Source organism: Leptolyngbya sp. NK1-12 (assembly GCF_032598965.1).
Classification (GTDB): domain Bacteria; phylum Cyanobacteriota; class Cyanobacteriia; order Elainellales; family Elainellaceae; genus Elainella.
In genome coordinates, this window is the sequence record NZ_CP053587.1 from 285,432 (window position 1) to 400,774 (window position 115,343).

Below are 115,343 nucleotides of genomic sequence, written 5' to 3' on the forward strand. Positions count from 1 at the left end.
CACGGCATTGCTGGGTCGCGGCGTGCTGCCAAACGAGCCATCTTACCAGAAGGAATTCCAGCTCAACTCGTGCGCGGTCATTTTCCTAGCTACGTGGCTCGCACCCTCACCGCAGATGATCTACTGGTGCTGATGGCAAAAAACCATGCTGATTTCCTCAGTCTGCCCTCTTTAGGCATTGGTTCGGAAACGATCGCCCACCAAAACCCAAACCTATCGCTGATTGTGGTGCATATCCCACCGACTTAATGCACGACCTCGTTCACAATCCCAAAATCCAGCGGGCCACATAGAGGTAAATCAGAACCCCTAAGACATCAACAGCGGTTGTGATGAACGGGGCTGACATCAGGGCCGGATCAAATTTCCAGGCTTTGAACAAAAAGGGTAGGGCCGAGCCTGCAACTGAAGCTAGAAGCGAAATCGCAAATAAACTTACCCCCACCGAAACTGCAACACCCCAATTTCCCTGCAATAGCACGGCCCATACAGTGACAATTAGTCCCAGCATCAATCCAAGCAATCCACCGGCCAACGCCTCTCGCTGCACAATACCCAGTGCTTTTTTGAGCTGCACGGTGTCGGTTGTTAAGCCTCGGATGACCACGGTAGAAGATTGGGAACCAACATTGCCGCCTGTATCGATCAACAGGGGAATAAAAGCCGCCAACGCCACCACCTGTTCCAGCAAATCCTCCTGGCTTTGGATGACTGCGGAGGTGCCTGTATTCGTAATCAGCAAAACTAACAGCCAGACTACCCGTTTGCGGGCGACCGTGAATAAATTCATCTGGAAGTAGTTGTCATCACCAGATTCCAGCCCACCTAGCGTGTAAATATCTTCGGTGGTCTCTTGTTGAACAACATCAAGTACATCGTCAACGGTGACAATCCCAACTAAGCGCTCTTCCTGGTCTACAACCGGAACCGCCAGCAGGTCATAGCGCTGAATGATCTGGGCTACTTCTTCCTGGTCGGTATCGGTATGCACTGAAATAACGTCCCGACTCATGATGTTGTGAATCAGCTGATCCGGTTGGGCCACAACTAAATCGCGTAGCGACAGTACACCTCTGAGATGACGCTGATCATCAATGACGTACAGATAGTAAATGGTTTCCCGATCATGGGCTGAACGTCGCAGCTGTTCCAATGCCTCGGCCACAGTGGCGTTTTCCCGCAACGCCACGTATTCTGGCGTCATAATGCGTCCAGCCGTGTCGGGTTTGTAGCCTAGCAGCAGGGCTGTCGCCGCTCGTTCTTCTGGGCTGAGTTGTTCGAGCAGCCGCCGCACCACCTTAGCTGGTAACTCATCGAACAATCTGGCCCGGTCGTCAGGCGACATTTGATCGACGACGTTGAGAAACTCTTGCCGCTTGAACTCGCCCAGCAAAGCCTGTTGAGTATTGGAGTCTAGATACTCAAATACCTCAATTGCCTCATCTTTGGAAAGCAATCGAAAGGCGAGGGCCTGCATGTCCTCAGGGAGTTCCGTAATCACCTCAGCAATATCTACTGGCAGAACTGGAACCAGCAGAGCTTTCGCGCCTGAAAGATTCTCTTGTTCTAACAACGCCTGGAGCTGTAACCTTACTAGCTGGCGCAACTCAGAGCGGGAAACACTAGACGAGGCAGCAGAGGAACGAGAAGTCATAGCGCTATAGATTCTACGTCATTAGTAGCTTAACGGAATTACTAGCTTAATGGAAGATACTCATCCTTGGATAGAAGTAAGAATAATCAAAGTATGCCAAGTTGAACGAAAACCTTTAATCGTTTTTTATTTTGTTTCATTCTGGTCTTAATCTTGGAGCACTCATCCTATGCGCTACCTGCTGCTATTAGTCATCCTTGCCTCTGTGTTGTTGACAAGCTGTGAGTTTTTTATTCCCCACACCAGCGATGCCCTTTCCCAATCTAGCCAAACCGAAGAGCTGCAAAAACAAACCAAGCTGATTGAACGGCAAACTGAAGCCCTAGAGCAATTATCTGATTCAGTCGAAAAATTGGCTCAACCGCGAAATTGATCGTTGACATTGTGGAGCAGGAAGGCTAGAAACCCCCGTTGTCCAGAATCCTGTGCGAAGGGGTTCAATAAAAATCGGGTCAACGCCCTCTTGCTCCAGCATTTCCGCCCATGCTCGATAGTCATATTCCACCCGTTGAATAGTAGCTGTAATTTGTCCATCCGCCACCGTGAGTAACGCATAATGAACAGCCGGATCACCATCGTGATCGGGTTTGCCAACAACTCCACAGTTCACTGCAAACCGTCCATTGTTTAACGGGCGAATCCAGGGTAATCCAGAGTGAGTGCAGATAAACCCCACAATATCAAATTCATCCAACCATTGATTTAAGCGGCGATCGCTCAGTTCCGATTCGTATAAAAATTCGTTGGTTTGAGCTGGGCTGCCATGACACAGCAGCACTCGCCCAGCGGAAGTCGTGAGAATTGCTGCATCGGGTAGGGTCCCTAGCCATTGACGATGTGCCTCACTCAAACCTTCCATTGCATAGGCAAATGCCATACAGCTTAACCGCTCGTCTTCTGGCGAAGCATAGCCACAGCCACAGGTCAGCAATCCAGCCGCTGCCTGCTGTTCGTGATTCCCTGCAATCAAAACATGAAACTGTTGTTGTAGCTGCTGCACCACTTCGTCACTATGTCCACAACACCCGATCGCATCTCCTAGAAATAGGAACGATTCACACTGGTGGGTTTTAGCGTCGTTGAGGCAAGCTTCAAGAGCAGGCACATTGCCATAGATACCTCCCATTGCGGCGAATCGCTGGACGGCCTCGCAATTGTAGATGGGCAGCATGATCGTCACCTCTGTTATCTGACAACTATCTAAACAAGTACTCAGGACTTATAAATTAAAGCGGCATCTGCATTACGAAACTGATGTGCCGGAACATCCAGAACCAATTTACCTGCCTGAATACCCAAAATCCGATCGCTATACTGTGTTGCTAACTCAACCTGGTGTAGATTGCAGAGAATCGTCATGCCTTCCTGCTCACAGAGCGATCGCAACAGTCGCAGTACCACATGGGTTGTTTCCGGATCGAGGCTGGCAACAGGCTCATCCGCCAGAAGCAACCGAGCATTTTGGGTGAGGGCACGGGCAATCGCTACTCGCTGCTGTTGTCCGCCAGAGAGGCGATCGGCCCGTTGAAAGGCAACTTCTAGTAATTGCACCCGTTCTAAGGCGGCTAGACCCTCCCGCAATAAACTCTTGGGAAATTGATTGGTCAAACATCGCCAGAGCGGTAATTCAGCTAAGCGACCACCCAGGCAATTTTCGAGGGCTGTGCGCCGTCGTACCAGGTTAAATTGTTGAGCAATCGTGGCAATTTGAGTCCGTGCCTGTCGCAACTCCAGTGCAGAACAGTGAGTCAGATTCTGTCCTTGAAACCAGACCTGTCCAGCATCAGGACGGGACAGTTGCAGCAGGCAACGCAGCAACGTTGTCTTTCCCGCCCCACTCGATCCCAGAATGGCTGTAAAGGTGTGGGGAATGATCTGAAAGCTCAGATTTTGCAGGGCAAAGTGGCTGCGGGAGTAGGATTTGGTCAGGTTTTCCACGGTGATCATAGGCCCAGTCGATCGAAAATTAGTCAGATTTCATCGTCATCTTGGTCAGATCCCCCTAAATCCCCCTTCACAAGGGGGACTTCAACCCCGTTTTGGATCGGTTCCCTCTTTTTTAAGGGGAGCTAGGGGGGATCTAGTCATCATTGGCGATTGGCTGAGGCTGCCCATCTCTCACTTCAATCGCTGGCGCAGGTAGGCACTGAGGGCATCAATCAAGCTGACCATTGCCAGAATCAACAGCAAAATAGTGCAGAGGCGCGGGAAATCGAGTAGCTTGAGACTGACCAGAAGTTCATAGCCAATCCCACCTGCCCCCACAATTCCCAGAATGACGGAAGACCGGACATTGAATTCCCACAGGTACAAACTAATTCCAATCAATCCTGGTAGGGCTTCGGGTAAGACGGCAAAGGTAAAGGTGCGGAGGCGATCGCTCCCCGTCGCTTCAATCGCTTCGATTGGTTCATTGGGTAGAGACTCCAGCACCTCCGCATAGAGTTTTGCCATTGATCCAGTGGTGTGGAATGCTACGCCCAAGGCTCCCGCAAAGGGTCCTAGCCCAACAATCGACACAAAGAAGAGGGCAAAAATAGCCGTATCAATACCGCGCAACAGATTGAGTAAGCCGCGCAGAGGTGTCGCTAACCACCGCACTGGGGTAATGTTTCGCGCCACCAACAGGGCTAACGGAATTGCTACCCCGATCGCACAACCTGTGCCAATGATGGCAATCGCCAGGGTTTCCCAGATGGCTTCTAGAAAGATCGGCAACTCTGAAAAGTCAGGTGGAAATAGGCGAGACAGCCATTCTCCGACAGTAGGGAGGCGTTGCCAAAACTGGACTAAATCGACTTTGGCAGTCCGGGCACTGGCAATCAACAGTGCGACCGCCAGTATGCCCCAAAAACTACGCTGTAATAGCGTCCAAAGCCCTCCTTGCCGTCGTTGCTCCGATGCTAGCAGCGCGTCTAAATCAGAGGAGCCATCGGCTGAATTAACGTTGGGCTTTGTCAATGGAACGGTCATTTTAGCTTGCCAACCGACACTCCTGCTTGTTGAATCGGCGCGTAGTTGCTGCCATCCGATGCAATGAATCCGGTATAGTTGGTTGGCAGCAGTGTTTTAGCCTGATCTGGAGGGAGATTGACCAATGCCTCTTGCAGTTGCGTTTTAATCTCCTCTGGGAAATCACCCCGCACCACGATTGGGTCATTGGGCAACGGGTCTGATTGCCAGATGATTTTAAGCTGGCTTTTGTCGATTCTGCCTTCAGCGGTCAAGACATCCAGGTTGCGATCGTAGTCTGAAGCAATGTCTACCTGATTACTCAGTACTCCGATCGCCTGGGCTGCGTGGCTCGCACCCTCGGTATAGTCAAAGATGGTTTTGGGATCGAGATTGCGTTGCTTAAATTCGGCTTGCGGAATCAACCAACCCGATGTCGATCCGACATCTGCCAAACTCAGTTTTAGTTTCGTGCCGCTTTGCTGACTCTGGGCGATCGCTTCATCCAGCGTATTAAACGGCGCATCGGCCCGTGCCATCAATACAGAGTAGTAGGTTGGTTTGTCTTTGTATTTAACGGTGGCAATCACCTGCAAAGACGGATCATTGTGTTTTGCCAGCACATAGCCCCAGGGACCTAACCAGGCCACATCCAGAGTGCGCGAGCGGAGTGCCTCCGAGATGCCAATCCAATCGTCGGCAACGGTAACTTCAGCGGGCAACTTCACCTGTTCTGCCAGCGTGTTGAACAATGGCTCAAACTGTTTGCGATTTTCGTTGGGTGTGGGGAAGTAAGGTCCTACCCCAAACGTGAGTTGCGTCAGTGGGGCAGCGTCAGGAGCGTTAGCGGGACTCTGGGTTGTTGGCGTGGGAGTACAAGCCACCACCACAAGCATTGCCATCATGCCCAATAAAACGCTCTGCATCCAGCGATTTTTAAACATTTTGCGAGAAGGATTACATCAACCATTCCTCTGAGGATAGCGGAATTGGGACGCTCAAGATGAGTGCCAGATGAGAATTTATAGACGGAGATTAACTATAACTGTAGGCGGTGTGCTTGCAAAGGAGAGGTTTTATGAATCGCTTATCAAAGCTTTAGGGTCAGGACCAATGTTAGCTCAGACCGCAATTCGCGATTTACAGGCTGCCGTTCTAACTTCTAGCTCAGTTATATCTGGGTTGGAGGTGGGGCGGTTTTGCAACCAGGCGAAGAAAGTAGCTGCACCGAGTAGAACTAGGGTGATCAATCCGACGAGTTGAAGCATGATACTATATCGCATAATACTTAGACAAATGAGTAAATGAATGAGTAAATAAATGGGTAAATAGATGAATAGGGTATGGGGCAATGGGAGAACCGTCAGCTTCTAAGCTAGATTGAAGTGCTCCATATGGACGTTAGTAACCGGCACGTCCAAATCGTGTAAGGCGCGTTCTACCTGATTCATCATTTTGGGAGCAGCACAGATGAAGTATTGTCGTGAGCCTCGATGTTTGGGGATGTGTCGTGTCAGTAGTTCCTTATCTACATATCCTTGCTCACCGGTCCATTCCTCCGGAGGTTCCCGCAAGACGTGAATTAAAGTCAGATCGAGTCTCTCCTCTAGCTTCTCTAGCTCTTCTCGATAGGTAATGTCGTCCCAGGTTTTGCTGGCGTAGATCAACAGAAAGGGGCGATCGTCCTTTCGTTCTGCTGCGGTAATTAACATGCTCATCATTGGAGTAATCCCGATGCCGCCTGCAATTAGCACAAATCCAGCTGCATCTTGATAGCGATCGATTGTGAACACGCCATAGGGGCCGTCCAAATATGCTTTGGTTCCTGGCGGTACTTCTTTGATCGTGCTAGTAAAATCTCCCAGTGCTTTGATGCCAAACTCGATACGTTCTGGATGTTCACCGCTAGACGACATTGAAAAGGGATGTTCTCGCATACTAAACGGGGTAATATCCAACGTCAGCCAGGCAAATTGACCGGGTTGAAAGCAGAAACCTTCGTGGCCCCAAGGACGCAGCGCTAACGTCCAAACGTCACCCCGTTGGGGAATCACCGCTTCGACTAGATAGGGCTTTTTCGTCATCATCCAAGGTTTAATCAGCCGCACATAGATGATTAACCACAGAGCGATCAGGGCCATCGCGCCCCAGAGGATGCCTTTCCAAAACAAACCCAAATAGTTACCGACACCAATGGCATGCCCAACCCCTAATCCAACTGCTAACACTGAGAGGATCGTATGTGAGGTGCGCCACGGTTCATAGGGAATCCCAAGTGGCTTGCGCCAAATTGTAGTGACGACGAGGAGGATGAAGGCAAGCGTGCCCAGTACGGCCATCCTGGCCCGCCACGGCGCTTCGATAAAATTCAGCAGTTGTCTTGTTTCGGGCTGCACCACAAACAGCATTACCGGATGAACCAGCACCATGAAGAATGCTACCAGGGAGGTAAAGCGGTGGAATTGTAGCAAAATATCAATTCCATAGGAGGCTTCAATCCGATTAATCCGCGCCGTAATCACAAACTGCAGCGCCATCATGGCTAAGCCGATGAATCCAAGCGCAACCGAAAATTCAATCCAAAATCCCCGTCCGCCTGGAGGGGGGTAAATCAGCAAGATCAACAGCGGCAGCAGCGTGACCAGCAAATATGCCCCAATCCAGAACAAAGCAACGGCAATTGGACTACGCATTAACAATCTTCTCATCCCAGTCCTCCCCTTCGGTTAGACACGTTTGTATCTTGGGCAGTAGTCAGAGCAGTGAATTGCTCGTGTTGTCAGAACATCCGTAGGGCGGACTGCACATTTCAAATAGCTATTGCTGGCAAAGTAATGACAGGATAAACAGGGGGCCTTTTGAAATAGGGTTAGGGGTGGTTCAGGTTTACCAATCTGCGGTTCCGCTTTCAAAGCACGTAAAAACTTCAACAAGAAGAATATGAAAGCAATCAACGCCAGCAGCAACCAAATTTCTGAGTTCCGGGCTGGCACCTGATCGGCAACGAATTCTGCTGCATCAGCCGTAGCTTGCTGAGTATAGGCTTGGGTCAAGCGGTGATTCGAACGCAGTGGTTCTAACGTATGTCGGCTAGAAGCTAGACCTGTGCTCATAGCGTCCTCCCCCAACTGTTTTAGTTAGGATTTCCTTTAATACAGCCTTTTTCAGGCTAGTGAAGTACGAAAAACGGGGTGCCAGCGCCCCTGCGTGGGGGAGAAGCCCTCACACCCCCCATACCTCACATGAGTGAAAAACGCTGTATATTTTTTCATGACTTCTGACAGCTTTAGCATTCATTTAGAGGACCAAGGGCATGGCTGCAGCAGTGATAGTGCTAAGTCATGCATTTTAATTTTTAGCTGTAAATGTGATCTAAAAATGATGATTCGTATGACCCTCTTGATCAATTGCTTGATGTCTACTGACATCTTGCAATGAGCGAGTCGTTTTACAAACCGCAGGCGATGCTGGTAAAACGAGAAAACAAGCAGGTTCAAAGTCCTCCAAAATTGGGGAACTTTGAACCTGCGGGCATCCCAGAAAAGGGGGCCTTCAGGGGTGGTGATACCCCAGCTAGGATTTGTGTGTACACCGTAGCCTTTGGTAAGCGGGGCTAGGAAGAATCTCAACAGGATTTGCGATCTACTGGGCCTAGAGCTGATCAAAAGAGGGATTAAGCTGCCGGAGGTAGAACAATGCGTTGGGCTAATCCCATTCGCTGTAAGACTAAAATCACCCACCAGGTCATATCAATTTCCCACCATTGCCAGCCTGCTTTTGCCACGTTGGGATAAGCATGGTGATTGTTGTGCCATCCTTCTCCGTAGGTTAAAATTGCTGCCCACCAGAGGTTACGCGAGTTATCGTCTGAGTCGTGGGTCCGGTAGCCGGTGATATGAGATGCCGAGTTGATCAACCAAGTGCTGTGCCAAAGTAGAACGGTCCTAACAAATACGCCATAAATCACAAATGACCAACCACCCAGCAGGTACAGTCCAATTGCGAGTGGAATTTGCAGCAACAGAAAATAGCGATCGAGCCAGCGGTAAAAACCATCACGTGCCAGATCTGGTGCAAATTGCCGATTCGATTCATAGTCAAAAAACTCTGGGCGTTTGTAGAGCAACCACCCCATGTGACTCCACCAAAAGCCCCGTTTCGCTGAGTAGGGATCTTTGTCTAGGTCTTCGGTGTATATATGGTGTCTGCGATGTCCTGCAACCCAAAAGATTGGACCACCTTGCAAGGCTGCGGCTCCAATCAAAGCGATGGCATACTCTAAGGCTTTGGGAACTTGAAGGCTGCGGTGCGTCAATAGCCGATGATACCCCAAACAAATGCCAATACTACCCAGCAGCCAGTGAAGAAAAATCGTTACTCCCAGCGCCGACCAGGAGAAAAACCAAGGCGCTAGTAACGCTAAAGCGTGAACCGCTACAAAAACACTGATGCTTGTCCAATTAATTACAAGCGGCTGACTAGACTGGCGGTCAGTCTCAATTCGATTGAAAACCATGAAAGTCCTAATTGAATACACATTACATTTTGGCGTTGCTGAATGGTGGTATGAAACCACGAGCAAAATGCTCGCACGATTAGATAACGATCCAGACAGTGTGAGCGTCTCGCTCAAGTTGCTGATCAAACATCATTTGCTGATTCAGCAACACCTACATTTTAATTGGGCAATGCCCTAGGGATAGTGGACTAAACCCCTCGTCTAGTCTGCGTGAACAAACTTCCCCAATTAGCCCGAGATTGACTCGCGGGCGAGAGAAATACAAAGTTCAAAAGCTGGATTGATAACAACTCTGAATAGACCCTCAACTACAGTCTAAATCCGATTACAACCAAAACCAGAGCATTGTTCCAATTTAGTGAACCTATGATCACAAATTTATAGATCTATACCTAAACCTATAACCCTTACTGCAAGCTAAATTCATAGGGACAGAACTATCTACTATAAAGAGTTCTGCTGCATTCTATTCCCTTACTCTATATTTTTTGCTCAAGACTACTGAGGATCACATCGGCTGTTCCAGAATCATATGCTTTAGCCCTAGCGAAACTTCCTTTTACGCTTCTTGTGTTTAGCTAGCGCTTTTCGCTTTTGCTTTTCGCTCGGCGTTTCAAAGTGGCGATGCTTCCTCATGTCTGGGAAAATTTCTGCTTTAACAACCTTTCGTTTAAATCGACGCAACGCTGACTCGAGACCTTCATCCTCACCTAGAATCACTTGAGCCATCTAATCTCCTTGCAATCTAAATAAACTCAGGACAAAGTTTGAAAGCTGCTTACTGCTAAGTAGTTGATCTCCAGCTTTCAAACTTGAAACGCCTAAAGCGCTGACGGCTTGTCTTTTGAGGTTTGTCTTTTGATTTGACGTTTGAGTTTAGTAGCGCCTAGCTACACCGCCCTTGTTTCCCCAACCAGAAGAGTCTCTTTCTGCGCGGGGTCTGGCCTTATTTACCTTCAGATCACGCCCCATCCATACGCTACCATCAAGTGCAGCAATCGCAGCGGTCTCTTCTGCCTCGTTTTCCATTTCGACGAAGGCAAATCCACGCATACGCCCTGTTTCCCGCTCGGTTGGTAACTGAACGCGCGTAACGGTGCCGTATTCGGTAAAAGCCTGAGTCAAGTCTGCTTCAGTAGCTTTATAGGACAAATTACCCACGTAAATTGACATAGCGGTTTCTCCAAAATCGTCAGGAGGGTGTAGAGAATTAGATTCGGAGAAACGCTTGTGGGACGAATTACACACCCGAAAATAAGCCTTATGAAGAGCTTAACACAAAATTGACATAGCGGGACGGAAAAGCAGAAAAGAGTAAGAGAATTACGCTAGAGTTGTAGTATGAACGTAACTGAACTTCAAATGCTATTGGCAGTAGGAGAGCAAGATTTCCAGACTATTGATCTTAGCTCTGCTAATCTTAGCTGTATTGATTTGAGGGGTAAAAATCTCTCAAAAGCCAATTTACGCCATGCTAATTTGCGCTGGGCCGACTTACGCCAAACCAATCTTCACGGAGCCGATTTAAGAGGGGCTGACTTGAGCTGGGCTAGGCTAGAAGGTGCTGATTTGAGTTCGGCCAAGTTAAAAGGAGCCAAGATGCCCGATGAAACGGTTCATGGCTAAACAGGTTTATGGCTAAACAACTCTGAACCAATCAACAGAATCAGTGATCAGCTAATCGAATCATTAAAAAAGCATTTCTTTACAACATTTCAGCCAACCTTCCGTTACCCTGAGTAAGTAAGGTGATCCAATCTTGCAAATTTTAGGAGAATTATCATCGCTACAAAACAACTGATTAATCGGCAAATTAAATCCGCTCAGGTGCTTCTAATCGATCACGAGAATAACAACCGTGGTTTGGTAGATACTGGTGAAGCTCTCAGCCTTGCTGAAACTGCCAAGCTTGATCTAGTCATCGTTTCTGAAGGCAAAGAAATTCCGGTGGCTAAGATCTTAGACTATGGCAAGCACCAGTACCAACAGAAAAAACGGCGGCATTCTAGCGCTAGAACTACTGTTAAAGAGATTAGGTTGCGTCCTAACGTTGGTGAATCGGATTACAGCCTGCGGATTAGCAGAACTATTGAGTGGCTAGAGAAAGGGCATTCGGTCAAATTTCAGGTACGTTTACGCGGGCGTGAACATCAAAATCGCGATCGTGCCATAGATCTAATCGATCGAATCGTTACTGATCTATCCCAAGCGGGTAAAGTTCAAACCCTAGATAAACGATCGCTAATTGTGCAGATAATTCCCTGCTAAGTAGGTAGGCTAAATTAATCTTCGCTCCACAATGCCGGGTCTCGACTCCGCTCAACCCTCTGCTTCCCGAAAAGTTGCGCATTGAGCGGAGTCGAAATGCGTCTTCTCAATAATTGCGCCCACCTACTTAAACTCTCTTACTGAAGTTATTGGCAAGCGCGTGGCAGCTTAAACTGCGATTACCGGGGTGCTACGTGCTCTGCTTCGGCATTGCATTATCGTTATTGCATTATTATTGGTTATTCGTTGGAGCACACAAAGCGCTAGTGATGATTGACTAGTGACGAAACGCCAAGAACTGTACTTCACGAGAGGGGAAAAGGCTGTAGCTCCAATGTGAAGATTAAAATGTAAAGATTAAATTTAATCGTTCAATATTAATCTCTAGTCTGAGTTTCTGCTATACGCTATAGCTAGTTGGTTAGAAAAAACAGTATTTATTCCCGAGCTATCTAGAGCTATCTAGGCAGTGTTTTAAAACCTTTTGATCCTCCCAGCCCCCTATACCCGTGCAGGGATGAACCTTCGGCCTAGAACAAAGGCAAAGCCCGTGCCCCAGCACATACCGACAAGAAGTAGACAAGAAGTGGCTTGAAGTCTCCCTTAATGGCAACTGCGGCATACCCTGCGGGAAGCAAGCAACAAGAGAGGGGGGTTCGAAAGGCTACTGCAATGACAAAAGGGTTTTAAAACACGCCCTAGGTTGTAAGCATTAGCAGAAAATCGTTAACAAAAAGAGGTTATCATGATTAGCTTAGATGTTTATACTCTCGAAGTCCTTCCAGGCACTCGTAATCATAAAGGGTATTTTGTTCAAGACACGGCCTACAGGCTAATTGCAATTGACCAAGCTGGCTGGGCATTGATCTGCATGGATGAAATGAGTTGCCACTATGTAGACCCTGACAACCTGCGCGAGATGGTTGCTCCTGTCGATGATTAAAGTTTTCCAGTCTCAGTAGAGATTGAGAAGAGCAACTACATGCCTTTCTCGCTTGGCAGAATGAAGAGATCAACGTATTCCCCAATTCCCAAACCAATGATGGCAACCGTGATCAGCACGCTCCATAGGTAGCGCTTCCGCATCGTCAAAGCTTGGATCTCTTGCCAAGCTAACAAAGTAGTTAGCATTGGAATGACCATTAGAGGAACCAACATTGGAAATATGGCGATTAAGGCAGTAAGTATACTAATGGTGAGGGCAATCAGCAAGACCTGGGGTAAATAACCAAAGAGTCCTTCAAACCACGGAGTACTGCTCCAAGCAAACGCCACAGCCGCAACAGCAATCAAAATTCCTATAAATAGAAAAATGTAATAAGCCGACAACTGCCATCCGACTAGAGCATAGGACAACCAAAGCAAACCGAGAGACAGCAGTGGCATTGTAGGGAAGGTTTGGGTTTTGATCTTGAAGTTATTACTATCCATCGGTGCCTCAGAAGCTAAAAATTATCGTGAGAATGTCAGCTGACGTAATTCAGTCTATGATTCAATCCTGGTGAGAATTATCAGATTGGCTGCTCCAGAACGGCAGTTGATTCACCTGCTCTAGCGTCAGCTCTACATAGGCCATTTGGCTAGAGGGTTCGGTAGCAGTGCCGAAATAGCCCTCTGGTCCATCGTGGGTATGGGGACCGCTGATCTGAGTCCTATAACGACCTTCTCGGCGGGCACGGTTAATCGGAGAACCAACAGTCCAACTCCAGCGGGATGGAAACAAAATGCGGGGAATATCTTCAACCCAGTCGCGTTTTCCCTGCAGATGATAGACTGCCTCTGCCTCTGCAAATCCGGCTTCACCATCAAATGCACCCCCTGCCGATATGACAATCAACCGCGCATTCAGCCAGTCTTCTAAGAAAGGAACGGCTCCCAATGCCACTTGTGCTCCACCGCTGGTGCCAATCAAAATCACCTGCAAGGGTTCGGCTGTTGAAATCGGATGGGCGGCATTCATGCGATCCACAATCGCATCGGCAATGCCCTGATTATAAACCTTGCCATAGCGGTCGTCTGCCGAAATCGCAAAGCGCCAGAGATTGCGAATCTTGATCAGCACGTCGGCCTCCTTGAGCCAGCCTTCGGCATGTTCAGCCGCATCCCAAAGCGGAGCCAAAAACCGATCTCCAGCTAGGTCTTTGTTAGCTGCTGAATAGGGAAAGACATCACGGACCGTGACACAATTGGGACGAAGCTGCTCCAGACGATCTAAGAAGAATTCTTCTCCGGGCGTCAGCTGATCCACCGAGTAATCGCCTACTCCTGTCAAAAATACAACATAACAATTGATAGAATGCGCTGTTGTTTTTGGAGGATTGCGCTCAGGTAGACGCTGTTGCCGCTTGAAACCAAGGGACTCGGAGCTTTGGTTGAGCCACCAGACTAGAGTTCCCACGGGTGCTAGCATTCCCCAGAGTAGTACTAGAAATCCAGCTAGCAATACTAGGTTCCAGGTGCTGCTCCGCAGCCAAGCCAGCATTTGCGAGAACAATCTCAACATACTATAAATAGAAAAAGAAATAGAAAAAGTAAAAGCAGTAAAAGTAAAATTGCAGCAAAAGATACTGTGGAGTTTATCGAACCAGAGGTTGCTATATCCTGTCATCCTTCATGAGTCGTAATTTTACCCATTCCAAGCAGCCAGACGCTTCTGTTAGCGTTAAAACGACGCTTCGCCATGCCTTAGCGCTAAATGCCCACTTTTATGATGATGCTCACTGCATTCCTCACAGTCGTCGCCTTGCCCGTCGGATTGTAGTTTTGGCTGCTATCTCCCAAGCTGCCGGCAGCTTGGTGATTTTGCTGCTGAATCGAGCTAGTCCGCCACTGCTGCTGTTTGGGACATTATTAAACGGTTTCAGCGTGGCTGCTGGTTACTACCTGTGGACTTTTGCCATCTGGAAGATTGGACAATGGCTGAAACCAATCGATCCCACCTATAATGATTTGCTCAGCCCGATTGGGTTTGCCTATGCGCCCCAGGTTTTCAATTTTCTCACTCTAATTCCCTTGCTTGGCCGACCGATTGGGCTGGTTCTGGCGGTCTGGAGTTTGCTAGCGGTGGTAGTCGCTATTCGGGAAGGATTGGATATCAACACTCGCAGCGCTGTCGTGATTAGCCTTTTGTCCTGGGTGCCTTTACAAGTTGGAATTGGTGCAATCCAACTGTTGGTCCAGTAGCTTTGCTTGAGATCGGAACAATTCGCCACCTTAGATAGACGACAGATTGTAGCATCCCAGCGAAATTTCAAATAGGAGAAGGGCCAGAGGACCCCTAAACCCCAATGGATAAACCAACCGCAGATCAATCTTGGAATCACTTGTGGAATCAACTCAGTAATGCCAAGCTTGTTCGCTATCTGTTGCTGTTTGCTTTAGCTTGGGCCATTGTTCAGGTGCTGGCCTATTTTGAAACGGTTCTGATTATCTTTATTTTTGCTGCCATCCTGGCCTTTTTGCTCAGCTATCCGGTGCAGTGGGCGTCGCGCCATATGCCCCACTGGCTGGCGGTGATGATTGTGTTTCTGCTCAGCCTGTTGGTTTTGGGTGGTTTGATTGCCACCCTAGGCTTGACGATTCTCTCGCAGGCGCAGCAGCTTCTAGAGCAGGTGCCCCAACTATTTAACTTTGCCATCGAACGGTTGGACGATCTCCAGTCGCTGTTAAAACGCTGGAACTTTAATGTTGATTTCAGCACCGTTGAGGCCCAACTGCGAGAGCAGGCGCTTTCGACGCTTGGCGTTGGCTTTGCAACGCTACAAAACCTGCTGTTCAGCCTCCTAGATTTGATTTTGATTGCGGTCGTAGCGTTTTTTATGCTGCTAGACGGAGAGCGGCTATGGAAGTTTGTGGTGCGCATCTTCCCACCCCATATGCGGCAGGACGTAACTGTGGCAATTCAAAAAAACTTTCTCGGCTTTTTCTGGGGACGCTTATTGCTGTCGGTCTTCTTTGGGATCTCGGCGTTTCTAGTATTTGTACTGTTGGATATTCCCTATGCTGTAGTTATGGCGGCCATTGTAGGTGTATTTGATTTGATTCCAGGAATTGGTGCAACGCTGGGCATTAGTTTGGTCTGTCTGATTATTTTACCTCAAGGCATCTGGCTCAGTTTGAAGGTACTAGTGGGTTGTATTTTGTTGCAGCAGATCGAAGAAAATCTACTGATGCCCCGAATTATGCAGGGGTCGATCAATATGAATCCGGTTGTGATGTTTTTTGCTCTTTTAGTAGGCGCTAGGATCGCGGGACTCGTGGGCGTGTTTTTGTCAATTCCTATCGCTGGCGTATTGATTAGCCTATTTGATATTGATGCTATGCGGGGCGAAGCCGAATTAGAGGAGTCCGCATGTCAAGACAAGACCTAGGTTTAGACACAAGCCTAAGCAGACTCCTGCCATTTGTCGAGGATATCTTTGAACAGGGCTTCTTCAATCCAAATTTTAGCAACTACCGCTAATGGTAGAGCCATAACTAGTCCCAGTGCTCCGAAGAAAGTAGTAAAGAAGAGTTGGGACGTTAATGTAATAGCTGGCAACAGAGATACCTGATTAGCCATCACAGTCGGGGTAAGCCAATAGCTCTCGATATTTTGAATCACAATGTAAAGAATTAGCACGGCAAGGGCCTTCCACGGGGCATCCAGAAATCCAATCGTCATCGGCAGCACTACACTCAATGTGGGGCCAATATTGGGGATGAAATTCAGCAATCCCGCTAAAACCGCATGGGCTAGGGTTAATGGCACCCGTAACAGCCATAATCCTAAGCCACTTAAGGTCGCAATAAAAACCATTTCAATTAGTGCACCTGTGGTCCATGCACCTAGTCCATCAGCACAGCGAGTCAGAATTTCATCGACACGATGGCGGTAAAACGATGGGAAAAACCGGATGAATACCTGTCGGTAGGGCTGCGGATTGGCCAACAACATCAACGTCAATACGAGCACTAGCAGCAACTGGGCTAGGAATGTAATTGAAGTAGAAAAGAAATCAAGCATGCGTTGCAGGAGATTGGCCCCCAGCGGTTGAATTTGCCGAATCAACCCGGTGGCATCGGGAATCTCTGGCAATCTAGGACCGAAGCGATCTTCTAACCAATTAATGCCCAATTGAATTTGTTCTAACCCAAGCGGCAACAGGGCGATCAGGTCCTGAAACTGCTCGATGAAAGGTGGCACGATCAGCAGAAAAATGAAGATAAAAACACCACCGACTATTGCCAGACTCAACAGAACTGCGCCGGTCCGCTTTAATCGCGAGCGTTGAAATCGCTGAACTAGATGGTTGATCGCAGTTGCTAGTACAATTGCTGTAAACACGAGCAGCAACAGTTGGCGAATTCGCCACATAACGTAGAGCGAAACTATCAGCGCGATAATTCCCAACCATTGCCCCATTTTCATATCAATTCTTGGCGGCTATTCTTTACAGTTGCGTTGATGGCAGAAGGGTAATTACAAAAGTCACTCACCATCATAATATGCCAATTTGATTGCTTAAGCATTGTCACTTTTTAGTCACCTTTGCTGTTCAAACTGTAAGTAAATTGATAAACAAATAAAATCTGCTTTCCTAAGCATTACGATCTCTTTCCAATGGAGGAAGACAATCAGCATGACATCATTATTTGCTTAGGATACGTTTGCTTAGATTTGCTTAGAATACATCACCGTGACGTTGAAGACATGTTGCGCCCAATTCTGGCTATCCACTCAGCCAATCAATCAATTCATATCAGGTATCCGATTAGGTATCTGAGAAGTTTAGCCAGCACTGCTGATCCGGCGGCCAATAACCCATCGCTAAATTATTAATCAACGCTGGCTCCTGACTCCCGTCGGCTGACGCTCTGGGAAGCCTGACTCCTGACTCCAACTAACGATCAAGAACCGCTCAACTAACCGAGGTAAATTATGGATTGGCAAGCAATATTCCACTGGGTCTATGTTGCTGGCATGGCGATCGGAGCCTTACATTTTTGGGCACTCAGTCGCGATCCGCGGGGTGTACCACAGTATGAGTATTTGGTGGCTATCTTTATTCCGATTTGGTCTGGTTTGGCTTACATGGCCATGGCGATCGATCAAGGTAAGGTAGAGGCGGCTGGTCAAATTGCTCATTACGCTCGCTACATCGATTGGATTGTGACCACACCCCTGTTGCTGCTAGCCCTATCTTGGACGGCGATGCAGTTTATCAAAAAAGACTGGACGCTGATCGGTTTCCTCATGAGTACCCAAGTGGTGGTAATTACGACTGGACTGATTGCCGATTTATCGGAACGCGATTGGGTGAGATACCTCTGGTACATTTGCGGCGTGGTTGCCTTTTTAATCGTGCTATGGGGTATCTGGGGTCCGCTACGCCAGAAAAGTAAAAGCCAAGGTCCAGAATTAGCAGAACTGCACGACCGATTAACGATTTATTTCACCGTATTGTGGATTGGTTATCCGATTGTTTGGCTGATTGGTCCTTCCGGCTTTGGCTGGATTGATCAAACCCTCGATACGTTTCTGTTTTGTCTGCTGCCGTTTTTCTCCAAAGTTGGCTTTAGCTTTCTAGACCTACATGGTTTACGCAGTCTTCAGGGCCTGCGGCAGCCAACGGTGGCTGATCAAGTCGTGAGCAGAACATTTCAATTGATTGATCGAATAGCAGGACGTCAATCCTCTCGCACTGCCCGCCGCCGCGCTTCCTATCTTCCGGGCGAAACGCGATAAGTCACCGGATAAGTCAGATGATAATTCACTCGGTGATAAGCCAATTAGCTAACTGCACAGTAGACAATAATGTAAGGTAGTATGCAGAATCTCTGGTACAAAAACGCAATTGTTTATTCCCTGGATGTGGAAACATTTATGGATGCCAACGGTGATGGTATCGGTGATTTTCCAGGCTTGACCCACCGGCTCGACTATCTATCTGGCTTGGGGGTGACTTGTCTATGGCTACATCCCTTTTATCCGTCTCCTAACCGAGATGACGGCTATGACGTGATGGATTACTACAATGTTGATCCCCGCCTAGGCAGCCTGGGAGATTTTGTAGACTTCATGCATGAAGCAAGGGAACGCGGCATCCGAGTTTTGATTGATCTAGTAGTAAATCACACCTCGATTCAACACCCGTGGTTTCAGGCAGCACGGGCGGATGAAAATTCTCCCTATCGGGATTACTATATCTGGTCAACCGATCCACCTCCTACCGATCCAGCAGAATTGGTGTTTCCTGATGTAGAAGACAGCATCTGGGAATACGATGAAAAAGCTGGAATGTATTATTTGCATCACTTTTATAAGGAACAGCCCGACCTCAATCTCTCAAATCCGGTAGTGCGCGATGAAATTCGCAAGATCATTCAATTCTGGCTAGAGTTGGGTGTGTCAGGGTTTCGAGTTGATGCAGTGCCCTACTTTATCAAGAATGTTGAGGTATTGACCGAACAGTATGACTTAGAGAATTTTATAGAAGACCTGCGTCATTACGTTACTTCGTGCAATACCGAAGCGGTGCTGCTGGCCGAAGCTAATGTAGACTCTCAGTCGTTTCCAATATATTTTGGAGACGGCAACCGCATGCATATGCTGTTCAGCTTTTTTGTCAATCAAAAGAAATTTTTGGCCCTAGCACGTCAAGACGCAACTCCCCTAATTGAGGGGCTTAAACAGTTGCCTGGAATTCCGCGAGCTGGGCAGTGGCTCAATTTCGTGCGTCATCACGATGAGCTAACACTAGATCAACTCAGTGATGCTGAACGCAATGAAGTGTTTCAAGCCTTTGCCCCCGAAAAACACATGCAAATTTATGGGCGCGGGATTCGGCGGCGCTTACCGCCCATGATGGATGGTGAATCGGGAGATGAACAACGCGAACGGCGGCGGATTGAACTGATCTATAGTTTGCTGTTCACCCTGCCGGGAATTCCGCTGATCCGTTATGGGGAAGAAATTGGCATGGGCGATGATCTATCGCTGCCAGATCGCAACAGTGTGCGCACTCCGATGCAGTGGGCCGATGAACCGAACGGAGGCTTCTCAACGGCATCTCCGGAGCGGTTATCTAAGCCAGTCATCTCTGAAGGTAAATACGGCTACCAGCAGGTCAATGTTGCTGCTCAACAGCGAGATCCAGATTCGCTATTGAATTGGTTTGACCGTGTGATTCGGATGCGCAAACAATGTCCAGAGTTTGGCCGAGGCGAGTGGAAAATCTTGGATACCGACCAATCCAGCGTGTTTGCTCACTGCTGCGAGTGGCAAGGAAAAACCGTGGTGGCTGTGCATAATCTAGCGGATCAAGACTGCACCGTCACATTCAGATCCAACCCATACAGGCGTCTAACCGATCTATTTGGGAACCGGCAGTATGAATCTTTGCAGACATCCCAGTCCATTGCCCTCGAACCCTATGGCTACCGCTGGTTTAGGGTTGAGGAAAAAGATTAAGATTGACTTCAAGGATTTGACCCTGATTGACTGACAAATCTTTTGGCTATGGCGGTTAAAACCGCTGCTATATCAACCAGTCAGCGACTCGGCTGAGCTTCATCGAACGCCCTGTGCTGATTATTCTGACTAGTTGAATGACTCGCGTAGGCGGGTTGAGCCTGCATAGGCGCGGCTTGAGCCGCCAGCATCAGAGTTTTGTCAGTCAATCAAAGATTTGTAAATTCATCTTGAATGTCCTGAAGTTGGCCAGTTGTCCTGAAGCTCTTGGTTGCTTGTTTTACAAGAGTTCAGGTTGATTCAAAATCGGTTTTGCTTCGGGACAAGCCCTAATTATAAATTCGAACTTAAAGCCCCTATTTATGATATACCCTGAAAACTGGACAGAGAGATAAGATAGAGTCGCTGCTCAAAGACCTCGTAAGACTATGGAAACCAATACATTATGCAGCGCAAACAACCCAGTGCCGAGTTCCTCCGTTCTATGATATTCGCCGGATGACTACTTGGTTGCGGAGGCAAGGAGAATTGGTCAACCACAAATACACTTCATTCCTATCTAACAACCATAGACAAGACTAAGAAAGCAAATAAAAACTTTTCAAACTTGAATGCTGTAGCCCTGCGATGATTTTACTTTTGCAGATGAATTAACTTGCTCATGTGTTCATGCAACGGTGTTTGCACATTTGTGCAAAGAACTCCTCCAACCTTGACAACGAATTTGCCACAAAGCAGTACTACTAATTCAGGCCCATTGATTTATTGTACTAATCAAACAGGCATAGCTTATGGAATATCTGTAGGTCTAATGCATGTGTTCCAACATCTACACTACCTTCACTCTGTGATAGCTATGGGTATATCGACCCAAGAGCCTCAAAAATCATTTGAGCAATGCTGGTTAGAGGTACGTGCCCGAGTTCTAGCTTTTTGCCATCGACTGATGCAGAACCAGAATGATGCGGAGGATTTGTTTCAAGAAGTTGCTATACGTGCTTGGCGAGGCTACAGTAGCTTTCGTGGAGAATCCTCTTTCTCGACTTGGGTGCTAACCATTGTCCGACGAGAAGCGACCCGACGTTTGAAGCACTCAAAACATTTGCTGCCCTTGCTTCAGCCTGAAACCATACCGGAACCAGAACCAGACGATCCCGTTGATACAAGTTTTGTGATTCGAGCGATTAAAGAAGCTGAGCAAATGCATATCCTGAATCCCGATGAAGCAGAAGTACTTCAGATGAGATTGCAAAATTCTGAGTTGACTTGGCGTGAGCTAGGAGATTCTCTAAGATTATCAGCCAATGCCTGTGCTGTGAATCATACGCGAGCCTTACCGAAGCTAAGAGTTTATTTATTTATGTATCGACCTGAATGGCTTGGTGGTGATCTGGCGATCAGGACTGCGTTTGCTCAGGCGCAGAGGGTGATCCAATCTCCTTTGAGCAGGGAGGAAACAGAAGTATTTGAACAGATTGTCTTACGTCAGAATCATAATTATTCTCGTTCGGGTTGGAAAACAAGACTTTCCTCAGCCTGTACCAAGGTGATTCGGTTTATTCATTTAGATTAGGTAGATAGAAACCCATGTCCCAGCTTCCCTACCAATTCCCTGACTTGCCTGACTTGCCGGAGTTCTCGCTCTTATATCAGCAACCGTCTAGACCAGTATCACTAACTCTGGTAAAAATTGATCAGCTACCAGTTGAACCATTAGATGCACCTGGAATTTGTACTTGGCTAGTTGATCTTTATGGCGGTGTACTCCCAGCCATGTCTCTTTTGCCACAGAGTACTTTACAAGATATAGAGGAATGGTTAGAAGGACAAGGCGTACCCGTGCATATTGAACAGGCTGCATCCCTGGAAGATCTGGCATTGTACATTGAGTCAGGTTGCTGTGCCCTACTTTTGCTGCAGGAGCCAAATCAGCCCTGTTTAGATAATTTTTTAGATAATTTTGCTATATCAATTGATGGTTTCTACACGCTTGCAGTTGCCTGGGGACTCGTGCGAGAAGGGATTGAGGCATCTCTTCAGGTGTATATGCTTGGCCCTACAAACTCCACCCTGCTTCATCCATCTAGCCTTGAGAAATTCTGGTTAGCTAGTGGAGGATGGATGATTGTCATGGATGTGACTTTGCCACTTGACCAAAAATTGTCTGCGTCAAGTACAGAAAATTTGTAATGATTTTGCCACTACAGGTTCTAAAGAAGTAGAGCACTGGAAAATAAACCTTTTGCCCAAAGCCCTTCCTCAAGGAAAAATCAATGAATGACTGAGATATTGTAATTCGTAATACTGATGTGAGTCAGTGATGTGCGTCAGAAAAATCTAACCTGCTAAATCTAAACTATTAAATCTAGACACTGCCTAGGTTGATGATATCTGATGTCCAGATATTTTTAGAGAATTGGTATTAGAAGGTTCGCCAAAAAATCGATCACAATCAGGAGAAAATAACTGATATGACTCCAACAAATATAACTCCGACAAAACAGTGGATCAAGAGTCGAGAACTGGGACGGCATCATAGCCTTGATGCTCTACGGAGAACTGACATTCCAAGCGGCTATCTCTTGTCTTTACCTCTGCCAACCCATCGATGTGGCCGACCGGCCTATGCATTTTTCGCTAGCGCCGTCTCGCGTCATCCTGGGCAGCCGCTCCAGCAACAGATTCCTGACCGTTGGTTGGCAATCGATGCCGTTACAGGCCATCTGCTCGTGTATGCTCTCACAACTGTCTTTCCGTTTGGAGATACTTCCACGTGGAATACGGTAACGATTGCTCCTTCCCCGCTGCAAAATGAAGCCTATAGGCTAAGTGAGCAAACACTGGATCAGATGGATCGTCTCAGCTCAGACTTTTTCGAGGGACGAATAACTGAGATGCAGGAGCGGCGTTGGATGTTGGAGTTACTACAAACCCTGTCAGCGCATCAACTTCTGCCCCAATATCGAGCATTGGCTCCAGATTTTTTCCAGTGGCTAGAGAGTTAGCTGCGCGTAAGCATAATGGGCCATGTTGTCATCGCAATTGTATACCAGATCCAATCAAATTTCAATTCATGTGGAGGGTTTATGCAATCATTTGAACGTTTCGACTCATCGGATCAAAGCAGAGAAACCGGAGAAATGATCAATGCAACGTTAGATTTGCCTGCTCCTAGACAAGAGATGCTTTCTGACGGCAGTCAAGCAGTAGTTAGTGGTGATCCGGCTAGCTGGGAAGGAGTGGTTCACCGTCAGGGTGACAACAGCCAGGGCTATCTCAATACCTGCGGTGTGGTTAGTTGTGAACAGATTATTAAACGGTTTGGCGTAGACGTAACAGAATCGCAATTACTCGATTATGCAATTACTCAAGGGTATTGTGATGTCTCAGGTCAGGGATATGTCAGTCTGGCCGATCAGGTGGGGATTTTGCATGACTATGGAGTTCCGTGTCATACCGATCATAACGGTACCTTAGAGTCATTGGCCGACGACATTGAAAATGGATGCGCTGTTGCTCTGGCGGTAAATAGCGCGAGTCTCTATGGCTATGCTGGATGGGAAGGAACGGATCACATGATTGTTCCGACTGGTGTGGCGCGAGATTCTCAATCGGGTGAAATCAGAGGTTTCTTTTACAACGACTCATTAACTGGAGAGTCTGCCTATGTCACTGCGGAACTTTTGCAATCCGCTTGGGTTGAACAGGGCGGTGACAGCATCGTGACTGAAGGAGTTGATATGCGGGATGTAGAGCGCACGCTTGGATCCTGGATTTGGACTTCTGCACAGGGATGGATTTATGTCTAATCGATCAACCACTCAATCAGTGAAGTATTTCAAGATTGAACAGAGGAGGTGAACACGAACGTGAAATTGACCCCAGGGGAAAAATTACAGTCTAATGGATTCAAACCCAGCGCTTTTCCGCCTGTCAAACACGAACATCAGCTATCCGCCTTCTATGCGTTCATGCGGTGTGTCAGCCCATTGGTTTATGATCAGCGCTTGGATGTCTGGGCCGTCTACGACTATGCAACTGCACGCAGAATTCTCACAGACACCGCTCATTTTTCTTCGGATCTTTCCCGCGTGCGGTTTCCTCGCTTTTTGCATAAGGATCTGCATCTCAGCATTTTACACAAAGACCCTCCAATTCATACAGCTTTACGTGGAAGTGTTCAGCGTTTTTTTACGCCGTCATTCCTTGCTGGTTTTACTGGATTTATCGATACGTTTGTTCAAAAATGCCTTGAACGGTCCACTGATCGCGGTTATTGCGACATTGTAGAGCATGTTGCTTCTCCACTAGCGCTCACTTGTGCTCTGATGTTGCTGGGTTTCCCAGAAGCAGAATGGCCACAAATTGGGCGATGGTGGAGTCTTAGAAAAGCCCACTCCCGGACTAGGCAGCAATACACGAGTCTGTTCTCTGAGCTTTGGTCCGCCGATTTCGATATTTACCTGCGATCAAAAATCGACGAAAAATTCCACCAGCCTGGAGATGATGTTTTAAGTGCCATCATTCAAACGCACCTTAATTCAGTGCCTCTCAATGAGCAAGAAATTATCGAGTTCGTCATCCTGATTCTAGTGGCATCTCAAGATACAACAGCTCAACTTGTTGCAAATTCCGTTCTTTGTCTTTTGCAGTATGAGGACGTGCGGAACAAGCTGAGCCGCGATTTAGGACTGCTCAAGCCATTCCTAGAGGAAGTACTGCGATATACCTCTCCGGTTCAAGGTGTTTCGCGGGTTCCAACCTGTGATGTTGCGATCGATCGGGCTATCCTGCACGCAGGTCAAGAAGTCATTGTCTGGATTGGTTCGGCCAACCGCGATGAAAGTATCTTTGAGAGAGCAGCAGAATTTGATCTTGATCGCAAGCCTAACCCGCATCTAGCGTTCGGGATGGGAATCCATTATTGCTTAGGAGCGGCGTTAAGTTCTCTAGCTACACAGGCTGTTTTAAGGCAACTCCTCCAATCTTTTCCTCATTTTCAGCTAGCGAATCAGCCGCCTTTGCGGTGGTCATCTAATCCGTTTTTGTCTGGTCCAGCCCAGCTCCCTCTGCAATTGACAAAGTGAAGAGGTAATTAACTAAAAATTATCAACGTTAGATACAGAAAAGCTGTAATGGTTTTGCAAATGTAGACTCTAAAAGAGTAGAACACTAGGAAACAAACCACTTGTCAACAAAGAATTGGAAATTCCTAGTCTGAAATTCATCTAAAAGGCTTCTTTTACACTAGTCAACTCTCAACATTTGGAGCTAACCATGTTTGGGCTTAAAGAAACAGATCCTCGTGTAGGGCGAGCATTGTCTCAATTGGAAGTTCGTTATGAGATCACATCAAACGGAGATTACAAAGTTATATTTGACCTTGGTAATGGTCGTAGTCAAGTTGGCTTTATCACATCTCGCACATTCGAGTTTGCAGAATCTGAATTGCGTGAAGTTTACTCAATCGGGCTTCGCTCGTTTGGTCCATTTAACGTAAATGTTGCTAATGCCTTATTGGAGTACAACGAACAGCTCAAGATAGGGGCATGGGGCGTTGTTAAAGATGCTCAAGATAATTATCTTGCCATTTTTACTGCTAAAGTTGCTGCCAACCTAAGCGGACAAGATCTGATGTCTGTCATTGCTGCCGTTCTTAAAAGTGCAGATGAAGTAGAGAGAGAATTAGGCATTGGCGATGTCTTTTAGCATCAATCTCTTTCCTATGAGAAAAACCAATGAATGACTGGAACTTCCCAAGGGAGAGTAGAGAGGTTCTTTTACCTCTAGAAGTCAAACCTGCAGAAGGTTACTTAGAAATCCTCCCAAATGGACATGAGGCTGTAATCTTCGGAGATCCCAAGAGTGCCACTGAGGGATTTCATCAACAAGGGGATAATCCTTTTGGGATGCGAGGAACTTGTGGACTGGTTTCAGTAGAAGATATTTTGAGGCAATTGGGATATCAAGTAACAGAAACGGATCTGGTCAGTTATGCCGTTCGGAATCAATTGTGTACTATCGAGGGAACGCCTGATGTTCAGGGAGGAACGACCCAAATTGATCAGGCCCGTATTCTCAATGATTTTGGTGTACCGGCAGAGGCCAAGATTTTACTCAACTGCGAAGACTTAGCCAGCTATATCGAGGCCGGAGAGAAAGTGATTGTTGGAGTGAATGGAGGTGTGTTGTGGAATGTACCTGAGGCGTTTGAATTCGGTCAGGCCAATCACGCCGTCACTGTGACTGGTGTAGCTAGAAATCCCCAGACTGCGGATTTACTCGGTTTCTTCATCAATGATAGTGGCAGTGGAGAAGCGGGTCGGTTTGTTGACTTAAACACTTGGCAATGGTCGTGGGAAAATCGGGGCGGTTTAGGTATTGTGACAAACCTTGCCTAACTGTATAGCCAAAATTATTACAGGCTGCCTACAGCGCTGAGATGGCGGGTTTTGATAGTTGTTTTTGCAGGCATCGAGAGGAAGCATAAGCATGACCACTGACTTTTTATCGTATTCAGAAATTCAGCGTCGTTTGCATACCCACTACTTGCGTCAATATGAGATTCCCATCGAACACTTTGTCTCACTGCCTCTGCCCACAAAGCGATTAGGGGATCCAGGCTATGCAGGATTTGCTGCGCCAGCTGTGCGACACCCCCAAATCTCGCTGAAGGTTGCTCCTCCAGACCGCTGGTGGATGATCAGCGCAACCAGCGGCCGCCTGATGCTCTACGCACTACAAAAAGCCTATTCGTTCGCTCCCGATCAGGACTGGGAAATGGTGCAGGTTGATACTCTCCCACTCAGTGTAGCCGAACGGGAAGCAGGCATGAACACCCTAGCGAATTTTCTGGATGCCCTAGCGATTGACTTTTTTACGGCAGCTCGTAGCGACAACAGCACCCGTAAAGCTTGCTTGGAAGTTTTAGAAACCTACATTGGCTCTAGCCTGCTCCCATTATTTCGCGCCTTGACACCTGACTTCTTTATATGGCTTGAGGAAAAATCATGAACGATATTTTAACGTTATCGATAAACGAATTGAATATGCTGGCGAGAAAGCATCACTGGAACGATTTTATCCAGTTCAATCAAAGTTGGGCAAACGAATCTACTCCGCTGGTGGTACTAACGGTGCCCGGTGTAGAGCCTTCGCCATTGCAAAGATGGCTAGAGCAAAATCTACCAGAACAGTCATTCCGATGGCAAGCATTACAGAGTGAGGCCGGACTAGAAGTCTTGCTTGCCCCGAAGTTGCTCGTGGTCTTTGCTTGTGATCGGTTGATTAGCGCTACAGAAATGGACGCGGTCGCTAAGGTGTGCGGGAACCGCCCTCATGGTTCCAATGCCTTTCTATTTGCTCATCCAGAACGGTTATCTGACGCGGCCGCTCTCGACCAGCTTGATAAGAGAATCTGGAATCTGTTTAGCGATCTCCAGGGTAACTGGAAACTGGTCAACTTGAATGAATTTTCCTGTTTTCTTTGGAGTGGCACTGAGCCAGTACCAGAATGGCTTCAGTCTAGACTAACCAGAGACACAGATGCCCTCCTTGACCTACTCAAACGTCCGATTGACGAATCTTTCAATCTGTACCGCGCGTTATCGCTGTTAGCAATTGCTGAGCAACGACTAGCTGCATCTGATGCAGCGGATCAAGTCTCTGCTAGTCAGGATGTTGAGCGATTAATTCAGTCCCTTGCTGGGGCTAAACGGCATCTAGCAGAATGGCTACAGGAGGATGCCAAACTGCAAGAGCAGAGGGTACAGGTATGGTTTGACCAATTGGAGGGGCGTCTCCAACGCATTCTGGAGCATAATTTAGCAGGGCCAAGCATCAATGCGTCCTCGCTCACCACCGAGTTGCGTCAGGCGGTTAGGGATTGGGAACAGCAAGCGCTAATACCCTTCAGGCAATGGCCTAGCCAACGGCAAGAGCAGACTCTGCAATCTCTAAAGGGAATAGATTGGCGACGGATCCATGAATTAGTTGGTGAAGTCTTTTACCCTGACCAGTTGATTGCCATTTTTAAGCGGGAAAATCCATTGATTGTGGATTACTTGCATTTAGATCACCTGCCGCAGCAACACCCCATTCTTCTAGATTCTATGCTTCTAGCCGAACCCCTTTTGCTGGGTCTTGGTACTGCTATGACCACGGCTATTGTAACTAGCTTAGCTGGAGTTCCTCCCCTTGCTGTAGCGCTTGCCGGTCTCGCTGCTGGAGCCGGGATGTCGGTGTATCGGGATCAACAGCGACGCAGCCAAATGATGCAGGATGTGACCGCAAAAATGCATCAAGCGATCCAGGACGAGTATCGAAAATTTTCCAGAGTAATCCAGAACTATGCTGCAAAAACAGAGAGCAGCTTGAGGGAAACACTGGATCAACTTGCAGCAAAACTGTCGAAAGTGGCTAGTTCTCCTAGTTCCTATCACGAGTGCAATGATTATCAGCGAGTGACTGAATTACAGCAGATGCTCATGAACCAGATGCAGGGATTACCCCAAAAATAAATTCTATTCAGACCGCCTGAATTTACTTAAAGGAGATAACTCATGGAATGGAGTGAAGAATTTAAGCAAGCGTTTGATAATTTCAAAGCTGAGGCAAGAACTGCACTTGAGCAATTGATAACGATTGCGGAACAACTAAAGTTAGAGACGGTTGCCGCTGACCTAAACACCGCTAAACTGCGGCTATCTGAAGATGCCTTTGTCCTGATGCTGATGGGGATTTTTAACAGTGGCAAATCTACGCTGCTGAATGCCCTATTAGGCCAACCATTGGTGGAGATTCCAGACCTGACTGATGGAAAGGCACCGATGCCAATGGGAAAACTTCCTACTACAGCGGTGCTGACCAGTATCAAGTATGGGACAGACCCTAGCATCTATGCCTGGAACTTTGAAGGCAAGTGCATGGATGACTGGAACTTTCATCGCTATCTGAAGCAGGCCAAGGTCAAGGAAGATGAACAAGCGACTCGGGAGTTTTTCAGAAACATTCGGGAATTCGAGGTGCATTATCCTTGCCTTTTGACTGCCTCCGGGGTTGAATGTATGGATTCTCCTGGGACTGATGACCTGCCAGAACGCACTGCAATTACCCTGGAGGCAATCCCCCGTTGTGACGCTGCCATTGCCCTATTCAGGAGTGATTTCCTGGCCAATGAATCCAGTCGGAAGTTTTTTCATGATGCCCAAAAGACCGGACTTCGTATGTTCTGGGTTGTAAATCTGATGCATGATGATCGACCGGATTCCGATGATTATCCGATTGCTTTTCTGTGGAGCCGAATCATTGAGCTGACGTTGGGGGGACCCAAGTACACAGGACAGTCGCTGGAGGACTTTGCTCGCTACGATGTCTATTTTGTCAACGCGCAGAAGGCCCTAAAGGGACGTTTCTTGAATGATCAATCCCTGCTGCAAGAATCGGGAATCCTCTTGCTGGAAGAACGGTTAAGAGACTTTCTGCTGAGAGAGCGGATGATTGTTCATATTCAGCGACATGTAGAGCTGGGAGTCAATCGGGCTGATACATTGCGGCAAACAATCCATACCTTTAAGGGAGTAATCTCTGCGGATCAGCAAGAACTCATCAAAGCCAGAAAAGAACTTGAACCGAAACTAGCTGAGTTAAGGAGACGTGCAAAGAGTTTAGATCAGTTGATTGACCGATATCAGGAAGAAATTCTAAATGCTGTAGGTATCGAGTTTGATGCTTATGCGACTAGTTTGGCTGCTAAGCTTCCGGAAGTGTACGGCAAAAAAGAAATGAAAACCCTCAAGGGGCTTAATCCGGTTTGGCTACCTTTGCCAAATCATCAGGAAAAAGTGATGAACGAAGGCAAACAACTGCTTCAGGAGAGTTTGAGTGAGTTGGGTGAAGAATTCAGCACGCGCCTCCAGAGCCGAATTACAGATATCTTGGAACGAATGCACGAAGAGATTAAAGACCGCATCACCGAACTGAGCCAGGAATATAGCCAGTTGAGAGCTAAAATTCCAGGAACATCGCTTCAAATCAGTGGAGAAATGGTCAGCACTCTGGATCGGGTCTTATCCGCACTAGCGGGCCTGCTGCTATTAGATCCAGCCGGAATTATGTTCGGTTCGTCGTTGGGGTTTCGTGGGCTGCTTTCCACCCTCTTGGTTCAAGTTGCTGTGTGGGCTACAGCATTTGCTACAGGTAGCCTTGCTGTTCTCTATATTGCATGGCCAGCAGTCATTCTAGCCGCCATCTTTGCCGCTATCTTGGGACTGGAGGATCGGGTCAAAAAGTTTTTCGTTCGGGAATTCCTGAAGACTTATAACCTGAGTCGATCCGACATTAACAACAGAAGTAACCTCAAGTCTGAACAGCAGGAAGAACTTTACCAGGCTACTAGAGAGTACCAACGCCATAGACTGCTCGAAAATATTGAGTTGGAGTTGAACACAAAGACATTTCAGGAAGTTCGTAAACAAGTGAATGCATACATTGACGAAGAGGAAGGCATTATTCGCCAATCCATCGAAGAAGGCTTAAAGGACGAGGCTGAGAAAGCTCAGCGGTTGCATGAGTTCAGCCAACTTGAAGCCACGATAGCCTCAGCTAAATCTGACCTCAAAGATGTTTTGGTCAGGGTGAAGCAGCTCGGTTAATCAACTAGGCTAATCAAAGTTAACATCAATTACTCAATGCCCCCATAAAAACCGCCTTGTACGGACATGAACCAGCAAACTACAACGTTCAGCTCAACTAATATCTGGACACGCTATCTGACCTTATTAGAACAATTGAGAAATCTGATCCAGGGCGTTCAGAAAATGGACGCAGGAATGTTAGAAGATCTGGATTTGCTCCAGATGGTTCAGAATTGGAATAACAACGTCACTCTAACATTTGGTGGTTGTTTCAGTTCTGGCAAGAGTACCCTGATCAACGCCCTGATTCGTCGCTCCTTACTACCGACCGCTAAGATTCCAGAAACGGGAACGCTCTGCCGCATTCAAGCTGGAGTAGAGGATCAGGCTGAAGTGATCAGTCAGTCAGTCAGCAGACCAATTCCGCTTACCACTGAAGCCATTGCTGCCCATGTCTCACTGATTGACCGAGCCACGGGTGAGAGTAAGCCACAAGTCTTGGGAACCGAGGAAGTTAGACTGCAAGTTACTCATTCCCATATTCCCAAAGGACAAGTCATCCTTGATAGCCCAGGCATTGATGACTCGGGTGTGATGGATGGCCGCGCTGCTCAAGCGGCTTCTAGGTCCGATGTACTGGTGTGGATCCTGCGGTCGAATCATATTCTTGCCGAGTCGGAGCAAGATTTTCTCGCCACCTATATTGCTAGACGAGGGCCGCATCAGCTCATTTTTGTCCTCAATGCATACCTAGATGAAGATACTTCAGAAGCTTGGCATGAATTCCACAGCTCTGAGTTGCAGCCCTATCTCAACAAAATCCGTGATTTTTGTGTCGATCATCAACTGCCTGTCGAAAAAGTTGTCGTTGTCTCGGCTAGAGCATTTGCAAAATATGACTTTGCAGAGTTTGGCGGTATGCAGTTAATCAATTTGTTACTCAACTACAGCCATTCCAGCAAAACTGCGGTTTTATTGGCTCGCCTCAGTCGCTTCCAGCATGGTCTCAAGCTGCTCCAGCATAGTTTGGAACAACGTCTTGCAGAAGAGATTGCGGTCTATGAGGCAGCGAAAGCTAGAGCTGAGGCAGCAGCAAAAACCAGGTTGGAAAAAATTCAAAAATCTCTGAATGCTGTACAGCGAGCAGCAAAATCTCAAATGGACAATTGGTTGAGCAGTCGCGTTTTAGAGAAAGCGGCGAGAGATTTGGCTGAGGCCATCACCCCAGAGACTCTGAACCGCGATGGTCAACACAGTGAAGCTGTGAATCAGGCGTTTTGCCATCAGGTGGAAAAAGGCGTAGAGCAACTCGTCACAACGATTGTTAGCACGGCCCAGCAAGAACAGATCCACTGTGATGCGAACCGGCTGCGTCAAGCCCTTCTCAGGCAGATGAAGCCGAAATCAGTGACAATAGACGTTCCAGATACTTCTGTTTCAGGGGGTGTTCTTGCGGCGGGTGCAGCAGCGGGTGCGGCAGCAGGAGCTTGGTTTTTTGGCATTGGCGCAGTTCCAGGCGCGATTATTGGAACCATCCTTGCTGGTGCTGCTAGCTCTTCTGACGCAGTAGCGCAAGATGTTCAAGCGACACAGTTGCACATCCGGGAAGCAGGTCGAGTAGCTCAAGCTGCTGTCGAAACAGCCAGTCGTAACCTTGACGCAGTAGTGGCGGCTGATTGTCAAACCACTATACCGGACGTGGCAATGCCTGATGATACACGAGTATGCTTACTCAGAGAGTTACTCACAGCAACCTGTAACCTAAAACACGAAGTTGATTGTTTACTAGAAGGAATCTCAGTATGAAACTTGCTTCAATCGGGATTGAAGATGGATATGTTCTGGCACAAACAATTTTGGTAGAAAATTCCTCAGCAATAAATTGGCGATTGATGGGAGATGGATTACGTTCGGTGATTCCTAAAGTAACTCAAGGTGAAGCTTGGGGCAGCCAAGCTTTAAGACAACAGAAACTCGATCATCCCTTCTGGGAAAACAGAGATAATAACCGCTTCTGGCAGCAATATGCCCATTTCGTCCATCAGTTTTTGGGGTATATCCCCATTCAAAAAGCAAAAGGGATAGAAGTCGTGATAGCGACTGAAAATTCAACAAACGCACCACCGGGTTTCACTGACGCTGAGGTGATCTCACCCAATCAGGCATTGCTAGCAAGACGTTTGATGGCAGAGTCGGACTATTATCAGGCCGTATTGTTGGTAGTAGCTGTGGGCGATCGCAGCACTCACCTGAGCACCCATAGAGTAAAGCAGGGCCAAGTGCAATCTAGCAACGTTCAATCTCACCCCATTGGGCTTTTGAGCTGGTATGAACACCTTTTAGCCGAACTACAACAGCGTCATGGTGAGCTGTCATCTTCTGAGAATTGCTTGGACTATCTAGATGCCGTATTAGAATTGGGACATCATCTACAGCAGGATCCATCTTTCTCTGGAACGCTAAGCAAAAACCTGCTATCAGTCTATCAACTAAAACAGTCTCACTGGCAAAATTGGACGGAAACCCAAATCTTCAGAGAATGGCTGAACGATACCGCTCAAGAATTACTCAAAAATCTGGGATATCCTGCTCCAGATCAGATTGTTCTAGGAGGTATAGGAACGCATTGGCCCGTGTCTTCTCTTCTATCGGGTCCAATTTGGAACAGCCCAACCCAAATTATAGATATCGCTTTTGGTGCATCCGTATGGTCAGAGTTCTGTAAACACTATCGCGGTTTTGGAGAACCAGCATTTCTGCTCCCTTCACAACCGCAATCTGAATCCGGACAAACCTCTGCACCCACCAAAACGCCAATTCCTCCTTGGCAACGGCATCTTAAATAAAGTATCACCCAAAATACCAACTAGAAAACATCACAATAAACATTACCGTATATCTCCACCCCCCACTCCCCACTCCCCACTCCCCACTCCCCACCCCTACGCCCCCTACCCTCTTAAAAAATGATCATGGACGCTGACAATCGCTTAATCAAGAAAACTACTGCCGAGTCAATCCCGTTTAAGGTAAATGAATTCTCGACTCAAAAACTCTGGCATGAATTGCCCTACATGTTGGTAGAAGCTCTGGAAAGACGCTATCTTAACCGGATGAATCCACTAGCGTGGCAACTCGCTCCGACGGCCTCCGAGCTGACTCAACCCGTATTGCGAATGGTTACGCAAATTGGCAGCAGTCAAGTTCCACCCACGCAAATCATGCCCTATGTTCTGACCGGCTGCCACGAACCAGGACATGCGGTTGTAATGGTACTGCATGGCGACGGCGCTTCCCATCGGTTATACCTGGGCACTCGACGCTTGCTGGGATACGCAGCCCGGTCCACCAGAGACTACCTGGAACTGCAAACCAGTGCATTTAGAACCTATTTCCCTGGACTTGATTTGAGTCAGCCTTGGGTGCTCGATCATACTAACCTGGCTCGGCTAGATCAACTGCTGCAAAGAGCGCCATCCCTGCTGGCAATCACAGGCATTCCTTTGGTTCGTACCGATTACCTGTCTAACTGGCAAAGCCTCGATCAAATCACCGCTGCCCTGGGTGCCCAGCCCTATGCCTTGATGATAGTGGCCGAGCCAGTATTAGCTGAAGAAATAGACAGCATGCTCGACCGAGCACGCCAGCTCAAGAGCGAAGTTCACAGTTATGCGCGTGTAACGTTGAATCACTCAAAAGCAGAAGGAGACAGTGAAAGTCTTACAGTCCGTACATCAGAAGGACCGGAACTACCCAGCTTACTTTACGGGTTAGCAACCTTCTGTCAAGCCGCTGGCATTTTTGGCTTACCGCAAGCCAGTGCTCTGGGGCAGGGACTGTTTAGTATGGGTATGGGAATCTCCTATGCAAATGCTTCCAAGACCGGTTCACAAACTACAGGCACGAACTCATCTGTAAGCGAAGGCATGAATGTAGAATTGATTAACGACTATGCGATTGCCTGTGAGACTCTCCTGGATAAACATATCGAACGACTACTGGTCGGACGCGGGGGCAGTTTTTGGAAAACGGCTGTATACGCAATTGCTGAGAATGAGGCCACCACTCAGGCAATGTTTGCAGCTTTGCGCAGTGTTTGCACAGGGGACAGCAGCAGCGGCTTTGAACCCATCCGGGCTACTGTGTTGCCTAGATCTTTGCAGGATGCGATTCGCCGGGGGCAACTGCTCCAGTTACAAACCCAGTTTGCCCAAGACCATCCAATGGGACCATTATGGGGCGGCCTCTTTACCTGCACCACAGCAGCCGAACTGGGGACACTGATCAATCTGCCTCAACGCGAAATTCCGGGTATTCCCCAACGGGAGACGGCTGCCTTTGCAGTCACAGTTCCCGAAATCGAAGAAATTACGATTCCACTTGGGCAAGTAGTCGATCCAACGGGCCGAGTGGTAGGACACCTCAAACTCGATAGCGGAACACTGAATAAACATGTCTTTGTTACGGGTTTACCCGGATATGGTAAGACGAATACCTGTATGCAACTCTTGCTCAAATCCTATGAACACTTTAATGTACCCTTTTTGGTCATTGAGCCAGCCAAATCAGAATATCGCATGCTGGCTGGGCTACCAATGCTGGCTGAAGAGTTGCGAATCTATTCTCCTGGTAGTGCATATGCCCGTCCCCTGCGCCTTAATCCCTTAGAGCCTGTACCAGGAGCACCTCTGGGATTACACATCGATTTGCTCAAAGCGGTATTCAACGCCTCTTTTTCTATGTATGGTGGTATGCATCAAGTTTTAGAAGAGGCACTCATCAGCGTCTATACTGAGCGTGGCTGGAGCTTGCGCACAGGTCTCAACCGTTTTCTGCCAGAGGAGCCTACGCTAGCTCAACAAGCAGCCTTGATGCCAACGCTTCAAGACCTCCATGACCAGATCGAGGTCGTCCTCCAACGCAAGAAATATGCCCAAGAAGTGCATCAAAATTTAGGCGCGGCCCTGCGCTCCCGTCTGCAAGGACTGATCCTCGGCAGTAAGGGGGAAACCTTGAACACCCAGCGATCGACGCCGGCAGCAGAATTGTTTGGGCATCCTACCGTGATTGAGTTGAAGCACTTGGGCGATGATGAAGAAAAGGCGTTCATTATGGCGCTGCTGCTGGTGCTTTTGCATGAGTATGCTGAGGTTCGCCAACGCTATCAACCCGCTAGTCGCTTAGAACGGCTACAACATCTCACCTTAGTAGAAGAAGCCCACCGGCTACTGGCAGCCAGAGGAGGTGCCCTATCGCCAGACCATGGAGATCCACGTAGCAAGGCTGTGGAGATGTTCACTGATCTTTTAGCAGAAATGCGGGCTTACGGTGAGGGTTTCATCGTTGCCGATCAGATTCCCACCAAACTTGCCCCAGAAATTCTCAAGATTACGAACTTGAAGATTGTGCATCGTTTAGTTGCTGGCGATGATCGGATGGCTGTAGGGGCAGCACTTAATTTGAATGACGATCAGCAACGATATTTAAACCTGCTCACCCCAGGCTTGAGTGTCGTTCATAATGATCGGATTGGCAAAGCGGTATTGATACAAGTAGACAATGTCAAGCAGCAGTTATCTCATCGGAAGTTGAGTCCAATCAAGCTGTTACGAGAAGAGTCGCTGGCGTTAATGCGCCATTCAGGCTGCAAAGAGTGCGCTGCGCCTTGTCAATACTACGGCGATTTGGAAGATGCTGGACTCATCACAGCGGCTGAATCTGCTTTGCTACGATGCTTTGATGGATGGTTGCTGGGGGATGATGAAACATTTATTCAGGAATGGCAGCACTGGTCTTCACAAGTGGATGAACCAGATAGGCGATTTTGTCTAGCTGCTCAGGCTGGGTTTACATGGGTAGGTCTGCGCATTCGCGAGAACGAATCAGCTAAACTAAATCCCACCCAGCGACTGCGACAAGATGAGGCGGCGGCCCTGCTTTCACCTATGATTCAAACTCTAGTACGGGGCAAAGTCGATCGCCAAGCACTGAGTCAAGTCCGATCGCAAGTTGCCAAATTGTTAGTCGGAGAATTACCTTCTCTGCCTGGTTGCTCCACCTGCCCGGTTCGATGTCAGGCATTCCCAATCGTGAGGACGCAACTGAATCGGCTACGCAGTATGGTAGCAATCCAGCTTGCACAGTCCCACTCTGAAACAACCCGATTAGCTGCCATCCAGCAAAGCGCAACGACCTTGATTAGCGGTCTGAGTACAAAAACCGAGGAGGCTTTGCTTTATTGCTTGGTCGCCAATTCGGGAGGAGACGCAGCAAGCGAGGCAGATGTGCTAGATCTGTTGCGTAGTAAGCTGGGTTGCTAACGTTGTGTGGATTCTGAATTCTTTATATCAGTCGTTCAACTTGATTAAACCGTTTTTTTGGCAAAAGCAATATTGCAAATTATGCATTCCAATTAGAACCAAACTAATGTTCAGCAGGATATACATTTTTTTGGTCATAATCCATATATTTGATTAGCTTTGCTAGATAATGTGCCCATTCGTGACGCATCGCAATGTAGGAGTCCGCACCTGCTTCAGGATTCTGCACGGTTTTGATTCCTTCTTGCTTTAGCCGTTCTAGTGCTTGGTAGTAATGTTCCCGCCAGCAGGGTTCGTTGGCATCTAGGGACTTTACATGAATCTTGGGTAAGAGTGTATGGCATAGCTCTTCTAGTAGATGCAGCCCACCAAACCAAAGTTCTGCGGTCCCCGAAGAGTTGACAATCGAACGATACTCGTCCTGATCGAGAGCAGTTCTGATTAGCGTAGCTACATCCATTGTCAGATAGGCAATCCGAGGCAAGGTATAATAGGATTGGCGGTAGCGGAAGTAGAACAGCACTGGATAGGAATTGTTAGCCTGCAGCAGGCCAATCAAACTCTGGGCGATTTCTGAAATATCTTGATGCAGCGTATCGACGTTGTTGTCAGCGGCTAAACGAGCCAATAGTTCAATAGAATCTGCTGTGTTGGCAGAGCTGTGATGCAAACTAAGCGCAAACGTATTGCGTCCTGTCAAATTACTATAAACCGATAAAATATAGGAGATAGTCAAGGTAAACACAGAAAATCCTAAAAAACTTTTCAACACCATCAGCAAGCGAGCACCACCTGTTTGCGGCACCAAATCTCCGGTCCCCAGCGTCGCTAAAGCGTAGCCAGCATAGTAGACGGCGGTAATAAAATCGGTTGGAGTTTCTCCCTGAGTAGCCTGGATCTCTGTACCTAGCTTTGGCCAGACTATCAACGCAAATCCCAGCAACAGCAGCAAAACCCATAGACTGATAATTGTGACAATAATGGTTGGCCCTCCATAGGAAAGCAGATCATCTCGCCGCTTGGGTAATCCTACAGTGGCACAACGAAAAAACTGCCATACGCCTCTAGCCACCGATATACTCAGTAAACTGCTTTCGGCACGGGGGTGTAGCACCGTTAAGTAAATGTCTGCTAGCGCCATGAAGATAAACACGGTGCCAATAATTTGCCCAAAAACTTGCATGTAGTCTTTCTCAATTCATTCAATCTTGTAGCTCTAAGCAAAAGCTGAAACTATGGTGTTATGAATCACCTATTGATTCATCTATCCTAAGAAGGTTGATACTGCATCAAGTCTAAAGGTTACAGTGAAAAGGCAAAAAATGCAGCTAACAGCAGCTAAGGCTGGCCGACTTATTAGTAAGTATTAGTAAGTATTAGTAAGTAATTATGGTTAAGTTTAAACCTTTCTTTGATCGCCGCCATCCAGGCGTAGAACGCATTATTGCTATCGTTGCTTTGATTAATTTGGGCTTAGTATTTTTTGATCTGACCTATTTAAACCTACGGCAGGTTTACCGGCAGTATCTACCGGCAATTACTCGTGTCTACGACCCGGTCAAAGGCATCATCGCCCATCCCGAAACTCAATATTATCAAGCCCAAATTGATGAGCTAGCAGACCATCTCGCCCAGAACGGGTTGCAATCACCTCAGGTAGACGATGCGTTAGCCGAACTGCGCAGTCTCAGCCAGCAATTGATTGCAGAAAATCCATTTGCAGGGGTAAATCAGGAGAATGCTTGGGCTGCTGTACAGCAACACCTACGAGCAAGAACAGAAGAACCGTTCGCTAGGGAGGCATTTAGTCGGTTCTGGAGTGCGGCCTATTTAGCCGAACAGGGATGGCAACAGGAGCTAGCTTTTTGGGATGCGCAAATTCGTCCCCTGGTGGAAGCTAACTACTATCGTCGGGTTGATCAGGCAGGCAGAGCTATCGATTATTTCTGGCTGCTCGATCTGCCATTTGTGATTCTGTTCGCGACCGATATTTTAGCCCGCATGCTCTCTCTACGATATCGAAATTCTGATTTAACCTGGCTTAATGTTGGTTTGCGGCGCTGGTACGACCTGTTTTTACTGCTTCCCTTTTGGCGATGGCTGCGCATTATTCCGGTTGCTTTACGGCTGTATCAGGTTGATTTACTGGATTTAGAACCAATCCGCACCGAAGCTCAGCGAGATACGATTGTGCTGGTGGGAGCTGATCTGGCCGGTATTGTTGGGATTCAACTGATCGAGCAGATGCAGACTGCGATTCGGCAGGGCGATCTGCTAAGTTGGTTGTCCTCGTTTGAGGATTCCAATCATGATTCCAACCGTTTGCTTAGTGGTTCTGCTGATCGCCTATCGAATCCCGAATCGGATCATGCACCTGGTCAAAATTCTGATCAAGATTCGCCCAATCCTGCTCCAGCCCTTGTCGATCAGCAGGAAGTTATCGCAATTGCAAATCATTTGTATGATGTTAGCCTGCACCAGATTTTGCCTCGGATTCAGCCGGACCTGGAGGATTTGGTGCAGCACAGCCTGACTAACACTCTAGAGCAGGTGCCGGGATACGCTCAGTTGATTCATTTGGCCGGGTTGGGTCGAGTTTCAACCCAAGTGGTGCAACAGCTAGCTAATTCAGTCGTGCACGGTGTTTATCACACCATGACGGGAGTTTTACTCGATCCAGAAGGCAAAGAAATCACGGCGCGCTTACAGCGAAATTTACGCATCGCAATTGTTGAAGAGCTAGGTCAGGATCATGCTGCGCAGGAAATTCAAAATCGGTTGGTGGATATCCTCGAACATATTAAACAGAATTATGTCAAAGCTGTGGTGGAAGCTAGTGGCGAAGAATTAGCAGAGCGAACAGAGGTATTACATCGGCAAATTCGTTAATACCAATATAAGCAAATCAACCTGATTAAAGGGTAATCTGTAGCCCGATTCAAGGGAAATGGTATTACTACCCGAGCGCTTTATAGTCAGCACCCTCACCGCTCGGCTGATTTTTCTGGCCCCATGGGGGCAGTGCGCTCGCGTCGAAGCCCCTCACCCCTCACCCCTCACCCCTCACCGAATTTACTGCTCTCCTTAGTAACTGATTAATCCCTAGATCCAGCGTTTTTCACTCATGTGAAGTATAGGGAGTGGGGGGCATTGCCCCTGCACCCCGTTTTTCGTACTTCACTAGCCTGAAAAAGGCTGTATCTCATTTTGCTTTGCCACCAATTCTCCCAGCTTTGGACTCCACCATCCTTTAGTGGTTTGAAAATAAACTACATCTTTATGCTTACGATTGGTTCTGGCTTTAGCATCTGAACATCGCAGTAAGTGTTTCAGTTGTCCTTCTTTTTCGTACTCATAGGTTTCCATTGGCTGTTGACAGACCGGGCAGCGATACTCGGTGAGGTGGGTCTTGGCAGCGGTTGAGATGCCATTCGGTGATGTTTCTGAAGCCGGACGGCGCGGCGGTTCCCATTTGCGGCTATACTCGGACCAAAACAGCACCACATCGGTGCAGCCACTAACACATTTGAGGAAATATTTCTTCTTGACTTTAGAACTGGGAATCTTAGCCAGAAAATTCTGACACTGGGGACAGCGAGTACGAGACAACTGCACTGGCTTAGTAGCCTGAGGTGCAGGAGAGGTTGTAAGATGCTGGGGAATCACCTGTTGTGCTTTCTGCAAAGCGGGCGCAAAATAATCTTGATTCCAGCGAGTCAGGTAGTGCTGCCATTCCTGCTGTCCGGCGGCAATTTGGTCGAGGGCTTGTTCCATCTGAGCCGTGAATTCGGCTTCTAGTAAATCGGGCAGGGCGGCCTGCAAAAACTGATCCACTTCTAAACCGAGCGCCGTGGGCTGCAAATGGCCTTTGATTACCTCAACATACAGGCGCTGCTTCAAGGTTTGAATCGTGGGTGCGTAGGTACTGGGGCGACCGATCCCTTTCCGTTCCATCACCTGTACCAGTTTAGGTTCACTGTAGCGTGGCGGCGGTTGGGTTTGCTTTTGTTCGTGGGCCGCCTGTAGCAGGGTGAGTCGCTGATTGGCTTGCAGAGCGGGCAGCTCCGTATCACGGCTCAGGTTGTTCCAGTATTTGCTGTAGCCGTGAAACTCGATTACTTGTCCTCTGGCGAGCCAATACACCGGACCCGATTGAGTAACAATTTTAGTTTGGCGGATGCGAGCGGGTTGGCATTGGGAGGCCATTGCTCGCTTCCAGATCAGCACATACAGCGCAAAGGCATCTGCCGATAGCTCTAGCCGCAATTCCTTGGAGGGCCGGTAAAGGTCGGTAGGGCGAATCGCTTCATGGGCTTCTTGAGCATTCTTAGGCTGGCGGTACTGGGTGGTTTTCTTGGGCACATTCTCCGGATCGTTTGCCTCTAGCCATTGCCGCGCTTGAGTGCAAAATTCTGGGCTGAGGGCGGTACTGTCGGTGCGCATGTAGGTGATCAGTCCGGCTTCGTAGAGCGTCTGAGCCACCTGCATCGTCTGTTCCGGCGTGAAGCGGAGGCGGGAACCGGCAGCCTGTTGCAGGGTTGATGTGACAAAGGGCGGGGGTGGTGTGCGGCGAATTGTTTTGCCCTCGATGCTGATAACATGATGGGGATGCTGTTGGGCCAAGGCAACTAGGCGATCGGCTTCGGCTTCAGAGGTGACTCGGTCGGATTCAGGTGTTTGTCTGCTGTCGGGGCTGGTAGCATCATCGGATTGGTTTTCTTCTGCATTAGCCCTAGTATTCTCTGATTCAACATTGCCGCGATAATAGGCGCGAAATCCTTCAGCATAATCGACAAATACACTCCAATAGTCCTGCGGTACAAACGCTTGAATTTCCCGTTCCCGCTTGCAGATAATGTGCAGCGTCGCACTCTGGACCCGTCCCATGCTCTTGGCCCCATTGCGCAATTGCCACAGCAGCGGCGACCCCCGGTAGCCGACTAGCTTATCCAGCACCGTGCGGCAGAGGCCAGAATGAACCAGATTCAGATCGAGCTGGCGGGGATGGGCGATCGCGTCGCGCACGGCGGTCGGCGTGATTTCGGTATAGACTACCCGCTGGGGATTGCGCAATTGCAACGCCTGCTGGAGATGCCAAGCAATCGTTTCCCCCTCTCGATCTGGGTCAGTCGCCAGCACCACAGTTTGCACTTGGCGAGCCGCAGTCTTCAGGGTTTTAATCGTCTCGGCCCCACGAGCACCCCGCGCCACAAACCGACAGCGCACCGAGTGACCATCCAGGTCAAATCCAAGCGAATCTTCACCATCGTTGGCCAATTCTCGGATATGCCCCATACTGGCTCGAATCATCCAATCGGGACCGAGAATCTGGCTTAGTTTTTTCACCTTGCCCGGACTTTCGACAATCAGTAACTTGGACGGCATAGGAGTTGAGTTGGCTACAAGTTGGCTACATGTTTGCTACTAGGTATAGAGCAATTGTACCAACTGATTCACAAAGAGTGATTCAACCTGCGCTGATCAACCAATTCTTATCGATTCTTTAGCAAATTTCCAGGAACCGATTAGGAAGGATTCAGAGTGCAGGCACTGTCGCGGCTGAGGATCCCACCATTGGAACGGCTCGGATTGTCACCGCAGCAGATCACTGTTACGTAGATCTCAGCTCAGCTTTTAGCACTACTGATCAAGCTCCCGATTTACAGAGCCTTTTCATAGAGGCGGTAAGTTTTATAGACTTTCCCTCCTGAGATCTCGATTAATTTGCGCGACGGTAAGTTATCTTCCCATACCCAAGATAATTCAGCACGGCGATACTTCTTATAGCTCTGACTATGATTAGTCAGAATTAAGTAAATTAAGGCCAGAGGAACCATTTTATGACGATAATCTGGACGAGATGCAATCAAAATTACTCGCCCTTGGTCGATCATCCGGCGATACCACAGAAACTTTAGTTGACTGCACCAGTTTAAGCGACCATTTAGGTGTCGCAAAACGAGGTTGTAGTCAGGTATGCCTATAATAGCTCCGACCATTTCTTTATCTTTGGTAGGATCTTCAGCAATCCAGATGCAGTTTGGATCAATCAAGCTACGTAGCTGTTGCGCATTTCTTAGAAATTCCGCTTCAGTTGAAGGGTTATAGTTCCAGCTTCCATTTCTGTTAGAGTAGCTGATCTTTGATAAATGGTAAATTTGGCGGCATTCAGACTCAAAATATTCAGAGGCGATATTGATATGACGGAAAGTTAATCCAGATTTCTTTGCAATTTCATAGCCTCTGCTAAGGGCTTTAGACGGAGCACTATTGACATCCAAAATGTAAGCGACAGCGTCTTTCGCTTTATACCAACCTAGCTGCTCTAAAAATTTTGGGTAGTAAGGAGGATTATAGGCTGTATTGAACATAGGTGGCGAGTCAAAGCCATCAATCAGAAACAGACAACGTTGATCTGTAGAAAGATCAATCGGTCCACGCACTACTTCAATTCCTCGATCTCGTAGCCATTGCTGAACCGCTTCTAAAAGGGCTTGTGCAACGGTTAAGTCTTCAAAACATTCAAAAAAGCCGAATAGCCCAACTTTTTTCCCTTCTAGTGCAATCAAGCGTCTATTGATAACTGAAGCAACACGACCAACCAATTGGTTATGGCGAAACGCTAAGAAGCATTCCATCTCACCGTACTCGAAGAATGGATGGTTAGAGTCAAAGATTTCGGCTACAGTACTGTCTAAAGCAGGAACCCAGTTGCGATCATTCTGATAAATGAGACGTGGTAAATCTATAAACGCTTGCTGATCTTGAGGCGTTTCTACACAACGAATTTCAATTTGAGTAATAGCAGACTGCATAAAAAAGATATTGTGAATGTTGGTCGCTAATTATACTGTGGCGATATTACAAAGCACAGTTAGATTGGAGTAGCACAATGCTTTCTAATCTTTCAAAATATTAAAATACTTATCCAGTTGTTATTTCACTACTTACAGTTTCGCTTACTATTATACTCCGTCTAAATCATTCTCGATTCAGTAATATCTCTTTTCCTAAATCGTCCAAATCAGTGCTTAATTTCTCAATCTGTTTATAAATATCATTAAATAAATCTTCTTGTTCCTTTAAGTCTTCAACTTGGCTAAAAATATGAATAGCTCCATGCAGAAGCCTCTTCTTCCAATGATCAATCAAGGTCCGGCTAACTCCATAATTATTGGCAATCTCGCTTGTCGTCCTCAGTTCTCTAATAGCTTCTAATGCTACTTTAGCTTTGAATTCAGCACTATACTGCTTTGGCATACATTTAAATCTCTTTACGAATAAGGTTTCTCAAAAGCTAATACTTTGTACAGGATTCGTCTAGCTCGGTGAGCTGCTTCAACTAATCGGGTTGACCAATAAGCAGTAAATGTTGGTTGTCTTGAGTTGCGGAATATGGTGTTCAAGCTGGTGTAGGTTGGCATTGTTTCCGATGTAATATCTTTTTCAAAATCTATGTTAAATCCTATACTCTTTGCTAGATTGAAGTAATCCTCGGTACTACATCTATGGCAACTCCCATAAAACATAGTAATGAACTTTTCTAAGAAATAGGAATAACTAAATGAGGAAAACTTTCTAGCTTCCTCAGAAATTACAAATTCGCACAGGGCTAGCCGCCCTCCCGGACGCAAAACTCTGTGTGCCTCTTTGAGGAATTCGGATCGGCTAGGAAAATGAAAAACACATTCTACTGCTAAAACAGCATCGAATGAATTGTCTGAGAAAGGTAGTTCGCAAGCATTGCCGCAAATAAATTCAATTCTGTTTCCAGGTAAAGGGCAAATTTTTTCTCTAGCTCTCTGCAACTGACGTTCATCAATATTAAGTCCTACCAGGCTGATAGGAGAAAATTGTTCATTCAAACTAGCAATTGTTCCACCAAAACCACACCCTACATCTAAAACACTTGTACCTTCTTTGATCTTAGCTGCCTTGATCACAAGCTTGGAGAGCCTTTCTGTAGCTTTAGCAAAATCATCAACTGTTCCATCTGCGGCTTGTGGATCTTCCCAGTAACCCCAATGTACATGACGGCCAAAAACTTTCTCTGTATTTGTCTCCCCTTGATCAAATGCTGCAAACAGCATATCGAAGTAAGGAAGATTGATGTCTGATTTAGCCATTCTTATATGTCCTCATCGTATTCGCCAATTTCAAGTTGGGATAGATAGCTTTAATTGCCAAAAGCTTGCAATTTTAGAGTCTCAGATAGAATTATCAGGTTTTCATGCATGAAATTCCAAATACACCAAAGTTCTTGAGAATTTGGTGAGTCTTCAATTGCTAGCTTCTCTTGCAGGCGTTCTAATGCATGTTCGGCTACAAGTAAGTTGTAAGAAGCACTTGTAGTGCTCGTAGCAGGGGTTCTATCACTGTTATGGAGTGAATTAGGAAGGTAAAGTTTGAGCAGATCAGTCAAGTTAATAAGATCCATGCTCCGTACCCACAACTCATACGGATCGATACCATGATTTTGAGCTAAAGCGTGCCGCAAACCAGCAAATTTCTTCCACAGTTGCAACGTCAATGCTGCATAGTAGGAGTAGTCTGAGTCTGAAACTAAATCACCAAAGTCGGGTAAGTTGTTAGACATAATGGACACTGGTGCAATATTATTGTGGTTTGGTGTGTTCGTTGAAAATTCTTACAGATTGGTACTCTCAAGAAATTTGCCCGAAGATTCTGACAATGTATTGCGCACTTCCACCATTGCTCTAACTAGACAATCTATCTCCTCGAAAGTGTGTAAAGCATTGACGGCGATGCGAATTCTAGGTTTAGCAATGAACCAGATGGCAGATACCCAGATCCCGTGATTTAAGAGTTCTCGCGCAAAAGTTTTAGGGTTAAGCCACGTCGGAAGAATAACGGGTACCACATTTGTTTCCCCAATCGTTTCAAAATCCTGAGCTGCTAGTTGAGATCTCAAGTAATGTGTATTCTTTTTTAGACGCTCTACCATTTCAGGTGATTCCTTTAAAGTTCGAATACTTTGCAGTGCTGCCGCTGCTAATGGAGGTGCTAAAGAACAAGTCCCGATCGAAGTTGGAGATACGTCAAGCAGTGGCTTAAGCTCTGCGATATGGGTACTAATAGCTGCTCCAACTGAAGCTCCAAACTTTGAGAAAGTAGTCATGATAAGTGGGTTTATCCCCCTATCTATCGCATCCTGTGGCTTTAAATCAAAATGCTCATAAATTCCGCGTCCGGTTACTCCGATTGCTCCGGTTGCATGAGCTTCGTCCATAAGTAACGTGCTATCTGGATAGTTGGACAATATATTGATCATGTCAGGCAGCGGTGCTAGGTCACCGTCCATTGAAAATACAGCGTCTGACACAACCATGATGCGATCACCTGCACGAGCATAACGTTTTAGCTTTCGGGCTAAATCTTCAGCATCGCAGTGACGATAGGCTTTTACGCGAACCCTTGGACTATAGCCGAAGAGTTTGCCTGATCTTGTACTAGCATTAGCGAGTGCAGATATGATGCAGCCGTGATTCAGGACATCGGTAAGAATTAGTGTCTCACTAGTATTCTGAAATCCTGGTACTGGAATCGCAAGGTGGCAAAATGCATCAATTAGCGCTTGCATCGCCATCCAAGCATTCAAGAACAGTTGAGTGTGCGGCAAATGTTTAAAGTAGGAAATTTCATCTTCTAGTTGCCGATGCAAATCGATTCGTCCACTTAGCACTGAAGTTGAACTATTTGAAGTGCCATAGTGTTCAATAGCATTGATTGCTGCTTGCTTTACCAATTGATTCTGCGTTAAGCCCAAAACATCGTTGGTGCAAAAAGTAAGTACACTGTGTCGCCTGTTAGTATTAGATTCCTCAATCCTAACAACATTACCTTCACGGCTATGACAGATGTACCGATCAGGATGCAAGTCAGACTCGAACCAATGCTTTACGTATTCCTTAACAATCTTCATGCTGACAACTCTGACCTTTATAAAGTATCAAGACTGCGAATTTTCCTAGTGTGGAAATCAAGCGAAAAAATTCCCTTAATAACTGCAAGCAGTCATTGAAACCAAAGTGGCTCATACGGATGGAAGCTGATCCAAGATCCAATAGTTTCCGTGTACTGCGTTATAAAATCGCAAAGCAGTTCAACACAGTGTCAAAGCAATGCGACATGCGATTGATAGCCTCAAGTTCGCTACGGAGCATTTAAGCATCCTGCCCAACCTTCATTCCAAAACTAAGAGTCTGGGCTATAGATGTACTAAGTTTGCAACAGTCCCTCGTATCTGCCACTTGAATACGATTATTATACTGTTTTATTGGTATTGTCAAGCTCTGCTTTCTACCTGAAGGGTTAAGGGAATTGACTAAAGAGTCTAGCGAAAAGGGCGATCTGGTCTAAAACTCAACTTGCTTTATCGATCGCAAATACAGGCTGCGCCTTCATTATGTCCGTTTTTCATCACTCGTGGGAGAGGCAAGTTTCATACCTGCCTGAAGCCAGTCAGATCAATCCGGTGCAAGCACTTCGGGCCGAATGAGCGACTGCTCGCAGAATTGCTCCTAAAAAACTCAAGTTGCAGCTCAACTCGACTGCAATGAATTAATCCTAGCTTTCAATACCAATAGGTGGGTTGGATCAAGCCTGAGCCTGAATACCGTTAGATGAGGATGATGTATCATCTTTGTCGTTTGGAGTTGCAACTGAACTGGTAGAGAACAACAAAGAGCATCAAACTGTTCTAATTTTTGAGGATGCTGCTGGATCTGCTCAAGAGCCGCAGTCTGCACCTGAATATGAGAAATGCCTGCTTCGTTTAGCATCTGCTTGAGCCGCTTTGCTTCAGCCCGATCACAACCAATAATCAGCATTTGAGCATCCTGTGGTAAGGATGAAGCCTGAGTAAGCACCTCAACACTGGGACGAACTTCTAAGGCCAGAATTTCCTTATTTTGACCTAACCCGCTCATGTGAGCCATTAATGCAGCATAAGCCGTTGTCGTAATTACCAAATCGGCTGACCGTAATTGATTCATCACATCAGGCTGTTGAGCAATCACATCAGTCCAGCCAGCGAAGAAAACAGGTAAACCCACCTCGGCTTGAACCAGATGATAAAGCTCAAGCCCAGAGGGAGATTGCTCTTCAACAAATACTAATTTAAGCGGATTGGATTGAGCACCCGAAAGCATCACTGCCTGAGCATAAGCCGCCCCTGCAAATTCGGCAGGTGATATGTTTATTTCCTGAGCAGCAGTAAATGCCTGCCGCAGAAGTAGATAATGGCGGTTATTTTTAATCAGGTTTTGCACACAAAGCGTATCTGCCACAAAGGTGCCCTTACCACGCTGTGCGGTCAGATAGCCGGAGTCAGTCAGTGAACTGTAGACGCTAGCAATGGTGTTATGGTTAGCCTGTAGTTGCTTAGCCAAAGTAGTTGTGGGAGGCAACGCATCTCCTATCTGAAGTGCTCCAAACGCAATCAGCAGCTTGATCTGCTCAGCAATTTGCGCACTGATAGCCAAGGGTGCTTTAGGATCAATTTGAATCGGCAGTGCATTTGTAGGATTTGTTGCAGCAAGTTTATTCAAGGACAGATTTTCCCTTAACCGAAACGGCAATACGTTAGGCTGAATCCGAAACTAGACTTAAACTGTTTCCAGCTTGCAACCTGTAATTTATATTACTAGCCTATCGTTGTATTCCATACCACTTGTATAGTAAAATTTCCAAACTCTTGCAACAATCAGCTCGCCCAATCGCAGCGGGTAGGTATGACGATGGAAGTAACGCTCTTCTTTGAGTAGAACCAGATCGTGGAGTTCCAGTTCGGCTTGAGCATAAATGCTTTCTATCTCTGACCAAAAGACAACTGGGTCTAGAAATTGGTCAGATATGGTCTTCAATGCCTGCTGATCATCTAGAGTACTGAGAACGGTAGTAGGCAATCCCCAAAGCTTAACGAACTCGTAATTCCAGCTAACAATTCTGCGGTGACTGTCTACCACTAAGATAGCTTCCTGAAGCAGTGGCGCTTCTGTCAGACAAAAGTTACTGGCACCGTTCATGATGAATAAGTCGAGGACTAAACAGAGTGGTTGAGCAGGTATTATCTAACCTCAAGGATATGCTAGGAGCTGTATCTTCTGACATTTTATCCATTCACTTTTTGATCGGATTGCTGTCCTAAATACACATCAATGCTATAAATATTATTTGGATGGTATTTCAAAACTCGCTTGGTATGTATGACCGTCTCGCTAAATAACTGAACTAACGATTGCCAGACGTGATAGCAGTAAAAGCAAGATACCAGGAGTCTATCTATGGAATGGCTATTGAACCTAGCTGAAGAATACCGTGCAGAAATTCGGTCAGGGCGCTTCTTTACAAAATTGGGAAGGATCGAGAAGCCAGAAGAAATCAAGGGATGGATTCATCAGCTCTATTATCAATCTCGCGATTTTACCTCAGCTTTATCGATGCGCTATGCCATATGCAAAGATCCTCGGTTTCAGGGCTGCTTTGCTAGACATGCAATGGAGGAAGTTGATCACTGCGATCAGTTGCTAGCCTGGATGCGTAAACACGAGTTTCTAGCTCCTGATGAGAGTCCGACCCATACGCTTCCAACTCTGGAAACAAGTTTAGTGAGTGCTTATTGTTTCCGCTCAGTTCTTCGAGAATCTTACGCTCACCAAGTTATTGCCATGAATCTCATTTCAGAAGGCGTGTCTTATGACTTCTTCTCAGCGGTCAATCCAAAACTGAAAGCCTTAGGATTATCGGTTGGACACTACTGGCAAGTTCATAAAGAAATCGACCAACAACACCTTGCCCTAGGGCTGGACTTGATCCCCGCGTGTGAAAAAGATTCAGATGAAGGCAAGATTTACACTCGAACTGCTTGGGAGATGGCGACTTTATATCAGAAGATGTTGAATTCCTGGAGTGAAATCTCTAGCACTCAATTTGTTGCTCAAACAAACCAGAGAACAATCCTGGCTTTATTCTAATCTCTCTGTTAAATAGCAGAGGAAATAGTCAGAGCTGAGTACTTAATTCTCGTCAACTTTTTGAGGAGGCATCTTCCCTTTTCTGTTGAATTAACTTGAGATATCATTCTCAGCTTACTACTGATTATTTAGTTACTTCGTTCCATAAATTTTCATCTTAGACAAATGAGAATATCAATTTTAGTATGTATTATCGTGACCCTGGATAATTCTTCGCTTCATAGAGTTTCCGAAAAATTGCTTTATCAGCTAAATTCCATCGAATGCTAACCTTGGGTAGTAGCGTCACCTAATCCGGCAGCCTGCAATGCTCTGGTCCATTGGGTTCTGGAGTGGGTTCTGGAGGGTAATCTTTTTACATTAGACAATCCACTGCTCTAAAACCGGCTGATCATCCAGAAATCTAGACTTTTCCGTTGTTTCAGGCCAGTGTTATACTCAGGTCAGGCGTTTGGCAAGCTCAGCCGAGCCGTTGCAAATGCGGTATTAAAGTCTGCTGGCGAGTTGGGTGTGGTGATTGAAACTGACTGTATCTTGCTTTCCTATCGCTTTTCTCTGGGCAACGATGCCTTCTTGATGAGGCTACCAGTGGGCTTTTCCAGCGTGCTCTACCGCCTGCACACTCCAGGAAGAACCGATGGCATCGATGACCTCCAGAAATCAATCCAGGAATGGCCTCCAGGGTCAATATTTCGATAACGCCAATCTCACTAGGCTGAAGCTGACCCGCAGCGACGCCGGCATTGACTTCAACTGGGGTAGACGTGCCCCGGCTGCGGCCATTGCTGCCGACACCTTTTCGGTACGCTGGACCGGGCAAGTGCAGCCCCGCTACTCAGAGCAGTACACCTTCTCAACCCGCAGCAACGATGGCGTCCGCTTATGGGTTAATGGGCAGAAGCTGATTGACCACTGGCAAAGCCGCCCCACCGCCACCACCCAGGCTGGCACAATTCAGTTAGAGACCGGACAGCGCTATGACCTGAGGCTGGAGTATTACGACAATATCGGCAAAGCAATGGCGAAGCTGTTTTGGTCGAGTCCGCAGCAAGCCAGAGAAATCATTCCTGCTAACCGTTTGTTTCAGCCCAGCCCGATCCCAACCGCGACGCTCACTGCCTCTAACCTGACCCAAGCTGGCAACAGCTACGAATTCAGCGTCACCTACCGCGATGATCGGGCCATCAAGGTGGCTACCCTCGACAGTCAGGATATCCGGGTCACGGGTCCGAATGGGTTCAACCAATTCGCTCAACTGGTCAGCGTGGATCGCAACCGCAACGGTACACCCCGGCAGGCCACCTATCGGATTACGGCACCGGACGGCAGTTGGGACAGCAACGACAATGGCACCTACTCGGTCAACCTGCGACGCAATCAGGTCACAGATACCAGCGGCACCTCAATCCAAGCTGGCAGACTGGGTCGCTTTCAGGTGCAGCTAGCCAATAATGGACCGTTGCCCACGATCCAACTGGCTCGCTATGCGGGTGGTTTGCAGAATCCCACCGATATTGTCAGCGCCAAGGACGGCAGCAATCGCCTCTATGTGCTGGAGCAGGCTGGCACGATTCGCACGATTGCAAACGGTACAGTACAACCTTCTGCCTTCCTCGATATCAGCGACCGGGTCAAGAGTGGCGGCGAAGAGGGGCTGCTGAGTCTCGCCTTTCCGCCCGACTATGCCAGCAAACGGCATTTCTACGTTTACTACACTAACAGCAATAGCGATATTGTGATCTCGCGGTTCCGGCTACAGCCGGGCACCAATCAGGCCGATGCCAATAGCGAAACGATTCTGCTGACGATTCCCCACCCCAACTTCACCAATCACAATGGCGGCAAGTTGGCCTTTGGTCCCGATGGTTTTCTCTACATTGGCGTCGGTGATGGCGGTGGCGCAGGTGATCCGAACAATAACGCCCAAAATCCCAGGTCGTTGCTGGGTAAAATTCTGCGTCTCGATGTGGAAGCACCCGGCGTTGCCACCTACAGGATTCCCAGCACCAATCCCTTCCTGGCCCAAACCGATCCCACTGACCGCTATCGAGACGAGATCTGGGCGCTGGGGCTGCGCAATCCCTGGCGGATTTCGTTTGACCGGCAGACGAACGATCTGTATATCGCCGATGTGGGCCAAAGCCAGCGGGAAGAGGTGAATTTTCAGCCCGCCAATTCGCGTGGTGGCGAAAACTACGGCTGGAATATTTTTGAAGGCACGCGGCCTTTCTCGAATGGCAATGCGACTGGCCTGGTTGCGCCGCTGGTTGAGTATGACCGTTCGCAGGGAATTTCTGTCACTGGTGGCTATGTCTATCGCGGCAGTGAATTCCCCGCCCTCCAAGGCATCTACTTCTACGGTGACTTCGCCAACGGCAAGATTTGGGGCGTGCGCCGTAATGCCGGAACGGTCCAGAATCAGCTTTTGCTAGATTCACCCTATGGAATTTCCACCTTTGGTGAAGACGAACAGGGAAAGCTGTATGTAGCCGATTATTTCAACGGAGATATTTATAAACTGAGCGGAAGTTGATAAGCTGCTGAATTATGGAAAATAATCCGAGCTATTCCTTTGTTGCAAAATGTCCAGTTCATCTTCAGATACCGATTTTCTTCAACAGTGGCGCTATGCCTTAGCACCCTATAACCTGGGATACAAGGTCAAACTGGCTTCTCAGTTGATGTATCGGGATTTTTTAGAGCGTCTAGAACCCTATGGCCTAACTCCATTTCACTACCTTGTCTTGTGCTGTTTGTGGGAAGAGGATGGCCTGTCAACCTCTGGGATTGCTGACAAGCTCAAGCAACTGGGCGCAACCCTCACCGGCGTTGTAGATCGAATGGAAGAGCGAAATCTGGTTTATCGGGAGCGGAATCCTGATGATCGCCGAATTGTCCATATTTGGTTGACCGAAGAAGGAAAACGACTCATGCATGTTCTGCCACCAATTGGCGCGGAGACGATCAATAAAGCAACTACCGGCATTTCAAAAGCAGAACAGGAGGCTGTTCTGCAGCTGCTTGACCAAATTATTCACAACTTTCTCTAGCAGATTCAGCTCCATAGGGTTGCTTTTTTATCAATTAGTCAATATATTAACTATTAATGTATTAAGTATTTGCCATCTAGCACAAATTAAAGAACGCCTAGGCAATATGAGATGTTGCATAGGTTCCGCTCTCATAGCCTGTAGGCTATGCCGCGCTCTTGGATACCGCCAGGATCTGGTTTTGCTGTTTAGAAATGATGACAATCATTGAGGAGGAATTATGCCAAAGCTGAGTATTCAACAAAGAAACTGGTTGCTATCTGCGCATATTGGTTTTGCTGCGCTCTGGACAGGAGCTGTATTGAGTATGTTCCTTTTGGCACTGAGGAATAGGAACTCTGATAATTCAGTTGTTCTATACACACTCGATTCAGCAGTTAATCTACTGGATGACTGGATCGTAATTCCCGCGGCGATTGGTTCAGTCGTTACAGCCACCTTTCTCTGCTGGATGACCAATTATGGATTCACTAAGTTCTATTGGGTGATTACAAAATGGGTGCTGACAAGTGGATTGATAGTTTTTGGTACCTTCTGGTTATTCCCCTGGGGTAACAATGCTGAGCAGCTATCAGGCCAAGAAGGGTTGCAGGCTCTGAGCAATCCACTCTATCAGTTTGATGCCAGAGGTGTATTGATCGGCACCTTAGTTCAGGCTGTTTTCCTCTTTGCCATTATTGGCATTTCAGCGCTCAAACCCTGGGGTAGACGGCCAACTCAAGCGAGATCCCATCTCCACATCGATTAACAGCTCGCTAACTAAATCGATTCAGGCTAGAATAGTGCCTTCAAAATCATCAAACTTACCATTTCAACTCACTCCCTATGAGCTGTCAACACCTTGATGCGCTGAACGCAGAAAACTTGATTTCCAAAGCCAACTATCCGGTGTTTCGCTGTGAAGCATGTATCACAATGAATAGCCGCTGGGTGCATCTGAGAATCTGCCAAACCTGCGGCAAGATGTTGTGCTGTGATTCTTCCCCCAATCAACATGCTCGGCAGCACTACGAAGAAACCGGCCATCCGGTGATGAGTTCGGCTGAACTGGGAGAAGAGTGGCTGTGGTGTTTTGTGGATCAGCAGAAAAAGAACTATTGAGACGAGTGATTATAACCAGGCTGGCAACAGCGTAAAATAGTTGAGATAGTTTTGCATTAATTTTCTGCATTAACTATTTGACCTGGTATTGTTCTATTTCCTGAGTGCCATGCCCATCACCCTTGCCCAAGCCGATTTCGCAGAGTTATTTGACGAAACGGAAGCTAGCCAACCGCCTACTTCGGAGCTAGACGACACCGCCTGGGACTATCCAACGGCGCTAGGTCAAGGCCATTACCGCTCGATTCAGTTGCGGGAGGGACTAGATCTGGTGATTGCCCACTACCAACTGTGGGATGACCTAATCATACAACTCCCTGAGCGTCCCCATCCGTTGGAGTATGGTCTGCTGCTTTCGGGACACTGTCGGGATCAGCATCAATCTATTAAAGCGGGGCAGTATTTCGTATGCAGTAGCGGCATTGCTCCACAGGAACAGTGGGAAATTTTGGCGACTCAGCCTGTGATTGAAGTGAATGTGCATATCGAGCCTGAACGATTTTGTGAATTTATTGGATATCCGCTTGATACCACAACGCGAGCCGTGCAGAAACTAGTCGGAAATCCAGAGCAGGAATATTTGGGCTGGACGGGTATGGCGACAGCTCCGTTGCAAATGGTGGCGCAACAAATCCTGCATTGCCCTTACCAGGGTTTAACGCAACGCATGTACCTAGAAAGCAAAGTCTGGGAACTGATGGCGCTGCTGATCGAGCAGATTTCTGAACCCCAACAATCAGCTTGCGCGTCCCCGCTCAAAGCCGACGACATTGAGCGGATTCATCATGCCAAAAATATTCTGCTGCAACAGATGGAACAGCCTCCTTCGCTGCTGGAACTCGCGCGCCAAGTAGGGCTAAACGACTGTACCCTAAAGCGGGGCTTTCGCCAGGTGTTTGGTACAACTGCCTTTGGCTATCTGCATCGCTATCGGCTAGAACAAGCCCGATGCCTGCTGGAAACCGAGGATTTAAACATTGCGGAAGTGGCGCAGCGGGTTGGGTTCGCTGACCGCAGCTATTTTACTGCCGCCTTTCGCAAACAGTTTGGCTGCAATCCGGGTGTTTACCGCAGGGCACAGCGCACTAGAGTTAAGCCAAATATTCCGCTCACCCCACAAAAAAATTCCGCCTAGCCTACTTGCGGTTGCTGCTCCATCAGCGGAACTCCTGTAAGCTACTTGAGAAAGATTCTTAAAGCAATTTCGATCGGGAGAATTGATCTGACTCTCTCGAGTCTTTTGGTGTGCGGAGTGGAACCAAATCCTGTGAAACAGCTCATTTTCTTTACCGGCTTATTTTCATTACTGGCAACCTCGACCGTTTGGGCTGATCCCGCTGCGGAACCGAGTCACCCTCAGGTGCCAAGCATCCCAATGGCCCAAGCAGCCGAACAACCGGCAATCGTCGAGATTACCGGCGTTGAAGTCACCCCTACCGACACCGGATTGGCCGTGATTCTGCAAACCACCCAACCCTTGCAGCCAGTGCCCTTCTCCACCGTCGGAAATGCGCTAATTGCCGATATTCCCAATGCGGTACTGTCTCTGCCAGCGGGCGATGCCTTTCAAACCGCGAATCCGACCGAGCAGATTGCCCTTGTATCAGTCACCAGTCTGCCGGGTAATCGCGTCCGGGTGGCGATCACGGGGGCCGACGCGCCGCCAACGGGTGAGATCACAGTAGACCCGTCAGGATTGAGAGTCAGCGTCACGCCAGGAGCGCCAGATACGGCCAGCGATGCCGAGTCGCTTCAGGTGGTGGTGACGGGAGAACAGGAGGCTGGCTACCGAGTCAACAATGCCACTACCGGTACAAGAACCGATACGCCGCTGCGGGATACACCCCAGTCAGTTCAGGTAGTGCCGCAACAGGTATGGCAAGACCAGCAGATAGAACAGATCACCGATGTATTGCAAAACGTCAGTGGTGTGGCTGCCGATGATAGTTTTGCTGGCTCAATCGACCGGGTCAATATTCGCGGTTTTTCCACCGATGTGTTCTTACGCAATGGCTTTCGCGAAGATCAGTTTGCCGTCCGGGAAACCGCCAACCTGGAGCGGATCGAAGTACTGAAGGGGCCGGCTTCCGTGCTCTATGGGTTCCTGGAACCAGGTGGAGCTGTGAATCTAGTCACGGAACGTCCGCTCGAATCTTCAGCCTATACAGCAGAATTGTCGGCTGGTAGCTTCAGATTTATTCGTCCTACCCTCGATCTATCCGGCCCTTTGACCAGCGATGATTCGCTGCTTTATCGGCTCAATGTAGCCTACGAAGGTTACGATGGCTTTCGCGATTATCAACAAAATGTAGAACGCTTTTTTGTCGCGCCGGTTTTGCAGTGGAATATTGGCGAGAATACGTCAATTCTATTTGAAGCAGAATACCTCAGTGATGCCCGACCGTATGATGATGGATTGGTGGCGATTGGAGACGAAGTAGCCGATATTCCCCGCGACCGACGCTTCCAAAACGATACGGCTCTGGTGCGAACAGAAAGTGTGCGAGCTGGCTATCAGCTAGAGCATCGGTTTAACGAAAATTGGCGACTGCGCAACGGCTTTAGCTACATCGCCGCCGATAGTTTCGACTTCCGCTTAACCAACTGGATCATCGAAGACTCTGGTCAGCTCGACCGACGCTGGCGCTCCAACGATGACTTTTTTGAGTCCTATGAGCTGCAAACCAATATCGAAGGCAACTTCTCCACCGGCCCGATCGAGCATCAGGTATTCTTTGGTGTAGACTTGGGTTCCATCTGGTCGGCGGGCAGCCAGCGCCGCTTACCGGGCGATCCGTCCTTCTTTACCAATATCTTTGAGTCTACAATCGAAGCAGCCCAACCCGATTTAGACGACATGACCCTGTTGGCGCGAGATGACTACCGCCTCACCCGTTCCCTCGGCATCTACCTGCAAGACCAGATTCGCCTGCTAGACAATTTGATTCTGGTAGCGGGCGGACGGTTTGATGTTGTGGATCAAACCAGCGGCAACCTCGGCAGTTCCTCGGAGCAGAACGATACCGCCTTCAGTCCGCGGGTGGGCATCGTTTATCAGCCGATTGAACCCCTCTCGCTCTACGCCAGCTACAGCCGCTCCTTTGCACCCAATCTATTTGGCATCGCTGCCGATGGCTCCTTTCTGGAACCGGAGCGTGGCACCCAATATGAAGTTGGTCTCCGGGGTGAGTTTCTGGATGGCCGCTTGACCACCAACTTGGCCGCCTATCACCTGACGAAAACCAACGTAGCGACGGTAGACCCAGCCAATCCCGATTTCTCGATCGCAGCAGGTGAAGTCAGAAGTCAGGGCATCGAGCTGGATATATTGGGTGAACCACTGCCCGGTTGGAATATTATCGCCTCTGTTGGCCTCAACGATACTGAAATTACCGAAAGCAGCGATGAATTTCTGCCGGTCGGTAATCGGCTTGCCAATGTGCCCTACACCACCGCCAGCCTCTGGACAACCTATGAAATACAGTCCGGCGATTATCAGGGGTTGGGATTTGGGTTAGGGTTGTTTCATGTTGGCGAACGGCAGGGCGATACGGCAGACACCTTTAGACTTCCGGGCTACCTGCGCACTGATGCGGCCCTATTTTATCGCCGCGACAACTGGCGAGTCAGTCTCAATGTGCAAAATTTGTTGGATATTGACTATATCGAAGCAGCGGCTGGTTTCCGCGAAGCCATTTATCCTGGCGCACCGCTGTCGATTGTGGGTTCGGTATCTGTAACGTTTTGATCATTCGTAACATCAAACCCTGAAATTGCATATGAGTGCTAGATTCCTAAGTTACGAATTCCGAATTCCGAACCACGAATTATGGCGCATCCTTCAGTTTCTTTTTGGTTTAGTTCTTGTTCTGTGCCTCACCACCGCTTGCGAGCGTACCTCAACCCAATCTGCCACGCTTTTAGATTCCAACTGTCGCCCTGTTCAACATGTGATGGGTGAATCATGCATTCCCCTACAGCCGCAGCGAGTTGTAACCCTAGATGGCGTCAGTTTGGAATACGCCCTGGCACTTGGCATCCAGCCGGTTGGTTCGGTGCTGGATCAGCTAGATGGACATTTGATCGAGCAGGTGAAGCATCAAGGAAACAGGATTGCGAACATTGGTACAGCCGGAGCACCCAATCTGGAAAAAATTCTTCAACTCAAGCCGGATTTGATTCTGGGTTTAGACTTTCATCAACCCATCTACTCGGAAGTAGCTAGAATTGCCCCTGTGGTATTATTTGAGTTTCAGTACAGCGGTCAATGGAAACAGATATTCAAAACCTTTGCCAATAGCCTTGGTCAGGGGGATGTGGCTCAGCAGGTGCTCGATCGCTACGATCAGCGAATTAATCAGCTCAAGCAAACTCTAGCGAACCCACTGCCAACCGTTTCTGTAATTCGCATCGATCCAGCTAGTATCAACGTCTATTTCAAGGATTCGTTTTGCGGTGTGATTTTGCAAGATGCAGGCTTGCCGCGTCCACCGGCTCAAAATCTCTCAGCCACCGAAGCCCAGCAAACGTTTAACAATCCAATTCAGGCCGCCGTCAACCAAGAACGGCTCGATTTAGTGAATGGCGATGTAATATTTACGTGGATTGGTGAAAACACGTTAGAAGCAACGCAAGACGCACAGGCTCAGATCGATAAACTCAAAACCGATCCCCTCTGGCAAAAACTGCCTGCCGTGCAGCAAAACCGAGTCTATTATGTGCCCAGCTACTGGATTGGCAGCGGCCCCATTTCGGCTAATCTAGTCGTGGATGATTTGTTCAAGTATTTGATCCCCGATCTTCCTTAGAGCAATCAACTCCTGTCAGCGTTCTGCTGCCAATCCTTGGGTTGCTGTCAAGTTCAACTCGGAAAAGGTAAGAGAAACAAGCAGCTCATATCTAGCCCCTGTGCCGTCGTCATAGGTAAGGTACTCTGCAAAGGTCCATTTCTTGGTTCTGATTGCCATGACGTTTTTGAGATGACCTGTCTAGATGACTAGATTATAGGTTGAGCGGCCAGGTTGGATATCTCTGAAGCCGTTGAGGAGAACCGCAATCTTTGTTTACGAACCATCTCAAATCTCAAAGTTCTTAATATTCTTTATTAGAGCTGGCAGGCTTAGCTGGTCTGGGTTCCTGACCATGCCCAACAAATCTACAAACTACTCAGTTTGGATTCGAGCTAGCCTAGCAATAGGAGCGTTGTAAACGGCATGCATGTCCTATTTGTCGCGGCTAGCGGATTATGAAAATTTTATTGATCGAGGACGATTCGCTAATTGCTGAACCGCTCGTGAAAGCGTTGAGCGAACACCATTATGTGGTGGATGTGGTAACTGATGGTGAAACGGGATGGACGCTACTGGAATCCTTTGCCTATGACCTAGTATTGCTAGACGTGGTGTTGCCAAAACTAGATGGGATTAGTTTATGTCGCAAGCTGCGCTCTCAGGGCAACCAGACGCCCATTTTGTTATTAACAGCCCAGAATGCCAGCACTAACAAAGTCACGGGTTTAGATGCCGGAGCCGATGATTATGTGGCGAAACCGTTTAATTTGCCGGAGTTGTTGGCGCGAATTCGCGCCCTATTGCGGCGGGGCGGAACGGCCTTACCTCCTCTGCTGGAGTGGTGCAATCTGAGGTTGGACCCTAGCCTTTGTGAAGTCACCTGCAACGGTGAGCTGGTGCGATTAACCCCCAAAGAATACGGTTTGCTAGAGCTGTTTCTGCGCAATCCGCATCGCATCTTTAGCACTGGTGCCCTGATTGATCACATCTGGTCGTTTGAGGAAACCCCCAGCGAAGATACGATTCGCTCCCATATCAAAGGGCTACGGCAAAAACTGAAAACCGCTGGCGTTCTGAATGATCCGATTGAAACCGTGTATGGAATTGGCTACCGGCTCAGGCCCGAAGCAAAGCCCAAAGCAGCAAAAGCGCCAAGTGGACAAACAGAAACCGATCAAGACGAAAATGTGACTACTGTTACTGTACAGGCTGGGATTGACGGCATCTGGAATCAAGTAAAAGAGACGATTGACCGGCGGCTTGCAGTGGTTGAGCAGGCGGCAGTGCTGTTGCTGCAAAATCAGCTCAGCGAGGAATTGCGGCAGCAGGCAGAACAGGCCAGCCACAAGTTAGCCGGATCGTTGGGCATGTTTGGGGCCGATCACGGCTCTCGTCTAGCACAGGAAATCGAACCGCTGTTTCAAAAGGGGCGCGCTCTGAGTCGCCAGCAGAGGCAACGCCTCTCTCAACTGGTGGCCGATTTGCGGCGGGAGTTGCAGCAGTTAAATGATGGGCAACTCGACCCCGAGCAAGCAGCTATTCCTTTTGCTCCTGAGCGAACTGATGGACCGGTGGATGAACGCCCTTGGCTATTGGTGGTCAGCTCCAATCCAAGCTTTACGGCAGAATTGCAAAAAGCGGCTGCGAGTTGGGGGCTGCGAGTTCAAATCATGTCCAACCCCGTGATGGCGAGAGAACAAATCGCCGAAGCGCATCCCGACATCGTCCTGCTTGATTTCGCCAGTACTGTCAACCCTGAAAATGGCATTGAAAACAATTCGGATAATAGTTCTGCTAACAAAAGCAAAGACAATAATTACAACAATATTGAGCACAATACTGAGAACAATTTCATGTTGCTGTCGGAATTGAGTGCCTGCACGCCGCCGGTTCCAGCCTTGGTGTTAACCGATCAGGATCGATTGATCGACCGAGTGAAGGTGACTCGGCTAGGCGGGAGACGGTTACAACAGCCTGTAACTGTGACACAGGTGTTAGAGGCAGTGAATCAAGTGTTGCAACAGGCACGTCCCATGCAGGCTACGGTATTGGTCGTAGACGATGACATGCAGGTGCTCACAGCATTACAGCGGTTGCTAATTCCCTGGGGGCTGCATGTTTCGGTGCTCGATAATCCGCTATTGTTTCTCGATGCCCTTGAAGCGAATCCGCCCGATCTGCTGATTCTGGACATCGAGATGCCTCACATTAGCGGCATTGAGCTATGTCAAGTGGTGCGCAATGATCCACGTTGGAGCGGCTTACCCATCCTATTTTTGACAGCCCATACGGATGCAGCAACTATGCATCAAGTCTTTGAGGCGGGTGCTGATGATTTTGTCTGCAAACCGATTGTTGGTCCAGAACTGGTGACGCGCATCCTGAATCGCTTGGAGCGAACCCAGTTGCTGAAGAGCTTAGCGGAGACCGATGCACTGACGGGTGTAGCCAATCGACGCAAATCGACGGCGGCCCTGTCTCAGTTTTTGCAGTGGTGTCACCATTGTCAGCAGCCGTTCTGCTTGGCGCTGGTGGAGTTGGAGCACCTGAAGTCCATCAATCAGCAGTATGGTCATGCGGCTGCGGATCAGGTCCTAGCACGCTTGGGAGAAATGTTGCGACGCTCATTTCGGAATGAGGAGGTCGTTGGTCGTTGGGGCGGAGGCGAATTTGTCGTCGGCATGGCTGGCACAACTAAAGCAGACGGTACTCAATGCATTCTGGATCTCCAGCAATCATGGCAGCAGTTTGGGTTCAAGGCTGATGGAGTTGCATTTCAAGTCAGCCTCAGGGCAGCAGTCGTCCAGTTTCCTCAGGATGGAACCGATCTGCAAACGCTGTATCAAACGGCTCGTGCTCGCTTCCAGCAAACTAATGCAACCCATTCTGAGGGGAGTTTGCCATGAAAGCACCCTTGCCCGACAACGAAGCTGCCAGACTCCACGCCCTGCACCAATACAACATTCTGGATACGGCTCCAGAAGCGGCCTTTGACGACCTGACGCGGTTAGCAGCCTTTATCTGCGATACCCCGATTGCCCTAGTCAGCCTGATCGATGACTGTCGCCAGTGGTTCAAATCTAGATTAGGATTAGATGCCACCGAAACTCACCGCGATCTGGCATTCTGCGCCCATGCCATCCTGCAACCCGACGATATTTTGATTGTTCCAGATACGCTGCACGACGAACGCTTTGCCACCAATCCCCTAGTCACCGGTCCTCCCCATATTCGCTTCTATGCTGGCGCACCCTTGATCAGCTCGGATGGCTATTCCTTGGGAACCCTCTGCGTGATCGATCGGGTGCCTCGGCGGCTCAATGCGGCCCAAATTGTGGCCTTGCACGCTCTGAGTCGTCAAGCCATCTCCCAACTAGAACTACGACGCCAGCTAGCTGAGATCGCTCAAAAAACAACCGAATTGCAACAGGCTGAGCAAACCCGCATTCAGTTGCTGGCGCAAGAACAAGCGGCCCGTGCCGAAGCCGAACTCGCCCACAATCAGATTGTCGATATTTTGGAGAGCATTACCGATGCATTTTTTGCGCTAGACCACGAGTGGCGGTTTACCTACTTGAACCGGCAGGCCGAATTGTTGTTGCAGCGGTGGCGAGATGAGTTGCTGGGTAACATCGTATGGGAGCAGTTTCCAGAGGCAGTGGGGTCCACGTTTCATCGAGAGTATCAGCGGGCTGTTACAGAGCGGGTCAGCGTTCAGTTTGAAGCTTTTTATCCACCTCTCAATCAGTGGTTTGAAGTACATGCCTATCCCGGCAAAGACGGGCTGTCGGTCTATTTTCGCAACATCGACCAACGCAAAGCAGCAGAGCGAACACTCCAGGAGACCTTAGCATTCCAGCGAGCGATTTTAAACAGCGCTAACTACAGCATTATCTCCACTAGCATTGACGGCACAATTCGCACCTTCAACACCACAGCAGAACAATGGCTCGGCTACACGGCGGCAGAAGTGATTGGCCAGACCACGCCCACACTGATCCATGATTGGCAGGAAATAGTCCAGCGAGCGCAAGTGTTATCCCAAGAGATAGGAGAGCCAATTCAACCAGGATTTGATGTGTTTGTTGCAAAGGCACGTCGAGGAGAAGTTGATGAGAATGAGTGGACGTACATTCGCAAGAATGGTTCACGCTTTCCTGTGTTATTGTCAGTTACAGCTCTGCGGGATGCAGATGATCAGATTACAGGATTTTTGGGAATCGGCAGCGACATCACTGAGCGTAAAGCTGTAGAAGAAGAGCGTGATCGCATCTTTAATTCTTCAGTAGATATGCAGTGTGTTGCCGGTGTTGACGGTTATTTCAGGCGGTTGAATCCTGCCTTTGAGCAAGTGCTGGGCTACAGCAACGCGGAACTGATGGCCCATCCCTTTCTTGACTTTGTCCATCCTGAGGACCAGGCAGCAACCCTTACGGCAGTCAAAAATTTAGCTGAAGGCGAGATTATCCTGGATTTTGAAAATCGCTACCGCCATAAAGATGGTTCATATCGTTGGATCGCCTGGAGAGCCTTTCCCATTGCGGAGGAAGGATTGATCTACGCTATCAGTCGCGACGTCACGGAACAAAAACAGGCGCAGGAAGCCTTACGCGAAAGTGAAGAGCGATTTTATCTCGCCTTTGAAAATGCTGCAATTGGTATGGCGTTAGTATCGCTAGATGGCCATTGGCTCCAGGTGAATCGCTCCCTGTGCGAGATGCTGGGTTATTCGGAACAGGAATTGCTGGCAACCACCTTTCAGGCGATTACTCACCAGGATGACCTAGAGGCAGGACTCAACTATTTTCAGCAGTTATTGTCGGGCCAGATTAACACCTTCCAGATGGAAAAGCGATATTTGCATAAATTAGGGCAGGTGGTTTGGGTGGCCTTAAGCAGTTCAATCGTGCGGGATGGGCAGGGCCAGCCGTTATATATTGTCTCCCAACTTGAAGATATCACCGCTCGCAAAGCGGCTGAAGAACAACTCCAGAATCTGAGTAAGGCATTAGAAAGTGCGGTTGAAGGCATCTCCCGATTAGATGCAGAAGAATGCTATATGCAAGTCAATCCGGCCTATGCTGCTATGTTGGGTTACCAACCCGAAGAACTGTTAAAGATGAAATGGCATCAGACGGTTTGCCCAGAGGAGATCCCTGCAATCGAGGCCGCCTATCAGCAAATGCTCCAGGTTGGCAAGGTAGAAATAGATGCCAGAGCGGTTCGCAAAGATGGCACAGTTTTTGATAAGCAAATTGTGTTGGTGAAAGCCTACGACCAGCAGCAGCGGTTTAGTGGCCATTACTGTTTTGTCAAAGACATTAGCGAGCGGCGCGAAATTGAGCGCATGAAGGATGAATTTATCTCCATCGTCAGCCATGAACTGAGAACCCCACTCACGTCGATTTCTGCTGCTCTAGACCTGCTAGCCGAAGGAGTTTTGCAAAACCAGCCCGAAGAAGCCCAGCAAATGCTAAGAATTGCTGCTAACAATACCGACCGACTGGTGCGCCTGATCAACGATATTTTGGACATTGAACGCATCGAGTCTGGCAAAATTGTGATGACAAAACAAATCTGCAGTGCGGCAGATTTGATCACTCAAGCCGTAGAAGCACTTCAAGATATGGCAGAACGAGCCGAAATCACCCTGTCTATCTCACCTCTGAATGTCCAACTCTGGGCGGATGCTGATCGGATCGTTCAAGTTCTAACGAACCTACTCAGCAATGCGATCAAGTTCTCTCCGGCAGGCAGTACGATTTGGTTGAAAGCAGAGAGGGGGGGTGAGGGTGAGGGAGGTGAGGGGGGTGAGGGGGATGATGAGGGAGATAGGGGAGATAGGGGAGATAGGGGAGCAGTATCGTCCCCACCTTCCTCGTTCGGCGAGGCTCACGAGCCGCCACCTTCCCCATCTTCCTCATCTTCCTCATCTCCCTACATCCTATTCACCGTCCAAGACCAAGGCCGTGGGATTCCATCCGATAAGCTGGAGACTATTTTTGAGCGGTTTCAGCAAGTTGATGCCTCTGATTCGCGCTGCAAGGGGGGGACTGGATTGGGGTTGGCGATTTGTCGCAGCATTTTGCAGCAGCATGAGGGCCAAATCTGGGCAGAAAGTACTTTAGGCGTTGGCAGCACTTTCTACTTCACTTTGCCGATCCTCAACGCTTCGGAAACTTCTGAAATTTCAGTCTTGAGTTCTGAGCTAGGAGAGTCAGCCTGGGAAGTCGGACCGCAAATGCCGCTGGTGCTGCTCTGTGACGATGATGCGTCGATCCGGCAGGTGGTGCGGGTGATGTTAGAGCGGCAGGGCTACCGGGTGCTGACGGTGGCGTCGGGGCAGGATGCGGTGAAACAGGCGCTGGCGCATCATCCGGATGTGATTTTGCTGAATTTAGTGATGCCCGGTATGAGCGGCTGGGAAACCTTGGCAATTTTGAAACAGCAGTCTGAAACACACACCATTCCAGTGATCATTTTGAGTGGGCTGTTGCCCGATGCTAGAGAAGCTCCCTATACTGACATTAGCGATTGGGTGGTGAAACCGCCGGAACCTAAAGTGCTGTGGCAAGCACTGGAGCGTGCTCTGGTTAATCCTAATCAGCCGCTGAAAGTGCTAATCATCGAAGATGACTTAGATCTGGCGCAGGTCCTGACCACCCTATTTGCTCGTCATCAAATCGAAACGTTTCATGTCCAAACTGGACGAGAAGCAATTCAACTCAGTCAGCAGGTGATTCCAGATTTGCTGGTCCTCGATTTAGGATTACCCGCCAATGATGGCTTTGCTGTTGTAGACTGGCTGCGGCAGCATAACCGCCTCTGCCAAGTGCCCCTAGTGGTTTATACTGCCCGCGATTTGAATGATCACGAGCGGAAACGACTACGGCTAGGACAAACGCTATTCCTGACTAAAGGCCGCATTAGTCCCCAGGAATTTGAGCAGCGGGTGATCAATCTACTCAACCGGATGATTCGAGGAAAGACAGGAGACCGCCTTGATGACGAAACGCATTCTGATAGTTGATGATGAATATGATATTCGGGCTGTGGTTCAACTCACCTTGAAGGCGGTTGGGGGCTGGGATGTAGCGAGTGCCGCTTCGGGACAAGAAGGACTGGAGAAGGCGGTTGGTCAGTCGCCCGATGTGATTTTGCTCGATGTGATGATGCCTGAGATGGACGGGATCGAAACCTTTCGGGCACTGCAAGCTAATCCGGTTACCCAACCGATTCCGGTGATTTTGATGACGGCTAAGGTGCAAGCTGCTGAGCAACGACGATTTGCCGAACTAGAGGTCGCAGGAATTATCACAAAACCCTTCAAAGCCATGAAACTACCAGGCCAGATTGCAAAGATATTGGGCTGGAACGACCAGTAGACAAGCGCCAGATTAATTAGTTGGATCTACACAAGTTCTGCATTTTTCAGGTCTAACTTAGAAGCTAATCGAAGGTGTAAGTGAAATTCTGATCGCATTTACCATTCGAGTGATTGTTCCCCCAAGGCTCTCTGCCTGACCTTATCGTGAACCGTTCAACTTTCTATCCCCTTAGCGCCCTCCTCCACCCAATTCGGCAACGACTGGAAGCGATTGAAATCTCTGATCCCCAAACTGCCCGGTCTCTTTGTAAACTGATTCCAGCTCGTTGCCCTTTCGAACGACAAATCAAACTGTTTGACTATACCCTGGTCCGGATTCCGCCCCTTTGCAAACTCAATCCTTTTTACGATCAAATCGTGAATCTTCGATTTAAGTCATTAGTATATTTAGCAGACCAGTGTGGTGAAGATGTAACGCTCTATTTCTGATCTAATTTCGTGGGAAAGCTTCCCTGAAAATCGAGGTACTCATGGCCACAACGCATACGCACGCAGCGAGTCCAGCAGCGCTTCTCAAAAAGCCGTGCTATCCAGAACCCTTAACAAACACTAACAAACATAAGATTAAAATGTCGCAAAATTATGAATCGGATAACACTCGTCTGGATAGCGGACGAGCGGCCATCTTCGTGGATGGTTCAAATTTGTTTTATGCAGCGTTGCAGCTTGGCATCGAGATAGACTACACGAAACTCTTGACCCATTTAACTGCCAACGCTCGGCTACTGCGGGCGTTTTTCTACACCGGCGTGGATCGCACCAACGAAAAGCAACAGGGCTTTTTGCTGTGGATGCGCCGCAATGGTTATCGGGTCATCACTAAAGATCTGATTCAGTTGCCCGATGGCTCCAAAAAAGCGAATTTGGATGTAGAAATTGCAGTTGACATGTTGACCTTGGCTGACCATGTGGATACGGCCATTCTAGTCAGCGGCGATGGTGATTTAGCCTATGCGGTCAATGCCATTGCCTATCGAGGCGTTCGTGTTTCAGTTGTCAGTCTGCGTTCCATGACCAGCGACCACCTGATCAACGTAGCTGATCACTATATTGATCTCGATACAATTAAGCAGAACATTCAGAAGCCTACTGCCTCTGGCTATCCAGACTATATTGCCAAAATGTCACTTTAGGTAATTATCGACTGGCCGCCTCTTGATCAAGCTCTTCACCAGGGTGTGAATGTAGCCAGAACTTGCTCAAAGGCGCGTTGATTTGGGGCGTCGATCGAGTCGATGCCTACTTTGGCAAGACTAATCACCATCACCTCAGTGCCATCTGTGTTGGAGAACACAACGTTCTCATGTTCATAGAGGCCACTGGAACGAAACGCTATCGCCTCCTGGCCAGCAACCATTTGCGACTGAAAGCTACCTGACTGGACAAACCGATTGCTGCGCCCAATCCAATCCATCAAGGCGAGGCGTTGGGGATTGCGGTAGACTGCAATTTGCACATTGGGCGGCAGTTCTGCTCCATCGGCATAGGCTCCGGCCTGAATTGCATCGTATTTGGACCGTTGCCACAGTTCTAGCGTCATCTCAGGCGTATCTGCAGATGACGCTAGAACTGGTTGCCTGGCGTCAACTACAAAATCATCGGGATAGGCAAAGCTAAACTTGTTCTGTTCTTGGTGATACTCGGTTTGATCGGGCCTGTGCTGCTCCAATTCACTAGAATTACGCCCCGTTTGCTGCGGATTTTGAGTGCCGGTTTGGGGTGATTGGGCTGATGGAATCGCAGCAGTCATTTTGGCCCCCAGCCGATCTAACGGCTCCAAGTAACTGGAATCGACATAATTTGGGGCTGAATCGTTATTTAGGGTTGAATCAAATGATTCAGAGTCGCCAATAGAGGCTGGTGCTGTGAGAAAGCCATAGAAGGACTGACAGGCGCTAATCAGCAGCACAGCCAAGCTAAAGTTCAGCCCAAAACTGAGACCGTAGATCAAACTATCTGTCAGAAATGTAGTGATGGCCTTGCTCATGAAAACGGGCAGTATAAACACTTTTCTATTGACTGATGACAATCTGAGGAGTTCCCTGAGGAAATTACAGGCAATCACTACAGTCTCGGGATCTCTGTCTAATCCACGCTCGGCTCAACCGTTAGGTTCAACGGCTAAATGAGGCAGCACAGCCTAAAATGTAAACCAGGAAATTAAGCATCATTTTTATGAGTCTATTGTTCGGATTTACAATTCTGCTCGCGCTGCTGACAGCGGGCATTGTCCTTTATCTGCTGACGGCTCGCCGCTATCAATCAGCCGATTCGGTGGCCCAGTCCTACGATCAATGGACTGAAGATGGAATTTTAGAGTTTTATTGGGGTGAACATATCCACTTGGGACACTACGGCTGCCCCCCGCAGCGGAAAGATTTTCTAGCTGCCAAATCCGACTTTGTGCATGAGATGGTGCGTTGGGGTGGGTTAGACCAGCTTCCTGCCGGTACGACTGTCCTGGATGTGGGCTGTGGGATTGGAGGCAGTAGCCGCATTTTGGCACGGGACTATGGCTTCAAGGTCACCGGCATCACGATTAGCCCAGAGCAGGTCAAACGTGCCCAACAGCTCACTCCCCCAGAACTGGACGTGCAGTTTCGCGTTGATGATGCCATGGCGCTTTCGTTTCCCGAGGCCAGCTTTGACGTGGTTTGGTCGATCGAAGCCGGTCCCCACATGCCCGACAAAGCCATTTTTGCCAAAGAGTTGCTGCGCGTACTCAAACCCGGTGGCATCCTCGTTGTGGCTGACTGGAACCAGCGCGATGCCCGCCAGACACCGCTGAACAGCTGGGAACGAGTGGTGATGCAGCAACTGCTGGATCAGTGGTCCCATCCGGCCTTTGCCAGCATCGAAGAGTTTTCTGAACTGTTGGAAGCAACCGGCCTCGTCGAGGGTCACGTCACCACCGCCGACTGGACCGAACCAACCCTACCCTCCTGGCTCGATTCGATCTGGCAGGGCATCGCTCGACCGGCAGGGCTAATCAAATTCGGTCTACCGGGGTTGATCAAATCCCTGCGGGAAGTTCCGACTCTGCTACTGATGCGGCTAGCGTTTGGAACTGGACTGTGCCGATTCGGCATGTTTCGTGCCGTTCGGGCCAATTCCCATTCGGGTTAAACCAGCGTTGAGCCAGCGTTGAGCCAACCAGACAGCCCTCAAGCAAACCGCTCTAGGACAGCCACAATCGCCTGCACCAACTCGTCCGGCTCTACGGGTTTAGCTAAATGGCGCTGAAAGCCGGCCTTGAGTGCCTGCTGTTGGTTGATTTCTCCGGCATAGGCGGTCAGAGCAATGGCTGGAATTTGCCGATTGTTCCCTGCCTGAGACCGCAGTTCCTGGAGCAGCGAGTAGCCGTTCATCTCCGGCATGCCAATATCGCTGAGCAAAATATCTGGCTGGAGTTGGGGGATGAGTTGCAGGGCTTCCATGGCCGAGGCCACTGAAGTGACAACCGCACCCACCCGCTCTAACAAAAATGCCACCAGTTCTCTGGCATCCGCCTCGTCGTCAACAACCAAAACTCGCACACCCTGTAGGGGTTGGCCCATCCGCGAGGCGCTGTTCGGGGCATCGGAGTTGGCTGCCTGTTGGTTCTCGGTTCGTTCCAATAGCGGCAGTTTCACGACAAAGGTTGACCCCAAGCCCTCTCCTTGGCTGCTAGCCGCCACCGTGCCTCCATGCAATTCCACCAAATGACGCACAATTGCCAACCCCAGTCCTAACCCACCAAAGTGCCGTGTTGTCGAGCCATCCGCCTGCCGGAAGTACTCAAACACATAAGGCAGAAAGTCCGGCGAAATACCCTTGCCGGTGTCGGTGACGGTGATGCGCGCGTAGGGTGAGGAAGATGCGGCTCGTGAGCCTCGCCGAACGAGGGAAGGTGAGGACGATCCTGCTCCCCTATCTCCCTCATCTCCCTCATCTCCCCTATCTCCCTCATCTCCCTCATCTCCCCTATCTCCCTCCACTCGCTCCACTCGCACCTCCACTCGCCCACCGGCTGGGGTGAACTTGACGGCATTGGAGAGGAGGTTCCAAACGACCTGCTGCAAGCGGGCAGCGTCACCTATCACAGCGGAAGAGGCAGGGAGGGCGTTTCCTTCCCCAACTGTAAACTTCAACTCAATTCCCTTCGCTTCTGCGGCTAGGCGCACCGTTTCGAGAGCGGCTGTGATGACGCTGTTGAGTTGGACCGGGGCCATCGTGAGATTGAGCTTACCGCGCAGAATCCGGGAGACATCCAGCAGGTCTTCAATGAGCTGAGTTTGGAGTTTGGCGTTGCGTTCAATGGTTTCAAGGGCGTGGGCGGTTTTGGCAGCATCGAGGCGATTGGTGCGCAGTAGTTTCGACCAGCCGAGGATTGGGTTGAGGGGGGTGCGCAACTCATGGGAAAGCACAGCCAGAAATTCGTCTTTGATCCGGTTGGCGGCTTCGGCTTGCTCACGGGCAGCCTGTTCTCGAACCAAGAGCTGCTCGCGTTCGGCTTCGGCCTGCTTACGTTCGGTCAGGTCAAGGATAAAGGCAACCGATTCTTCGCGGTTCTCTCCCACCAGGCTGTAGCCCAGCAATATGGGGACGCGACTGCCATCTTTGCGGATGTATTCTTTCTCGTAAGGTGTGCAGGCTCCCCGTTCTTGAGCTTCGGCGATTCGTTCGGCATCGAGCGGCAGATATTCGGGCGGGGTAATCGTGAGCCAACTCAATTTTCCGGTATACAGATCTTCTCGCGTATACCCAACGATTCGCAACAGTTCATCATTCGCTTCTCGAATACTGCCATGCACATCTCCAAATAAAATCCCAATTACGTTAGCATCCATAAAGCTTTTGAGTTTGGCTTCGCTGGCGGCCAGGGCGTCTTCGGTGCGTTTACGAGCGCTGATGTCAATCGCCACACCCAGGATTTGGCGAGGTTTGCCGTCTGAGGTGCGGTTAAACACCAAACTTTGCGTATAAAGCCAACGCCATTCTCCATGCCGGTCCCGACTGCGGTACTCGATGGCGCGAATGGCTCCCTCTGGAGCGGAGTTAAAGCTGTCAAGGTAGGCGCGTAGATCGGCTAGGTCATCCGGGTGGGTCAACAGCGACACCACATCTGCTTCTAGGGCCTTCAGCTGTTCTGGCGTATAACCCAGCAGATCGGTAACCTGGTGATTGGCATACACCACCCGCTGCTCGCGCAAATCGTAGACGAACAGGATACCAGGCACCGTCTCGGCAATTTGCTGGTTAAAGTACTGGGTCTGTTGCAACTGACTTTCGGTGTACTTGCGAGCCGTGATATTCTCAAACGACAATCCCAGGCAGCGGTTGGGTAAGGCAAACGCCTTGAGGTTATAAACTCCGGCATGGATGCCATCCTGGGCGTAGGGCACTTCTCCCAGATCGAGCGCCTCTCCGGTACGGACGACCTGCTGATACCGCTCCACCAGCTCGGTTTTCAGCAGCCTGGGAAAGCTCTCGCCCATTGTGGTGCCAATCAATCGCTCAAATTCGATTCCCGTCACGTTTGAAGCTGCCGGATTGGCAATCAGTAACCGAAATGAGGCGGGGTCATCAAGATTTTCAAGCTGCCAGACCACAATGCCCATCTGGGTGTTGCGCACCACATCTGCAAACAACTGGAGTCGCTGCTCGGCTTGCTTGCGTTCGGTAATATCGCGCTGGGTGCCCCAGGCTCGGATCAGCAGGCCGTTTTCGACGATCCCGACCAGATTATTTAGAAAGATCTTGGGTTGGCCCTGCCGATCCACCTCGTAGGATTCGGCATCCGTCAAGCGGTAGCCCGACCGAATAAACGTCCGCAAATACTCCAGATTGTTGGGATCTGACTCCACTAAAAACTCCCCCAGCCGTGCCCCAATCAACTCCTGCGGAGATGCCACCCCATACATCTGGGCCATCACCTGATTGCATTCCGCCAGATAGCCATAGTGATAAAAGGCTGGAATCAAGCGGTCTTCAGGCCAATCAACTGGCACAGGTTGTTCTAGCTCAAAACACCAGATGCCCTCGGAACTGTGCTGAATAAAGGCTCGATAGCGCTCTTTGGCTCGTTGCAGTTCGGCTTCGGCGCGTTTGCGTTCGCTGATATCCTGTACCTCAATAATGGTCCCCACCACGCCATTGCCACCCCGGATTGGGCTGGCGGTATAGGCTACCGGATAGAAATGGCCATCTCTGTGGATAAAAATTTCTTCGCCTTGCTCTTGGTTGTTTTGGGGAAAGGCGCGGTCAATTGGGCATTCCTCTAAGGGATAGGGCGTGCCGTCGGGGCGGGTATGGTGAATCACGTCATGTAGCGGTCGCCCCCGCACTTCTGTCAAACTGTAGCCAGTGAGCTTCTCGGCTGCCGGATTCATGTAGGTACACTGCTGCCGCTCATCCATGATGAAAATGGCAAGCGTGGCGTTGTTACAAACCGCTTCGAGCTGCCGCCGATATAGATCCGCGTCTGGGGTTGGTGGCTGCAGCAAATCATCACAGGGTTGGCAGGTCTGCTGTTCCCTACGTTGGGACAAGCTTTGGGGCACATTCTGGGGCAAATTGTTTTCCGAGACCACGCTCTCTGCTCCTTCCAGCCGTCTGTCATCAATTTTGCCGAAATTTACAGCCTTTTTCAGGCTAGTGAAGTACGAAAAACGGGGTGCAGGGGCAGTGCCCCTGCGTGGGGGCGAAGCCCCCACACCCCCCATACCTCACATGAGTGAAAAACGCTGTATACTATTGTCGCTTGAGAAAGCCGGACTGGGCATGTTTCCTAATGTAAAGTGGCGTTTACTCTAAAGTGTTCGGTGCATGTGGCGCAGCTGATCTGGGTGGAGGGTTGCCAATTGCTGCTGCGTCTGCTCGTCGTTTGGGGAGGGATGGGCTGACGAGGCCACCGTAGTTCTGTAGCGTTGACTAGCTAGTTGACCTAAGCGCTCGATGGCTTGGTAGATGCCGATGTAGCTCAACCGTTTGCCTGAGTGGGCTACGTGCAGCGAAATGACGAGCGGTGAGTCAGGCTGCAATGATTCAGGTAAATGCTGCCTGCGCCAATCAAGGTAGTGCTCCAAGGCTACGCGGCTGGCTTGATGCAACACCATCGACCGCAACGGCTGATTTTTTGCAAGCTGATTTTTTGCAAGCTGATTTTTCGGAGCGGGCAGCCACAGTTGCGCTCCATCCCAATTTGCCAAATTCAGGGCTACTATCTCACTGACTCGTAAACCCTGACATAGCAGATGGACCAGCAGCGTGTCTCGGTATTGGGTGATCCCCAAACTGGGTAGGGTGCCCCAGAGGCAAGCTAGGGCTGCGGTACTCAAGGGGGAGGGGGGAGTCGCCTCGGCCTTCAGCCATTTGATTTCGGTGGTGGGATTAGTGGCACAGTGGCGGGGATGGGTCGTGCCAAGCCAAGCAAAGAAGCGTTTCAGCGCCGTGATTGCCACGTTGATGCTGTTTCGGGCGAGCGGTTTGCCAGTGCGAGGGGCAGGAGTCGTTTCTAGCCAGGTGCAGTAGGCTGCCAGCAAAGCCGGCGTCATAGCCGCTAGAGGCCGATCAGACCATTGGAAAAATCGCTGCAATTCCCGTTTGTAGAGGCGGCGGGAGTTGGATTCTAGAGGGGTGGCCTGCAAAAATTCTTCGGCCATCAACCAGCGCTGATCCGGCTGATTGGCATCCAGGTCACGGGTGGCCGATTGCTCTGAAGTGGCTGACTCTGGTGTAGCTTTTGATAGCTCTAATGGCTCTAACGGCTTTGACGCGGATAGATCAATCAGCTCAACTGGCGGCACCGCCACTTTTGGATCGGGAAAATATTTCATAGCCCAGCTTTTGCCCTTTGGACTGGAGGCTGGAGCTATATTAGCGAGAATTGCGCGGAGAGCAGTAGAGGTTTTGTGCGGCTAGAGATGACCCACGGGCACATAACGGATGTAGGTCTGCTTGGCGAGTGGCAAATGCCCAATATCGTTGTAGGTAATCAGCATCAATCTTCCGCTAGTGTCGATCGAAAAAGTACTGATTCCGCAATTGGCACTTTCCATCGACGATGATGTTTCAGGCGAGATCTGCAAAGCACGACAAACAAAGTAGCGAATGATGTTGCCATGACAAACCACAATTTCGTGCTGGTTCGCTTCAGTCAAACAAGGCGAGAAGTACTGTTCAAACGCGATTGCAATGCGCTGTTTTGTTTGCTCGACTTGCTCTAGGGCTTCACCTCTACCGGTCAATGCATAAACGGCATCTGTAAAAACCTTCCAAGAAAATTCCCACAGCAACTCAGAAGCCTGGAGCGGCACTCCCGGAAACTCGGTCGCGATCACGCTAGCGGTTTCCGCTGCTCGTCTCATACTGCTGTAGTGAATGCAATCAATGGGAAACTGTCGCAATCGTTGGGCCACCAAATAAGCCTGTTCTCTGCCTAAGTCGGACAAGGAATTGCCCAATGGATCAGAGCCAGTACCGCTTGACTGGAAATGCCCATGCCGCACCAGATGAATAATTTTTTGACCCATACTCGTTACTTTGTTGGAAAGGCGTGTCTGCCGTGGCGATTGGGGTAGAGGCTATACAATTTCAATTGGCTGAAGCAATTGCCTGGAGAATTCGTACAGAAGGTCTATTCAGCAAGCTACAAGATCAAATTCAGTGATTCCCGATCAGCAGACAATCAAATTCTGCTCACGCAGACTCCTTCGACTAGCTTGCCGTTGACGTGCGGGTGGGACGTAACGAGGCCAAGCCACTCGAATTGGCATAAAATTCTGTACAAACTCTGGTCTTGATCCGACGTCCGGCTCCGCCTCAACGAGTCTCATCCTCTATCTTCAATAATTCCTGCGTCAGATCGAGAATTTTGTCGCAACGGTAGGTATTGACCCATTCCTCTAGGCTCGTGGCAATCATGCGATGGGTGTCGGGAATCTGCTCTAGCAACTGAAAAATTTGGCGTTCATCGGTGTAGAGAGCAGCCTGATGCAGTTGGGTGATCCAGGCTCGCGGCATCACCGTCAGCAGTTCGGGAGTAAGGATAACGGACCGATGGTCAGAATGAGCGGCGGATGATAGCGACAGGTCTTGCTGATGGTGCTCCGCCCCGCCCGGAGGGCAATAGAGATAGCGTGCTCCTAGATGCTCAGCGATTTTTTCTAGCAGTACCTGTTCTTGAAACGGTTTGCGCACAAAATCTTCACAGCCAGAGGCTAAAATAGCTGCCCGGTCCTCCTCAAAGGCACTGGCTGTTAGGGCAATGATAACTGTCGCTGGACCTGCCGCCGTTTTGATTGCGGTTTTAATCTGGCGAGTTGCCTCATAGCCATCCATTATCGGCATCCGCATATCCATCACAATCAAGTGAGGATGCCAGCTCTGCCACAGAGCCACCGCCTCTGCTCCGTTCTCAGCCTCCTGCACGTCAAACCCAATCGTCACCAACAGTTTCACCAGCAACCGCCGATTCGTCCACTGATCTTCGACTACCAGAATTCGATAACTTGGCTGGTCGGGAGCTAACCCCACCACTTGACGCGTTGGCAGAATCGTAGCGGCGGTTGTTTCCGCCAGATCCACCGGTACCGTAACGGTAAACAGCGCCCCCTGCTTCAGCCCATTCGCAACTGTAATTGTTCCTCCCATCATTTCGACAAAATGGCGGCTAATGGCCAATCCCAGCCCTGTGCCTTCCTGCAATTTCTGCCCAGCCCCCGTTTGCACAAACGCACTAAACAACTGAGCCATTTCCTCCGGCGCAATTCCAGGCCCCGTATCTTCCACCTCAAACGTCAGAAAACAAGATTCTGTCTCCCCTATCTTCCCTCGTTCGGCGAGGCTCACGAGCCGCATCTCCCATTCCCCCCATGCCCGCAGGGTCACTCCACCGACCTGAGTAAACTTAATCGCATTGCTCAAGAGATTAATCAGCACCTGACGCAGCTTGCCTTCATCTGCTTTGATGTAGCGAGGCAGGGTGGCAGCTCGTTCAAAGCTGAGGCGCAATCCCTTTGATTCGGTCTTGAGCCGGAACATATCTTCGAGCGAGGTGAGCAGATTCAGCAGATCAAAGGGGGCTTCTGAAAGCGTGACCCGGCCTGCTTCGATTTTGGAGAATTCCAGCACGTCATTGATCAGGTTGAGCAGGTGAGCACCGCTGAGGTTGATGATTTCCAGATTTTCTCGCTGGGTTGGGCTGAGGGAAGTATCCCGCACCATCAACTGGGCAAATCCCAAAATTGCGTTGAGGGGTGTGCGCAGTTCGTGGCTCATATTGGCGAGAAATTCGCTTTTGGCCCGGTTGGCCACTTCGGCATTGCGACGGGCGGCCTCTAGTTCCTGTGTTCGCATTTCGATCCGCGCTTCCAGCGTGCTGGAGTAATCCTCCAACTGTTCGTATAGCCGGGCGTTTTCCAATGAAATGGCGGCTTGAGCCATCAACAGATTCAGCACATTTAGACGGTCACGGGTGAAGGCTCCGCTGGTGAGGTTGTTTTCCAGGTAGAGAATACCGGTCAAGTTGCCCTGCCGCAGAATCGGCATACAAAGCATCGACTTGGGCTGTTGCTGCTGGATGTAGGGATCGGCGGTAGCTTCTCGCGATGCATCTTCAATCGTTAGCGTCAGGCGGGTCCGCGCCACATAGTGGACTAGCGACATCGGCACATCTTGACTCGACTCGGTGGGCAGCGAGCGATACAGGGAATCGATTTGCAATGTTTGGGGATGACTGCGGTTCTGAGTGACTTTGGCTCGGATCAACCAGCGGTCGCCATCGGGCAACAGCAAAACGCCCTTCTCGGCTCCGGCATTTTCAATTGCAACCTGCATCAAGGTGGTCAGCAATCGCTCTAGCCGAATTTCGCTGGAGAGGGCTTGGGAGGCTTGCAGAACGGTGGTTAGATCGAGCACTTCCGAAATGTCGAGCCGTGTTGCTGTGATAGTAGTGGTGGAACTCCAACTGCTGTTGCCTGCATCGAAGCCAGAAGCAGCCAGGTGAGCAGCCGGTGAGCTGGCTGGTTGATTCGCTGGCTGATGGCCGGATTGCCTCGCGGCTTGGTTGAAGAGGGCTGCCAACTGAGGATAACGCCGTTCCAAATCCCGAACTTTGGCTTGGGCACCCCAGCGCGCATAGTTATAGTAGGCATCGGCCAAATAGGTTTGGGCTAAGCGGGTTTTGCCTTGCTCCAAACAAAACCGAGCCGCCAGTTCGTTGGCAAGGGCTGCTTCGTTAACATAGCCATGCTCGACTGCCAGGGCAATGGCTCGATCATAGGCATCCAAGGCGGCCACAATTTGACCCAAAATTCGGTAGCGTTCTGCTTCCACCAGATAAAATTTATGCAGATGGTTCATTGGGGCATAACTGGCCCACTGCTTGAGTTTACGCTGATTTGCATTCACCTGATGCAAAATTTGCTTCTGTTCGATCTGGAATGCCTGCGGGAATGTTGCCAGACTAATCAAGGAATCGTAGAAGTGAAATAATACTACAATCAACAGTCCGGAGACACTATCCAAATGCTGCTTCGCCTGGGCTACGTTTTCTGCTGCCAACCCATAGGACTGAAATAAATAGCAGAGAATTGCCTTGTGAAAATAAACATTAAAGATAGCGTTGCGGTCATTGGCTTGCAGATGCAGGGGCAGAAAAATATCTTCGTTATAGGCTTCGCCAACTAAACGACAGGGGTCTGATGAGCGACCGAGCAGATTTAAGACTATCTGGCGGTACCGCTCGTTCATCGCAATGTATTTAGCCTGCTTCAGCTCGCGGATTATGGTTGTGTAGTTGCGCAACTCTTGCTCTAGCTGGCTCAGCTCGCGTCCTAAAAAATAGGAATGATAGGAATAGACCATCGCGGATCGGGTGGCAAATTCCAGATCGCCAGTTTCCAAACCGCTCTGATAGGCTTCTAGAAAGGGGGATAGCGTTTCTTTGACATGGCTCTGCCAGTGAGTGATGTAGTCATGGACAACCAGCAGTACTCGCGCCTTCAGCTTCTTGGCGTTTAGCTTGGTCATCAGGTTCAACGCCAACTGGCCAAATTGATAGCCCTTGGAAATATCACCAACTACACCACAAAGAATTTGACCATAGGTAGCGTAAGCATAGGCCGAGAGATCAATATTGCCATATTGCAGCGACAGATTAAGAATTTTCAGCGCTATCAAAACAAACAAATTGGGTGAGCAAACATAGGCTGCAGACATCACACTAGCCAGAATTCGCATAGCAGCCAGCTTCGTGGAATTCGTCATCTGCGGTAAATTCAGCAGCGTATCAATCGGTTTTCCGGCTAGGGCAAGCTGGGTTTTCCAGAGAGCAAGGGAGACATCGTAGAGCTTGGGATTTTGTGGCAAATTCACTCCCAGCGATCGGAGAACTTTGAGGGCTGTATTGACCGCATTAACCGGCCTATCTTGAGCAAAATAAGCCTGAATCTCTACTTCATAAACTTTGATCGCATCCAATAATGTAATAACCTGCTGTTGAACAGTACGAATCCAGCCCATCATCTGCTCAGTATTGCCGTTCAGATAGGCAGCCTCTGCTGCCTCTTCGTAGAGGGCAAGCGTCAGGGCATACTGCCGTTGCCATCGCTCTACTGACAACATGGCGATACCGAGCTTGAGATAATTGACTGCCGCACTATAGGCCGTTGCCAATTTGGCTTTGCGTCCCGCGATCAAGTTCAAGCGAGCGAGCTGTTCCCGTTCTGCTGGTTCTCGGATCAGCTCCGCGCCCATGTTCAGCTGATTCACAATCGCGAAAATTTTGCCATCTAGATCAACCTCAGTCGTATTCTGCAGCAGCAGCCTGCCAATCGCCAAATGAGTCGCCTGTTTCTCTTGCTCCTGAATCAACGAATACGCCGCCTGCTGCACCCGGTCATGCAGAAACCGATAGTAACAGGACGAGAAGTTTGGATTTTTCAGTTCTGAGTTTTCAGTTGCAACTGCTGGCTCCTGACTCCTGACTCCCGGCGGCTGACACTCTGGGAAGCCTGACTCCTGAAAAAACCGATACACCTCTGTCAGCGGTTGCAGCAGTCCAGCCTGGAGAGCCGGCCACAGGGCGGCAGCGGTTTCCGTTTGGGTCTGTTCGCAAACGACTGCCAGGGTTGATAGATCGAATTGGTTGCCAATGCAGGCGGCTAGTTTAAGAATAGCTTGGGTGGCGGCGGGCAGTTTTTGCAGTTGCACGGCCATAAACGCTACGACATCATTGCTGACAGCCAGCGCCCGGATTTGGGCCAGATTACACTGCCAGCCATTATGCTCAAAATCGAAGGAAATGCAACCTTCCTGATGCAGCGCCTTGAGGAACTGAGTGGTAAAAAAGGGATTGGCGTTGGTTTTTTGGAACACTAGCTCGGTCAAGGGCTGGGCCTGTGTCAGCGAGCAGCTCAGAGTATCGGCCACGAGTTGATTCAGAGCCGCCAGACTGAGGGGTGTCAGCGTGATTTGGTTCACTGTAGCTCCGGCCTGCCGAACCTCGGCTAAAGTCAGCATCAGGGGATGGGCAGGTGTAACTTCGTTATCGCGATATGCTCCGATCAGCAGCAGATGGGAGGTTTCCACCTCGCTGGTCAGGAGCTGGATTAGCTTCAGCGATGCTAGATCTGCCCATTGCAGGTCATCGAGAAAAATCACCAGCGGATGGGATTGGGTTGTAAATACCTGAATGAATTTTTGGAACAGCCGGTTAAAACGATTTTGGGCTGCACTGCCAGAGAGTTCGGGAGCTGCAGGTTGAGGGCCAATTACCAGCTCTAATTCTGGAATCACATCGATTAACACCTGGCCGTTTTCACCCAGCGCCGCCAGAATCTGTGTCTTCCAGGTTTGGATCTCAGCCGCCGACTCGGTGAGCAATTGCTGCATCAGATCGCGCAGGGCTTGCAGAAATGCCGAGAAAGGAATGTTGCGCTGAAGCTGATCAAATTTGCCGCGAATAAAGTAGCCCCGCTGGCGCACAATCGGCTTGTGAATTTCGTTGACGAGAGCCGTTTTGCCGATGCCGGAATAGCCTGCGACCAGCAGGAGTTCGCTCTTGGGAGATGCGGCTCGTGAACCTCGCCGAACGAGGGGAGGTGGCGGCTCGTGAGCCTCGCCGAACGAGGAAGATGCGGCTCGTGAACCTCGCCGAACGAGGGGAGGTAGCGGCTCGTGAGCCTCGTCGAACGAGGAAGATGGGGTGGCGATGCGGTTGAAGGCGGCTAGGAGAGTCGCGACTTCGGTTTCTCGACCGTAGAGTTTCTCGGGGATGGTGAAGCGGTCGCAGATGTCTCGTTCGCCTAAGAGGAAGGGGGAAATGGTGCCATGACGTAGCCATTCAGTTTGGCAGCGAGTCAGGTCGTAGCGTAGACCAAAGGCGCTTTGATAGCGTTGTTCTGCCGTTTTTGCCATCAGTTTAAGAATCAACTCACTAACGGCGGTGGGAATGGCAGGGTTGATTTGGTGAGGTGAAGTGGGCTGTTGGGCTAGATGGCAGTGGACAAGTTCGATTGGATCAGTGGTCTGAAAAGGAAGTTGGCCGGTTAGCAGCTCGTAAAAAGTGACACCCAGAGCATAGAAATCAGCCCGATAGTCGAGGCCGCGATTCATGCGTCCGGTTTGTTCGGGAGCCATGTAGGCCAAAGTGCCCTCCATCACGTTTGGACTCTGAATGGGTAGAGTTTCCTGCGGCAATTGGGTGGCAATACTAAAGTCGATTAGTTTGACCTGTTTGGTTTGGGGATGAATCAGAATATTCTGCGGCTTGATGTCTTTGTGAATCACTCGGTTCTGATAAAGCCCTTCTAGAATCTGGGCCAGCTGAATCGCAATAGGGAAGAATTGCTCTAGCGACAGCGGATGGCGTTCTGACGTAGCCACAGGTTGAGCCGAGGCACCTGGTTGGCCCGAAGCCCCAGCCGAGAGGGAAGCCGTTTTGTGGTACTCGGTGTATTCAGTCAACGGTACATAGCCTTCATCGGCCATGATCAGAGCATAGCGGTTACCGTAGGTTTCTAGAGCCAGAGGCTGAACAATACCGGACAAATCGAGATTTTTAGCGATTGTGTATTGGTTGCGAAATCGAACCAGTTCGGTGAACGACGGATATTCTGCTCGCAGCAGTTTGATAATCACCGGCTGTTGATCCGCTAACCGTTCACCGCGATAGACTAGCGTTTTCGCACCGCTATAGATGGACTCAAGTAGCTGATAGCCCTGCAAAGACGTCATGGTTCTTCCACCTGATAGAACCGTAGTATTACCCAGTTAATCACGCTTTGCTGAAATTGACTGTCTTTTTTGAGATTGTTTTTAGAAGTGATGCCATTTTGTAGTTTGTCTGGATCCGTTAGTTAAATTGCGTCCCTAGAAAGTTCCGTCTTTTTCCAACCTTTTCAGACAGACAAGGAAAAAGAGGGGATTTAGGATGAGGGTAACTGGGAATTGGAGAGAGACAGAATACTTCCCCTCGTTCGGCGAGGCTCACGAGCCGCATCTCCCATCCACCCCTTTATCCCAATGATTGATAAGAGTAGAATCAGGGCAACCTCGATTTTCCTTTACTGCGATGACTGATGATGAAGCCCTCATGATTGTTGAACAACTGCTCCAGCCACGGCGGCTGAACGATCTGCAGCAGCTTGTTTTCTGTCGATCCTGGCGTGGTCAAGGCTATGCCGAGATTGCGGAAGATGTGGGCTATGATGTCGGCTACATCAAGGATGTGGGGTCTCAGCTATGGCAGTTGCTGTCAGAGTTGCTGGGGGAAAAGGTCGGCAAGAAGAATTTGCAGGCGGCGTTGCGACGCTATCAGCAAGAAAAGCCGAAGCCGGATGGGGTGAGTCAGCCCGTTGGGGTAAATTTTGCGACGATTACACCCGATAAACTGGAATTTCCGAGTGGTTCGGTACCGCTACATTCACCGTTTTATGTTGAGCGTGCTCCCATCGAGGCGCAGTGCTGGGCTGAGGTCAGCAAACCCGGCAGTTTAATTCGGATTCGTGCACCCCAACGGACGGGCAAAACTTCGCTGATGCAGCGGATTGTTGCCTACGCGAAGCAGACTGGTTTTAATACCGTGACGCTGAACCTGCAGCAGGCAGATCGCCGTGTTTTTGAATCGCTTGATCGGTTTCTGCGCTGGTTTTGCGCTAACATCAGCCAGCAGTTACAGTTATTGCCTCAGTTGGATGAATATTGGGATGAAGATATTGGTAGCAAAATGAGCTGCACATTGTATATGCAGCGGTATATTCTCAAGTCCGTGGATACAGCTCTAGTGTTGGCGTTGGATGAAGTGAACCGCCTGTTTGAATATCCGGATTTGGCCAGCGATTTTTTGCCCCTACTGCGCACCTGGTATGAAGATGCCTCCGAATATGAAGTGTGGCAAAAACTGCGGCTGATTGTGGTGCATGCCACCGAGGTTTATATTCCGCTCAACTTGAACCAATCCCCCTTCAACGTCGGTCTGCCGATCAAGCTGCCTGAGTTTACTTTGGCGCAAGTGCAGGCGCTGGCCCTAAGCCACGGTTTGGAGTGGGCTGCGAGCGAGGCAGGTGTGCAAAAGCTACAGGCCCTAGTCAATCTGATTGGTGGTCATCCCTATCTGGTGCGGCTGGCGCTCTACCATTTGGGGCGGCAAGAGGTGACGCTTGACCAGCTTTTACAAGAAGCTGCCACAACATCCGGCATCTACGCTGACCATTTGCGCCAGCAGTTGAGTCATCTACAGGACCACCCTGAATTGGCCATTGCCCTCCGCCAAGTCTTCACCGAAACGACCGCCCATTTGGAACCGATTACTACTTACAAATTAGAGAGTTTAGGACTGATTACCTTACACGGAGAACAAATAAAACCAAGCTGTAAGTTATATCGTAAATACTTTCAAGAAGTTTTGGGTTTTGAATTTTAAGGTTGGAATTCTGTTCGTTAAGTCAGCGCTAAATTTAAATGGCCAGTTGCGAATCATGAAAAGGGACAGCTTCTCGAACTCAAAACTACGTGCTACGCCTAACGGCAGGCTAGTGTCAATGCGCGAGCTTCGCCAACAACACTCAACACTCAAAACTATTCAAGAGGATTAATTATGCCTGCGTCAGGAATTCAGTATGAATATCAAGTTGGGGGTAGCCTCAAAACTGATGCGCCGAGCTATGTAGAGCGGCAGGCAGACATTGACCTCTTCCACGCCTTGATGCGGGGAGAGCTGTGTTATGTGTTCAACTCGCGCCAGATGGGGAAATCCAGCTTGCGGCTACGCACCAAACACCGCCTCGAGCAGATGGGCATGAGCTGTGCGTCCCTTGACATGACTCGGATTGGCAGCAAAACTATCACACCAGAGCAGTGGTACAAAGGCATTGCTATCGATTTGCTGCGCGGCTTTAATCTGCTAGAGCAGGTGAATCTGAAAGCCTGGTGGACTGAGCAACAGGATCTGTCCTTGATTCAGCGGCTCAGTCTGTTTATCGAGGAGATTATCCTACCGCTGGTGCCGCATCCGCAGATCTTTATCTTTGTAGATGAAATTGATAGCGTCCTTAGCCTCAATTTTTCTGTAGATGATTTCTTTGCCCTGATTCGCTACTGCTACAACCAGCGGGCTGAAAATCCTGTCTATAATCGGCTCAACTGGACCTTATTTGGTGTGGCCACCCCAGCAGATTTGATCCGAGATCCGCTACTGACGCCATTTAACATTGGTCGAGCCATTGACCTGCGCGGGTTTAAGCTATCGGAAGTGCAGCCATTGATCGACGGGCTAGATGGCAAGGTCAGCAATCCCCAGGCTGTCCTGAAGGAAATTTTGGCTTGGACTGGCGGTCAACCCTTTCTGACGCAGAAGCTGTGCCGCATTGTGGCCAACAGCCGAGACAGCGAAACAGCACGCCTCCGCTCTGAGTCAGGAGCAACCAGCTATCGGCTAGACGAGCACCTGCCGATCGCCAACCCCCATTTGATCGAGTTCTACTACAAGCTGCCGGTGCTGATGATCGAAAAATTGGTCCGCACCCACCTGATCGACAACTGGGAAGCCCAAGACCAACCCGAACACCTGAAGACAATTCGGAACCGCCTTTTACAGGACGGACCCCGTTTCCGCTCTCGCCTGATACTTTATCTGAAAATTCTACGGGGAGAAGCCGTGCTGCTGGACGATTCTCCCGAACAGCTCGATTTGCTGCTGAGTGGAGTTGTCGTGCGCCATCAGGGCCGCCTGCAGGTATTTAACCGTATCTATGCCGCCGTATTTGACCAAGCTTGGGTCGAAAAGCAGCTTGCTGCCCATTTACATCCCAGTCAGCCAAAAGCGCTGGAGCTGGAAACACTCCGAGCCGAGATTTCGCAGCAGGTCAAAACCGAATTCTTGAGCTGGATCCGCCACAAACTGGAAGTACCGCTCAACACCATGCTTGGCTTCACCCAGCTAATGGCCTGTGACCCATCCCTGACGCCAATCCAACGGGACAATCTGATGATGATCAGCCACAGCACTGAATGCCTGCGGGCCGTGCTATCGGAAGCTCTGGCCTCTCAAACTGCATCGGTGGCAACCTCTGATCTGCCCAACCCTATGCTCCAAGCTCCACAGCAAGCAGTCAGTTGGTTGCCGCAACAGCCCTATCGTGTTTTAGTCGTTGAAGATCGATGGAGTAATTGGGATCTGCTGTTGACCCTACTGGCTTCGGTTGGCTTTGAGGTGCGAGAAGCACAACCGGGTTTGATTGTGGCAAGGGCACAGTATTCAGATACACCCCCGATTCGAGATGACGCTGCCTCCTCCCAGTCTGTCCATCCAGCCCTACAAGCTGAAATGCTGGCGATGATGCCGTGTGAGTGGATTGCCCAGCTCCACCAAGCAGCCCTCTGCACCGACGAGCAACAAATCTTTGAGCTATTGCAACAGCTCCCACCCACCCAATCTGAACTCGCAGTGGCCCTGGCCGAACTAGTGCACAATTTCCGCTGCGATCAAATCATGGATTTAACTCAGCCATTGTTACGCAGCTAGTTACCAAGTTAATGTAGGGTTAGTAACAGAGTCAGTGACAGAACTAATCGACACAGAACCAATCGGCCAGAATTTGCGATAATCTCAGGTGATTACTGAGTTATTTAATTCACCTGTTAAAAAATCATGAATCAGCCACCGGAACCGCTCAGGGGCAACATCCTAGTCGTTGATGATACACCCAACAATTTGCGCCTGCTCTCGGCAATGCTGACGGAACAGGGCTACGAAGTGCGGCGGGTAATCAGTGGCCAAATGGCTCTCAAAACCGCAGCCGCCAATCCACCAGACCTGATTCTGCTGGATATTAAAATGCCAGATATGAACGGTTACGAAGTGTGCCAGCACCTCAAGGCCAGTGAACGCACACGAGAAATTCCAGTTATTTTTATCAGCGCCCTTGATGAGGTGCTCGATAAGGTGAAAGCTTTCGCAGTTGGCGGCATTGATTATATTACAAAACCCTTTAGCGAAGAAGAAGTATTTGTACGAGTTGAAAATAGCTTAACAATTCGCAAGCTACAAAAACAGCTGCAAGAACAAAACGAACGATTGAAGCAAGAGATCGCAGAACGGCAGCAGATCGAAGTAAAACTCCAATACAGCGAAGCGAAATACCGTAATCTATTTAATAATACGCTGGTGGGGATTTTTCGGACTCGCTTTGCAGATGGTTTGTTTCTTGATCTGAATCAGCGCCTTGTGGAAATGTTGGGATACCAGTCCGTGAACGATCTGGTGGGACAAAAGTCATCGATCGACCACTATGTCAACATAGATTATCGCCATCAACTCCTCACCCAACTGCAAGTCAGCGGTGAAGTTCACAATTTTGAAGCTGATTTTTATCGGCAGGATGGCTCTGTGTTTCGCGGGCTGCTTTCGGCTCGCCTCAATCCAGAAGACGAGAGTGTGGAAGGCGTAGTTGTCGAAATTGAGCGATCTGAGGTTTTCAAAAGCTAACTCTAGCGCTGCACGTTGTCTGCCGATTGATTAAACAGCAGTTGACGCGCTGCTTCGGTATTGAGCACCTGATCCCGAAAGGCTGCTGCTTTCTCGTAGGCTCGGATCGTAGCAGGACGGGCTTTGATCGCCTCAAACCAGCGCTGCAACTGCGGAAAATCCTCCAGCTTTTGGCTTTGCTGTTCGTAGGGAACAATCCAGGGATAAATGGCAATATCGGCAATTGAGTACTCACCGGCTACAAATTCACGGTCACGCAAGCGTTTATCTAACACGGCATAGAGCCGTCCAGTTTCGTTGACATAGCGGTTGATAGCGTAGGGTATTTTCTCAGGCGCATAGTGGCTAAAGTGATGATTTTGCCCAGCCATTGGTCCTAATCCGCCCATCTGCCAGAACAGCCATTGCAGCACCTCGGTTCGTCCGCGCCCCTCCTTGGGAATTAATTGACCAACCTTATCAGCCAAGTAGAGTAGAATTGCCCCCGACTCAAACACAGAGATCGGTTCGCCACCGTCGGCAGGGGCACGATCGACAATCGCTGGGATCCGATTGTTGGGGGCAATTTTGAGAAACTCTGGTTGAAATTGGTCGCCTTTGCCGATGTTGATCGGCACAATCGTGTAGGGCAGCCCTACTTCTTCGAGAAACAAGGTGATTTTGTGGCCGTTGGGTGTTGTCCAGTAATAGAGATCAATCATCAAAGTGCCTAATAATAGAGAACCTGAACGTTAAACTGAACCTGGCTTATAAGCGATTGGTCGGACAAGTGCTTATTCTGATTCCTGATTCCTGACTCCTGACTCCTATTCCAGAATTACACTCATTATAAGCAGCATTCTAATCGATCTAAAACCGCCAAAATCGTGGTTTGGCAATTGGCCAAATTAGCTCACAAATCACACCATGAGGTGAGTTTGACCGTCGTTGAAACCGTCCACCCAATTGTCGCGCCAAGGACTCTGCCTGTTCTGTGCCCCGGCCCCTAGCCGTTAGGGCTGGATTTTCTAACATAGAGGTGGAATCGATTGCTGTGCCATTATCAATCACCCGAATCATGTTTTTGCCGTTCTCTTGTTTGCAGATTACCTCTAGTCTGGTGACTCCTTGCGCATGTTTACCGACATTACAGAGGGCTTCCTGCAAAAATCGACACAGTCCTTTCTTTTGATCAATCGTTAGATGTGGGTCATCCATCTGATCAAATGTGGGTAGCTTCAGGCGCAGCGTTTTAAAGTTGGGTAAATCACGCCTCACCGTATCGCTATAGACCGCATAGAGGATTTCGCGCAGCGGACTGTCGAGGTCCAGGGTTGTCTCCTGACTGATCCGAAACCGATTCTCCTGGCTAAATGCCTCTTGTTGAACTGATTCGCAAACTGTACGCAGTTCTTGATTCAGTTTTTGCAGCTCTCCGTAGAGGAATTGCTGGGATGGCTCCTGATCTTGCACAGTGCGCAACAAAATTGCCAGGGTTTGCAGCGGGCCGTTATGAATTGCCGTGAAGGTTTGGTCAATCACAAGCTGACGTTCTTGAATTCTGGCTTTTAGGTTCTGTTCGTGACGGTAAAATAGGGCTGCCGTGAGTCCCGCCCCATTTGCCAGCAGCACCAGCAGCGCCGGAGCCACTGGAACCCACCAGCCCAGCAGCAGCAAACCATAGCAAAGCCCAATCAAGACTACACCGGTGACGCCTAAGCCTAGCAGAATCAGAAAAGGTGCGCGAAGCCACCGCCCCAAACTGATGCCCAATATCCCCCAGAGCACAATCCAGGCATACTCCCAACCTTCCGGCCATACTTGCAGCAAGGGGCGTCCATCCAGAACCCCACTCAGGATCTGACTCAGCGCATGGGCTTGAATTTCTACCCCATGAACCAAATTCGGGTTACGGCCTATCAAGGCCCGCGAGTTGACAATATCCTTTTCGCTGAGCGACATGACGCCAATTAGCACCACCCGATCACGAATCCAGCTTGCGTCTACAGTGCCTGCCAGAATTTGTGCCATCGATACGGTGCGAAACGGTTGGTAGCCGCTGCGAAAGTTGATCAACACCTGATTGCCATTAGCATCAGCACCAACATAGCCTCCAGTATTAGCGGTGAAGCGGGTTAGTTCTATTTCACCAAACCGCATGGCCCTAGGATCGCGTTTGCCATTGCTAAGGGGAATGCCTCGTTGTGACAGGTACTTTTCCGCTAAGCGAAACGTGAGCGAAAACTTGTATTCTCCTTGTAAGTTGGGTGTACCAAGTAAATTGCGCCGCACATAACCATCAAAATCTAGCACTGTATCCACAAATCCGATTTGCTCGGCTGGCAGATAGGCCGGTGGATTGATCGTCAAACCGCTGGTATCCGGTAAAACTTTTTCAATCGCAATCAGGTTGGAAGATCGCAATACCTGCACAAATTCAGCATGACCCGGTTCCACCGGCAGATCACGAAAAATATCTAATCCAATTGCTGCCGGTTGATATTGTTGCACTTGGCGGATGAGGGCAGCTAGCTGAGCATCGGGAATCGGGTAAGTCTGGGCTTGACGAATATCGGCTTCATTTATTCCGACAATTAAAATTCGTTCGTCAGTAGGTTCAGCCGGACGGAAACGCAGCATGTAGTCGAGGGCTATCAGCTCTAGATATTGCAACGTTCCAGCTAGCCGTCCTACCGTAATCAGGACAATAATTGCCAAGCCGGGTAACGCTCCCACCCGCCAGACGTTCCACTCTTGACGCAGCGTTTTTCTCAAATTTCTTGTTCTCAAATTTCTAAGAAGCCGGTTCATTAGCCTTCATCAATCGATTAACCCTTCTTCTCGCGCTCGTTTTTCTGTCTGAATGCGAATATTCTTACCTGTTTCTGGATAAACTCCCAATGCATCCTGGACCTGAGTCCAGTAGTGGCGCACTGTCCGCTCCGAAACGTTCATCTTTTCAGCAATCGCTTTGTCCTGCAAGCCCTGTTCACAGGCTAACTTCAGGACTTCTAGCCACTCCGGTTTCAGCTCTAGGCCAGTCCGCATTTCTTTAGGGGTACAAACTAAGCCTTGCAAAGCCCAATCTACTTTCGTCAGCATGTCCTTCAGCGGCAGGCTTTTATCAGCAATGGTGAACCCCGCTTCATGGGCATTGATCATCGGCTTCAGGCGGACTAAGGCTTTAGCGTAGGCGCTTTGAACCACAATATTCAGGGTAGGATAGCTTTCTAGTAAGCTGCGCAAAAGCTGAATGCCAACCTCCGGACGACCACCCTCCAGATCAACAGCTGTTTTCGGCATTGATAGATCCATCAACACCAGATCGGGATGCAGCATGGCTACAAGCTGCCCAGCATCATAAGCATTTTGAGCGGTTGAGATCTCTGCGGCTGGATAGGCTTGCTGCAGCGCGTTGACGGTCGCGTTCAGGACAAGTTCATGATCATCAATCACTAAGAACTTCTGAGTTGTTTGTCCAACTGTTTGCTTTATCATAACCCTCCACTCTATACCTCACAATCAACTTAACGCTGCAATTGTTACTCCTGAGTAGAAACCTTAGGGCAACTGCCAGCCAAAATGCCAGATTATCACCTCTCGCTGTAACCAATGGTCAGATTGCCCCGACAATAGCATCTGAAATACCCGTTCCAAATAGGTCAATTCTACTAAGTGGCACACCTTAGATGAGGTCGCTAAATTAGGATAATTCACCTGAATCATCAGCTCAGCGGCAGTCTGATGGCAAGCCAGCTTGACTTGAAATGACACGGCATGGGGGGGTAAAACCAGTTGCAGCAGTTCATCCAGAATGGTGATAACGAGCCGATTGTGTTCTGGCTGCTGCTGCCAGTGACTGGGTAAATCTATCGTCATCCTGACCTCGGGGTAGCGGTTTTCCCACTGTTTGAGCAAATACTGAAGCGCCAACGGCAAACTCTCTTCAATGTAGGGAGATGAGATCTGGTGACCCAGCTGTTCTAGCGATCGTTGCAGTTTCTCAACCTGATCCAACCAGCCAGGGGAGGCTTTAGAGAACTGATCTGGTGCTGCTAACTCCAAACTTCGTCGCATGGTAAACAACTCTTGCAATAGATCATCTCGGATCTGTTCAGCTTGGCGCTTGAGGCGCAACGCTCGTCTATCTTCCCACCATTGCCAAGCTGGCTGTGCATCCAGACGGGACACAAAGCGGTAGATTGGGGCAATGAGGTGAGAGAACGCCAACGTTAGAACCTGCTTACTGAACTAGATGCTGACTCAACCCTACCGGATTGAGCACTTTACGGTTTGTCACCTCGGCAACTTACCGTTGTAATCTAACCATACAGGCAATCGTTGGCTTCTGAATGCCCTTTAGCGGCTAAGGCACTGACACAAAAGCACAATCTTACTTACCGAATTCTGCCAACCCGATTGCAGAAAAGTGCAATCATTGGCCGTACCACTGTTGTTTCCACTGCTGCATCTGATCAATTTCTGACTGCTGACTGCTGATAATGTCCTGTGCTAGTTTTTGGATCTCTGGCCGTTCGCTTTTCTCTACAGCCTGATTTGCCATGTCAATTGCCCCTTGATGGTGGGGAATCATTGCGTCAATAAATCGCAGGTCAAACTGCTCGTCCGCGGTTCCCAGATCGCCTGCCATCATCATGCTGGTGCGCATCTCATCGCTCATCGGCATCATATGACCCATGCCCGGATCATACATCATTGGTGTGTCATCCATTGTGGGATACCAGGCTTTACGCCATTGCCGCATTTGGTTGATTTCCTGATCTTGAGCAGCAATGATTGTCTTAGCAAGCTGCTGAATCTCCGGGCGTTTTGACTTTTGTAGTGCCTCCTGCGCCATGTTCACCGCTCCTTCGTGGTGGGGGATCATCGCATCAATAAATCGCAGATCAAAGGTCTCATCCTTCGGCCCCAGATCCATACTCATATTCATACTGCCATGATCCATTCCGGGCATTGAATGTTGAGCTGTTTGAGAAGAATTAGACTCTCTGGCTGCTGTTTCATTTGCTGTTTCATTTGCTGTTTCAGCGGCATTACAAGCCACAAATCCAAATGACAAAAGCATTGCAGCACTAGCAGCGATCCACATGGGTGTTTGTTTCAAGCGCATCATCATCTTTACTGTTTCTAGCTAAATGTTCTGTTGCTTGCAGTATCGTCCAAAAAGATGAAACCAGGATGAAATAATGGTAAGTTACAGCGTTTTTCACTCATGTGAGATATGGGGGGTGTAGGGATCCGCCCCCGCACAGGGGCAGTGCCCCTACACCTCGTTTTTCGGACTTCACTAACCTGAAAAAGGCTGTATTCAATCTGATGTAACTGTGATGATCACTGGTCTCAGTTATTGGTCAATGTTTTCACTAATGACTAATGACAATCCTCAGCCAATCGACTCAGGCTGAAGCCTTACTTGCGGTACTCGCAGGATTCACTGATGGTTGTAATAGGGCTGTGGGTAATACTTTGAGCGTACCGCGAAACATGTTCATACCACAGGTGAAGGTATAGGTACCAGGCTGGGCAGGAGTAAATTCAATTGCTGTGACCTGATGCAGCGGCAGAGCTTGAGCAATTTGAAAGTCAGGCAAACGGATTTCCTCAAGGCAACTACTCGGATCTTGACGATTGAACTTCAGCCGCACGGGCTGTCCGACTTGGACCACAACTTCGCTCGGTTCATAGCCGCCATCTACTGTAATCGTGACTTCTTGAATGCCGGCAGTGGTAGTGGCCCGTTGTGATGTTGGTTGACTGAACAGAAACCACCAGAGTTCTAACCCAATCAGTCCCAGTCCTCCCAGCGTTATTGCTACTCTATTCGCCAAGGGTTGCTGTATGCGTTGAAATTGACCTGTACTGTGGCCGTTCCTTTGATTTTCGATGTGGGTTGAATGATCGGGTGCGGCAATGGTGCGGGATGTATCTCCCGATATAACACCTGGTATATCTCCCAACAAAATTCCCAATCCAGCCAAGCTAGCGATGAAAAACGCTCGCTTCATGGTTGCCTCCTAACTCAACGTTGGTTTGAAGTGGCGCAGGCGCAGGGCATTGGTGACCACCGAAACGGAGCTAAACGCCATCGCCGCTCCTGCAATCATCGGACTCAGCAGCCACCCCAACACCGGATAGAGCACACCCGCCGCAATTGGAATCCCTGCCACGTTGTAAATAAAGGCGAAGAAAAGATTTTGCCGAATGTTACGCATCGTGGCTCGCGAGAGCTGAATTGCCGTCACGATACCGCGCAAATCGCCAGAGATTAGGGTAATATCGCTAGCGGCAATCGCTACATCGGTTCCGGTACCAATCGCCATGCCGACATCAGCCTGAGCCAGTGCAGGTGCATCGTTGATGCCATCCCCCACCATGGCAACTCGCTTACCTTCAGCTTGCAGCTGGGCGATCTGGGCCGCTTTTTGATCGGGACGGACTTCTGCTAGCACGCGCTGAATCCCAACTTCTTTGGCAATGGTGGCAGCAGTGCGCTGATTATCACCCGTCAGCATCACGACTTCTAAGCCCATCCGCCGTAGCACACGAATTGCTTCAACTGAAGCCGGTTTTACTGCATCAGAGATGCCCATGATCGCTTCAACTTGCCCATCTACCGCAATCCAGATCACCGTCTTACCCAAGTATTCCAAGCGCTCCCAGGGGGGTTGAAGAGCGGTTGTCTGGATGCCCAACTCAGTCATCCAACGTTGAGTGCCGATCTGAACCAATCGATCCGCCGTATAGCCCTGCACGCCACTGCCCGCGATGGCTTGAAAATCAGTCGCTTCGATCAGTTCTGCACCTTGGGTTTGGGCATACTGTACTACGGCTTCAGCAAGAGGATGTTCAGAGTAGCGTTCCACCGCTGCCACCAGACGCAACAGATTGATCTCATTGTGATTCGCCGTTCCTTTGACTGTGACAAAATCTGTAACTGTGGGTTTACCCTGAGTAATGGTTCCTGTTTTGTCCAGTACAATCGTATGCAGCTTGTGAGCCTGTTCTAAGCTCTCGGCATTTTTAATCAAAATTCCATTCACTGCGCCTTTTCCTGTACCCACCATAATTGAGGTAGGAGTGGCTAAACCCAGAGCACAAGGACAGGCAATAATCAAAACTCCAACCGTCGTGATTAGTGCCATCGTCACGTTGCCCATCAGGTTGTACCACAGCACAAACGTAGCAATTGCAATTGCAATCACTACCGGCACAAACCAGCCCGTGACCTGATCTGCCAAGCGCTGAATCGGCGCTTTCGAACCCTGAGCTTGCTGCACCAGTTGGACCATCTGAGCCAAAAACGTATCTTTCCCGACGCGAGTTGCTCTGAATTGGAAACTGCCGGTTTTATTCAGGGTTGCTCCAATCACTTCATCGCCAATTGCTTTCTGGACTGGCACACTCTCTCCAGTCACCATCGACTCATCAATTGTGGAGGAACCAGCGATGATCTCGCCATCCACCGGAAGCTTTTCACCCGGACGTACCAGTACTACATCTCCCAGCATCACATCCGCCAACGGCACATCCACTTCCTGACCGTTCCGGATTACCCGTGCAGTTTTAGCTTGTAGCCCAATCAGTCGCCGAATTGCCTCAGACGTTTGCCCCTTGGCCCGATTTTCCAGCAGGCGACCCAGCAGAATCAGGGCAATGATTACAGCAGCAGCTTCGTAGTAAACATCAGGACTTAAACCTTGCTGTGTGAACCAATCTGGAAGCAGAGTGGGAAACAGTGAATAAACATAGGCTGTACCAGTACCCAGCGCTACCAAGGTATCCATTGTAGCGGTCCGCCGTTTGAAGGCTTTCCAGGCGTTGATAAAAAAGCGGTTACCGCACCAGAACAACACTGGAGTCGTCAACAACCATTGCAGCCAGGGGTGATGCAGCCACATTGGAATGAATGGTAGCGGCAATCCAAGCATCATCGGCAGTGAACCAATCACGAGAATGATGCTGATGATACCACTAACCCAAACCTTGAGTGTCAATTCACGCTGTTCGGTTTGCCGCTGGCGGCGTTCTGCATCATCTTCAGGATTAAACAGGTCTTGGGACTGGATGGGATGAGCAGTATATCCCGCTTGGTGGATGGCAGTTTGAATAGTGCTGATGTCGGTTTGCTGTGAATTGTAGGTAACAGTTGCTTGTTCGGCTCCAAAGTTAACACTGCATTCTTGCACGCCGGGAACCGACTGGATCGCTCGTTCAATATTGCTGGCACAAGCCGCACAGCTCATGCCTCGTAGTTTTAGAGTAGCTGTGTCCATTGGTTTATCCAACTCAACATGTCAATTGGATTTGATTTGTTCAGGTCAGGCTACGGTATAGCCTGCATCTGTAATAGCGTTCTTGACTGCCGTAGCCTCAACGCCTGTTTCAATTTTCACTTGCTTGGTTTGAGGGTCGGCGGCAATTTTAGCGGCTGGATCAAGTGCCATCACAGCTTTGGTAATGGTTTCAGCACAGGCGGAACAGGCCATATTGGGAACGGTAAATTCAAGCGTCATCGTTCAATTCCAGTCCAAATCGACTGTCCTCAGTTCAACTGATTTCATCTTAGGCTCTCCAGCTTACTGGAGAGTCAAGTACAGCAATGAACTGTGAGGTCAGGGGGTGGAAAGTGCAATGGAACACCCAATCACAATCTCGTTGGTTCTGGGATAGGTATCGAGTAGAGCCAGAAAAGCCTGAGCATTGAAGCTACGCGGATCCTGACGGCTGCCTGATCGGTCTACGGTTTTGTGAAAGGTGATTCTATCATTGGGCACGCCGGTTTTTGCCACTAGCCAAGCCAGCGACTGATATTGGGCATTCGTGTAGCCGCTGTGGCTGCTGTTGTTGTTGTCACCGTCGGCTGGGGTTTCCAGCGAAATGTGGTAGGCGAAATTATTGACTGAAGCAGGAAAATCTGGATTGGTCTGGACACTTTCTGCACCGTTGGCCCCAATAAATACCGAGTTGCCTGCTCCAAAGGCACGTTTGTCGGGTGGTACAAGATAGTAAACGGTCCCATCCAAGCCAATCAGCGTGTGATAACTTACCTGATCTTCATCGCGGGGATGAGGCGTCTGAAAGTAATTGATTGCGCTGCGGGCAGATCCCACGGTTTCATGCAAAACAATAATTGGCGCGTGGTCGGCTAAGCGGCCATTCAAATCTTTGATGTAGCGATCGCCAAAATTGGTGAGATCGGCCAAGGCCACTTCTTCTCTCGGCGTATAGGCTGGGCGATTGACTGGGCGTGGCCCTGCGGCGATTGGCGTGGCTGGGTTGATTTGACGAAAGCGCGACAGCGGCACCTGGACGGGTCTGGCAGGAGATACCGGTGGCTTGACAGGATTGCGTTCTGGCTGAATCGCACAGCCCAGCGGAATCCCCAAACCGGCAGAATTCGGTGCAGTCGGTGCAGATAGTGCAGGAGGCAGCAGATTTTCAGTTCTGGATAGCTCAGGGCGTCCAGGCTGGATGGTTGCAGCCAGAACGACAAAGCAAACCGATAAAAAAATGACAATCGATGAGAACTTTAGTTTCATGCTCACTCACGCCAAACTGCGAGTGATTATAACAGTGTTTTTAACCTTTGTTTTTAACCTTTGTTTTTAGCTTTTGTTTTTAGCTTTTGCAGGCCATTGCCACTCGACGCAGCGATTCACCCAATTAAATTCAGAGTATAAGCATCTGGCCTGCTGCAAAATGGCTGTGTGCTCTGAGGCGTTTAGAAAATGAGTTTGCACTCAAGATAGGGCCTGTAGGTCAGCCTAGAAATAGTGAATTGTTTAATTAAGCTAATTGAATCTCAATTTAATGTATTAAATACAACTTTAATTAACTTATCCCAAGTTAGACCCAAAAAACAGAATCTTAAGCATAATCACCTTACATCAAACTAACAAAATCAGACTCTTATGTAAAGCTACTTAAAAATTGAAAAATCATGTTTTCTATGATGCACAAACGGGCACGCTGAACTTATGTATTACATAGATGTGTGCCTATTTCGTGTCGCTTCTCAGACAGCATGGAGAACATCATGGTCACAGGTTTTCAAGATCACTCAATTCCTCAGTTAATCGAACGTCAGGTAGAAAAATCTCCTAATGCAACAGCAGTAATTTTTCAACAGGATCAGCTGACTTATAGGGAACTGAATGAGAAAGCCAATCAACTAGCCCACTACCTCAAAGAGCTAGGCGTTCAGCCTGAGACGTTAGTTGGAATCTGTGTTGAACGATCATTGACTATGTTCATCGGTCTCTTAGGGATTCTTAAAGCAGGCGGGGCATACATCCCGCTTGACCCTAACTATCCCCAAGACCGCTTAGAATTCATGCTGGAAGATTCTCAGCTTCCTGTTCTTATCACTCAGAAGCAACTTCTCAGCCAATTGCCGACGCTTGAAAAAGTTCAAGTTGTTTGCATCGACACAGATTGGCCCATCATCAGCCAGTTCAGTAAAGAAAATCTTACCAGTGGCGTGGCCCCCGACAACCTGGCCTACACCATCTACACATCAGGTTCCACCGGTAAGCCCAAAGGTGTGCAAATCACTCACCGTTCTGTGGTCAATCTATTGCATTCAATGCAGCGTGAACCAGGATTAACACACGAAGATACGCTGCTGGCGATCACCACCATCTCCTTTGACATGGCGGTTCCCGATCTCTATCTGCCGTTAGTAACAGGTGCTCGAATTCGCCTAATTCCTCAGAACGTGTCATCCGATGCTGCCCAACTGGCTGAACTTTTGTCTGAGCCGGATATCACTTTTGTGCAAGCAACACCGGCCACTTGGCAACTGGTCTTGGCAGCAGGTTGGCAAGGCAATAACCGCCTCAAGATGCTATGCGGCGGAGAAGCTCTGCCGCGCTCATTAGCGAATCAACTGCTGGCCAAAGGTGGTTCTCTGTGGCATATGTACGGACCAACAGAAACAACAGTTTGGTCGATGATTCATCCAGTGGAACCAGGTGCTGATTCCATTCCACTCGGTCGGCCAATCGCCAATACTCAGATCTACTTACTAGAAAGCCCTGCTCGCCGCAAAGATGACCCTCTCAAACTGGTGCCAATTGGTGCGCCAGGAGAGGTTTACATTGGTGGAGATGGAGTAGCACGAGGTTATCTGAATCGCCCTGATTTAAATCATGAAAGATTTATTACTGACCCGTTTAGTTCTGAGCCAGGGGCACGTCTCTACAAAACTGGGGATCTAGCTCGCTATCGCCCTGATGGCAACATTGAGTTTATTGGTCGGATTGATCATCAAGTCAAGATTCGTGGTTTTCGGGTCGAGTTGGGAGATATTGAAGCGGCTCTCAGTCAAAATCCCCTTGTCAGAGAGGCCACGGTGATTGCCAGAGAAGATGGATCAGGAAGCAAGCGGTTGATTGCCTACGTAGTTCCTCAGGAGAATGATATCGAGGCAACACAACCTTTGTCTGAACTGAGCAACCAACAGATTCAACAGTGGCAAACTCTGTGGAATACCATCTACAGCCGATCATCTACGACTCAGGATTGGACCCGCAACACCATCGGTTGGAACAATAGCTATACAGGGCTACCCTTATCTGAAGCGGAAATGCATGAATGGATTAGCAACACGGTTGCTCGAATCCTAGATCTAAAGCCCAATAAAGTATTGGAAATTGGCTGTGGGCTGGGGCTGTTATTATTTCAAATTGCACCTCACTGTTCTTACTACAAAGGCACAGATATTTCCACAACAGCAATTCAGTATCTTGAGCGGCAAATTGCGATGAGTCAGGATCGCTTATCTCATGTGAGTCTGTGTCAAAGAGCTGCGGATGTCGTTTCAGACTCAGAGATAGGAGAATTTGATACCGTTATTCTCAATTCTGTAGTTCAGTATTTTCCAAATATTCAGTACTTGGTGCGTGTTTTAGAAGCAGCAACAAACATTGTTCAGCCAAAAGGCCGCATTTTTGTTGGTGATGTTCGAAGCTTACCCTTGCTAGAAGCGTTTCATGCCTCGGTTCAGCTTTGTCAAGCCTCTCCTACTTTGAGCACAACCGAATTAGAGCAGCGCATCCGCAAACAAATTTCTCAAGATAAAGAATTGGTGATCGATCCGGCGTTCTTCGTAGATCTTAAACAGCATCTACCGCAAATTAATCATGTTCAAATTCAGTTGAAGCGAGGACATTACGCCAATGAGATGACCAAGTTCCGTTATGATGTGGTTCTTCACATCGATTCCGAAATTCGGCCTGCAGTTGAATCTCAAAACCTAGATTGGCAGAAGGATCAGTTAACATTGGAGTCTATCAAAGATCTTCTTCAAAATAACCACTTCAATTTACTCAAAATCACTCGTGTTCCTAATCAACGAATTATCTCTGCTCTGCAAATAATAGAGGCATTAGCGGACGTTAAACGGCCTAGAACAGTAGCAGAATTGATCTCACTACTGCAAACTGTAGACCAAGCTTGGGGAGTGGATCCTGAAGACTTCTGGAGCTTAAGTCAGTCCCTACCTTATGATGTCCAGATTGGCTGGTTTGATTCAAACAACAGCACTTACGATGTCGTTTTACAACATCGCAACGCCATAGAGGCTCAAAGGCCCTTGCTCGATCTTCTGCCTGCACCCGTGAAGCCAAAACCTTGGAATGCATACGCAAACAATCCTCTACAGGGCAATCAACATAATTTCGTGACTCAATTGCGAGCGTTTCTAAAGGCTAAACTGCCAGACTATATGGTTCCTTCTACGTTCGTAGTCATGGAGAATTTGCCCCTGACCCCCAACGGAAAGATTGATCGCCGCTCTCTGCCAGAACCGAAGAAAGAACGGCCCGCTTTAGCTGAACCCTATGTTTCGCCTGCGACTGTGTTGGAAAGACAACTGGCCGAAATCTGGTCTCAAATCCTGGGTATTGACCAAATTGGAATTTATGATAATTTCTTTGAACTGGGGGGACATTCTCTATTAGCGGCTCAGTTGATCGCTCGAATCGAACAAATTATTCAAATTGAGCTACCTCTGTTCTACCTCCTGCGAGAACCTACAATCATGGGTTTGATCAAAGGCATTCGCCTAATCCAAAATCTGGATGCGAGTACAGCAGCACAGGAAGAAATAAGGATTGATTTAGATGCCGATATAATTTTAGATGCGGCCATTCAGCCCAAGGCTCGATTGGTGCCGTTCAATCGAGAGCCAAAGCGGATTTTCTTAACCGGCGCAACTGGCTTTCTGGGAGCATTTCTGCTGCACGAACTTCTACAACAAACACAGGCAGACATCTACTGCTTGGTGCGAGCCTCTCATCTCGCAGAAGGACAGCAAAGACTTCAGAACAATTTGGCTCGCTATATGTTGAGCAGTGGTGAGCTAAACCCTAGAGTGATTCCGGTCTTGGGCGACTTGTCGCAGCCTTGCCTAGGATTAGCACAAGAGATGTTCCAAGCGTTATCGAATCAGCTAGATCGAATTTATCATGCTGGTGCATTCGTCAATCTGATTTATCCTTACACCGCACTACGGGCTGCCAACGTCTTAGGAACCCAAGAGGTATTGCGACTGGCCAGCCAGAGCCAAGCGATTCCTGTCCATTTCATCTCAACGCTTGATGTATTTCAATCCCCCGCTTACTTTGAGATGGATAGGATCAGAGAAGATCAGCCTCTAGAACACGGACAAGATCTCAATGTCGGTTACGCCCAAACTAAATGGGTTGCTGAGCATCTCGTTAGAGCGGCGCAACTGAGAGGTTTACCCGTTTCTATTTACAGACCTGGAATGTTAACTGGGCATAGCCAAACAGGTGCGGCTCAGATTAATGATTTGATGTGCAGATTGATTAAAGGCATGATTCAACTCAAGGCCGCACCGAATTTTGAACATTGGCTAAATTTGATTCCTGTTGATTTTGCCAGTCAAGCAATCGTTCATCTGTCTAGTCAATCTGAATCAGTTTCTAAGACATTTCACATTGTCAATTCCCAATCCTTACCATGGTCGCAACTAATTCGCCAAATCCGTGGCTGCGGTTACGAAATGGAGCTGTTATCCAACTACGAGTGGCAGGCTAGACTGCTCAAGCTAGATTGTTCCGAAGAAAATGTTTTAAGTCCGATGTTGTCACTCCTAACTGAACGAAATTCCAAAAGTCAACTAACCTACTTAGAAGCATTTCTACTGACGGCTCGCTCGTTTGACTGCCAAAACATGGTGGAAGGACTTGCTCAAACCTCTATTGTTTGTCCTACGGTTGATGCCAAGTTAATGAACATCTACTTTTCCTACTTCCAACGTGCGGGTTTCTTGCCACCTTCACTTGATACAGTTGCTTCTCAACAGGTAAATCAATCCGTCCAAGGCAGCTGTTACAAAGGTCCTAGCAATGCGAATTCAGGCCAGTCAAACCATTCGCTCGATTACTCTCGGTTCCCTACGATTTATGATCAGGAGTAAGTTGCAATGCTGAATTGGACGTTGAACCCAAGTTTAGCATCACTGCAATGTGAACGAGCATGGGTCGAAGTTGATCTAGAAGCATTGGCTGATAATGTCCAGCAACTCAAACGCCTGTTGTCACCGACGACCGAGTTGATGGCAATCATCAAGGCAGATGCCTATGGACATGGAGCGGTGACGGTTGCTCAGACAGCCTTGCACTATGGAGCAACTTGGTTGGGAGTCGCGACCCTTTCTGAGGGGGTCGAGTTGCGAGAGGCCGGAATTCAAGCACCGATTCTGTTGCTAGGGGCAACAAACACTCCTGCACAAGTTCGAGCCATTGCCCGTTGGCAGTTACAGCCAACTTTGTGCACTCCTCAGCAGGCCCTGATGTTTTCTAAAGCCTTGGAAACGATAGGTCAAAGCCTGCCGGTTCATCTCAATCTTGATACGGGCATGTCACGGTTGGGTACCCCCTGGCAGCAGGCTGTAGAACTCGTGCAGCTGATCAATTGCTTACCCCGCTTACAGCTTGCCAGCATCTACTCGCACTTAGCGACCGCAGACTCCCCGAATTCCAGCACCATGTATCTGCAACAGGCTCGCTACCAAGAAGTCATTACTCAGTTACAAAAGCTTAAGATTGCCCTACCCAAACTGCATTTAGCCAACTCTGCTGCCACTCTGTCTGATCCAGCTATGCATTATGATTTGGTGAGAGTGGGGCTGGCTATCTACGGTCTATATCCTGCTTCCCATTTGCAAGGTAAAGTCAATCTCAAACCTGTGCTTCAAGTTAAAGCACGGGTCACGCAGGTGAAAACGATTCAACCAGGTACAGGCGTCAGCTATGGCCACCAGTATATAGCTAATCGAGAAACTCGTTTGGCGGTGGTTGGGATTGGCTATGCCGATGGTGTACCACGTAGTCTCTCCAATCGGATGATGGTCTTAGTGCGAGGACAGCGAATTCCTCAGATTGGGGCAATCACTATGGATCAGCTGATGTTGGATGTCAGTAAAATTCCTGATCTGCGAGAGGGTGAGGTTGTTACCTTGATAGGACAGGATGGAGCAGAGCAAATTTCTGTCGATAATTGGGCAACCATGCTAGATACTATCGCTTGGGAAGTACTATGCGGTTTTAAGCATCGCCTACCGCGTGTACCTGTTAGCAATCCGCTGCGCTTGAGAACATCTCACAATCTGACATCGGTATAGTTGATAGTTGGGCAATTATGGGAACTCTTAAGCACAAAGATTCAGTAATACCCAGGAAATTCAAAGCCAGTTTAAATTTAATGCCCTCTTGGAAGCGGTGAAATCACTGATGAAAAACTCTATCCGTCATTCAATTGGCTCAAGGTTATTTTTCTATGTACTGAGCGGCGCTCTAGTAGGGCTAGGCAGTATGTCTTATTTCTTTTATCAGGCGCTCGAAAGCCGCGCAAAGAACGAAATTCAAGGTAATTTAAGTACGCAAGTTGAATCCATTGAAGCAGAACTTTCTAGAGTCGAGCAGTCATTAAACAACCTATCGGCAACCGTTAAAACATTAAGCCAACAAAAAATTAGTGAGCCGCAGATTTACAAAGCGTTAGTTTTTGATCTGCTGCAACAGGGTTCTCCCTTAACGACCGGGTTCGGCTTTGGACAAACCCCATTCAAGGTCGTGACAGAGAGACAATGGTATTGGCCCTACTTCTATTTAGATAAAAATACGCCCGGTCAGATAGGAACAAGATTGCCTCCTCCACATGAAGGTATTCGTTATGCAGAGCTAGCCCAAGAAGATGAATATTACAACCAAGAGTATTACACAAAAGTTTTAGCGGGTGGAAAAAACGTCTGGCTTGAGCCTTATCAATGGCACGGCATTACTATGACGACCTACACAGGCCCAATTTTTAATGACCGGCGTGAAGCCCTCGGCGTTGCTGGCCTAGATGTCAACGTTACCGCAATTGGGGAGGAGGTCAAGGCCCCTGTCACTTGGGGGGGAGGGTATTTTGTCATACTAAGTGAGCAAGGTAATTTGTTGGCCTATCCCCCCAATCCAGATAAAGCTAAAGCCCTAGCCACCTATTGGGATATCCCCCAGTTGAAAGATGTTTGGCAACAAATCGGCAAACATCAATCTGGAATGATTTTTACACCCGGTAAATACTGGGCCTATCAGCGCATTGAGGGAACCAACTGGCTGATGTTGGCGGCGGTACCCCAATCAGTTGTGTTGAGGCCGGTTTTGGCGATTACCGTCGGGGGAGCATTAGGAGCAGGTGCAGTTTTGGCACTGGTAGTCACCCTGTTTGTTCGACAGCTCAATCGGCGTCTAAAACCAATTTTGGAAGAGTGCAAACGCTTGGCTGCTGATAATGCTCAAAAAGCGTCTCGTTTTACTCAAGATGAGACAATAGCTTCTGATAATAATCAGCAGCAACTGTTTGACCAGCAGCCTGCGGACGAGCTCGAAGTTTTGGAACACTCGTTCCATCAAATGGCATCGCAGTTAAAAGCATCGTTTGAAGAATTAGAACTACGAGTTGAAGAGCGGACGGCTGAACTCAAACAGGCAAAAGAATTAGCCGATGCCGCCAACCGGGCAAAAAGCGAATTTTTGGCCAATATGAGCCACGAACTTCGTACTCCGCTGAATGGAATCTTGGGTTATGCTCAGATCCTGCAACGCTCACAAAGCTTGGCAAAACGGGAAAAACAAGGTATTGAGATTATCAGGCAATGTGGTCAGCATCTATTGACGTTGATCAACGATGTGTTGGATCTTTCCAAGATTGAGGCTCAAAAACTGGAATTACAGCCCATTGATTTCCATCTTCCTGCCTTCCTCCAAAATGTGGCGGAAATTTGCCGCATCAAAGCTGAACAAAAGGGATTGAACTTGATTTACCAACCTGACCTCCATTTGCCAGGCGGAATTAGAGCCGATGAAAAAAGATTACGGCAGGTCCTGATCAATTTGTTGGGGAATGCGGTCAAGTTTACTGATACAGGCAGTGTTACATTTCTAGTCAAGTGTCAAAAACTTGAGGGTAATAAAGATTGTCCTTCTATCTACAAAATTCGATTTCAAGTAGAGGATACAGGTGTAGGTATTGCTTCAGATCAATTGGATAGAATCTTTCTGCCGTTTGAGCAGACTGGAGATGCCAAGAAACAGGCTGAAGGAACCGGGCTGGGATTGGCAATCAGTCAAAAGATTGTTCAGCTAATGAATAGTACATTGAATGTTCAAAGTCAGCTTGGTCAAGGTAGTATCTTTTGGTTTGATGTAGAACTACTCGAAGCAAAAGAATGGGCTAAATCCTCCAGAATTTCCAACCAGGGTGTGATTGTAGGAATTCAAGATCAACAACCTAAAATTCTGATTGTTGATGATCTGTGGGAAAATCGTTCTGTTATTGTTAGCTTGTTGAAACCAATTGGATTTGAAGTGTTTGAAGCTTTCAATGGTCAGGAAGGACTGCAAAAGGCAAGTGAACTACGGCCGAATCTAATCATCACCGACTTGACGATGCCGGTCATGGATGGCTACGAGATGCTGAAGCAGATCCGCCAGCTACCTGAGTTGGCTCATATCCCTGTGATTGTTTCCTCGGCCAGCGTTTTTGAATCAGATAAGTATAAAAGTTTAGATGCTGGAGCCAATGAATTTCTACCGAAACCAGTGCAAATAGACAGTTTGTTGGAGGCTTTAGCAAAGCATCTTAAATTGACTTGGGTATATGCAGAACAAAGTGATGTAGTAGAGACGCAACAAACAACCGAACTTGAGAGCAAATCGGCTCAAATTATTCCACCGCCCCTTGAGGACTTGGTTTTACTGCATGATTTAAGTCGCAAAGGTTTGATCAAAGACCTGCTCAAGGAGGTAGAAAGGCTAGAAAACTTTGACCGCAAATTCATACCGTTTACTCAACAGCTTCGCCAATTTGCCAGAGAATTTCAGTTGAGGCAAATTCGCACTTTTGTAGAACATTATTTATCAACGAACTAGATTGTTTTTATTTAGCAGGTATTGCTCTGTTTCGGTTGACCTACTGCTCAAAGTGTCTAATGTTTCATAAAACAACGATGTTTAATTTAGAATCCCAAGCTATTTTGATTGTGGATGATAATCCCACAAACCTAGAAGTACTGTCCGAGACTTTACTCAGTGCTGGGCTTCAAGTTGCAGTAGCGGTTGATGGGGAGAGTGCACTAGAGCAACTCCAATATTATCACCCTGAGCTCATCCTGCTAGACATTATGATGCCTGGAATTGACGGATATGAAACCTGTCGTCGATTGAAACAAAATCCATTAACTTGGAACATTCCAGTAATTTTCATGACTGCCCTGACCGATACCGAAAATAAAGTGAAGGGATTATCGTTTGGAGCCGTTGACTACATTACAAAGCCATTTCACCAAGAAGAAGTACTGGCGCGGATTAGAGTGCATCTGCAGCTACGTGACTTTGCCAAAAGAATGGAATCTCAAAACCAATTGTTGAAGCAGGAAATTGAGCGGCGAGAACAGGCAGAAGCTGCTCTGCTGGAGCTAAATCAGCAGTTGGAACAGCAAGTAGAAGAACGAACCAAAGCGCTCTCATCTGCGTTAGAGGAACTACAGCAAACCCAGCTTCAGTTGATCCACAGTGAACGAATGTCTGCACTGGGGCAACTGGTGGCGGGAGTGGCTCACGAAATCAATAATCCAATTAATTTTATTTACGGTAACCTCACACCAGCGGCCGAATATACCCAAGCTTTATTGCATTTGGTCAACCTTTACCAGCTTTCTTCTCCTCCGACCTCAGAGATTGCAGAACAAATTGAGGTTATCGACCTGGAGTTTTTAAAGCAGGATTTACCTAAACTGCTGAACTCAATGAAGCTAGGAGTTGAACGCATTCGCCAAATCGTAACTTCTCTGCGATGCTTCTCTCGACTCGATGAATCTGAAATGAAAGCCGTTAATATTCACGAAGGGCTTGACAGCACATTGTTGATTTTGCAGAATCGCTTGAACTCGAAGGCCAATCGATCCACGATTCAGGTGATTAAGGACTACGGTAAATTGCCTGAAATCGAATGCTATGCTAGTCAACTTAATCAAGTCTTTATGAATTTAATAGCAAACTCAATTGATGCGCTGGAGGAGTTCAATCGCTCCCGCTCTTTCGAAGACATCGATGCAAATCCTGGGATGATTCAAATTCGCACCTGGCAATCAAATAGCGATTGGGCCATCATTTCAATTAAAGATAATGGGCCTGGAATTCCTGAAGACATTTGCGACAAAATCTTCTTACCATTCTTTACAACTAAAGCCATTGGGAAAGGCACAGGTTTGGGATTGTCAATCAGTCATCAGATTGTGGTGGAAAAACATGGCGGCAAGTTGAACTGTGCTTCGACAGCAGGACAGGGAACAGAATTTATCCTGGAAATTCCGATTCAACAATCAATACCGCAATCAGCTTAGAGGAATTTGTTCTACACCAGCACACCAGCGATCATCTCCTGACCAGTCTCTCAACCAAAGGGCAACCTGCGTGCAATATAACCGCCTAGTTCCAAGCATACTAAGCCCAGTAAGGTGCTCCCGATCCAATATAGTGCTGTAAGCTGCCAGTTGCCGATTGCAAGCAGCTTTTCTAGATCCAGAGTGTAAGTAGAGAACGTTGTATAGGATCCTAAAAAACCAACTGCTACAATCAAGCGTACATCGGGTGAAATGATGCGGCGATTGACAGCAAAATTGGTGAAAAATCCCATGAGCAACGCTCCGGAAAGATTTATCAAAAACGTAGCAAACGGAAAGACCGTGCCCAGCCATTGGTTCATAGTTGCTGAGAGAAAATAGCGGCTCAAGGCTCCTGCAATCGCACCTAAGCTGATGGCAATTGGAACTCGGAGATTGGAAGAACGTAAGATCGACTGCAACATCTGTCTGGCCTTGTCAAACCAACGCATATCGAACCAACGCATCTCACTGTCCTCCAGGATGGAATAGTTTTGCGATTAAAATCCCGATTTCGAGACAAACGCCGCCTAGAATTGAACTGCCCAACCAGTAAAAGAGCACTTTGATTCGATCTCGTCCTCGTAGCAGAATAGATGCATCCAGGGCATAAGTGGAAAAGGTTGTGTAGGAGCCGAGAAAGCCTGTTGTAATTAAGAGTTGCCATTCCTGTGAGGAGATGACCTGCTCAACTGCAAGCATGGCAAAAAAGCCCATGAGGAGTGAGCCAGAGAGATTAATGAAAAAGGTGCCATAGGGAAAGCTGACCCCAAGCCATTGGCTAAACACAACCGTGAGATAGTAGCGACTCAATGCACCGGGAATTGCTCCTAAACTCACTGCCATCGCTCCAGTCAAATTTTGGTCTAGCGGAATCAGCAGCCCTAAGCTTTTGAATGCTAAGAAAAGCGAACTAAAAACCATGTATTGCTCCTGAAGGTTATTGTTAAGGTTATCGTTTTGCTACTTTAGTTTGCCAACAATACCGAGTCCATCGTGTTTGTTCATCATTTGTTCATCAAGGGCCAAGCTTTATCATTCACAATCATTGGGTCAGCAATTGGAACCGGAGAAGTGGGTTGTGATCAGATGTTTGTGATTTAGATGAGGCTGTTGATACAAAAGGTTTTAATTATTAGCGGCAGAATCTGAGCTAACCTAGATTCTCAAACAGATTCTCAACCCAAGCAGAGAGACCCAGCACCAATGACAGAACTCGATCTAGTAATACGTCAAGGCACAGTGGTGACGGCTGCAGATGTGATGCAGTGTGATGTGGGCATCAAGGCAGGTCGGATTGTAGCGTTGGCTGCCAATTTACCCCAAGCCCCACAGGAAATTGACGCAACTGATCGATTGGTGCTGCCGGGTGGAGTCGATGCCCACTGTCATATGGATCAGCCTATGTCAGATGGAGTGGTGATGGCGGATGACTTTTATACCGGCACCCGTTCCGCTGTGGCAGGAGGTACAACCACCGTAATTCCGTTTGCTTGCCAGTTTAAGGGAGGCTCGCTCAAGGCTGCGGTAGAAGACTATCATCAGCGAGCAACAGGCAACGCGGTAGTTGATTATGCCTTTCACCTGATTGTGGCGGATCCTACTCCTACTGTACTGGATGAGGAACTGCCGGAGCTAATTCGCAGCGGCTACACATCGTTCAAAGTCTACATGACCTACGACGATTTGAAACTCAGCGACCGGCAACTCCTGGATGTACTGGCAGTGGCGCGGCAAGAAGGAGCCTTTGTCATGGTGCATGCCGAAAACAGTGACTGCATTGCCTGGATGGTGCAGCGCCTAGAAGCCCTTGGTAAAACCGCTCCCCGCTATCATGCCACAGCGCGACCAATGGTGGTTGAACGAGAAGCCACCCATCGAGCGATTGCGCTGGCTGAACTGGTTGATGTGCCGATTCTGATTGTGCATGTGTCGGGAGCAGAAGCCGTCGAGCAGATTCAGTGGGCACAGAACCGGGGACTACGCATTTATGCCGAAACTTGCCCTCAGTACCTGTTTCTCACCGAAGCGGATCTAGATCAGCCCAATTTTGAGGGAGCCAAGTGTATTTGCAGCCCGCCGCCTCGCGATAAAGCGAACCAGCAGGTGATTTGGGATGGGTTGTGCAATGGAGTCTTTCATGTGCTCTCTTCGGATCACGCTCCGTTCCGCTATGATGACCCGAAGGGTAAACAAATCTGTGGTACACACAGTTCGTTTCATGCAGTTCCCAACGGTATTCCCGGAATCGAAACGCGATTGCCGCTTTTGTTTTCAGAAGGTGTAAACAAAGGCCGAATTGACTTAAACACGTTTGTATCCTTAACGTCCACTAATCCAGCCAAACTATACGGTCTGTACCCTCGCAAAGGCACAATTGCAATCGGCGCTGATGCCGATCTGGTGATTTGGGATCCTCAGCGACAGGTGACAATTCATAATGCAATGCTGCACCACAATGTAGACTATACGCCCTACGAGGGTATGACCATCCAAGGCTATCCAGAAATTACCTTATCGCGGGGTGAAGTAGTTTACCGACAGGGAGAGGTGTTAGCGGCACGGGGTCGGGGTGCATTTCTACCCTGTGGTCTATCCAGCTTTGCGCGTCCCAAACTAACGCCATGACTCAGCTCTATCAACACTCGGCCTGTGAATTGGCCCAACAGATTCAACAGCGGCAGGTGCGGTCTATCGAAGCGGTTGCAGCTTGTTTTCAGCAAATCGAGCGCCATAATCACCAGTTAAAGGCTGTGATTACGCCCTGTCGAGAACAAGCCGAACTCGCCGCGAAACAAGCTGATGCCATGCTGGAGCGCGGGGAAACTGTAGGTGTGCTGCATGGGGTTCCCTTTACCGTCAAAGACCTGACGCCGACTGCCGGAGTCCGAACCAGCTTCGGTTCGCGGATCTATCAAGATTTCGTACCGCAGCAAGACGAGCTGTGTGTGGCCCGACTGCGAGCGGCTGGGGCTATTTTGATCGGCAAAACCAATACGCCTGAGTTTGGCATGGGTGCCCATTGCAGCAATTTCCTCTACGGGCCAACCGCCAACCCCTACGATCCTGAGCGCAGTTCGGGTGGCTCAAGCGGGGGAGCCGCTGTGGCCGTGGCAACCGGCATGGGCTATTTAGCCCAAGGGACCGATATCGGTGGCTCTTGCCGCACTCCGGCTAGTTTCTGTGGGGTCGTGGGACTACGCCCCGCAGCAGGACGAATTCCGCGCCGCCGTAAACCACTTTTGTGGGACTATCTCGATACTGACGGCATTTTGGTCCGCTCGGTTGAAGATGCCGCGTTGATGCTGTCGGTAATGGCAGGCGAAGATTGGCGCGATCCGGTTTCGATCGGCAGTTCAGACTGGCCTATGCCGTCATTTGCCTTGTTGCCCGAAGCCGTAGAGGAGCATCTAGGTTCACTGAGAATTGGGTTCAGCCCTGACTTAGGCGTTGCAATGGTGGATGCAGAGGTGGTGGCTGTGTTTCGGCAGGCCATGGAGCAGATTGGCTCACTCTGTCCCCAAATTCAGGAAACCCATCCCGATTGCACAACCGCTCAGTTTGCCTTTGAAACCATGCGGGCCGCTACATTACTGCACAAGCAGAAACACCACTACGAAAATTACCGCAACCTCCTGTCGGACAGCGTATGCTGGAATATCGAGCGCGGTATTGGCCTATCGGCAGCGGATCTACTGCAAGCCGAGGCGGATCGAGATCGGCTTTACCTCAACTTTCTGCGGTTTTTTCAGCAGCATGATGTTCTAATCACCGTTAGCGCCAGCGTTCCGCCTTATTTGCATAGCGAAACCGAGATTCTCACAATTAATGGTGTGGCCTTGCGGAATATTATTGACTACTTAACTATCACCTACACGATCTCTTTAACTGGTCTACCTGCTATTTCGATTCCCTGCGGTTGGACGACTTCAGGACTACCAATTGGAATACAGATCATCGGCCAGCCTCGTGGAGAAGCAGCCTTATTACAAACCGCCTACTGCCTGCAAGCAGCGCTGAATTTTCGCCATCGCTGGCCTGAGTTAAAGGATCGATAAATTGGAACAAAAAATTAGAACAAAAGTCAGGACAAGCTGCAAAACTCATCCGTAGTCAGCAGAATTTCGCCATAATCGGGTACCCAGGCCAACCATGCGTCGGTGGAATATTGGCAGAGCAGCCAAGCTTCATCAAAACTAAAGGCCGTAGGCGGGTTGAGCAGTTTCACCCAGGTAGAAGGCTGGAATTGAGACGGAGTAACCGTTTGTCGAAAACTTTCCCATGCCAGATTACTCAGCGGCTGACGCGGAAGCTGACAGGCAGGATAGGTAACTGGATTGGGCATAACACGCTCCTAAAAAGCGAATCGACGGTAAGAGGAGTTAAAACCAAACGACAAAACAAGACCTCAACCGGTCACAACCCAACTGCAACCGCTCAAAGCCTTAAACATTCTGTAGTTTATGATACGGTTTTTCGGAATAGCCTCACCATTTTGGCGGAGATTTGTTTTAGAAGTTTACATTTGGGAGGTAGGAGGCAGGAGATATACAAATCTGGCTGGTTAGACGTTCGTTCTGCCGGAACTCTCATTTGTGCCCTATCAGAGCTTTAACTACTAGACGGAAGTCCCGCGCTCACCCCTCACCGCTCGGCTGATTTTTCTGGCCCCATGGGGGCAGTGCGCTCGCGTCGAAGCCCCTCACCCCTCACCCCTCGCCCCTCACGCTTGGTCGGTGGCAATGCGTTTGACGTAGAACCCGTTGGGTTAGTCGCCTTGAGCGGGCAGCCTAGCTTCCTGCCGAGACTGAGAAGAACTAGTATTGCAAAGCATACATCAAACCATTCACAAACATAAGCATACTGAGTATTGTGCTCAATTGTTGATTACCGCTGTGGTTAGCGTCATTCACTCGATTGTCTGAGGCCGATACGCAATTGACTAATCACAAACTCCAGCACTTAAGAGAAAATTATGTTTAATAACTAAAATTTATATAATTTGCGCATTTCAATTCTCCTGGTTTATAGCTAACCTATTGATATAACCACTCAGGTATGAAGTTTGAAACACTATGTTTTTACCAACCCGTGTTACACCAGCTAGCCGTCAAGCCTTTGATTTATTGCAGCCGCTTCGCCAATGGTTGAACCAACTGGAGATTGGTAATGCTGACATTGCTCAGTTGATTTGTCGAGTCGTTCCGGCCCAGTGCCCATTTGAACGCAGTCTGCAATTCAGGGGCCGTACTATTATGCGAATTCCGCCCCTATGCAAACTAAATCCCCTCTATGATGAAGTTGTAGGATTGCGATTTCGGGCGCTTTGCTATTTGGCCGATGTTTGCGGGAAGTTTGATGAACATAGAAAGCAGGAGGGTTGCTAAGCTTGATAATCCAGCCTAGGACTTCATAAAAAATCTACACCGGATCTGCAACCCGAATCAAAGCATAATCATTACTGATCTTTTAAGAGTGGTAACAAAACCTTCTCAAGTATAAAGCTGTATAGAAAAACGCAACAAATCAATACACCGATTCAGCTAAATATCTATCCTGGAGCATAGCTACTGAGCTGCTTTTCGCTTTACAACAGAGTGAAGTTGAATCAATGCAGGTGTAAATGGTTTTAGATAAACCGAATTCGAAGTGGACAGAAGATGTTTATGTCTTTCCGGCCTCGTTTGCTCAACAGCGGTTGTGGTTTATCGAACAACTGTTTCCTGAAGCATCGCTATACGTGATTCCTCTTGTATTCCGGTTAACTGGAACGCTACAGCGCTGGCCGCTACAGCAGAGCATTCAAACCATTGTTCAACGGCACGAAACTCTCCGAACTCAGTTTGACTTAGTAGATGGGCAACTGGTGCAGGTGATTGCGCCTGAGCTGCTCCTGCCGCTCCAATTCACTGATCTACGCGCTCTACCCGCAAGCATTCGCGAAGCTACTGCCTTTGAGCAAATCTGGCAGGAGATTCAACAGCCATTTCCCCTCAACCAAGGTCCGCTGCTGCGAGTTCGATTATGGCAATTGCAGGATACAGAACATCTATTGCTACTGGCTCTGCATCACATTATTTTTGACGAGTGGTCCAGTGGGGTACTGATTCGGGAGTTCGGCGAACTGTATGGGGCTTTGGTAGAAGGCAAGCCTATTACTCTACCGGAACTGCCGATTCAATACGCTGATTTTGCTCACTGGCAGCGGCAATGGTTGCAGGGAGAAACACTCAATGCTCAGCTCAGCTATTGGAAGCAGCAGTTGCAGGATTTGCCAGTGCTAAATTTACCTGGTGCTCAAACTTGTTCGTTAGGGCAGAAGCAGGAGCATCGCGGGGCGAGCCAATTGCTAGAATTGCCCCAGCAGCTACTGGATGCCCTAGAGGAGCTAAGCCAAGAGGCTGGAGTGACCTTGTTCATGACTCTGCTAGCAGCCTTTCAGACGCTACTGCATCGCTACACCGGACAAACTGATATTGTGATTGGCTCCCCGATTGCCAATCGCCAGCGCAGCGAACTCGAAGGCTTGATTGGCTTTTTGGTAAACAGCTTGGTATTGCGGACTGATCTAGCTGGTAATCCCAGCTTTCGTGAGCTATTAGAGCGAGTGCGACAAGTCACGTTAGCTGCCTATGCCCATCAAGATTTGCCGTTTGAGAAGCTGGTCGAAGAGCTGCAACCCGTGCGGAATCTGACGCAAAATCCCCTGTTTCAAGTCGTATTTGCGCTACAAAACACACCAATGGAGCAGCTCGTGTTACCTGGTTTAGTGCTCAGTCCGGTGGAATTAGAGACCAAAACGGCGCGGTTTGATCTGGAACTATACCTCTGGAAATGTACAGATAACTTTCGCAACCTATGGGGCAAAGGATGGCGACAGACTGACGGGTTACGGGGTGTTATCGTCTATAACACCAATTTATTTGATGCAGCTACTATCACATCACTATGTAACCATTTTCAAACTTTGTTAGAAAATATTGTAACGAATCCAGATACACCTCTCTCGGCTCTGTCTCTATTAACGTTGGCAGAACAACAAGCGTTGATACAGCGTTGGCATAGCAATCAATCTCCCTATCCTACGGTTAGTATTCATCAGCAGTTTGAATTTCAGGTGCAACAAAATCCAACCGCAATTGCAATTCAATTTGGCAGTCAACAATTTAGTTACGAAGCACTGAATCAAGGTAGTAATCAGTTAGCACGCTATCTACAACGCTTAGAAGTTGATACTGGTGCGCGAGTAGGAATCTGTTTGGAACGCAGTGGAGAGGCGATTGCGGCTATGCTGGCAGTCCTGAAAGCAGGAGGAGCCTATGTGCCGCTGGACCCCAGCTATCCTCTGGAACGGCTGCAGTTTATGCTGAAGGATGCCGGAATTACTGTGGTGCTCACCCAGCCTGCTTGGGTTGAGATCTTGCAAGCCTCCGAAACTATCGTGGTTTGTTTGGAGCAGGAATGGTATGCGATTGCTCAAGAGTCGGCTGAGAATTTGTCGCTTCTCTGTACAGCCAACCAGCTCGCTTATGTGATGTACACCTCTGGCTCAACTGGAACTCCTAAAGGCGTGATGGTACCGCATCGAGCTGTTAACCGTCTGGTGTGTGCAACTGATTATGTGCAAATCCAACCCAGCGATCGGATAGCCCAGGTTGCCAACCTCGCCTTTGATGCCGCTACATTTGAAGTTTGGGGAGCCTTACTGAACGGTGCCCAATTGATTGGCCTGGAGCGCGAGATCACCCTATCTCCCGCTAATTTAGCAATCGAGTTGCAGCAGCAGCAAATCAGCATTCTGTTTCTCACCACCGCCTTATTCAATCAAACCGTCAGCCAAATGCCTACCGCCTTTCAATCCCTGCGATATTTGCTGTTTGGCGGTGAAATGGTGAATACTGAGTGTGTGCAATCAGTGCTGCAACAAGGTAGACCTCAACATCTAATTCACGTCTACGGACCGACTGAAAACACAACCTTTTCCACCTGGTATGAAGTAGAAAACATTTCAGAGAACGCTATAACCATTCCGATTGGTCAAGCTATTGCTAACACACAAGTTTATCTGCTCGATGAACAACTCAATCCAGTTCCAGCCAACGTTAGCGGTGAAATATATTTAGCAGGTGAAGGATTAGCCCAGGGATATTTGAATCGACCAGAGCTGACTGAAGAACGGTTTATTAGGTTTGAGTGTTCAGCTTTGAGTACTCAGTTAACAGCCCAACCCTCAACCCTCAACCCTTCTGCTACGGAGATACTACGTGTTGGCGGAGCCAGCCAGAAGGACGTACAACCTTCAAAACTTTATAAAACCGTTTACAAAACCGGCGATCGCGCTCGTTATCGCGCCGATGGAAATCTAGAGTTTTTGGGTCGGACTGATCATCAGATCAAGATTCGTGGCTTTCGGGTAGAGTTGGGTGAAATTGAAACCGTGTTAACGCAACATCCTATGGTGCAATCTGCGGTGGTTGTGGTGCAGCCGCTAGCCAGGGATGCGTCTACCGCCACTCCAGGAGATCAGCAGTTGATTGCCTATGTAGGGTGCTCAGCAGCTATACCAACCGAGCGAGAACTCCGAACATTCCTTAAAACCAGATTACCGACCTACATGGTACCCACTGCCTTCCGGGTACTAGATCAGCTTCCCCTCACAGCCAACGGCAAAGTAGATCAGAAATCACTACCGCCCCTCCACTGGACGACACTGAGCGAAAACCGCGCTACCACTGCCCCGACTACATCTGTAGAAGCTGCTCTCGCTGAACTCTGGTCACAATTGCTGGGTCGAACCCCAATCGGAATCGATGACAACTTCTTCGAACTGGGCGGACATTCCCTGTTGGCAACTCAATTGGTTTCGCGCATCCGCGATCGATTTCAGGTGGAATTGCCTCTGCGTCGCGTGTTTGAAGCTCCCACCATTGCTGAACTAGCACCCACGTTAACATCTCAGCTACCATTCCCTTGGCCGATACCAGATGTCTCAACAAAGCATAGACAAGTACCTACTTCACACCAGCGGGAGGAATGGGAGCTATGAGGTATTCAACCATTGCTGAATTTGTCTCCCACCTCAACAGCCTAGATATCCAACTCTCACTTACCGGTGAACCCAATGCACCTCCAGATCAGATTCGCCTGCACTGTAGCGCTGCTTCTGGCAGCCTCACCCCCGAACTGCGCCAAGCACTCATCGACCACAAAGCCGACCTAATCGCCTACCTTCAAACCGCAACCAACCCAGGATCATTCTCCTCCACTTCCTCCACCTCCACCTCACTGCGGGCAC

92 protein-coding genes (2 of these 92 cut by a window edge) are annotated in these 115,343 nt (G+C 48.8%); 51 read left to right on the forward strand and 41 right to left on the reverse strand.

All coding sequences use genetic code 11. The annotated features are described in order from the left end of the window. Positions 1-249, forward strand: the final stretch of a protein-coding gene (locus HJG54_RS29680) for a cation:proton antiporter (RefSeq protein ID WP_316436704.1). It extends 1,815 nt beyond the left edge of the window; the window shows 249 of its 2,064 coding nt (coding positions 1,816-2,064); its start codon lies off the left edge, out of view; its stop codon occupies positions 247-249. A gap of 13 nt (positions 250-262) precedes the next feature. On the opposite strand, the gene mgtE is transcribed toward HJG54_RS29680, so the two are convergent. Next, entirely contained in the window at positions 263-1,654 is a 1,392-nt protein-coding gene (gene mgtE, locus HJG54_RS29685; protein ID WP_316436706.1) for a magnesium transporter, read from the reverse strand. 169 nt (positions 1,655-1,823) lie between these two features. Between mgtE and HJG54_RS29690 the strand changes: the two genes are divergently transcribed. Next, positions 1,824-2,027, forward strand: a complete 204-nt coding sequence (locus HJG54_RS29690) for a hypothetical protein (protein WP_036010112.1) — start codon at positions 1,824-1,826, stop codon at positions 2,025-2,027. Here the strand turns inward: HJG54_RS29690 and HJG54_RS29695 are convergent. From HJG54_RS29695 to HJG54_RS29730, 8 genes are all read right to left on the reverse strand, one after another. Beyond that, positions 1,995-2,825, reverse strand: a complete 831-nt coding sequence (locus HJG54_RS29695; protein ID WP_316436707.1) for a metallophosphoesterase family protein — start codon at positions 2,823-2,825, stop codon at positions 1,995-1,997. The genes HJG54_RS29690 and HJG54_RS29695 overlap by 33 nt on opposite strands. Before the next feature lie 41 nt (positions 2,826-2,866). Continuing rightward, on the reverse strand, positions 2,867-3,601 hold the full coding sequence (phnC, locus tag HJG54_RS29700; RefSeq protein ID WP_316436708.1) for a phosphonate ABC transporter ATP-binding protein: 735 nt from the start codon (positions 3,599-3,601) through the stop codon (positions 2,867-2,869). 171 nt (positions 3,602-3,772) lie between these two features. After that, complete coding sequence (phnE, locus tag HJG54_RS29705; RefSeq protein WP_316436709.1) at positions 3,773-4,627, reverse strand: phosphonate ABC transporter, permease protein PhnE; 855 nt, start codon at positions 4,625-4,627, stop codon at positions 3,773-3,775. Then, complete coding sequence (locus HJG54_RS29710; protein ID WP_316436710.1) at positions 4,624-5,550, reverse strand: phosphate/phosphite/phosphonate ABC transporter substrate-binding protein; 927 nt, start codon at positions 5,548-5,550, stop codon at positions 4,624-4,626. Before HJG54_RS29710 ends, phnE begins: the two co-directional genes overlap by 4 nt. 177 nt (positions 5,551-5,727) lie before the next feature. Continuing rightward, a complete protein-coding gene (locus HJG54_RS29715; RefSeq protein WP_316436711.1) occupies positions 5,728-5,874 on the reverse strand; it encodes a hypothetical protein in 147 nt (48 codons plus the stop codon). Between the two features lie 102 nt (positions 5,875-5,976). Beyond that, positions 5,977-7,314 carry a ferric reductase-like transmembrane domain-containing protein gene (locus tag HJG54_RS29720; RefSeq protein ID WP_316436712.1) on the reverse strand — a complete coding sequence of 446 codons (1,338 nt, stop codon included), beginning with the start codon at positions 7,312-7,314 and terminating at the stop codon, positions 5,977-5,979. Positions 7,315-7,332: 18 nt separating this feature from the next. Further along, complete coding sequence (locus HJG54_RS29725; protein WP_316436713.1) at positions 7,333-7,719, reverse strand: hypothetical protein; 387 nt, start codon at positions 7,717-7,719, stop codon at positions 7,333-7,335. A 560-nt stretch (positions 7,720-8,279) separates the two neighbouring features. Continuing rightward, the gene (locus HJG54_RS29730; RefSeq protein WP_316436714.1) at positions 8,280-9,122 is read right to left on the reverse strand and encodes an acyl-CoA desaturase; all 843 of its coding nucleotides are present in this window, start codon (positions 9,120-9,122) and stop codon (positions 8,280-8,282) included. Between HJG54_RS29730 and HJG54_RS29735 the strand changes: the two genes are divergently transcribed. After that, entirely contained in the window at positions 9,121-9,303 is a 183-nt protein-coding gene (locus tag HJG54_RS29735) for a hypothetical protein (RefSeq protein WP_316436715.1), read from the forward strand. The two genes, HJG54_RS29730 and HJG54_RS29735, sit on opposite strands and share 2 nt — an antisense overlap. 365 nt (positions 9,304-9,668) lie before the next feature. On the opposite strand, the gene rpsU is transcribed toward HJG54_RS29735, so the two are convergent. Together rpsU and HJG54_RS29745 are read right to left on the reverse strand one after the other, a co-directional pair. Further along, positions 9,669-9,854 carry a 30S ribosomal protein S21 gene (rpsU, locus tag HJG54_RS29740; RefSeq protein WP_316436716.1) on the reverse strand — a complete coding sequence of 62 codons (186 nt, stop codon included), beginning with the start codon at positions 9,852-9,854 and terminating at the stop codon, positions 9,669-9,671. Between the two features lie 147 nt (positions 9,855-10,001). After that, entirely contained in the window at positions 10,002-10,298 is a 297-nt protein-coding gene (locus tag HJG54_RS29745; RefSeq protein WP_316436717.1) for an RNA recognition motif domain-containing protein, read from the reverse strand. A gap of 168 nt (positions 10,299-10,466) precedes the next feature. Here HJG54_RS29745 and HJG54_RS29750 point away from each other — a divergent pair, with 168 nt between their 5' ends. From HJG54_RS29750 to HJG54_RS29760, 3 genes are all read left to right on the forward strand, one after another. Further along, positions 10,467-10,751, forward strand: coding sequence for a pentapeptide repeat-containing protein (locus HJG54_RS29750; protein WP_316436718.1), 285 nt, complete (start codon positions 10,467-10,469; stop codon positions 10,749-10,751). 174 nt (positions 10,752-10,925) lie between these two features. After that, complete coding sequence (infC, locus tag HJG54_RS29755) at positions 10,926-11,393, forward strand: translation initiation factor IF-3 (protein ID WP_316437097.1); 468 nt, start codon at positions 10,926-10,928, stop codon at positions 11,391-11,393. Positions 11,394-12,138: 745 nt separating this feature from the next. Continuing rightward, positions 12,139-12,336 (forward strand): hypothetical protein, encoded by a 198-nt coding sequence (locus tag HJG54_RS29760; protein ID WP_316436720.1) that lies wholly within the window; start codon positions 12,139-12,141, stop codon positions 12,334-12,336. A 35-nt stretch (positions 12,337-12,371) separates the two neighbouring features. On the opposite strand, the gene HJG54_RS29765 is transcribed toward HJG54_RS29760, so the two are convergent. Both HJG54_RS29765 and HJG54_RS29770 read right to left on the reverse strand, forming a co-directional pair. Beyond that, complete coding sequence (locus HJG54_RS29765) at positions 12,372-12,824, reverse strand: hypothetical protein (protein ID WP_316436721.1); 453 nt, start codon at positions 12,822-12,824, stop codon at positions 12,372-12,374. Between the two features lie 61 nt (positions 12,825-12,885). Continuing rightward, positions 12,886-13,896, reverse strand: coding sequence for a hypothetical protein (locus tag HJG54_RS29770; protein WP_316436723.1), 1,011 nt, complete (start codon positions 13,894-13,896; stop codon positions 12,886-12,888). 110 nt (positions 13,897-14,006) lie between these two features. Between HJG54_RS29770 and HJG54_RS29775 the strand changes: the two genes are divergently transcribed. Together HJG54_RS29775 and HJG54_RS29780 are read left to right on the forward strand one after the other, a co-directional pair. Continuing rightward, positions 14,007-14,576: a Yip1 family protein gene (locus HJG54_RS29775; RefSeq protein ID WP_316436725.1), complete on the forward strand. Its 570-nt coding sequence runs from the start codon at positions 14,007-14,009 to the stop codon at positions 14,574-14,576. Between the two features lie 104 nt (positions 14,577-14,680). After that, complete coding sequence (locus HJG54_RS29780) at positions 14,681-15,763, forward strand: AI-2E family transporter (RefSeq protein WP_316436727.1); 1,083 nt, start codon at positions 14,681-14,683, stop codon at positions 15,761-15,763. A 14-nt stretch (positions 15,764-15,777) separates the two neighbouring features. Here HJG54_RS29780 and HJG54_RS29785 read toward each other — a convergent pair whose 3' ends face one another. Next, positions 15,778-16,803: an AI-2E family transporter gene (locus tag HJG54_RS29785; RefSeq protein WP_316436728.1), complete on the reverse strand. Its 1,026-nt coding sequence runs from the start codon at positions 16,801-16,803 to the stop codon at positions 15,778-15,780. 510 nt (positions 16,804-17,313) lie between these two features. Here HJG54_RS29785 and HJG54_RS29790 point away from each other — a divergent pair. The 15 genes from HJG54_RS29790 to HJG54_RS29860 all read left to right on the forward strand — a co-directional run bounded on the left by HJG54_RS29790 (position 17,314) and on the right by HJG54_RS29860 (position 36,799). Continuing rightward, positions 17,314-18,120, forward strand: coding sequence for a bacteriorhodopsin (locus tag HJG54_RS29790; protein ID WP_316436729.1), 807 nt, complete (start codon positions 17,314-17,316; stop codon positions 18,118-18,120). An 81-nt stretch (positions 18,121-18,201) separates the two neighbouring features. Continuing rightward, entirely contained in the window at positions 18,202-19,845 is a 1,644-nt protein-coding gene (locus tag HJG54_RS29795; protein ID WP_316436731.1) for an alpha-amylase family protein, read from the forward strand. Positions 19,846-20,701: 856 nt separating this feature from the next. Next, on the forward strand, positions 20,702-21,418 hold the full coding sequence (locus tag HJG54_RS29800; protein ID WP_316436732.1) for an RNA polymerase sigma factor: 717 nt from the start codon (positions 20,702-20,704) through the stop codon (positions 21,416-21,418). A 14-nt stretch (positions 21,419-21,432) separates the two neighbouring features. Continuing rightward, the gene (locus HJG54_RS29805) at positions 21,433-22,035 is read left to right on the forward strand and encodes a hypothetical protein (protein WP_316436733.1); all 603 of its coding nucleotides are present in this window, start codon (positions 21,433-21,435) and stop codon (positions 22,033-22,035) included. Between the two features lie 281 nt (positions 22,036-22,316). Next, positions 22,317-22,850, forward strand: coding sequence for a hypothetical protein (locus HJG54_RS29810; protein WP_316436734.1), 534 nt, complete (start codon positions 22,317-22,319; stop codon positions 22,848-22,850). 81 nt (positions 22,851-22,931) lie between these two features. Continuing rightward, entirely contained in the window at positions 22,932-23,654 is a 723-nt protein-coding gene (locus HJG54_RS29815) for a hypothetical protein (protein ID WP_316436735.1), read from the forward strand. A 60-nt stretch (positions 23,655-23,714) separates the two neighbouring features. Next, the gene (locus HJG54_RS29820; protein WP_316436736.1) at positions 23,715-24,932 is read left to right on the forward strand and encodes a cytochrome P450; all 1,218 of its coding nucleotides are present in this window, start codon (positions 23,715-23,717) and stop codon (positions 24,930-24,932) included. Positions 24,933-25,122: 190 nt separating this feature from the next. Continuing rightward, positions 25,123-25,554, forward strand: coding sequence for a hypothetical protein (locus HJG54_RS29825; RefSeq protein ID WP_316436737.1), 432 nt, complete (start codon positions 25,123-25,125; stop codon positions 25,552-25,554). A gap of 29 nt (positions 25,555-25,583) precedes the next feature. Beyond that, positions 25,584-26,246 carry a hypothetical protein gene (locus HJG54_RS29830; RefSeq protein ID WP_316436738.1) on the forward strand — a complete coding sequence of 221 codons (663 nt, stop codon included), beginning with the start codon at positions 25,584-25,586 and terminating at the stop codon, positions 26,244-26,246. A gap of 91 nt (positions 26,247-26,337) precedes the next feature. Next, on the forward strand, positions 26,338-26,859 hold the full coding sequence (locus HJG54_RS29835) for a hypothetical protein (protein WP_316436739.1): 522 nt from the start codon (positions 26,338-26,340) through the stop codon (positions 26,857-26,859). Beyond that, complete coding sequence (locus HJG54_RS29840) at positions 26,856-28,364, forward strand: hypothetical protein (RefSeq protein WP_316436740.1); 1,509 nt, start codon at positions 26,856-26,858, stop codon at positions 28,362-28,364. The genes HJG54_RS29835 and HJG54_RS29840 overlap by 4 nt, the downstream gene beginning before the upstream one ends. Positions 28,365-28,406: 42 nt before the next feature. Then, complete coding sequence (locus tag HJG54_RS29845) at positions 28,407-30,497, forward strand: dynamin family protein (protein WP_316436741.1); 2,091 nt, start codon at positions 28,407-28,409, stop codon at positions 30,495-30,497. Between the two features lie 66 nt (positions 30,498-30,563). After that, complete coding sequence (locus HJG54_RS29850; RefSeq protein ID WP_316436743.1) at positions 30,564-32,285, forward strand: dynamin family protein; 1,722 nt, start codon at positions 30,564-30,566, stop codon at positions 32,283-32,285. Further along, positions 32,282-33,325: a hypothetical protein gene (locus HJG54_RS29855; RefSeq protein WP_316436744.1), complete on the forward strand. Its 1,044-nt coding sequence runs from the start codon at positions 32,282-32,284 to the stop codon at positions 33,323-33,325. Before HJG54_RS29850 ends, HJG54_RS29855 begins: the two co-directional genes overlap by 4 nt. A gap of 126 nt (positions 33,326-33,451) precedes the next feature. Next, positions 33,452-36,799 carry an ATP-binding protein gene (locus HJG54_RS29860; RefSeq protein WP_316436745.1) on the forward strand — a complete coding sequence of 1,116 codons (3,348 nt, stop codon included), beginning with the start codon at positions 33,452-33,454 and terminating at the stop codon, positions 36,797-36,799. Positions 36,800-36,902: 103 nt separating this feature from the next. Here the strand turns inward: HJG54_RS29860 and HJG54_RS29865 are convergent, their stop codons facing one another. Continuing rightward, a complete protein-coding gene (locus HJG54_RS29865) occupies positions 36,903-37,982 on the reverse strand; it encodes a potassium channel family protein (protein WP_316436746.1) in 1,080 nt (359 codons plus the stop codon). Between the two features lie 206 nt (positions 37,983-38,188). On the opposite strand from HJG54_RS29865, the gene HJG54_RS29870 reads away from it, so the two are divergent. After that, positions 38,189-39,688: a hypothetical protein gene (locus tag HJG54_RS29870; RefSeq protein WP_316436747.1), complete on the forward strand. Its 1,500-nt coding sequence runs from the start codon at positions 38,189-38,191 to the stop codon at positions 39,686-39,688. Between the two features lie 291 nt (positions 39,689-39,979). Here HJG54_RS29870 and topA read toward each other — a convergent pair whose 3' ends face one another. From topA to HJG54_RS29910, 8 genes are all read right to left on the reverse strand, one after another. Next, entirely contained in the window at positions 39,980-42,184 is a 2,205-nt protein-coding gene (gene topA / locus HJG54_RS29875) for a type I DNA topoisomerase (RefSeq protein ID WP_316436748.1), read from the reverse strand. 275 nt (positions 42,185-42,459) lie between these two features. Then, a complete protein-coding gene (locus HJG54_RS29880) occupies positions 42,460-43,614 on the reverse strand; it encodes a hypothetical protein (RefSeq protein ID WP_316436749.1) in 1,155 nt (384 codons plus the stop codon). A 166-nt stretch (positions 43,615-43,780) separates the two neighbouring features. Further along, positions 43,781-44,059, reverse strand: coding sequence for a helix-turn-helix domain-containing protein (locus tag HJG54_RS29885; RefSeq protein ID WP_316436750.1), 279 nt, complete (start codon positions 44,057-44,059; stop codon positions 43,781-43,783). A gap of 14 nt (positions 44,060-44,073) precedes the next feature. Next, on the reverse strand, positions 44,074-44,925 hold the full coding sequence (locus HJG54_RS29890) for a class I SAM-dependent methyltransferase (protein ID WP_316436751.1): 852 nt from the start codon (positions 44,923-44,925) through the stop codon (positions 44,074-44,076). A gap of 50 nt (positions 44,926-44,975) precedes the next feature. Next, complete coding sequence (locus HJG54_RS29895) at positions 44,976-45,395, reverse strand: hypothetical protein (RefSeq protein ID WP_316436752.1); 420 nt, start codon at positions 45,393-45,395, stop codon at positions 44,976-44,978. A 51-nt stretch (positions 45,396-45,446) separates the two neighbouring features. Continuing rightward, a complete protein-coding gene (locus HJG54_RS29900; RefSeq protein WP_316436753.1) occupies positions 45,447-46,742 on the reverse strand; it encodes an aminotransferase class I/II-fold pyridoxal phosphate-dependent enzyme in 1,296 nt (431 codons plus the stop codon). Between the two features lie 619 nt (positions 46,743-47,361). Next, on the reverse strand, positions 47,362-48,369 hold the full coding sequence (locus HJG54_RS29905) for a GntR family transcriptional regulator (protein ID WP_316436754.1): 1,008 nt from the start codon (positions 48,367-48,369) through the stop codon (positions 47,362-47,364). An 87-nt stretch (positions 48,370-48,456) separates the two neighbouring features. Continuing rightward, positions 48,457-48,846: a hypothetical protein gene (locus HJG54_RS29910; RefSeq protein WP_316436755.1), complete on the reverse strand. Its 390-nt coding sequence runs from the start codon at positions 48,844-48,846 to the stop codon at positions 48,457-48,459. Positions 48,847-49,104: 258 nt separating this feature from the next. On the opposite strand from HJG54_RS29910, the gene HJG54_RS29915 reads away from it, so the two are divergent. From HJG54_RS29915 to HJG54_RS29955, 9 genes are all read left to right on the forward strand, one after another. Beyond that, the gene (locus HJG54_RS29915) at positions 49,105-49,794 is read left to right on the forward strand and encodes an iron-containing redox enzyme family protein (protein WP_316436756.1); all 690 of its coding nucleotides are present in this window, start codon (positions 49,105-49,107) and stop codon (positions 49,792-49,794) included. 429 nt (positions 49,795-50,223) lie between these two features. Beyond that, complete coding sequence (locus tag HJG54_RS29920) at positions 50,224-50,493, forward strand: hypothetical protein (protein ID WP_316436757.1); 270 nt, start codon at positions 50,224-50,226, stop codon at positions 50,491-50,493. Next, positions 50,432-52,327 carry a PQQ-dependent sugar dehydrogenase gene (locus HJG54_RS29925; protein WP_316436758.1) on the forward strand — a complete coding sequence of 632 codons (1,896 nt, stop codon included), beginning with the start codon at positions 50,432-50,434 and terminating at the stop codon, positions 52,325-52,327. Before HJG54_RS29920 ends, HJG54_RS29925 begins: the two co-directional genes overlap by 62 nt. 49 nt (positions 52,328-52,376) lie before the next feature. Beyond that, a complete protein-coding gene (locus HJG54_RS29930) occupies positions 52,377-52,844 on the forward strand; it encodes a MarR family winged helix-turn-helix transcriptional regulator (RefSeq protein WP_316436759.1) in 468 nt (155 codons plus the stop codon). A gap of 451 nt (positions 52,845-53,295) precedes the next feature. Beyond that, on the forward strand, positions 53,296-53,592 hold the full coding sequence (locus HJG54_RS29935) for a hypothetical protein (RefSeq protein ID WP_316436760.1): 297 nt from the start codon (positions 53,296-53,298) through the stop codon (positions 53,590-53,592). Between the two features lie 77 nt (positions 53,593-53,669). Further along, complete coding sequence (locus HJG54_RS29940; RefSeq protein ID WP_036010548.1) at positions 53,670-53,945, forward strand: UBP-type zinc finger domain-containing protein; 276 nt, start codon at positions 53,670-53,672, stop codon at positions 53,943-53,945. Positions 53,946-54,054: 109 nt separating this feature from the next. Then, positions 54,055-55,080, forward strand: coding sequence for a helix-turn-helix transcriptional regulator (locus HJG54_RS29945; protein ID WP_316436761.1), 1,026 nt, complete (start codon positions 54,055-54,057; stop codon positions 55,078-55,080). Positions 55,081-55,212: 132 nt separating this feature from the next. Continuing rightward, entirely contained in the window at positions 55,213-57,693 is a 2,481-nt protein-coding gene (locus HJG54_RS29950; RefSeq protein ID WP_316436763.1) for a TonB-dependent siderophore receptor, read from the forward strand. 205 nt (positions 57,694-57,898) lie between these two features. Beyond that, entirely contained in the window at positions 57,899-58,753 is an 855-nt protein-coding gene (locus tag HJG54_RS29955) for an iron-siderophore ABC transporter substrate-binding protein (RefSeq protein ID WP_316436764.1), read from the forward strand. 15 nt (positions 58,754-58,768) lie between these two features. On the opposite strand, the gene HJG54_RS29960 is transcribed toward HJG54_RS29955, so the two are convergent. Then, positions 58,769-58,912 (reverse strand): hypothetical protein, encoded by a 144-nt coding sequence (locus tag HJG54_RS29960; RefSeq protein ID WP_316436766.1) that lies wholly within the window; start codon positions 58,910-58,912, stop codon positions 58,769-58,771. A 278-nt stretch (positions 58,913-59,190) separates the two neighbouring features. On the opposite strand from HJG54_RS29960, the gene HJG54_RS29965 reads away from it, so the two are divergent. The 5 genes from HJG54_RS29965 to HJG54_RS29985 all read left to right on the forward strand — a co-directional run bounded on the left by HJG54_RS29965 (position 59,191) and on the right by HJG54_RS29985 (position 67,255). Further along, the gene (locus HJG54_RS29965) at positions 59,191-61,641 is read left to right on the forward strand and encodes a response regulator (RefSeq protein ID WP_316436767.1); all 2,451 of its coding nucleotides are present in this window, start codon (positions 59,191-59,193) and stop codon (positions 61,639-61,641) included. Further along, positions 61,638-65,765, forward strand: coding sequence for a PAS domain S-box protein (locus tag HJG54_RS29970; RefSeq protein ID WP_316436768.1), 4,128 nt, complete (start codon positions 61,638-61,640; stop codon positions 65,763-65,765). The genes HJG54_RS29965 and HJG54_RS29970 overlap by 4 nt, the downstream gene beginning before the upstream one ends. Beyond that, entirely contained in the window at positions 65,740-66,120 is a 381-nt protein-coding gene (locus HJG54_RS29975) for a response regulator (protein ID WP_316436769.1), read from the forward strand. Before HJG54_RS29970 ends, HJG54_RS29975 begins: the two co-directional genes overlap by 26 nt. A gap of 146 nt (positions 66,121-66,266) precedes the next feature. Continuing rightward, positions 66,267-66,551 (forward strand): Mo-dependent nitrogenase C-terminal domain-containing protein, encoded by a 285-nt coding sequence (locus HJG54_RS29980; RefSeq protein ID WP_316436770.1) that lies wholly within the window; start codon positions 66,267-66,269, stop codon positions 66,549-66,551. A gap of 140 nt (positions 66,552-66,691) precedes the next feature. Beyond that, complete coding sequence (locus HJG54_RS29985) at positions 66,692-67,255, forward strand: NYN domain-containing protein (RefSeq protein WP_051926152.1); 564 nt, start codon at positions 66,692-66,694, stop codon at positions 67,253-67,255. 35 nt (positions 67,256-67,290) lie between these two features. On the opposite strand, the gene HJG54_RS29990 is transcribed toward HJG54_RS29985, so the two are convergent. Then, positions 67,291-68,109 (reverse strand): hypothetical protein, encoded by an 819-nt coding sequence (locus HJG54_RS29990; protein ID WP_316436771.1) that lies wholly within the window; start codon positions 68,107-68,109, stop codon positions 67,291-67,293. 188 nt (positions 68,110-68,297) lie between these two features. Between HJG54_RS29990 and HJG54_RS29995 the strand changes: the two genes are divergently transcribed. Continuing rightward, on the forward strand, positions 68,298-69,248 hold the full coding sequence (locus HJG54_RS29995) for a methyltransferase domain-containing protein (protein WP_316436772.1): 951 nt from the start codon (positions 68,298-68,300) through the stop codon (positions 69,246-69,248). 38 nt (positions 69,249-69,286) lie between these two features. Here HJG54_RS29995 and HJG54_RS30000 read toward each other — a convergent pair whose 3' ends face one another. The 4 genes from HJG54_RS30000 to HJG54_RS30015 all read right to left on the reverse strand — a co-directional run bounded on the left by HJG54_RS30000 (position 69,287) and on the right by HJG54_RS30015 (position 81,341). Then, positions 69,287-72,694, reverse strand: a complete 3,408-nt coding sequence (locus HJG54_RS30000) for a PAS domain S-box protein (protein WP_316436773.1) — start codon at positions 72,692-72,694, stop codon at positions 69,287-69,289. Between the two features lie 219 nt (positions 72,695-72,913). Continuing rightward, positions 72,914-73,939, reverse strand: coding sequence for a tyrosine-type recombinase/integrase (locus HJG54_RS30005; protein ID WP_316436774.1), 1,026 nt, complete (start codon positions 73,937-73,939; stop codon positions 72,914-72,916). 81 nt (positions 73,940-74,020) lie between these two features. Further along, complete coding sequence (locus HJG54_RS30010) at positions 74,021-74,635, reverse strand: histidine phosphatase family protein (RefSeq protein WP_316436776.1); 615 nt, start codon at positions 74,633-74,635, stop codon at positions 74,021-74,023. A 289-nt stretch (positions 74,636-74,924) separates the two neighbouring features. Beyond that, positions 74,925-81,341 (reverse strand): AAA family ATPase, encoded by a 6,417-nt coding sequence (locus HJG54_RS30015; RefSeq protein WP_316436777.1) that lies wholly within the window; start codon positions 81,339-81,341, stop codon positions 74,925-74,927. A gap of 337 nt (positions 81,342-81,678) precedes the next feature. On the opposite strand from HJG54_RS30015, the gene HJG54_RS30020 reads away from it, so the two are divergent. The 3 genes from HJG54_RS30020 to HJG54_RS30030 all read left to right on the forward strand — a co-directional run bounded on the left by HJG54_RS30020 (position 81,679) and on the right by HJG54_RS30030 (position 86,091). After that, a complete protein-coding gene (locus tag HJG54_RS30020) occupies positions 81,679-83,028 on the forward strand; it encodes an AAA-like domain-containing protein (RefSeq protein WP_316436778.1) in 1,350 nt (449 codons plus the stop codon). A gap of 174 nt (positions 83,029-83,202) precedes the next feature. Beyond that, positions 83,203-85,128, forward strand: a complete 1,926-nt coding sequence (locus HJG54_RS30025) for an AAA-like domain-containing protein (protein ID WP_316436780.1) — start codon at positions 83,203-83,205, stop codon at positions 85,126-85,128. A 126-nt stretch (positions 85,129-85,254) separates the two neighbouring features. Then, positions 85,255-86,091: a response regulator gene (locus tag HJG54_RS30030; protein WP_316436781.1), complete on the forward strand. Its 837-nt coding sequence runs from the start codon at positions 85,255-85,257 to the stop codon at positions 86,089-86,091. Positions 86,092-86,093: 2 nt separating this feature from the next. Here HJG54_RS30030 and HJG54_RS30035 read toward each other — a convergent pair whose 3' ends face one another. The 9 genes from HJG54_RS30035 to HJG54_RS30075 form a co-directional block, all read right to left on the reverse strand. Beyond that, positions 86,094-86,792 carry a glutathione binding-like protein gene (locus HJG54_RS30035; RefSeq protein WP_316436782.1) on the reverse strand — a complete coding sequence of 233 codons (699 nt, stop codon included), beginning with the start codon at positions 86,790-86,792 and terminating at the stop codon, positions 86,094-86,096. 148 nt (positions 86,793-86,940) lie between these two features. After that, complete coding sequence (locus HJG54_RS30040) at positions 86,941-88,845, reverse strand: CHASE2 domain-containing protein (protein ID WP_316436783.1); 1,905 nt, start codon at positions 88,843-88,845, stop codon at positions 86,941-86,943. A gap of 45 nt (positions 88,846-88,890) precedes the next feature. Further along, the gene (locus tag HJG54_RS30045; RefSeq protein ID WP_316436784.1) at positions 88,891-89,568 is read right to left on the reverse strand and encodes a response regulator transcription factor; all 678 of its coding nucleotides are present in this window, start codon (positions 89,566-89,568) and stop codon (positions 88,891-88,893) included. Positions 89,569-89,631: 63 nt separating this feature from the next. Then, positions 89,632-90,300, reverse strand: a complete 669-nt coding sequence (locus HJG54_RS30050; RefSeq protein ID WP_316436785.1) for a hypothetical protein — start codon at positions 90,298-90,300, stop codon at positions 89,632-89,634. A gap of 205 nt (positions 90,301-90,505) precedes the next feature. Then, positions 90,506-91,180: a DUF305 domain-containing protein gene (locus HJG54_RS30055; protein ID WP_316436786.1), complete on the reverse strand. Its 675-nt coding sequence runs from the start codon at positions 91,178-91,180 to the stop codon at positions 90,506-90,508. 307 nt (positions 91,181-91,487) lie between these two features. Further along, positions 91,488-92,096 carry a cupredoxin domain-containing protein gene (locus tag HJG54_RS30060; protein WP_316436787.1) on the reverse strand — a complete coding sequence of 203 codons (609 nt, stop codon included), beginning with the start codon at positions 92,094-92,096 and terminating at the stop codon, positions 91,488-91,490. 9 nt (positions 92,097-92,105) lie between these two features. Further along, the gene (locus tag HJG54_RS30065; RefSeq protein ID WP_316436788.1) at positions 92,106-94,364 is read right to left on the reverse strand and encodes a heavy metal translocating P-type ATPase; all 2,259 of its coding nucleotides are present in this window, start codon (positions 94,362-94,364) and stop codon (positions 92,106-92,108) included. A 45-nt stretch (positions 94,365-94,409) separates the two neighbouring features. Then, positions 94,410-94,604: a heavy-metal-associated domain-containing protein gene (locus HJG54_RS30070; RefSeq protein WP_316436789.1), complete on the reverse strand. Its 195-nt coding sequence runs from the start codon at positions 94,602-94,604 to the stop codon at positions 94,410-94,412. A 99-nt stretch (positions 94,605-94,703) separates the two neighbouring features. Beyond that, positions 94,704-95,630 (reverse strand): peptidoglycan recognition family protein, encoded by a 927-nt coding sequence (locus HJG54_RS30075; RefSeq protein WP_316436790.1) that lies wholly within the window; start codon positions 95,628-95,630, stop codon positions 94,704-94,706. Between the two features lie 497 nt (positions 95,631-96,127). On the opposite strand from HJG54_RS30075, the gene HJG54_RS30080 reads away from it, so the two are divergent. The 4 genes from HJG54_RS30080 (at position 96,128) to HJG54_RS30095 (ending at position 106,009) form a co-directional block, all read left to right on the forward strand. Continuing rightward, the gene (locus HJG54_RS30080; RefSeq protein ID WP_316436792.1) at positions 96,128-100,537 is read left to right on the forward strand and encodes an amino acid adenylation domain-containing protein; all 4,410 of its coding nucleotides are present in this window, start codon (positions 96,128-96,130) and stop codon (positions 100,535-100,537) included. A gap of 6 nt (positions 100,538-100,543) precedes the next feature. Beyond that, entirely contained in the window at positions 100,544-101,743 is a 1,200-nt protein-coding gene (alr, locus tag HJG54_RS30085) for an alanine racemase (protein WP_316436793.1), read from the forward strand. 109 nt (positions 101,744-101,852) lie between these two features. Next, positions 101,853-104,537, forward strand: coding sequence for a hybrid sensor histidine kinase/response regulator (locus HJG54_RS30090; protein ID WP_316436795.1), 2,685 nt, complete (start codon positions 101,853-101,855; stop codon positions 104,535-104,537). Positions 104,538-104,614: 77 nt separating this feature from the next. Continuing rightward, a complete protein-coding gene (locus tag HJG54_RS30095) occupies positions 104,615-106,009 on the forward strand; it encodes a hybrid sensor histidine kinase/response regulator (protein ID WP_316436796.1) in 1,395 nt (464 codons plus the stop codon). A gap of 50 nt (positions 106,010-106,059) precedes the next feature. On the opposite strand, the gene crcB (HJG54_RS30100) is transcribed toward HJG54_RS30095, so the two are convergent. Then, the gene (crcB, locus tag HJG54_RS30100) at positions 106,060-106,515 is read right to left on the reverse strand and encodes a fluoride efflux transporter CrcB (protein WP_316436797.1); all 456 of its coding nucleotides are present in this window, start codon (positions 106,513-106,515) and stop codon (positions 106,060-106,062) included. Position 106,516: 1 nt separating this feature from the next. After that, entirely contained in the window at positions 106,517-106,972 is a 456-nt protein-coding gene (crcB, locus tag HJG54_RS30105; protein WP_316436798.1) for a fluoride efflux transporter CrcB, read from the reverse strand. A 282-nt stretch (positions 106,973-107,254) separates the two neighbouring features. Here crcB (HJG54_RS30105) and hydA point away from each other — a divergent pair, with 282 nt between their 5' ends. Both hydA and HJG54_RS30115 read left to right on the forward strand, forming a co-directional pair. Then, the gene (hydA, locus tag HJG54_RS30110; protein WP_316436799.1) at positions 107,255-108,676 is read left to right on the forward strand and encodes a dihydropyrimidinase; all 1,422 of its coding nucleotides are present in this window, start codon (positions 107,255-107,257) and stop codon (positions 108,674-108,676) included. Then, the gene (locus HJG54_RS30115; RefSeq protein WP_316436800.1) at positions 108,673-110,106 is read left to right on the forward strand and encodes an amidase; all 1,434 of its coding nucleotides are present in this window, start codon (positions 108,673-108,675) and stop codon (positions 110,104-110,106) included. The genes hydA and HJG54_RS30115 overlap by 4 nt, the downstream gene beginning before the upstream one ends. A gap of 26 nt (positions 110,107-110,132) precedes the next feature. On the opposite strand, the gene HJG54_RS30120 is transcribed toward HJG54_RS30115, so the two are convergent. Further along, complete coding sequence (locus HJG54_RS30120) at positions 110,133-110,393, reverse strand: hypothetical protein (RefSeq protein ID WP_106406872.1); 261 nt, start codon at positions 110,391-110,393, stop codon at positions 110,133-110,135. A gap of 730 nt (positions 110,394-111,123) precedes the next feature. Between HJG54_RS30120 and HJG54_RS30125 the strand changes: the two genes are divergently transcribed. The 3 genes from HJG54_RS30125 to HJG54_RS30135 form a co-directional block, all read left to right on the forward strand. After that, positions 111,124-111,435 carry a Mo-dependent nitrogenase C-terminal domain-containing protein gene (locus HJG54_RS30125; protein ID WP_316436801.1) on the forward strand — a complete coding sequence of 104 codons (312 nt, stop codon included), beginning with the start codon at positions 111,124-111,126 and terminating at the stop codon, positions 111,433-111,435. 236 nt (positions 111,436-111,671) lie between these two features. Beyond that, entirely contained in the window at positions 111,672-115,094 is a 3,423-nt protein-coding gene (locus HJG54_RS30130) for a non-ribosomal peptide synthetase (RefSeq protein WP_316436802.1), read from the forward strand. Continuing rightward, positions 115,091-115,343, forward strand: the beginning of a protein-coding gene (locus tag HJG54_RS30135; protein ID WP_316436803.1) for a non-ribosomal peptide synthetase. It continues 5,720 nt past the right edge of the window; 253 of the gene's 5,973 nt are visible here — the first part of the coding sequence; the start codon lies at positions 115,091-115,093; the stop codon falls past the right edge of the window. The genes HJG54_RS30130 and HJG54_RS30135 overlap by 4 nt, the downstream gene beginning before the upstream one ends.

What these genes read in the sequence shown, in the direction of transcription:
- mgtE (WP_316436706.1), bottom strand. Translation starts at nt 1,654, where the DNA reads ATGACTTCTCGTTCCTCTGCTGCCTCGTCTAGTGTTTCCCGCTCTGAG.
- HJG54_RS29690 (WP_036010112.1), top strand. Translation starts at nt 1,824, where the DNA reads ATGCGCTACCTGCTGCTATTAGTCATCCTTGCCTCTGTGTTGTTGACA.
- HJG54_RS29695 (WP_316436707.1), bottom strand. Translation starts at nt 2,825, where the DNA reads ATGCTGCCCATCTACAATTGCGAGGCCGTCCAGCGATTCGCCGCAATG.
- phnC (WP_316436708.1), bottom strand. Translation starts at nt 3,601, where the DNA reads ATGATCACCGTGGAAAACCTGACCAAATCCTACTCCCGCAGCCACTTT.
- phnE (WP_316436709.1), bottom strand. Translation starts at nt 4,627, where the DNA reads ATGACCGTTCCATTGACAAAGCCCAACGTTAATTCAGCCGATGGCTCC.
- HJG54_RS29710 (WP_316436710.1), bottom strand. Translation starts at nt 5,550, where the DNA reads ATGTTTAAAAATCGCTGGATGCAGAGCGTTTTATTGGGCATGATGGCA.
- HJG54_RS29715 (WP_316436711.1), bottom strand. Translation starts at nt 5,874, where the DNA reads ATGCTTCAACTCGTCGGATTGATCACCCTAGTTCTACTCGGTGCAGCT.
- HJG54_RS29720 (WP_316436712.1), bottom strand. Translation starts at nt 7,314, where the DNA reads ATGAGAAGATTGTTAATGCGTAGTCCAATTGCCGTTGCTTTGTTCTGG.
- HJG54_RS29725 (WP_316436713.1), bottom strand. Translation starts at nt 7,719, where the DNA reads ATGAGCACAGGTCTAGCTTCTAGCCGACATACGTTAGAACCACTGCGT.
- HJG54_RS29735 (WP_316436715.1), top strand. Translation starts at nt 9,121, where the DNA reads ATGAAAGTCCTAATTGAATACACATTACATTTTGGCGTTGCTGAATGG.
- HJG54_RS29730 (WP_316436714.1), bottom strand. Translation starts at nt 9,122, where the DNA reads ATGGTTTTCAATCGAATTGAGACTGACCGCCAGTCTAGTCAGCCGCTT.
- rpsU (WP_316436716.1), bottom strand. Translation starts at nt 9,854, where the DNA reads ATGGCTCAAGTGATTCTAGGTGAGGATGAAGGTCTCGAGTCAGCGTTG.
- HJG54_RS29745 (WP_316436717.1), bottom strand. Translation starts at nt 10,298, where the DNA reads ATGTCAATTTACGTGGGTAATTTGTCCTATAAAGCTACTGAAGCAGAC.
- HJG54_RS29750 (WP_316436718.1), top strand. Translation starts at nt 10,467, where the DNA reads ATGAACGTAACTGAACTTCAAATGCTATTGGCAGTAGGAGAGCAAGAT.
- HJG54_RS29760 (WP_316436720.1), top strand. Translation starts at nt 12,139, where the DNA reads ATGATTAGCTTAGATGTTTATACTCTCGAAGTCCTTCCAGGCACTCGT.
- HJG54_RS29765 (WP_316436721.1), bottom strand. Translation starts at nt 12,824, where the DNA reads ATGGATAGTAATAACTTCAAGATCAAAACCCAAACCTTCCCTACAATG.
- HJG54_RS29770 (WP_316436723.1), bottom strand. Translation starts at nt 13,896, where the DNA reads ATGTTGAGATTGTTCTCGCAAATGCTGGCTTGGCTGCGGAGCAGCACC.
- HJG54_RS29775 (WP_316436725.1), top strand. Translation starts at nt 14,007, where the DNA reads ATGAGTCGTAATTTTACCCATTCCAAGCAGCCAGACGCTTCTGTTAGC.
- HJG54_RS29780 (WP_316436727.1), top strand. Translation starts at nt 14,681, where the DNA reads ATGGATAAACCAACCGCAGATCAATCTTGGAATCACTTGTGGAATCAA.
- HJG54_RS29785 (WP_316436728.1), bottom strand. Translation starts at nt 16,803, where the DNA reads ATGAAAATGGGGCAATGGTTGGGAATTATCGCGCTGATAGTTTCGCTC.
- HJG54_RS29790 (WP_316436729.1), top strand. Translation starts at nt 17,314, where the DNA reads ATGGATTGGCAAGCAATATTCCACTGGGTCTATGTTGCTGGCATGGCG.
- HJG54_RS29795 (WP_316436731.1), top strand. Translation starts at nt 18,202, where the DNA reads ATGCAGAATCTCTGGTACAAAAACGCAATTGTTTATTCCCTGGATGTG.
- HJG54_RS29800 (WP_316436732.1), top strand. Translation starts at nt 20,702, where the DNA reads ATGGGTATATCGACCCAAGAGCCTCAAAAATCATTTGAGCAATGCTGG.
- HJG54_RS29805 (WP_316436733.1), top strand. Translation starts at nt 21,433, where the DNA reads ATGTCCCAGCTTCCCTACCAATTCCCTGACTTGCCTGACTTGCCGGAG.
- HJG54_RS29810 (WP_316436734.1), top strand. Translation starts at nt 22,317, where the DNA reads ATGACTCCAACAAATATAACTCCGACAAAACAGTGGATCAAGAGTCGA.
- HJG54_RS29815 (WP_316436735.1), top strand. Translation starts at nt 22,932, where the DNA reads ATGCAATCATTTGAACGTTTCGACTCATCGGATCAAAGCAGAGAAACC.
- HJG54_RS29825 (WP_316436737.1), top strand. Translation starts at nt 25,123, where the DNA reads ATGTTTGGGCTTAAAGAAACAGATCCTCGTGTAGGGCGAGCATTGTCT.
- HJG54_RS29830 (WP_316436738.1), top strand. Translation starts at nt 25,584, where the DNA reads ATGAATGACTGGAACTTCCCAAGGGAGAGTAGAGAGGTTCTTTTACCT.
- HJG54_RS29835 (WP_316436739.1), top strand. Translation starts at nt 26,338, where the DNA reads ATGACCACTGACTTTTTATCGTATTCAGAAATTCAGCGTCGTTTGCAT.
- HJG54_RS29840 (WP_316436740.1), top strand. Translation starts at nt 26,856, where the DNA reads ATGAACGATATTTTAACGTTATCGATAAACGAATTGAATATGCTGGCG.
- HJG54_RS29845 (WP_316436741.1), top strand. Translation starts at nt 28,407, where the DNA reads ATGGAATGGAGTGAAGAATTTAAGCAAGCGTTTGATAATTTCAAAGCT.
- HJG54_RS29850 (WP_316436743.1), top strand. Translation starts at nt 30,564, where the DNA reads ATGAACCAGCAAACTACAACGTTCAGCTCAACTAATATCTGGACACGC.
- HJG54_RS29855 (WP_316436744.1), top strand. Translation starts at nt 32,282, where the DNA reads ATGAAACTTGCTTCAATCGGGATTGAAGATGGATATGTTCTGGCACAA.
- HJG54_RS29860 (WP_316436745.1), top strand. Translation starts at nt 33,452, where the DNA reads ATGGACGCTGACAATCGCTTAATCAAGAAAACTACTGCCGAGTCAATC.
- HJG54_RS29865 (WP_316436746.1), bottom strand. Translation starts at nt 37,982, where the DNA reads ATGCAAGTTTTTGGGCAAATTATTGGCACCGTGTTTATCTTCATGGCG.
- HJG54_RS29870 (WP_316436747.1), top strand. Translation starts at nt 38,189, where the DNA reads ATGGTTAAGTTTAAACCTTTCTTTGATCGCCGCCATCCAGGCGTAGAA.
- topA (WP_316436748.1), bottom strand. Translation starts at nt 42,184, where the DNA reads ATGCCGTCCAAGTTACTGATTGTCGAAAGTCCGGGCAAGGTGAAAAAA.
- HJG54_RS29880 (WP_316436749.1), bottom strand. Translation starts at nt 43,614, where the DNA reads ATGCAGTCTGCTATTACTCAAATTGAAATTCGTTGTGTAGAAACGCCT.
- HJG54_RS29885 (WP_316436750.1), bottom strand. Translation starts at nt 44,059, where the DNA reads ATGCCAAAGCAGTATAGTGCTGAATTCAAAGCTAAAGTAGCATTAGAA.
- HJG54_RS29890 (WP_316436751.1), bottom strand. Translation starts at nt 44,925, where the DNA reads ATGGCTAAATCAGACATCAATCTTCCTTACTTCGATATGCTGTTTGCA.
- HJG54_RS29895 (WP_316436752.1), bottom strand. Translation starts at nt 45,395, where the DNA reads ATGTCTAACAACTTACCCGACTTTGGTGATTTAGTTTCAGACTCAGAC.
- HJG54_RS29900 (WP_316436753.1), bottom strand. Translation starts at nt 46,742, where the DNA reads ATGAAGATTGTTAAGGAATACGTAAAGCATTGGTTCGAGTCTGACTTG.
- HJG54_RS29910 (WP_316436755.1), bottom strand. Translation starts at nt 48,846, where the DNA reads ATGAACGGTGCCAGTAACTTTTGTCTGACAGAAGCGCCACTGCTTCAG.
- HJG54_RS29915 (WP_316436756.1), top strand. Translation starts at nt 49,105, where the DNA reads ATGGAATGGCTATTGAACCTAGCTGAAGAATACCGTGCAGAAATTCGG.
- HJG54_RS29925 (WP_316436758.1), top strand. Translation starts at nt 50,432, where the DNA reads ATGGCATCGATGACCTCCAGAAATCAATCCAGGAATGGCCTCCAGGGT.
- HJG54_RS29930 (WP_316436759.1), top strand. Translation starts at nt 52,377, where the DNA reads ATGTCCAGTTCATCTTCAGATACCGATTTTCTTCAACAGTGGCGCTAT.
- HJG54_RS29935 (WP_316436760.1), top strand. Translation starts at nt 53,296, where the DNA reads ATGACCAATTATGGATTCACTAAGTTCTATTGGGTGATTACAAAATGG.
- HJG54_RS29940 (WP_036010548.1), top strand. Translation starts at nt 53,670, where the DNA reads ATGAGCTGTCAACACCTTGATGCGCTGAACGCAGAAAACTTGATTTCC.
- HJG54_RS29945 (WP_316436761.1), top strand. Translation starts at nt 54,055, where the DNA reads ATGCCCATCACCCTTGCCCAAGCCGATTTCGCAGAGTTATTTGACGAA.
- HJG54_RS29955 (WP_316436764.1), top strand. Translation starts at nt 57,899, where the DNA reads ATGGGTGAATCATGCATTCCCCTACAGCCGCAGCGAGTTGTAACCCTA.
- HJG54_RS29960 (WP_316436766.1), bottom strand. Translation starts at nt 58,912, where the DNA reads ATGGCAATCAGAACCAAGAAATGGACCTTTGCAGAGTACCTTACCTAT.
- HJG54_RS29965 (WP_316436767.1), top strand. Translation starts at nt 59,191, where the DNA reads ATGAAAATTTTATTGATCGAGGACGATTCGCTAATTGCTGAACCGCTC.
- HJG54_RS29970 (WP_316436768.1), top strand. Translation starts at nt 61,638, where the DNA reads ATGAAAGCACCCTTGCCCGACAACGAAGCTGCCAGACTCCACGCCCTG.
- HJG54_RS29975 (WP_316436769.1), top strand. Translation starts at nt 65,740, where the DNA reads ATGACGAAACGCATTCTGATAGTTGATGATGAATATGATATTCGGGCT.
- HJG54_RS29985 (WP_051926152.1), top strand. Translation starts at nt 66,692, where the DNA reads ATGTCGCAAAATTATGAATCGGATAACACTCGTCTGGATAGCGGACGA.
- HJG54_RS29990 (WP_316436771.1), bottom strand. Translation starts at nt 68,109, where the DNA reads ATGAGCAAGGCCATCACTACATTTCTGACAGATAGTTTGATCTACGGT.
- HJG54_RS29995 (WP_316436772.1), top strand. Translation starts at nt 68,298, where the DNA reads ATGAGTCTATTGTTCGGATTTACAATTCTGCTCGCGCTGCTGACAGCG.
- HJG54_RS30005 (WP_316436774.1), bottom strand. Translation starts at nt 73,939, where the DNA reads ATGAAATATTTTCCCGATCCAAAAGTGGCGGTGCCGCCAGTTGAGCTG.
- HJG54_RS30010 (WP_316436776.1), bottom strand. Translation starts at nt 74,635, where the DNA reads ATGGGTCAAAAAATTATTCATCTGGTGCGGCATGGGCATTTCCAGTCA.
- HJG54_RS30015 (WP_316436777.1), bottom strand. Translation starts at nt 81,341, where the DNA reads ATGACGTCTTTGCAGGGCTATCAGCTACTTGAGTCCATCTATAGCGGT.
- HJG54_RS30020 (WP_316436778.1), top strand. Translation starts at nt 81,679, where the DNA reads ATGACTGATGATGAAGCCCTCATGATTGTTGAACAACTGCTCCAGCCA.
- HJG54_RS30025 (WP_316436780.1), top strand. Translation starts at nt 83,203, where the DNA reads ATGCCTGCGTCAGGAATTCAGTATGAATATCAAGTTGGGGGTAGCCTC.
- HJG54_RS30030 (WP_316436781.1), top strand. Translation starts at nt 85,255, where the DNA reads ATGAATCAGCCACCGGAACCGCTCAGGGGCAACATCCTAGTCGTTGAT.
- HJG54_RS30035 (WP_316436782.1), bottom strand. Translation starts at nt 86,792, where the DNA reads ATGATTGATCTCTATTACTGGACAACACCCAACGGCCACAAAATCACC.
- HJG54_RS30045 (WP_316436784.1), bottom strand. Translation starts at nt 89,568, where the DNA reads ATGATAAAGCAAACAGTTGGACAAACAACTCAGAAGTTCTTAGTGATT.
- HJG54_RS30055 (WP_316436786.1), bottom strand. Translation starts at nt 91,180, where the DNA reads ATGTGGATCGCTGCTAGTGCTGCAATGCTTTTGTCATTTGGATTTGTG.
- HJG54_RS30060 (WP_316436787.1), bottom strand. Translation starts at nt 92,096, where the DNA reads ATGAAGCGAGCGTTTTTCATCGCTAGCTTGGCTGGATTGGGAATTTTG.
- HJG54_RS30065 (WP_316436788.1), bottom strand. Translation starts at nt 94,364, where the DNA reads ATGGACACAGCTACTCTAAAACTACGAGGCATGAGCTGTGCGGCTTGT.
- HJG54_RS30070 (WP_316436789.1), bottom strand. Translation starts at nt 94,604, where the DNA reads ATGACGCTTGAATTTACCGTTCCCAATATGGCCTGTTCCGCCTGTGCT.
- HJG54_RS30075 (WP_316436790.1), bottom strand. Translation starts at nt 95,630, where the DNA reads ATGAAACTAAAGTTCTCATCGATTGTCATTTTTTTATCGGTTTGCTTT.
- HJG54_RS30080 (WP_316436792.1), top strand. Translation starts at nt 96,128, where the DNA reads ATGGTCACAGGTTTTCAAGATCACTCAATTCCTCAGTTAATCGAACGT.
- alr (WP_316436793.1), top strand. Translation starts at nt 100,544, where the DNA reads ATGCTGAATTGGACGTTGAACCCAAGTTTAGCATCACTGCAATGTGAA.
- HJG54_RS30090 (WP_316436795.1), top strand. Translation starts at nt 101,853, where the DNA reads ATGAAAAACTCTATCCGTCATTCAATTGGCTCAAGGTTATTTTTCTAT.
- HJG54_RS30095 (WP_316436796.1), top strand. Translation starts at nt 104,615, where the DNA reads ATGTTTAATTTAGAATCCCAAGCTATTTTGATTGTGGATGATAATCCC.
- crcB (WP_316436797.1), bottom strand. Translation starts at nt 106,515, where the DNA reads ATGCGTTGGTTCGATATGCGTTGGTTTGACAAGGCCAGACAGATGTTG.
- crcB (WP_316436798.1), bottom strand. Translation starts at nt 106,972, where the DNA reads ATGGTTTTTAGTTCGCTTTTCTTAGCATTCAAAAGCTTAGGGCTGCTG.
- hydA (WP_316436799.1), top strand. Translation starts at nt 107,255, where the DNA reads ATGACAGAACTCGATCTAGTAATACGTCAAGGCACAGTGGTGACGGCT.
- HJG54_RS30115 (WP_316436800.1), top strand. Translation starts at nt 108,673, where the DNA reads ATGACTCAGCTCTATCAACACTCGGCCTGTGAATTGGCCCAACAGATT.
- HJG54_RS30120 (WP_106406872.1), bottom strand. Translation starts at nt 110,393, where the DNA reads ATGCCCAATCCAGTTACCTATCCTGCCTGTCAGCTTCCGCGTCAGCCG.
- HJG54_RS30125 (WP_316436801.1), top strand. Translation starts at nt 111,124, where the DNA reads ATGTTTTTACCAACCCGTGTTACACCAGCTAGCCGTCAAGCCTTTGAT.
- HJG54_RS30130 (WP_316436802.1), top strand. Translation starts at nt 111,672, where the DNA reads ATGGTTTTAGATAAACCGAATTCGAAGTGGACAGAAGATGTTTATGTC.